This window comes from Caballeronia sp. LZ008 (genome assembly GCF_031451435.1).
Taxonomy (GTDB): Bacteria; Pseudomonadota; Gammaproteobacteria; order Burkholderiales; family Burkholderiaceae; genus Caballeronia; species Caballeronia zhejiangensis.
Genome location: NZ_JARUXK010000001.1, coordinates 2746319 through 2861409, shown reverse-complemented (window position 1 = coordinate 2861409; position 115091 = coordinate 2746319). Strand labels below are relative to the sequence as shown.

Sequence of the window (115091 nt, the reverse complement as noted above, 5' to 3'; positions counted from 1 at the left end):
CGGCGCGGCTTCCGGCTTCGTGCCCTTGCGCTTCAGCCATTCGAGAAATTCGAGCACGTTCTGCCATTTCGACTGCGCCTGGCGCTCGTCGTACGCGTCATAGAGATACGACTCGTAGTGGATGGCTTCCATCATGTCGTCGAGAACTTCGGTCGCGGGATCGCGCGCGGCGCGGTCCGACAGACGCCGGATCCATTCGCAGAACGTGCGCAGCGGCTCGACCTGCCGCGCCGACAGACGCGCCTCGATGCCGCCCATGAACACCGCCTCGAACAGCGACACCTTCGCCGCGCCCGCGAATGCGCCGAGCGCTTCGAGCGTCGTGTTGCCGACACCGCGTCGCGGCGTGGTGATCGCGCGGATGAAAGCGGGATCGTCGTCGGGATTGGCGATCAGCCGCAGATACGCGATCAGATCCTTGATCTCGGCCTTGTCGAAGAACGATTGCCCGCCCGAGAGCACATAAGGAATGCGCTCCCGCCGCAACACCTGTTCGAAGATGCGCGCCTGAAAGTTGCCGCGATAGAGAATCGCGTAATCGCGAAACTGCGTGCGCCGCTCGAACTTGTGCGCCGACAAGCGAAACACGACGGATTCCGCCTCGTGCTCTTCGTCGTTGCAGCCGGTGACGGTGATCGTGTCGCCCATGCCGTGCTCGGACCAGAGCTTCTTCTCGAACAGCTTCGGATTGTTGGCGATGACGTTGTTCGCCGCCGTCAGAATCCGCACCGTCGAGCGATAGTTCTGCTCCAGCTTGATGACATGCAGCTTCGGGAAATCCTTGCCGAGTTGCGCGAGATTTTCGATGGTCGCGCCGCGCCAGCCGTAGATCGCCTGGTCATCGTCGCCGACGGCCGTGAACGCGGCGCGCGGACCGGCCAGCAGCTTCACGAGTTCATACTGGCACGCGTTCGTGTCCTGATATTCGTCGATCAGCAGATAGCGCAGGCGGTTCTGCCACTTGTCGCGCACCTGCTCGTTCTCCGCGAAAAGCTGCGCGGGACGCAGGATCAGATCGTCGAAATCGAGCGCCTGATACGCGTGCAGCGTCGCGGCGTAACTCCGATAGACGATCGCCGCCTGATGCTCGTCCTCGTTGCTCGCGAGCACGGACGCCTGATCGGGCGAAACCATCGCGTTCTTCCACAGCGAGATGATCGACTGGATCTTGCGGATCAGGCCTTTGTCCGTCGTGCCGAGCTGTTCCTGAACCATGCCGAAGCAATCGTCGGAATCCATGATCGAGAACTGCGGCTTGAGTCCGACGTGTTCCGCTTCCTGCCGCATGATCTGCACGCCGAGCGAGTGGAACGTGCAAATCGTCAACTGATTGACGGGAATCTTGCGGCCTTCCTTGCCGGGCGTCGTGAGCGTCTTGCCTTCGAGGAGCTTGGCCGTGCGCTCCCGCATTTCGAGCGCGGCCTTGTTCGTGAAGGTGAGCGCGGCGATGTGCTTCGGCTCGAAGCCGCGCCCTTCGATCAGATGCGCGATTTTCTGCGTGATGACGCGCGTCTTGCCGCTGCCCGCGCCGGCGAGCACGAGACAGGGACCATCGAGATAGCGCACGGCTTCGCTTTGCGCGGCGTTCAGACCAGCGGACATCGTTTTGGCTTTGGAGTTTGGGCGCGCCTGGCTGTGACTTGCGCGCGAAAGGAGAGCGCGATGTTAACACGATAGAGGCGGCGCGGTTCCGGCCCCTGTTCGTGCCACAATATCCGGTCAATTCAACGACAGGACGATGCCCGCATGGACACAGCACTCAAAGTCGGCGTAATGGGCTACGGCCTCGCCGGCGCGACGTTTCACGCGCCCGTCATCGAGCACTGCGGCCGCGCCGAAGTCACGGCCATCGCCACGTCGCAGGCCGAGCGCGCGCAGGCCGATTATCCGAACGCGCGGATCGTCGCGGATTTCGACGCGCTGCTCGCCATCGACGAACTCCAGTGCGTCGTCGTCGCGACGCCGAACGACACGCACTTCGATCTCGCGCATCGGGCGCTGTCGGCGGGCAAACACGTGGTCGTCGACAAACCGGTGACGCTTTCGTCGCGCGACGCCCGCACGCTCGCCGATCTCGCGCAGCAGAAAGGGCTCGTGTTCGCGCCGTTTCACAACCGTCGCTGGGACGGCGATTTCATGACGGTGCGCGCGCTCATCGAAAGCGGACGGCTCGGGCGCATCACGCATTACGAATCGCATTTCGACCGTTTCCGCCCGAAAGTGCCGCAGCGCTGGCGCGAGGAAGCGGAGCGCGGCGGCGGCCTGCTGTTCGATCTGGGGCCGCATCTGATCGATCAGGCGCTGACGCTCTTCGGCGCGCCGCAAACGGTGACGGCGTTCGTGAAGGCGCATCGCGACCACGCGCACGCGCCGGACTACGTGCATCTCGTGCTCGGTTACGCCGACAAGGAAGTGATCCTGCACGCGAGCGCGCTCGCGGCGCTGGAGCCGCCGCGTTTCGCGATCCACGGCACGCGCGGCAGTTACGTGAAGAACGGGCTCGATACGCAGGAAGATCAGTTGCGTTCGGGGATGCGCCCGGGCAACCCGGAGTTCGCGAAGAATCCGCCGGGCACGTTGCGCGAGGTCGATGGCGATCTCGATCTGCGTCACGAATTCGCCACGAAAGATGGCGCGTACGTCGAGTTTTATCGTGCGCTGGCGGCGGCGATTCTGGATGGCAAGCCGTTTCCGGTTTCGCCGCAGGACGCAGTCGACACGATGACGATCATCGAACTCGCGATGCAGAGCGAGCAAGAAGGGCGGCGCGTGCCCTTCGCGCGCGGCTGACGCCTAGCGGCGGCTGACGCTGCCGCACGTCGTCCGCACTTCGCCGGCGATGTCGCCGCAGTTCACGTTGCCCGACACCGTCGACACCGCGCCGCCCACATCGCCGCAAGTCACGTTGCCCGATACGGTCGACACGACGCCGACCGCGCCGTGAACCGCGACCGTATCGCAGTTGTCCGCCTGAAACGCCTGAAGGTCGCCGTGCACTTCGAGCGTGATGCGCGTCGCTTCGCCGGCGCTCACGTTCTTGCCGTCGACGAGCACGCGGCCGCCGCGAACCGACACATGGTTGCCTGTATAAGTAACGCCGTTGATGGTGATCGTGGCCATGTTCGTCGAAGAGGAATCAACGCGATCCGAACAGTGTACGCGTGATTTCATTGCGAAAAGGCGCTGCTTCTGAAACAAACTACGACGGATTTGTCGATACACGCTCGCGCGTTTGCATCGGTTTCGAATCTGCGGAAAAGCGCAATCGCGCAAGTCCGAATCCGTTTGACAACCCCAATTCGGTCGCGTAAATTCTGCCGCACGCGTCGGGAGAGCGCGTGGCCTTTCATCGCAACGAGAAAGACCGCGCCGCCGAAGGGGCATACCCGCAAACTCTCAGGCAAAAGGACCGACCGCGTCGAGGAACGAGTTTCCTCGCACTCTGGAGAGCGGCAGCGGCTTCGTCATTGAGCCAGTTGCCCACCGAAGGGGCGCGCGATGGACCGCGGCACAGCCGTGCACGGTTCGCGCAATCTCTCAGGTACCGAGGACAGAGGGGTCACGCATCGCAACCGCTCGCGGCATGGGCCTTGCGCGCTGCTTCCCGCAGCACGAAAGGCGCATCCGGCAGGCGAATAGTGCGCTGCGTGGCCTTTTTTGTTTCGCGAACCGAGGCCCCGATGACTTCTCTTCAACACACGCCGCTGCACGCCGCTCACCTCGCGCTCAACGCGCGCATGGTCGATTTCGGCGGCTGGGACATGCCCGTCAACTACGGTTCGCAGATCGACGAGCACCGCGCGGTGCGTACCGACGCCGGCATGTTCGACGTCTCGCACATGCGCGTCGTCGATTTCGAAGGCGAGGCCGTCCGCGAATTCTTCAAGTACGCGATCGCCAATAACGTCGACAAGCTGACGACGCCCGGAAAAGCGCTCTATTCCTGCCTGCTCAATGGCGACGGCGGCGTCATCGACGATCTGATCGTCTACTACTTCTCCGAAACGAGTTTTCGCGTCGTCGTGAATGCGGGCACGGCGGAGAAGGACATCGCCTGGTTCGGTCAATTGAATGCCGAAGGCGAATTCAACCTTTCCATCACGCCGCGTCGCGACCTCGCGATCATCGCCGTGCAAGGTCCGAACGCGCGCGAAAAAGCCTGGCAAGTGCTGCCGGACACGCGCGCGCAGACGCAGGACATCAAGCCGTTCAACGCGGTCGTTTTCCCGTCGACGCAATTCGGCGAACTGATGCTCGCGCGCACCGGCTACACAGGCGAGGACGGTTTCGAGATCGTCGTGCCAGCGACGCATGTGGAAGCGCTCTGGAACGCTTTGCGCGACGCAGGCGTGAAGCCCGCCGGCCTCGGCGCGCGCGACACGCTGCGCCTCGAAGCCGGCATGAACCTCTACGGCCAGGACATGGACGAGAACGTCTCGCCCCTCGACGCCGGCCTCGCGTGGACCGTCGATCTGAAGACGCCGCGCGATTTCGTCGGCCGCAGCGCGCTCGAAGCGCACGGCTCGAAGGCGAACTTCGTCGGGCTCGTGCTCATCAAGGAAAACGGCAAGGCGGGCGGCGTGCTGCGCGCGCATCAGAAAGTCGTCACGGAACGCGGCGACGGCGAAATCACGAGCGGCACGTTTTCGCCGTCGATGCAGGAGTCGATCGCGTTCGCGCGCGTGCCCACGGGTGTTGCCGTCGGCGACACGGTGCAGGTCGTCATCCGCGACAAGCAACTGCCGGCGCGCGTGGTAAAACTTCCGTTCGTGCGCAACGGCAAGGTTCTGGTTGAGCTTTCCTGAAGCCGTCGCGCCCGTTTCCTCCGATCAAGAACCTCACGAAAGAATCACGCAAGGAGCATCCAATGAGCATCCCGGCCGATCTGAAATACACCGAATCGCACGAATGGGTCCGCACCGAATCCGATGGCACGCTGACCGTCGGCATCACCGATCACGCGCAGGAAGCGCTCGGTGACATCGTGTTCGTCGAACTGCCCGCGGCGGGCAAGACCGTTGCGGCGGGCGACGCGATCGCGGTGATCGAATCGGTGAAGGCCGCTTCCGATATTTACGCGCCGGTGTCGGGCGAGATCGTCGCATCGAACGACGCGCTGACTTCGGCGCCCGATCAGGTCAACGGCGCGCCGTACGAAAGCTGGCTCTTCAAGATCAAGCCGGCCGGCGACGCCACGCTCGACAAGCTGCTCGACGCCGAAGGCTACGGCAAGTCGATCGGCGAATAACCCATCTCAATGACGATGGCGGCTCGCGCAGACCAAGAGCGAGCCGCGTCGCAGGAATTCACATGAAGCTCGAACACCCGGATCGCCTGATGAACCGCACATCCCTGTCACTCGCCGCGCTCGAATGCCACGACGCATTCGCCGAGCGGCACATCGGCCCCGATGATGCCGACCAGCGCGCGATGCTCGACGCGCTCGGTTTCGCGTCGCGCGCGGCGTTCATCGACGCGGTGATTCCTGAATCGATCCGCCGCAAGGACACGCTGCCGCTCGGCGCGTTCACGCAGCCGAAAAGCGAGGCGGAAGCGCTCGCGTATCTGCGCAAGCTGGCGGACGAGAATCTGGTGTTCCGGACTTACATCGGCCAGGGTTACTACGGCACGCACACGCCGGCGGTGATCCTGCGCAACGTGCTCGAAAATCCGGCGTGGTACACGGCATACACGCCCTATCAGCCGGAAATTTCGCAAGGGCGCCTCGAAGCGCTGCTCAATTTCCAGCAGATGGTGATGGACCTGACGGGCCTCGCGATGGCCAACGCCTCGCTGCTCGACGAATCCACCGCCGCCGCCGAAGCGATGACGCTGCTGCAACGCATCGGCAAGCCGAAGTCGAACGTGTTCTACGTTGCCGACGACGTGCTGCCGCAGACGATCGAAGTCGTGAAGACGCGCGCGAAGCCGGCGGGCATCGACGTGAAAGTCGGTCCCGCCGCCGATGCCGCCAGCGCGAATGCATTCGGCGTGCTGCTGCAATATCCGGGCGCGAACGGCGATGTGCGCGACTATCGCGCGCTCGCCGAAGCGATCCACGCGGCGGGCGGCCATGTCGTCGCCGCGGCGGATCTGCTCGCGCTGACGCTCATCACGCCGCCGGGCGAATGGGGCGCGGATGTCGCGATCGGCAATACGCAGCGTTTCGGCGTGCCGGTCGGCTTCGGCGGGCCGCACGCGGCATACATGGCCGTGCGCGATGAATTCAAGCGCCAGATGCCGGGCCGTCTCGTTGGCGTGACCGTCGATGCGCAGGGCAATCCGGCGCTGCGTCTCGCGCTCCAGACGCGCGAGCAGCACATCCGTCGCGAGAAGGCGACGTCGAATGTCTGCACGGCGCAGGCGCTGCTCGCGATCATGGCGAGCATGTACGCGGTCTATCACGGCCCGCGCGGTCTCAAGACGATCGCGCTGCGCGTGAATCGCGTGGCGTCGATCTTTGCGGCGGGCGTAAAGAAGCTCGGCTACACGATCGCGAACGACACGTTCTTCGATACCGTCACGATCGAAAGCGGCGCGAGCACGACCGCGCTGCATCAGGCCGCGTACGCCGCGCACATCAATCTGCGTCATGTGAGCGCGAGCCAGGTCGGCGTTTCGCTCGATGAAACCACCACGCGCGACGACTTGCAGAAGCTCTTCGCGCTCTTTGCGGAAGTCGCGGGCAAGACCGAAACGTTCGATATCGACGCGCTCGATCAATCGGTGACGGATTCGCTGCCGCAGGCACTGCATCGCACGAGCGAGTATCTGACGCATCCGGTTTTCAATCGCCACCACTCCGAGCACGAAATGCTGCGCTATCTGCGCAGTCTCGCGGATAAAGACCTCGCGCTCGACCGCACGATGATCCCGCTCGGTTCCTGCACGATGAAGCTCAACGCGACCTCGGAAATGCTGCCGGTCACGTGGCCCGAGTTCGCGGCGATTCATCCGTTCGCGCCCGCCGAGCAGACGGTCGGCTATCGGACGATGATCGATCAGCTCGAACAGATGCTCGTCGCGTGCACGGGTTACGCGGCGGTGTCGTTGCAGCCGAACGCCGGTTCGCAAGGCGAGTACGCGGGCTTGCTCATCATTCACGCGTATCACGAGTCGCGCGGCGAAGGGCATCGCAACGTGTGTCTGATTCCGGCGTCCGCGCACGGCACGAATCCGGCGTCGGCGCAGATGGCAGGCATGCAGGTCGTCGTCGTCGCGTGCGATGCGAACGGCAACGTCGATATCGACGATCTGAAGGCGAAGGCCGAAAAGCATTCGGCGAATCTCGCGGCGATCATGATCACGTATCCGTCGACGCACGGCGTGTTCGAGCGCAACGTCCGCGAAATCTGCGACATCGTGCACGCGCACGGCGGCCAGGTGTATGTCGACGGCGCGAACATGAACGCGATGGTCGGTCTCTGCGCGCCCGGCCAGTTCGGCGGCGACGTATCGCACTTGAATCTGCACAAGACGTTCTGCATTCCGCACGGCGGCGGCGGACCGGGCGTCGGTCCGGTCGCGGTCGGCGCGCATCTGGCGAAGTTCCTGCCGAATCAGACGTCCACGGGCTACAAGCGCGATGAAGCAGGCATCGGCGCGGTGTCGTCGGCGCCGTACGGCTCGGCCGCGATTCTGCCGATCTCGTGGATGTACATCGCGATGATGGGCGCGAGCGGCCTCACCGCCGCCACCGAAAGCGCGATTCTCGCGGCGAACTATGTCGCGAAGCGTCTCGCGCCGCACTATCCGGTGCTGTACAGCGGCGCGGGCGGACTGGTCGCGCACGAATGCATTCTCGATGTGCGTCCGATCAAGGAATCGAGCGGCATCTCGGTGGAAGACGTCGCGAAGCGCCTGATCGACTACGGCTTCCACGCGCCGACGATGAGCTTCCCGGTTCCGGGCACGCTGATGGTCGAGCCGACGGAATCGGAATCGAAGGAGGAACTCGACCGCTTCATCGACGCGATGATCGCGATCCGCGAGGAAATCCGCGCGGTCGAAGAAGGCCGCGCCGATCGCGAGGACAACGTGCTGAAGAACGCGCCGCACACGGCGGCGGTCGTCGCATCGGATGCGTGGGAGCACAAGTACACGCGCGAAGCGGCCGCGTATCCGCTGAAGTCGCTGATCGCGCGCAAGTACTGGTCGCCGGTCGGCCGTGCGGACAACGCTTATGGCGACCGCAATCTGATGTGCTCGTGCGTGCCGGTATCGGAATACGCGGACGAGTAAGGCTACGCGCACGAACCTGAGAGAGCGCCGCCCGAAAGCGTAAAGCTTCGTCGGGCGGTTTTGCGGCGCGTTCCAGAACGGCTAACATCTCACCCCGGACCAAAAGCCAAAACAGGGAGTTCACATGGCGCTCAAGGTGCGAGAGGTGAAAGGGACGATCCGCGCGTGCGCGGCGCTGGCGATGCTCGGGGTGATGTCGCTTGCCGCATCGTCCGCGCACGCCGCGATGAATTTCTGCGCCGCGCCCGCGATGCAGACGAGCGAGCGCACCAACGCCGATCCCGGTGTGAAGGCCCTCGTGAAAATGGTGCAGTCGCGCGTGAACGATCAGCCGAAGCCGCGCGCGAAGCTGCATACGGAAGGCACGCTGCCGCACGAAGGCATCTACGACGAAAGCGTCGAAGCGGAGAAAGACCTCGGCCTGATGCGCGACGCCGCGCTCGCGTGGCGCGCGACCGGCGACGAACGTTACCTGCGTCTCGTCGACCGCTTCCTGTTCGCGTGGACGACCACGTATCAGCCGAGCTTCAATCCGATTGACGAAACGAATTTCGAATCGCTGATTCTCGCGTACGACCTCACGGCGAGCGCGCTGCCGGTCAAGACGCGCAACGCGGCGAACGCGTTCATCACGAAGATGGTGAGCGGTTATATCGACGATATGGACAAGCAGCCGCGCCCGCTGACCGGCAGCTATCGCAACAACTGGCAGAGCCATCGCGTGAAGCTGGTGGCGATGGGCGCGTTCACCATCGACGACCGCAAGCTCATCAACGCGGCGCAGCGGCTTTTTATCGAACATATCGGCGACAACATCGCGCCGGACGGATCCACGGTCGATTTCGCCGAACGCGATGCGCTGCGCTACGTCACCTACGATCTTCAGCCGCTCGTGACGGCGGCGCTCGCCGCGCGCAGGCACAACCGCAACTGGCTGCCGGAGCGCGCGCAATCGGGTGCGACGCTGGCCGTGGCGCTCAACTGGCTCACGCCGTACGCGCTCGGCACGAAGACGCACGACGAATTCGTGAAGTCGTCCGTGCCTTTCGACGCCAAGCGGCGCGAAGCAGGATTGCCGGGTTACTCGGGTCAGTGGGATCCGAGGAACGCGGCGGAACTCTTTCATCTCGCGGCGCGTCTCGACGGCCGCTACGCGCCGGTGGCGCTGCGGCTCGCGCCCGCGCCGCCCGCGTGGCTCGCGGTGTGTCTGCCGCTGCCGGCGCGTTAATTCTTTCAGTCAGGTGATGTCATGGCAGTCAGCGTATTCGACCTCTTCAAGATCGGTATCGGACCTTCGAGCTCGCACACCGTCGGACCGATGCGCGCCGCGTTGATGTTCGCGCAGGGGCTCGAGCGCGACGAACTGCTGGAGTCGACGGCATCGGTGAAATGCGAGCTGTACGGCTCCCTCGGCGCGACGGGCAAGGGCCACGGCACCGATCGCGGCGTGATGCTCGGCCTGATGGGCGACGCGCCCGATACCGTCGATGCTTCGAGCATCGTGCCGCGTCTGGAGCAAGTGCGGACGTCGAAAACGCTCGCGCTGCTCGGCGCGCGCAAGATTCCCTTCACGATCAAGGAGAACATCGCGTTCTACCGGCAGGCGCTGCCGGAGCATCCGAACGGCATGAAGCTCTACGCGTTCGATGCGAACGGCGCGTTGCTGCGCGAGGCGACGTATCTGTCTGTTGGCGGCGGATTCGTCGTGACGGCGGGCGCGGCGAACACGGCGGTGCTGACGGCGCACGAGCAGTTGCCGTATCCGTTCCAGACCGGCGACGAGCTGATGAAGATGTGCGCGGACTCGGGCAAATCGATCGCGCAACTGATGTGGGAAAACGAGCGCGTGTGGCGTTCGGAAGACGAGATTCGCAGCGGGCTGCTGCGCATCTGGGACGTGATGCAGGATTGCGTCGCGCGCGGCTGCGGCATCGGCAATCCGGAAGCGGAAGGGCATCTGCCGGGGCCGTTTCAGGTGAAGCGGCGCGCGCCGCAGCTTTATCGCGCGCTGGCTGAAAAGCCCGAGCAGGCGTTGCGCGATCCGTTGTCGATGATCGACTGGATCAATCTCTACGCGATTGCCGTGAACGAGGAGAACGCGATCGGCGGACGCGTCGTGACGGCGCCGACCAACGGCGCGGCGGGCATCATTCCGGCGGTGTTGCATTACTACGATCGCTTCGTGCCGGGATCGAATACGCAAGGCGTGATCGATTTTTTGCTGACGGCTGCGGCCATCGGCATTCTGTACAAGATGAATGCGTCGATTTCCGGCGCGGAAGTCGGATGTCAGGGCGAAGTCGGCGTCGCGTGTTCGATGGCGGCGGGCGCGCTGGCCGCGGTGCTCGGCGGCACGCCGGCGCAAGTCGAGAATGCGGCGGAAATCGGCATGGAGCATAACCTCGGGCTGACGTGCGATCCGGTCGGCGGAATGGTGCAGATTCCGTGCATCGAGCGTAACGCGATGGGTTCGGTCAAGGCGGTCAACGCGGCGCGCATGGCGATGCGCGGGGACGGATCGCACTACGTTTCGCTCGATTCGGTAATCAAGACCATGAGGGAGACGGGCGCGGATATGAAGACCAAATATAAAGAGACTTCGCGCGGCGGATTGGCGGTGAATATCGTGGAGTGTTGAGCGCTAGGGGTTGCCTGCGGACAAGCCGCTTTATCGATGACTGAAACATTCGTTATACGAGATAAATTTGCGGTGCGGACGCGGTTAGCATCAGCGGAATCCAAGACAGATTTTGCCGATTGCAGACCGAGAGAGCAGCATTGGAATCCGATCAATTGCTTGCCCACAAGCAGGCGTTCAAGACGCTGACTGCGTCGCCCAAGTTCAGGCAGATGAACAAGAGCAAGTGGCCGAAGCCATTCAGCAGAATGGCGCGTCCGCGTGTCCAGGCCACCGATCTGATTCCCGTTTCGGATGCGCACTGCGTGCTGTTCATGTGGCGCGATGGCGAAGAGCTAATGGATCGATCGTTCTACGGACACCTGCTCTGGACTTTGCCTCAAGGCGATTTGTATCCGCTGTTGGAGTTTCACTATCATCCGAGCCATAAAGGCGTGCATTGCAAGATGCCCTCCGAAACGACCATCGATTATCGGAATCGCTTGCTGCCGGGCGCGCCGGAGCTTAACCTCAAGTCATCTCGAATTTTCGATCCGCGCGTCACAGATGATCGCTCGGCGCTCATCGTCCTATTTTGCCGAGCGACAGGCATCACGATCTCTAACGAGCAAAACGGTCAAGGCGATTTATTGTGTTAGCCGAATTCCTGAAGCGAACGGTATGCGCGCTCTTCGAAGTTCACGAAGATCCGCGTGACGTGTTTCGCATCGTCACTCCGCTCGAGTATCCGGGCACCGGAGATCGCGTGGTGGTTCGAGTGCGCGTTCGCGATGGCGCGTTTTCGATCGACGAGAACGGTGAGGCTTGCCTTTGCGCAAGCATGATCGGCGGGGACGTCGAGTCCGGCGCCGTCGAGCAGTGGTCGCAGAGCCTTTTGCAGTACAGTCCGGCGCGTCTTTGCAACGACGAAGTCATTCGCGCCACGACAATGGACGAGCGGCTGGTGGTCCCCTACGTGTTTCGCGTGGCCGAGGCGGCGCAGCAGCTTTACGGTGTGGCGACGTCGCGCGTCGAACGCCGATCGGGAAGTGATTTCAAGGAACGCTTGTCACGCACGATTGCCGACATAGCCCAAGAATTCGACTTGAAGCACTATGCCGAGGTCGAACTGCCCATCTCAGGGAAATTCATCGCGGACCACGTGATCGAGACGCCGACGCCGTCGATCGTCATTGCAGCCATGAGCGACACGCGACTCCTGGAAGGGGAATTGATTCACATGCAGTATCGCGAGGCAAAGAAGTCAGGGCACATACTGGCGATCGCCGAGAGTCAGTTGGCCGTCGGCAAGGCACAGTTCGAACGCGCCAACTACTACACCTGGAAGACCGTCGTCTTCGATGCGCGAAACCTTCGAAGTCTGATCGGTTCGGTCCTTCATTGAAGCGGAACATCACGCCCCAATCAAATTCACCACCTTCACATTCCTCGTATCCGGCACTTCGGCATACGAGATCACATTCAACTGCGGCAAGCTCCGCCGCAGGAACCGCGCCAGCATCGCGCGCAGCGAATGCTGCACGAGCAGCACCGGCGGCAAGCCCAGGTTCTGCTGACGCATGATCGCGTTTTGCGTCGAGTTCATCAGCGTCTGCGCGAGTCCCGGTTCCAGTCCCGGATTCGGACCCGTCGACAATGCCTGCGACAGTACGCGCTCCAGCGTCGGATCGAGGCCCATCACCTGCAGATCGTCGTTGCCCGGATACCACTGCTGCGTGATCGCGCGGCCCAGCGCGAGACGTACCGCCGCCGTGAGATCGTGTGCATCCGAAACACGCGGCGCGTGTTCCTGCAACGCGTCGAGAATCGTACGCATGTCGCGGATCGGCACGCTTTCGTCCAGCAGGTTCTGCAACACCTTCTGCAGCGTCGTAAGCGAAATGACCTTCGGCACGAGATCTTCCGTCAGCGAAGGCGTGTCCTTGCCGATGCGCTCCAGCAGCGCCTGCACTTCCTGACGGCCGAGCAATTCGGCAGCATGCGTCACGACGAGGTGATTCAAATGCGTCGCGACGACCGTGCTCGCATCGACGACCGTGTAGCCGTAGACCTGAGCCTGTTCGCGCAGATTCGTATCGATCCACACCGCCGGCAGACCGAACGCCGGATCCTGCGTCTGCGCGCCCGGCAGCGCGGCCGACACCTGTCCCGGATTGATCGCGAGCCACTGACCCGGAAACGCCTCGCCGACGCCCACTTCCACGCCCTTCAGCGCAATGCGATAACCGTTCGGCCGCAGTTCGAGATTGTCGCGAATATGGATGACCGGCGGCAAAAAGCCGATTTCCTGCGCGAATTTCTTGCGGATGCCCTTGATCCGCTTGAGCAATTCGCCGTCGCTGTTGCGATCGACGAGCGGAATCAGGCGATAACCCACCTCGAGCCCGAGCGGATCGATGAGCGACACGTCCTCCCAACTGGCCTCGGCATTTTCGGCGGAAGCCGCAGCCGCGCTCGCCTGGAGCGGCGTGACATCGGTGACGGCGCTTTTCTTCTTCGCTTCGGCGCGCTTGTTCATCGTGCGCGCGGCGTAGATGAGGCCGCCGCCGAGCAGCATGAACGCGAAGTGCGGCATGCCAGGAATCAGGCCCATCACGCCGATGATCACGCCTGTAATCATCAAGACGCGCGGGTTCTGGAACAACTGGCCGGTCAGCTGCGTGCCGATGTCTTCGTCGGTCGCGACGCGCGACACGATCACGCCCGCCGCCGTCGAGATGATGAGCGACGGAATCTGCGCGACGAGGCCGTCGCCGATCGTGAGCAGCGTGTAGTTGGTCGCCGCGTGCCCGAAGTCCATGTCGTGCTGGAGCATGCCGACGATCAGCCCGCCCACCACGTTGATGACCATGATGAGCAAGCCCGCGATCGCGTCGCCGCGCACGAACTTCGACGCACCGTCCATCGAACCGTAGAACTCGGCTTCCTGCGCGACCGCCTGACGGCGCTTCTTCGCCGTTTCCTCGTTGATGAGACCGGCGTTCAGATCGGCGTCGATGGCCATCTGCTTGCCGGGCATCGCATCGAGCGTGAAGCGCGCGCCGACTTCGGCGATACGTCCCGCGCCCTTCGTGATCACCATGAAGTTGATGATCATCAGAATCACGAACACGACGATACCGACCGCGAAATTCCCGCCGACGAGAAAGTGCCCGAACGATTCGATCACCTGACCGGCCGCGTCCGGGCCGGTGTGACCCTCGAGCAGCACGATACGCGTCGACGCGACGTTCAGCGACAGGCGCAGCAGCGTCGAGAACAGCAGCACGCTCGGGAACGCCGCGAAATCGAGCGGCTTTTGCGTGTACATGCTGACGAGCAGCACCATCACCGACAGCGCGATGTTGAAGGTGAACAACAGATCCAGCAGGAACGCCGGCAAGGGCAGAATCATCATGCCCAAGATCATGCAGATCAGGATCGGGCCGGCTAAGGCGCGAAGGTTCTGCGTGCCCAGCGCGTCGGGCCGTTTGGCGAAAAATCCAGCGCGCGCGTTCATGCTGCGGCTCCATTGTCAGTGTTGTCGCCAGCCAGGGCTTCGGCAGCTTCCTGATCGGCGTCGGCGTCGGAAACGCCGCCTTTGTCCAGTTCCTTCGGCACCTCGAGATCGGACGGTTCGTCCGGCTTGATGCCGCCATCTTCCTTGTAGCGCTTGAGCTGGTAGACCCACGCCAGCACTTGCGCGACCGCGCCGTACAACGCGCCCGGAATCTCGCGGTTGATCTCGACGTTGTGATACAGCGCACGCGCGAGCGGCGGCGCTTCGAGCAGCGGCACGTTGTGCTCGCGGCCCAGTTCGCGGATGCGCGCCGCGACCAGATTCACGCCCTTCGCGACCACCTTCGGCGCGCGCATCTCGCCGTCGGCGTACTTCAGCGCGACGGCGAAGTGCGTCGGGTTCGTGACGATGACATCGGCGGTCGGAATCGCCTGCATCATCCGGCGACGCGCGGCCGCGCGCTGCTGCTGGCGGATCTTGCCCTTGATGTGCGGATCGCCTTCGTTTTCCTTGTGCTCGCGCTTCACTTCTTCCTTGCTCATGCGCAGCTTCTTCGCGTGCGAGTAAAGCTGATACGGCACGTCGACGGCCGCGACGAGAAACAGTCCGCCGATCGCCATCGCGCAGCACACGAAGATCATGTGCATCGCGTCGGCGAGCGCGAGATCGAGCGGCTTCGTCAAAAGGCCGAGCACTTCGGCCTTGCGGCTCCACATCGCCCAGCCCGCCATGCCACCGACCACCGCCGTCTTCAAGAGCGACATGCCGAGCTGCACCGGGCCTTGCATCGAGAAAATCTTGCCGAGACCGCTGATCGGATTCAGACGCCCGAAGTTCGGCGCGAGCGGTTTCGTCGTGATGAGCCAGCCGCCGAGAGCCATCGGCGCGACGAGCGCGGCGAATCCGGTCAGCAGCAGCACGGGCAAAACGGCGAAGAGACCTTCCCGGCCCGCGTTTGCCGCGCCGATCATCATCTGGTGCGTGTCGAGCACCGTCGCGTGATCGAACGTGAACGCGCCGCGAAGAATCGTCTGCAAATGCTGGTTGATCGGCCCCGACAACGCCCACACGCCGAAGAAACCCGCCGCCAGCAGCGCGAACGACGCGAGCTCGCGCGAACGCGCAACCTGACCGTCCTCCCGCGCCTTTTCCAGGCGCTTGGGAGTCGCTGATTCGGTTTTTTCGAGATCGCTTTCTTCTGCCACCGGGCCTTACTCCATCGCTTCCATCGGTTTCACATGCGAGCGGCACGAAGCCGCTTTTTGATGAAAGCGATTATTGCGGAAGGCGTCGAGCAGCCATCGGCGGATAAAGCCGGGGAAAAGGGGGTTATTCGGCCGATGAAAGCGCGGGAAACAAAAGCGGCGCGCGCCTCGCGAGAAGCGCGCGCCGTTCGAGAGGCGAGAAACGGCAATGACAGGCGATCAGGCGCCGGGCACGCGGCCGTCCGGACCGTAGAAGCCGCCCTTCGACGGAGCGACCTGCAACGCGGCGAGCGCCTTGCGGTTGTATTCCATGCGGGTGCGGATCAGCACGCCGTTGTTGTTGTTGCCCTGTTTCGCGCGGCGGGCCGCGGCGGTGAGCAGCGCCCATTGCTCGGCGATCTTGCTGTCGCCCGCAGCGGCCGCTTCCATGCCGACGAAGCCGCCGGGAAAACCGAGCGCGTTCAATTGTTCGTCGCGCGCCTTTTCGAGAGCGGAGATGCGTTCGGTGAGCGCGGTCTTGTTCTCGATGATCGTCGGCAGCGCCGGAAGCGGCTGCGCGGCGATCAGCGCTTTTTCCTCGACCTCGAGGAGGGATTCGAAGGCCAGAACAGCGGCGACTTCTTCGGTGACAGTGGCAAGCAGGGCGTCTCTCATTGCATCGCTCGAAAAGCGGTTTGAAAAGCCGCCCGGTGTCGCCAACGCTCGCCGTCACGCGCAAGGCGCTACGGAAGCGTTCAGCCGCCGGTCGGCGGGGTTCTCGTTTGCAGCAGGTCGCGAGCGGTGCTCAAAATGCCGTCGGCGATCTTGCTGGTGTCCATCTTCAGGCTGCCGTCGCGGATTGCGGCCTTGATCGACTCGACTTTCGCCGTGTCGATGTCCGAGCCGCTCGATGCGCGCAAGTCGCTCGAAACCGACGACAGACTCACCGTCGAATTCTTCGCCGGGCTCGCGCCCGCTTGCGATTGCTGCACGGTGCCCGCGGCACCTTTCGCGTCGTTTTGCGACGCGCGCGGCAGATTGTCTTGAAGGCCAGCCAGATTGGTGTTGCTATTCGATTCGATCTTCACGATGTCCATTCCCGAACGTGTTGAGTCCTTTAACGGCGACGCGTCTTGAAAACTTTACCCTGACGCCGGACTGCCAACTGCCGTTCGCTCTGCCTATCGCGCTCAGAGCCTTATGTGGCGGGCATCGAGCGCATTTGCAACAAAATGAAACAAGTGTGGGGGACCGAACAGATCCCGTTTTACAGGGCCACTTCCACCGTCTGACTGTCCTTCACGATGCCGGTGATGATCTGGCCACCGGCGGTTTTGACGCGTACTTGCTGGCCGGGTGCCGCGTTGTTCATCACGGTGCCGTCGGCGGAAATCGAGAATCCGGAGCCGCCGGCGACGACGTGCACGGTCTGGCCGATCGACACCGACGTCGACGCGCGCAGCATGTCGGTGCGCAGCGGCAGGCCGGCCGGCACGCGCGACAGTGCGACTGCGCCGACGGCCTGAGCCGGATCGGTGACGATGGCCTGCGGCATCACGGTGAGATCGCCGTCGCGGGCGACGAGATCGGCGTTGCTCAGCACTTCGCCCGGCGCGATTGCGCGCGCGGCGGTGTAGTAAGTGGCGTTGATCGATACGCGCGCCTGCACGTAAAGCGTCCACGGACGCTCGCCGACGCAACGCACGCCGACCGTCAGTCGACCCCAGAGGCGCGCGCCCGTCGGCATGAACGGATCGAGCGCCGAGCACGCCGCGAGACCGCGCGGAAAGACCGGCGTCACGGTGATGTCGACCTTGCCCGGCAAGCCGGCGGCCTGCTGCTGAAGAAAGTTGAGCGCGGTGAGGCGGATCGATTCGCCGTCTTGCATGGTGGCGGCTACCGCTGCGGCCGGCGTTGCTGCTGCCGCCGACGGATTGAAGCTCACGCGCTTCATCGGCGAAGCGGTGGCGGCGACGGGCGTCGCGGGGCTGGCCGCGACGGGCTTGACGCTCGCGCCGCGGACGACGCCATCGTCGCGCGTCACGACGACGGGCATCACCTCGCGCGAAGCGGATGCGGCCGGCGCTTTCTGAAGCGCAGGCGCCGCAACCGCAACCGCGCGCGCAGGCTTCGCTTCGCCCGGTCCGGGAATCACGATCATGCCGCTCGCGTCGTTCATCGCGCTGTTCATCGCGCTGTTCATCGAATCGTCGGCGGCGTCGGCGCGGGCGTCGAGTTCGAGCGCGGCGTTGCGCATCGCGGCGTCGGCGGCTTTGGTCGCGGCGCGATAGCCGCTCGGGCCCGGACGTGTCATTTCAGGCGGGGGCGCCGCGGCAACGGGCGTCGCGGCGCGTGCCGTCAGCTTTTGGGCCATGTCGGCTGCGGCGGCCGGATTGGTTTCGGCGTTGCCCGGAATGACGATCGGGCCGTCGGCCTGCTGCGCCTGTGCGAGCGCAGCCACGCCCATCCATAGAGACACGCCGGCCAGACCGCGCAGCGTGCGGCGCGCGAACGTCGCTGCGGCGCGAGCCGTAGGGTTCGATGCACGTTTCGCGGACCTGCTCATCGACTTTCTCCGTACCTGATTCGATCGGGCCGCAAACGATGCGGCGACTGCATTGATCCGTTTGCGGCGGGAAAAAGACCCGCAATCGGCAACGAGACGAATTCTAGATATCGGCCGGATAACGCAAGCGTCGAATAGAGGCCCCGTTTCCCGGTTATTCGTCGGATTAGTTATTGCGCGCCGCTCCTAAGATGCGTGTCATGCAAAAAGGCCCCGGCGCTGCCGACAGGAGAAACCGCAATGCTTGACAGACTCGACAAGGAATTCGCATTTGGCCGCGAGGCGCTCGACGTGCGCGCGTATCGGCAGGAATTGCTGTCGTCGAATATCGCCAACGCCGACACCCCCGGCTACAAGGCGCGCGACGTCGACTTTTCGAGCGCACTCGCGGGCGCGCTCAAGCAGGGCGGCAGCGCATCGAACGGCTCGACGCTGAAGATGGCGCAACCCGTCCGCGTCGGCACGAGCGGCGGCATGGCGACGACGGCCAAGGGCCACATGAGCGGCACGTCGACGCTGTCCGCGTCGGGCGGCCCGAGCGACGACTACGGCAAGCTCGCCTATCGCGTGCCGAGCCAGCCGTCGCTCGACGGCAACACGGTCGATCTCGACTCGGAACGCGTGCAGTTCGCGGACAACGCGCTGCACTTCGAGGCGGGCATGACGGTGCTGTCGTCGCAAATCAAATCGATGTTGTCGGCGATTACGTCGAACAGTTGAGCGCAGTAGGAGAAACACATGCCTTCCTTGATGAACATCTTCAACGTCGCCGGCTCGGCGATGTCAGCCCAGGCGCAGCGCCTGAACGTCACCGCGTCCAACCTCGCGAACGCGGACAGCACGACCGGCCCCGACGGCAAGCCGTACAAGGCCAAGCAGGTCGTGTTCGCGGTCGATCCGCTCGGCGGCGCGAAGACCGCGTCGGGCCAGCAGGTCGGCGGCGTGCAGGTGACGGGCGTCGTCGACGATCCGAGCCCGATGAAGACCAGCTACGACCCGAGCAACCCGGCGGCGAACGCGGACGGCTATGTGACGCTGCCCAACGTCGATCCGGTGCAGGAGATGGTCAACATGATTTCCGCGTCGCGTTCCTATCAGGCGAACGTCGAGACGCTCAACACCGCCAAGCAACTGATGCTCAAGACCCTGACCATCGGAACCTGATAGAGACACTCAAGGAACACAACGTGACGACCAGCACAACCATCGGCAGCAACGGCACCACGGTGTCGCAGACGCTGCTCGACACCATGAACGGCGCATCGTCGAGCTCGTCGACGTCGTCGACCTCGGCGACCGGCGCGCAATCGGCGTCGGATCTGCAGAACACATTCCTGACGCTGCTCGTGACGCAGCTCAAGAACCAGGATCCGACGAATCCCGCCGACAGCTCGCAGATGACCTCGCAGCTCGCGCAGATCAACACGGTGACGGGCATCGGCCAGTTGAACACGTCGCTGTCCTCGCTCGCGACGCAGCTTTCCGCCGGCCAGCAGACGCAGGCGGCGCTGCTCATCGGCTCGAACGTGCTCGCCGCGGGCAACAACATGACGGTGTCGAGCGGCAAGTCGTCGAGCTTCGGCGTGCAACTGGCCAACGACGTGAGCGACCTGCAGATCGTCGTGAAGAACTCGTCGGGCCAGATCGTCAACACGCTCGACCTCGGCGCGCAAGGCGCGGGCGTCGTGCCGGTGACGGGCTGGACGCCGGTCGATTCGAAGGGCGCCACGCTCGCCGACGGCACGTACACGATCACCGCGCAAGGCACGATCAACGGCCAGCAGGCGACCGCGACGACGCTGTCGGCTTCGCAAGTGCAAAGCGTCGTGCAGATGTCCGGCGGTGCGCCGGGCCTCAAGCTGTCGAACGGCTCCACGGTCGCGCTGTCGGGCGTCGCGTCGATCCTCTAAATCCAATTTCAGGACGGGCGCGGGCTCGTTACGGAGAAACATCAAATGAGTTACCAACAAGCACTGAGCGGTCTGGGCGCTGCATCGAGCGATCTCGACGTCATCGGCAACAACATCGCCAACGCGAACACGGTCGGCTTCAAGCAGGGCTCCGCGCAATTCGCCGACATGTACGCGAATTCGATGGCCACGGCCGTGAACAACCAGATCGGCATCGGCACGAAGCTCGCCGAAGTGCAGCAGCAGTTCTCGCAAGGCACGATCACGACGACCAACCAGGCGCTCGATGTCGCGATCAACGGCAACGGTTTCTATCAGTTGTCGAACAACGGCTCGATCGTGTATTCGCGCAACGGCGTGTTCCATCTCGACAACCAGGGCCGCATCGTCAACTCGGCGGGCCTGCAACTGATGGGTTACGCCGCGAACTCGGACGGCGTCGTCAACAGCGCGAGCACCGTGCCGCTGACCGTGCCGACGTCGAACGTCGCGCCGACCGCGACCAAGAACATCACGGCCGCGTTCAACCTGAACTCGCAGGACACCGCGCCGACCGGCGCCTTCGATCCGACCGATTCGACGACCTTCAACCAGTCGACGTCCGTCGATGTATACGACTCGCTCGGCGGCACGCAGAAAGTGTCCGTGTACTTCCAGAAGAGCGCGACGACGAATACGTGGCAAGCCTACGCGACCTACGGCGACCCGGTCAGCGCGCCGATTTCGCTCGGCACGATGGCGTTCAATTCGTCGGGCACGCTGACCTCGACGACCGATTCGAGCGGCGCGGCGACGGCGGCAACCGGCAAGTTCACGTTCTCGATTCCGAACGGCGGGGACGGCGGCGCGACGCAGCAAGCGCTGACGATCGACCTCAACGGCACCACGCAGTACGGCGCGAAAGACGGCGTGACCAACATCGCGCAGGACGGCAACAGCACGGGCGAGCTGACGGGCTTCACGGTCAGCACCGACGGCACGCTGACGGGCAACTACTCGAACGGCCAAACGAAAGCGCTCGGGCAGATCGCCATCGCCAACTTCAACAACCAGAACGGCCTGCAGGATCTCGGCGGCAACGTCTACGCGCAGACCTCGGCGTCGGGCGCACCGCAAGTCGGCGTGCCGGGCTCGACCAACCACGGCACGCTGCAGGGCGGCGCGGTGGAGAACTCCAACGTCGACCTGACGAGCGAGCTCGTGAATCTGATCACCGCGCAGCGCAACTATCAGGCGAACGCGCAGACGATCAAGACGCAGCAGACCGTCGATCAGACGCTGATCAATCTGTAACCGTCGTCTGCACGCGAATTTGACGCATTAGGAAGAAGGAAAGCGATTCATGGACCGTCTGATCTACACCGCGATGACCGGCGCGAGCCAGGCGCTCGAGCAGCAGGCCGTCGTGGCGAACAACCTCGCGAACACGTCGACCACGGGTTTCAAGGCGCAGCTCGCGGCGTTCCGCCAGGTGCCGATGTCGTTCGAAGACCAGTCCGCCGATGGCACGACGCGCACTTTCGTGCTTTCGTCGACGCCGAACGCGGACTACTCGGCAGGCCCGATCCAGCAGACGGGCAATCCGCTCGATGTCGCCGTTCAGGGACAGGGCTGGTTGTCCGTGCAGGCCGCCGACGGCAGCGAGGCTTACACGCGCGCCGGCAATCTGCATGTGGATCAGAACGGCCAGCTCGTCACGGCGAACAATCTGCCGGTGCTGGGCAACAGCGGTCCGCTGTCGATTCCGCCGGGCGCGGAAGTCACCATCGGCAAGGACGGCACGATCTCCGCGCTGATTCCCGGCGACCCGCCGACGGCGATCGCGGTCGTCGATCAGCTCAAGCTCGTGAATCCCGATCCGGCGACGCTCACGCGCGGCGATGACGGGCTCTTTCGCACCGCCGGCGGCGACCCCGCCGACGCGGATCCGAACGTGGTCGTGGCCGGCGGCGCGCTCGAAGGCAGCAACGTGAATCCGGTTGCCGCGATGGTCTCGATGATCACCAACGCGCGGCAATTCCAGATGCAGACGAAGCTGATGGAATCGGCGGACCAGAACGAACAGTCGGCCAACAAGCTGCTCAACTTCTCTTAAGCGGCAAACAGGCTGCAAACACGCGGCAAACGCCGGCTACACAGGATACGAAACAAGATGAATCGCTCTCTCTACATCGCCGCGACCGGCATGAATGCGCAGCAAGCGCAGATGGACACCATCTCGAACAACCTCGCCAACGTGAGCACGAACGGCTTCAAGGGCTCGCGCGCGGTGTTCGAGGATCTGCTGTATCAGACGACGCGCCAGCCGGGCGCGAATTCGACGCAGCAGACCGAACTCGCATCGGGCGTGCAGCTCGGCACCGGCGTGCAACAGGTCGCGACCGAGCGCCTCTACACGCAGGGCAACCTGCAGCAGACCGGCAATTCGAAGGACGTCGCGATCAACGGCCAGGGCTTCTTCCAGGTGACGATGCCCGACGGCTCGACCGCCTACACCCGCGACGGCTCGTTCCAGACGAACTCACAAGGCCAGCTCGTCACGTCGAGCGGGTATCAGCTGAATCCGGCGATCACGATTCCGCAGAACGCGACGGGGATCACCATCGGTTCGGACGGCACGGTGTCGGTGACGACCGCGAACACGTCGACCAGCACGACGGTCGGCCAGGTCACGCTCGCGACCTTCATCAACCCGGCCGGCCTCGATGCGCGCGGCGAAAACCTGTTCTCGGAAACGAGCAGCTCGGGCGCGCCGAACGTGTCGCAGCCGGGACTGAACGGCGCGGGCTCGCTGCAACAGGGTTATGTGGAAGCGTCGAACGTCAACGTGGTGCAGGAACTGGTCAACATGATCCAGACCCAGCGCGCGTACGAAATCAACAGCAAGGCCGTGACCACGTCCGACCAGATGTTGCAGACGCTTTCGCAAATGCAGGTTTAATCCCCTCTATTCGACGGATGGGAATCGCGGCGATGGCATCACACTGATGCCTGAATCCGCTTCAGAAGAGTTATCACGATGTCGCTCACTCACATTCTTTCGCGCGCGTCGATCGGCGCGCTCATCGCATCGCTGGCCGCGTGCGGCCTCGTGCCGAAAGAGCCGATCATCCAGCAGCCGATGACCGCGCGTCCGCCGCAGCCGCCCGTCGGCACGCGTTCGCCCGGCGCGATCTACAACGCGGGCTACGCGGGCCGGCCGCTGTTCGAAGACCAGCGTCCGCGCAACGTGGGCGACATCCTGACCATCGTGATCTCGGAAAACGTCAACGCGACGAAGTCGTCGGCGGCGAACACCAACCGCGGCGGCAACGCGTCGTTCGCGGTGCCGACCACGCCGGGCCTCTTCGGCGGCCTCTTCAACAACACGAACCTTTCGGCCACCGGCGCGAACAAGTTCACCGCGACGGGCGGCGCGAGCGCGGCCAACACGTTCAGCGGCACGCTGACCGTGACCGTCACCGACGTTTTGCCCAACGGCAACCTGCAGGTGAGCGGCGAAAAGCAGATGCTCATCAACCAGGGCAACGAGTACGTGCGCTTCTCGGGCGTCGTCAACCCGACGACCATCTCGGGCAGCAACACCGTCTATTCCACGCAGGTCGCCGACGCGAAGATCGAATACTCGGCGAAGGGTTACATCGACGAAGCGCAGAACATGGGCTGGCTCCAGCGCTTCTTCCTCAACGTCGCGCCGTTCTGATCATGAATCCGTTTCTCCGTTTCGTTTCCTTCTCGCTCGCAGCCGCGCTCGTCGCCATCGGTTCGGCGCATCAGGCGCACGCCGAGCGCCTCAAGGATCTCGTGCAGTTTCAGGGCGTGCGTGACAATCCGCTGATCGGCTACGGTCTCGTCGTCGGTCTCGACGGCACCGGCGACCAGACGATGCAGACGCCGTTCACGACGCAATCGCTCACCAACATGCTCGGCAACCTCGGCATCACGGTGAACCCGTCGACGTCGTCGAACATGCAATTGAAGAACGTGGCCGCCGTGATGGTGACGGCCACGCTGCCGCCGTTCGCGCGTCCCGGCGAGGCGATCGACGTGACGGTTTCGTCGCTCGGCAACGCGAAGAGCCTGCGCGGCGGCACGCTCCTGATGGCGCCGCTGAAAGGCGCCGACGGCCAGGTGTACGCGATGGCGCAGGGCAATCTCGTCGTCGGCGGCGCGGGCGCGAGCGCGAACGGCAGCAAGGTGCAGGTGAACCAGCTCGCGGTCGGCCGCATCTCGGCGGGCGCGATCGTCGAACGCGCGGTGCCGTCGGCGTTGCAGCAGCAGGGCGGCGTCATGCAGATGGAACTGCGCGAAATGGATTTCGACACGACGCAGCGCATCGTCGCGGCCGTGAACAATCAGTTCGGCATGGGCACCGCGCTCGCGCTCGACGGCCGCACGATCCAGTTGCGCGCGCCGCAGGAGCCGAGCGAGCAGGTGTCGTTCATGGCGCAGCTGCAGAACATCGACGTGCGTCCGGCGCAGGCCGCCGCGAAGGTGATCCTGAACGCGCGCACGGGTTCCATCGTGATGAATCAGATGGTCACGCTGCAGAACTGCGCGGTCGCGCACGGGAATCTGTCGGTCGTCATCAACACGAAGACGGCGGTGAGCCAGCCGAACGCGTTCTCGAACGGCCAGACGGTTGCGGCGAAGGAATCGTCGATTCAGCTGAAGCAGGACAGCGGCGCGCTCAAGATGCTGTCGGCGGGCGCGAATCTCGCGGATGTCGTGAAGGCGCTCAATGCGCTCGGCGCGACGCCGGCCGATCTCATCTCGATCCTTCAGTCGATGAAGGCCGCGGGCGCGCTGCGCGCAGACCTCGAAATCATCTAAAACGAATAAGAACCTATGAACTCGAACACGAACGGCATCGCCGGCACCGCGCTGGCATCGACCGATACGAGCAGCGGATTCTCGAATCTCTCGAACCGTTTCGCGCTCGACACGCAGGGCTTCGACGCATTGCGCGCGCAGGCCGGCGCGAACCCGCAGCAGGGCCTGAAGGAAGCGGCCAAGCAGTTCGACGCCGTCTTCACGCAGATGATGTTGAAGAGCATGCGCGACGCGACGCCTTCGGACAGCCCGTTCGAATCGAACGATTCGAAGACCTTCACGTCGATGCTCGATCAGCAATTGTCGCAGCAGATGTCGTCGAAGGGCATCGGCGTCGCGGACATGATGCTCAAGCAGCTCATGCGCAACTCGGGCGCGCAGACCGGCGCGGACGGCAAGGGCGGCGCCATGAACACGATGAGCACGATGAACGCGATGCAGACGCTCGGCGGCATGTCGGGCGGCGGCGGCGATCTCGACGCGAACGCGGGCAATCTCGCCGCGATGAACGCGATGGCGAAGGCTTACGCGGCGGCGCAGGGCAACAGGAACAACGCGTCGCTCGCCGGCAAGGGCTACACGGCGGCGGATTCGGTGGAAGCGCCGGCGCGCGGCAATGGGTCTGACAAGGTGAACGCGTTCGTCGACCGGCTCGCCGTGCCGGCGCAGGCCGCGAGCGCGGCGACGGGCATTCCGGCGCGCTTCATCATCGGTCAGGCGGCGCTCGAATCGGGCTGGGGCAAGCGCGAGATCAAGCATCCGAACGGCGCGACGAGCCACAACATCTTCGGCGTCAAGGCGACGAAAGACTGGAACGGCAAGACTGTCAGCTCGGTGACGACGGAATACATCAACGGCCGTCCGCAGAAGGTCGTCGAGAAATTCCGCGCTTACGATTCGTACGAGGACGCGCTTACCGATTACGCGAGCGTCATCAAGAACAATCCGCGTTATGCGCCGGTGATTCAGGCTTCGCGCGACGTCGCGGGCTTCGCGCACGGCATGCAGAAGGCGGGCTACGCGACCGATCCGCAGTACGCGAAGAAGCTCATCTCGATCATGCGTCAGATCGTCTGACGCCCGTTCGACCGCGTAGTTCGATATTGAAGCGCGGGCCACGCCGCGCATTCAGCCGATGTATGCGGCCGCTTTATTGCTTCGGGGAAGCAAACGTTTTACGTCCGTAGGGACGGCGCACCACATACATTTTTCGGCGGGCGACCCTAAACTTTTGAAGAGGTATGCCGCTAACCTGAATAATCGAAGTGCCGGACCTATTCGGTTCGGATCGTCGCGCGATGTTCGGGGGTCGGGCAGCGCGCGAGCACAATGAACACGGCTAGCACCATGAACACCAATCAAAAGCATGACGTTGCCGACGAGGATATCGCGCCGATCGTGGATTTCGGCAGGCGTAATCCGCTGGAAATCGGCGTGGCGCTGCGCAATCTCGCCAATCGCGGGGACTTTCTGACGGCGCAATACGGCGACGGTCAGATCGTCACGCGCGTGCTCGACGTCGATGTGACCGCGCATCGCTTCACGTTCGACTGGGGCGGTCTCGACGAGCAGAATCGCGGCGTGCTTGCGTCGCAGAAGCTGATTTTCAGTGCGGCGCCGGATGGCGTGCGCGTCGAGTTCACGACGCCGGGTGCGCGCGAAACGATGTTCGACGGGCGTCCGGCGTTCGAAGTCGATTTTCCGACGGTGCTGTACTACATGCAGCGGCGCGAGTATTTCCGTGTCGATACGCCGGTTCTCGATCCTTACATCTGCACGGGTTCGTTGCCGGATGGCGAGCGATTCCGCTTCGAGGTGCATGATCTGTCGCTGGGCGGCGTGGCGCTGCGCACGACGGATGATCGCATCGCGGATCTGGAGATGGGCATCGTGTTTCAGGATGCCGAGCTGCATTTCAGCGCGAATGGACGTGTGACGGTGGATATGATGCTGGTTTCGCATCGGGAATCGACGACGGCGAAAGGGGATCGGCGATATACCATCGGGTTCAAGTTTGTTTCGATGCCGGGGTCGGCGGAGAATACTCTTCAGCGGCTGATCACTCAGCTTGAGATGAAGCGGCGGTCTTTGGCGAAGTAGGGGTTTTGCTTTTGCTTTTGCTTTTGCTTTTGCTTTCGTTTTTGCTTTCGTTTTCGCCGGATCCCGTTTTCGTGTCGGTCTATTAGCACTGCCCCTGTGCGGGGCGGCACTTACTTTCTTTGCTGCTGCAAAGAAAGTAAGCAAAGAAAGCAGCTACTGACACGCCCGCGGTCACACGCAATTTGGGTAGTCCTCTCGTCCATCGTGGGCTGCCTAAAGAGTGCCCTCATAGGCCCCATCGGGCTTGGCTCGCGCACGGTCTGCCACATCGCACCACACAACAAACCGGTTCAGCACCAAATAGCTCCAGCCCGCTTCGCGGCCGACCGGCCAATCGGGGAAGCATGCGCTTCTTCACTAACGCCTCCATCTCACTGCAACCGCCGCACGTTGGTTTCCCTCGCATACCGGGCGGCAGCGCGTAGCGCTGTGCCGATGCTATTTCGTGCTGAACCAGCGCCCTCGAAGTTATTGGGCGGCGGACCGTGCGCGAGCCAAGCCCCGTTATTGTTATGAGGGCACTCTTTAGGCGAGTGCCATCGAGGACGAGAGGACTACCCAAATTGCGTGTGACCGAGGGCCTGAAAAGCTGCTTTCTTTGCTTACTTTCTTTGCAGCAGCAAAGAAAGTGAGTGCCGCCCCGCACAGGGGCAACGCTAATAGACCGACACGAACACGGGATCCGGCGAAACCGGAAGCGAAAGCGAAAGCAAAAGCAAAAGCAAAAGCGAAAAACCAAGGCCAACGAAACAAAATCGAAGAATTAGCCCCAAAAAGGCATGCTCTTCGCGCAATAGCCATTGCGCCACCTCTCCGATAATGGCCCCATCGCAAAAACCGCCCGGGCTTCGGTAAAAGCCAAAACCCAACCCGCAAACGCTCAACTTCCCCGGCAATCGGCCGATATACAAATCAGCCATGCGGCAGCGCTCGATCCAACGCCGCTTCACCAGGATTCACGCATGTCCAATAACATCTTCAGCATTGGTCTTTCCGGTTTGAACGCGGCCCAATGGGGCCTCACGACGACGGGACAGAACATCAGCAACGCCGCGACGCCGGGCTATACGCTCGAGAAAGTCCAGTATCAGGAGTCGCCCGGTCAGTTCACCGGCTCGGGCTATCTCGGCAGCGGCGTTCAGGCCGTCACCGTCACGCGCCAGTACAGCCAGTACCTGACGACGCAAGTCAACAACACGCAAGCGTCCAGCAGCGCCGCCAGCACGTATTACTCGCTGATCTCGCAGCTGAACAACCTCGTCGGCGATCCGACTTCCGGCATCTCGAAAGGCATCTCGAATTACTTCTCCGGCCTGCAGTCGGTGGCGAATTCGGCGAACAGTTCCTCCGCGCGCCAGTCGCTGATGAGCAGCGCGCAAACGCTCGCCGATCAGATCAACACGGCAGGCCAGCAATACGACCAACTGCGTCAGAGCGTCAACACGCAACTGACGAGCGCGGTCTCGCAGATCAACAGCTACTCGCAACAGATCGCCGATCTCAACAAGCAGATCAACATCGCCAGCGCGGGCGGCCAGCAGCCGAACCAGTTGCTCGATCAGCGCGATCAGCTCGTCACGAACCTGTCGTCGATGATCGGCGTGCAGGTCGTGCAGTCCGACGGCAACTACAACGTGTTCATCGGCAACGGGCAGCCGCTCGTCGTCGGAGGTACGCAGTACGGGCTGCAAGCCGTGCCGTCGCCGTCCGATCCGAGCGAGCTCACGATCGCCTACCAGAGCAGCAACGGCGCGACGCAGACGGCCGCGAACATGCAGTACCTCGACAACTCGGCGCTGACGGGCGGCACGGTCGGCGGTCTCATCGACTTCCGCACGCAGACGCTCGATCCGGCGCAGGCGCAACTCGGCGCGATCGCGACGAGCTTCGCCAATCAGTTGAACGATCAGAACGCGCTCGGTCTCGACCTCAACGGCCAGGCCGGCGGCAAGCTGTTTTCGACGAGCGATCCGACCGTCATCTCGAACGCGCGCAACAAGGGCACCGGCGTGCCGACGGCGACGATCGCCGATGGCGCACAGCCGCCGACGAACGACTTCACGGTCACGTACGACGGCAGCAAGTACACGGTGACGGACCCGGCAAGCGGCAATACACTCGGCACGATCGATCCGGCGACGGAGACGAACAAGACGATCAACGGCCTGAACATCGACGTGTCGACGCTCAGCGGCGTGCAGAAGGGCGACTCGTTCACGATCCAGCCGACGCGCGGCGCGCTCGACAACTTCAAGCTCACGACGAGCAACGGCGCGGCGATCGCGGCGGCGTCGCCCGCGGTGACGTCGGCGGCGACCACGAACACCGGCACGGCATCGATTTCCTCGGCGACGGTGACGAGCAACACGATGACGTCGGGCATAAACCTGACGTACAGCGCGTCGGCGAACGGCTTTACATCGGATGTCGATGTCACCGTCGGCACGACGACGTACACCGCGGGCACGACGATTCCGTACGACGCGAACAACGGTCTCACGGTCTCGGCGATGGGCGTTTCGGCGACCATCAGCGGCACGCCGAAGGACGGCGACGCGTTCGCGATCGCGCAGAACAAGGGCGGCACGAGCGACGGCAGCAATGCGCTCGCGATGTCGAACCTGGTGTCGGCGAAGTCGCTCAACGGCGGCACGGACACGCTGACGAGTTCGTACTCGAGCTATATCAACAACATCGGCAACCAGACGAATCAGCTCAAGGCGACGAGCACGGCGCAGACCTCGCTCCTCAACCAGGCGACGTCGGCGCAGCAATCGGTGCAGGGCGTGAACCTGAACGAAGAGGCGGCCAACCTGATTCAGTACCAGCAGCTCTATCAAGCGAACAGCAAGGTGATTCAGACCGCCGCGACGCTGTTCCAGTCGCTGCTCGGCATGTTCAACTGAGGCTAAACGCGATGCGTATTTCCAGTTCCCAGTACTTCAACCTGAACGTCGCTTCGATGAGCGACCAGCAAAGTACGCTTTCGTCGATGTATCAGCAGATCTCGTCGGGCAAGCGCCTTCTCACCGCGTCGGACGATCCGCTCGGCGCGGCGCAGGCGGTGCAGCTCACGATGAAAAGCGGCGCGCTCACGCAGTACGGCACGAATCAGACGACGGCGTTGTCCGCGCTGCAGCAGGAAGACGCGACGCTGAGCAGCGTGAGCAGCGCGCTGACGAGCGTGCAGACGCAGATCGTGCATGCGGGCGACGGTTCGCTCACCGATTCGGACCGCACGGCCATCGCGAACACGATTCAGGGTTTGCGCGATCAGCTCTTCAGCCTCGCGAACACCACGGACAGCAACGGCAACTATATTTTCTCGGGACTCAAGGGCGGCACGCAGCCGTACACGAACGACCCGTCGGGCGTCGGCGCGCAGTATTCGGGCGATTACGGCCAGCGCACGGTGCAGATCAGCGAAGGACGGACGATCCCGGTGGGTGACACGGGCGCGTCGATCTTCGGCAGCGTATTGCCGACGGAAAGCGATCCGGTGTCGAGCGCGGCCAGCACGAACACGGGCACCGGGACGATCAGCGGCGTGAGCGTCAACGATACGAGCAACGCGGCCAATGCGAGCACGTACACGATCAAGTTCTCGGTCTCGGCGACGGATGGCTCGACGACCTACTCGGTCACGTCGAACCCGGCGGATTCATCGTTGCCGACGAACGTGGCCTACACGGGCAGCACGGACATCGCGCTTGGCGGCCAGAAGGTGACGATCGACGGCACGCCCGCCGATGGCGACACGTTCTCCGTGGAGCCGGCGGCCTCGGGCAACAACGACATCTTCGCGACGCTCGACAGCCTCGTGAACGCGCTCAAGCAGCCGACGGGATCGCCGGGCGCGCAGGCGGCGCTGACCAACACGCTGACGACGATCGGCACGAAGGTGAGCAACACGTTCAACAACGTGCTGGCGGCGCAGACTGTGGTGGGCGGACGCGAGCAGCAAGTGCAGTCGACGCAGAGCGCAATGCAGACGAGTCAGACGCAGACGGCGAGTGACATCGCGAATCTGACGAGCATCGACCTCGTTTCGTCGATCAGTCAGTACGAGTTGACGCAGAGTTCGCTGCAGGCCGCGCAGATGGCGTTTTCGCAGATTCAGAAGATGTCGTTGTTTGATTACATTCAGGGTTGAAGGCGGCTTTTTTTGCTTTCTGGGTTCTCCCTTCTGCTTTCGCCGGATCCCGTATTCGCGTCGGTCTATTAACGTTGCCCCTGTGCGGGGCGGCACCTACTTTCTTTGCTGCTGCAAAGAAAGTAGGCAAAGAAAGCAGCTTTTCAAGCCCGCGGTCACACGCAATTTGGGTAGTCCTCTCGTCCTCGGTGGCACTCGCCTAAAGAGTGCCCTCATAGAACCAATCGGGCTTGGCTCGCGCACGATCCGACAAACCATTCCCTTTAACGCGCTGGTTCAGCACGAAACAGCTTCGGCACAGCGCTACGCGCTGCCGTTGGGTATGCAAAGGAAGCCAACTCAGATCGAGGTGCGGTAGAAGAGCACGCGAAATGGGACGTTTCGTGTATCTCTATCGTGCGCGCTCAGACATGATGTTGCCGCTCGGCATCGTGAAATGACTCATCCTTGACGAGTCCCGTTGTCGCGTAGTTTCCGCCCCTCGGGCGGCCCTATCGCATGTATGGCGGTGCCCGCCACGGCCCGCTATTCGAGGAGGCTGCGTGGTAACATCCGGTCGACCTGCCAGCCCGCGCGGCAGCGAATCCCAGTATTCCGAACATCACAACGACATGAGCAACCACGAGCGGTTCAACGTCGTATATGACGGCCCTGCACTCGCGGAACATCGAATGGATGTGCGGGACCTTGCGCCCGCGCTCGTGGCCATCGCCGATTTGTTCACGGCAGCGAACAAGGAACTGAACGGCGATTCAGCCGATGTCCGGGTCGAAGTCAAAGGCAGTTTCAAAGCCGGTTCGTTCGAACTCGATCTCATCTTCGTGCAACAACTGCTGGCCCAGATCCGGGATATGTTCGCCGGATCCAATGCCACGGCAATTTCCAATGCTTATACGATCCTCACCATCCTCGGCCTCATCGGCGGCGGTGGCGGCGTCGTCGGGCTGGCACGCAAGCTGCGCGGACGCCGGCCTCACCGAATCGAACAGGTCGGTGAAGTCTCGCATGTGTGGATCACAGAAACGGAGTCCGTCGAGGTCGAGGCCAATGTCGTGCGCCTCTGGCGAAATACCACCGTGCGCTCGAGTCTTAGCAAGACCCTGTCGCCTCTCGAGCGCGAAGGCATATCGAACTTCGGTATCGTGCGCGGCGAGAAAGTGGAACTCATCATCGAAGACGATGAGCTTGCGTCATTTGCATCATCCGACAATGACAGCGGCGAAGTGGTCTCGGACTTCGTTGCGAGAAAAGTCCTGCTGGTGGAATCCGTCGTATTCAAGGACGGAAACAAATGGCGCGTTCACGACGGCCAATATCCTTTTTTCGCCGCATTGGACGACGAAGTATTTCTGAGCAAAGTGAATAGCGGCGAACGCTTTGGAAAAGGCGACGTCCTCGTCGTCGATCTACGCCAAATTCAATCGATCGAAGCTGGCGCGTTGAAAAACGAGTATCGAATCATCAAAGTGCATGAGCATCGGGCGCCCTTGCAGCAGGCGCTTCTTTAGCGACTAAAGCGCCCCCGCAACCCGCCCAATCTGCGCAATCCCCACATCGAAAACCCGCTGAAAAAACGGCATCAGATTCGGCACCATGAGCTGCAACAAAAGCAGCCCGACGAGCATCGTCACCGGAAACCCGACCTGAAATATCCCGATCTGCGGCGCAGCGCGATTCAAAACGCCGAGCGCCAGATTGGCGATAAGCAGCGCCGCCACGATCGGCAACGCCAGCAGCAAGCCCGTCGAAAACACGCTCGCGCCATACCCGACCAACACGCGCCATCCCTGCGCATGCGAAGCCGACGCCACCACATTCGCCTCGATCGGCACGCTCTGAAAAGTCGCCACGAGCGCACTCATCAACTGCAGATGGCCATCGAAGACGAGAAACGCGAGCATCGCCAGCGTGTTCAGATAGCGCGACACGACCACCGCATTGCCACCCGCGCGCGGATCATAAAGCGTCGCGAAACCGAGGCCCATCTGCTGCCCGATGAACTCGCCGGCTGCATCGACGGTCGCGAACGCGATCTGCATCACCATGCCGATGGCCGCGCCGATCAGAAACTGATTCACGATGATCCACATGCCCGCCGCCGAAAACACCGTCGCCTGCGGCATCGCGGGCAGCGTCGGCGCGACGATCAGCGAGATGAAGGCCGCAAGCGCGATCTTCACGCGCATCGGAATCGCCATGTGGCTCAGCACGGGCGCGGTGGCGATCAGCGCGAGAATTCGCACGAACGGCCACAGAAACGCCGTGAGCCAGCCGTTCAGCTGCGCATAGGTGACGGAGAACATCGAACGAAACTCAGCCCGTGATCGCAGGCGTGATCGTGAAAACGTGGCGCATGTAGTCGAGCAGCGTCGAGAGCATCCACGGACCGGCGATCACGAGCGTCACCGCCACCGCGATCAGCTTCGGAATGAACGAGAGCGTCGATTCGTTGATCTGGGTGGCCGCCTGGAACAGGCTCACCACGAGACCGACGACGAGCGCGACCAGCAACAAGGGCGCGGCGAGCAACAAGGCGACGTACATCGCCTGATGCGCCATCGTCATGACGGATTCTGGCGTCATTTCAAAGTCTCACGAAATCAGGAAACGAAGCTCTGCGCGAGCGAGCCGATCAGCAACTGCCAGCCATCGACGAGCACGAACAGCATCAGCTTGAACGGCAGCGCGATCGTCGAAGGCGAAACCATCATCATGCCCATCGACATCAGCACGCTCGCCACCACCATGTCGATGATGAGAAACGGAATGAAGATCGTGAAGCCGATCTGGAAACCCGTCTTCAATTCGCTCGTGACGAACGACGGCACGAGCAGCGAAAGCGGCACGTCTTCCGGTCCGTTCATCGGCGCGGCGTGCGAGATGCGCGCAAACAGCGCGAGATCCGATTCGCGCGTCTGCTTCAGCATGAACTGCTTGAAGGGCGCGACGCCGCGCGTCATCGCCTGATCCATCGCGATCTGGCCTTCGGAGAAGGGCTTGTATGCGTCGGTGTAAGCCTTGTCGAGAACCGGCGACATCACGAAGAACGACAGAAACAGCGCGAGGCCGACGAGCACCTGGTTCGGCGGCGTGCTCGTGGTGCCGAGCGCCTGCCGCAACAGCGACAGCACGATGATGATGCGCGTGAAGCTCGTCATCATCAGGACCATCGCGGGCAGGAACGAGAGCATCGTCAGCAGCAGCATCGTCTGCACGCTGAGCGAGTACGTCGTGCCGCCGTTCGGGCCGGGACTCGTGTTGAAGGCGGGCAGCCCCGCCGTGCTTTGCGCGAACGCCAGATACGGCGCGAGGCCGATTGCGACGGGCAGCGCGAGCTTCACGCCGCGCACGATGTTACGACTCACCTGCATTACTTGCTCCCGCCGACGATGCTTGCGAGGGCATCGAGAATGCGCTGACCTTGATGAACGACGAACGTGATGACCATGGAATCCTGCCTCTTTCGATAGCGTGAATTCTCGGCTATCGCGGCATGGGACGATGGGGCGAAAAGAGGGGGAAACCCGCGCCAACTCGTTCTATTGCGAACGTGCGCCGTAAACGCACATCGGGCGCGGTCCTCGCGAACCGCGCCCGATGCATCGGCAAGACTGACTTATTTGCCGGGAGAAACGAACTTCTGGAGCCGCTTGTTCGCTTCGCCGGCGAGGGCGTCGCGAAAGCGCTGCCCGAAGTTGCCCGCCGGCGGCGACGATTGCGCGGGAACGCCGACGCCTTCCACTTCCGCCGAGCCTGCGGGCATCGTGTGCAACAGACGCACGTTGCCAGGACCGGCGCCGAGCACGAGCCACGTATCGCCCACTTCGACGACCGCGACGCGTTCCTTGTTGCCGAGCGATGCGCCGCCCACGACCTTCACGAGACCGCTGCGCTTGCCGCCCTGATAGCCGAACTTGCGCGCGAGCCATGCGCAGCCGAACACGAAGCCGATCACGATCACGAGTCCGAGCAGCGTCTGCAACACCGCGCCGAAACCGAGCGATGGCACCGCGGTGCCCGCGCCGACGCCCGAGGCGATCTGCGCGGCGTGGTTCACCGCGTTCATGTCGGCGGCATGGGCGAAAAGAGGCGCGGCGAAGAGCAGCGCAACGGCCAGGCGTTTCATCGATTCAACTTCCGGATGCGTTCGGACGGCGTGATGATGTCGGTCAGGCGAATGCCGAACTTGTCGTTGACGACGACCACTTCGCCCTGCGCGATGAGGCAGCCGTTCACGAGCACGTCCATCGGTTCGCCGGCGAGGCCGTCCAGTTCCACGACCGAGCCTTGCGCGAGTTGCAGCAGGTTGCGGATCGCGATCTTCGTGCGCCCGAGTTCCACCGTCATCTGCACGGGGATGTCGAGAATCATGTCGATGTCGTTGCGCGTCGACGGCGCCGCGGCCTTCGACAGCGGCTGGAACACGCCCGCGCTCGCGGCCACCGGCGCTTCGTTGCCGTTCTGCTCGGCGAGCGCGCTCGCCCAGTCGTCCAGCATCAGCTCTTCACCTTTTTCCGGCGCGCCGGGCGCGTCGTTCTGCATCAGGTCACTCATATCCACCTTCCTTCATCGTATCGCTCGCGCTGATCATCTTTTGCACGCGCAGCGCGTATTGACCATTAAACATTCCGTAGCCGCATTCCATCACCGGCACGCCGTCCACCTTCGCGACGACCTGCTCCGGAATGTCGATCGGCAGCACATCGCCTACGCGCATGTTCAGAATCTGCTCGAACGACGAGCGGATCTCGGCGAGATCCACCGTCAGTTCCACTTCCGCCGACTGCACTTGCTGCGACAGCACGCGCACCCAGCGGCGGTCCACTTCGAGCGCTTCGCCCTGAATCGGCGAGGAAAGCACGTCGCGGATCGGCTCGATCATCGAGTACGGCATGCAGATGTGCAGCGTGCCGCCCGTCGAGCCGAACTCGATCGTGAACTGCGTCACGATGACGATTTCGTTCGGCGTCGCCACGTTGGCGAACTGCGTGTGCATCTCCGAGCGCATGTATTCGAACTGCAGCGGCTTCACGCTGCGCCACGACGTCGCGTAATGCTCGAACACGAGATTCAGCAGTTTCGCGATGATGCGCTGCTCGGTTTGCGTGAACTCGCGGCCTTCGACGCGCGTATGAAAACGCCCGTCGCCGCCGAAAAGGTTATCGACCACGAAGAACACGAGATTCGGGTCGAACACGAACAGCGACGTGCCGCGCAAGGGCTTCACATGGACCAGGTTCAGATTGGTCGGGATCGGCAGATTGCGCGTGAATTCGCTGTATTTCTGCACCTTCACCGGACCGACGGAAATTTCCGCCGAGCGCCGCATGAAGTTGAAGATGCCCACGCGCATGAGGCGCGCGAAGCGGTCGTTGATGATTTCGAGGCCGGGCATCCGGCCGCGGACGATGCGTTCCTGCGTCGCAATGTTGTACGGACGTACGCCGGCGGGCTTTTTCTCGTCAGCTTCCTGATCGATCTCGCCGGTGACGCCCTTGAGGAGGGCATCGACCTCCTCCTGCGACATGAACTCTTCGTGGCCCATGACTCTTTACTCGCTGATGCGGCGTTACTGAACGACGAATTCGGTGAACAGCACTTCCTCGACGCGCACCGGTTTCTCCGCCGTGCTCGCCGCGGTTTCGACCGACGCGCGCAGTTCGTTGGCAAGCTGCTTCTTGCCGTCGACGGTCGCGAGATCGTCCGGGCGCTTGCCGGAAAGCAGAAGCAGCACATGGCTGCGGACTTCCGGCATGTGCTCGGTGACGAGCAACTGGACCTTTTCGTCCTTCAGCTTGAGCGTGAGGCCGGCGCGGAGATAGTGCATGGCGCCGTCGTCCGACTGGAGATTCACCGTCAGCGATTCGAGCGGGAAAAACACGGGCGGCGGCTCCGGCGCCGGCTTGGCCGGACCATGATTCTTCCCGACGAAGAAGTACGCGCCACCGGCGCCCGCGCCGAGCAGCACGATCGCGCCGACGGCGATGATCAGGATCTTTTTGAGCTTCCCGCCTTTCGCGGGAACGATGGGTTGCTGGTTTGCGGTCGTGGTAGCCATGAAAATGCGTGCCTCTTTCGATAGGGTGAATTGTTGGCTATCGCGGTGTAAAGCGATGGGTCGAACAGAGGGGGGTTTTCTGGCTATTCCGTTCGATTGCTCCGGGCCTGCGCGGACCCGCTCTTCGATACCTATCTCGGCTTTTCGGACGGAAAACTTGAGGCCGGCGCGGGCATTGCGCCCGCGCGGGGAAAGAAAAGGGAAGGGAGAGCCCGGCGCAGTGGCGCGCCGGGGAACCGCTCAGAAGCGGTAATTCAGCGCGGCGAAAGCCGATCGAAGCCTTCCACGGCGATTCGGCCGGCGCGCTCGCGCTTCCTGCGTTTGCGGCGTTGGCGGCGGCGCGTCGTCGGCGCGGGCATGGCGTGCGAGCGCCAGCATGGCCACCGCCGCAACCTCTTTCATCGAAACGAATTGCTTCACGTCTTTCTTCCTCCCGCGCTCACGCGGTTCCATCGCGCAGTTCCCTGCGCAAAACCTTTCCGATATTGCTCTTGGGCAGACTCTCGCGGAACTCGACTGCCTTGGGCCGCTTGTAGCCCGTCAGGCGCTCCTTGCAATGCGCGATCAGATCGGCCTCGGTGAGGGCCGGGTCGCGCCGCACGACGAAAATCTTCACGGACTCGCCGGAATGACGGTCGGGCACGCCGACCGCCGCCGCCTCGAACACGCCGGGATGCGCGGCGACCACGTCCTCGATCTCGTTCGGATAGACGTTGAAGCCCGAGACCAGGATCATGTCTTTCTTGCGATCGACGATCTTCAGGAAGCCGTGTTCATCCATCACGGCGATATCGCCCGACTTGAAGAAGCCGTCGGCCGTCATGACGTGCGCCGTCTCGTCCGGACGATTCCAGTAGCCCGCCATGACCTGTGGCCCGCGAATGCACAACTCGCCGGGTTCGCCGGGCGCGGCTTCGTTGCCTGCGTCATCGCGGATCGAAACTTCCGTCGACGGCAGCGGCAAGCCGATCGTGCCGCCACGCTGCGTCGAGTCCGCCGGGTTGCAAGTCACGCACGCGGTCGTCTCGGTCAGGCCGTAGCCTTCGATGATCGGCACGCCCGTCTTTTCGAGCCAGCGCTGCGCCACGGCCTGCTGCACCGGCGCACCGCCGCCGACAGCCGCGAAGAGCCGCGAGCAATCGAGCTGCGCGAAATCCGGGTGATCGAGCATCGCGTTGTAGAGCGTGTTCACCGCCGGGAACATCGTGATGCGATAGCGCCGCAGCGTCCGGATCATGCCGCCGATGTCGCGCGGATTCGGGATCAGCACGCCCAATGCGCCGGTCTGGATCGTCAGCAGTCCGCACGCCGTCAGCGCGAAGACGTGATAGAGCGGCAACGCGATGGCCGTCGTGAGTTGTCCGGACGTGGGCCGCTGCGCGCGGGCCGGTTCGAGCCACGCCTGCGTCTGCAGCATGTTGGCGATCAGACTGCGATGCGGCAGCACGGCGCCCTTCGCCACGCCCGTCGTGCCGCCCGTGTACTGCAGAAGGGCGATGTCGTCCGGCTGCTGCTCGACCGGCGTGAACGCCATGTGCCTGCCGCGGGCGAGCGCCGCGTTGAACGCCGTGTGGCCGGGCAGGTTCCATGCGGGCACCAGATTTTTGACATGCCGCGCGACGAAGTTCACGAGGCATCCTTTCGCGCCGAGCAAGTCGCCCAGCGTCGCGACGACTACGTGTCTGATCGTCGTCTCGTGCACGACCGCTTGCAGCGTCGCCGCGAAGTTGTCGAGCAGGATGATCGCTTCGGCGCCGCTGTCCTTCAGCTGATGTTCGAGCTCACGCGGCGTGTAGAGCGGATTCACGTTCACGACGACGTAGCCCGCGCGCAGGATCGCCGCGAGCGCGACCGGATATTGCAGCACGTTGGGCATCATGATCGCGACGCGCGCGCCTTTGCGCAGGCCGGTCGACTGCAGCCACGCGGCGAGGTCGCGCGAAAGCGCGTCGAGCTTCGCGTAACTGATGGACGCTCCCATGCACGCGAACGCCGGTTTCCCGGCGTAAAGGCGGAAGCTCTGCTCGAGCAGGTCGGTGACGGAGCGGTATCGGTCGGATTCGATCTCGGCAGGCACGCCGGATGGATACGATGCAAGCCAGGTTTTGTTCATGAAGTCATGTGGTTGTTGTTGTAAGAAATGCGCGCGCGGGCCACGTCGGCCTCAGAACTTCGCGCCGAACTGGAGATAGACGCTTTGAATGCCGCCCGGCGCGATCGCGTAGCCGAGATACGCCGGGCCGAGCGGTCGTCGCGCCGACGAACACGCTGAGGCTCTCCTTCAGATCGCTCATGCGAAGTGCGCTGCGCTCGAACGTTGCGTTGCCGGCTTCGGCCATCGTGCCGAGATACACGTCGTTCACCGCCGTTCCGTTCGGCGACGCCACGCGAAACTGGTACGTCAGCTGGCTGTAGAACACGTAGTTCCCGGAGAACTGATTGACGCCATACGCCGCCAGATGTCGGAGGCCGCCGAGCGAGAACAGCAGGAAGTTGGATCCCCAGCTCTTTTCCGCCGGGTTCACGCGCGGGCGGTTCACGCCGTCCTCGCGGACGAATTCGTGCGAGACGCTCTTGAAGTAGCCGCTCGTTTCGAGGCGCGCGAGGCGTTCGTTGATTTCGTGCGCGTCGTAGGCATCGCCTTCGTTGAGATCCAGCGCCCGCCGGACATAGTCGCAAAACCAGCGCGATCCGCGGCCGGGACTTGGGCGCGGCGTCGATTACGGGCGATGACGAACCTTGAGCGAAGGCGTCGGAAAAAGGGACGTGCAGGCAGAAAGCCAGCAGCAGTGAAACGAATGCGCGCATGACAAAGCGTCGCGCATGTTGCTGCGCGGCGGCAAAGGAGACGAGTCGCGCAGATTCTAGGAGCGCCCTTCAGACCGCCATCAGAGGAATACTAAATGTTGCACTCATGCTGTGTTCTGTCTCAGGACGATGCCGAGACTTTGAGAAAAGTCCGCCAATTGGGAGAACGCTGATCGTCGTTTGAGTCGCGATTGACTGGCCTCGGCCGGTTTCCATCTGGCGAGCGCCGCGTCGATCTGGCCGCCTTCGGGCGTCGCGATGGCGGCTCTCATGCTGACGCGCCGTGCGGCTGGCCTGCGGTCATCGGCGGACTCGCCGGCGCGCAGACGCTCGTCGGCGTGCTGCATCGGAGGAGCGTGCTGCACGCGCTTTTCGCCGCGCTTCTGCTCATCGCCGCACCCGCGGTCGCGCTCGGCATCGTCGTGCGTTTCACGCACGTCCCGCTGCGCGGCCTCTATCTCCTGCGCGCGCTGCTTTTTGCGGCGCTCGTCTCCAGCGTGCTCGCGTGCGGCATCGGCATCACGTCGGCGTCGTCGCATGTGCTCGACTTCCCGATGAACGCGCCGCTGCGCGGCGTCGCGCATTTCGTCGGCATGTTCGTCATCACGCCGGTGGCCTTTCAACGGACGATGCCCCCCGGCATTACATCGTCGTCGTCGAGCGCCTGCGCGCCGAATGTGCGGCGTGAGGCGCTGAGAAGGATCAGGCGAACGTATCGACGAGTCCGACCGTGCGTCGCACGGGCACGTTGATACTCGCCGCAACGGAATCGTCGGCGCTCACGCCGCCCAGCCCACCGATTCCGCCCGACGCGCGGCCGCCGCCGCCCGATCCCGAGCGGCCGTCACCGCTTTGTTGCTGCGACTGGCGCGTGAAGCCATCGGCGACGGACGCGCTTCCGAGACTGATGCCGTTCGCTTCCATCGCTTCGCGCAGCTTCGGCATCGCGGCTTCGATCGCTTCGCGCACCTGCGCATGCTGCGACACGAACAGCGCGTGCGCGTGGTTATCGGAGACCTGCAGCGTCACCTGCAACGGCCCGAGATCTTTCGGATTCAGCGTCAATTCCGCGCTTTGCTGATCCGCCTTCGACAGAAACACGACCTTCTGACTGAACGCGTCGTCCCAGCCGGAGCCGCCAACGTGCGGTGCGATCGCGGCGCTGGTCGCCGATGCCATCGCGCCCTGCGGACTCGACACCGCCGAACCCGCCGATGCCGTCTGCATCGCGACCGCGTGCGCGGCCGCGTCGGCGGCTTGCTTGTAGGCGGCGGTCGCGGCGTCGGCGGATATCGCCGGCGCGGTTTGCGCGGATGCGAGCGCGGCTGCGTCGACAGCCTTGTCGCCGGCCTTCGCATTCGCCGTCAGCCCGGGCAGGCTCGCGCCCTTTCCGCCTTTCGCGAAGAGGCCGCCCTGATCGTCGCCTTTCCCGCCCTCGCGCGCCGTCCCGACCGAACCGTTCGCCGTGGCATTCGCGGGCTGCGTGTTGTTCATCGAGGCGAGCGCGGCGGCCAGCGCGTCCTGCGCCGACTTCGCATCGCTGCTCTTGTGCGTCGTGTCCGTCGCTTTGTCGTCGTCGGTCGATGCGGTCGTCGTGACGAGCGATGCAGCGTCGGCCGCATCGGCGAGCGCGGACTCGGTATCGTCCGAGTCGGCGTCGGCTTCGTTCGCGGCGTCCGCGCGGGCTTTCGCTTGCGCAGCGGCGGCCGCATCCGATGACGATCCCGACGCCGGCTTCGACGCGTCGGCCGTATTCGTCTTGTCCGCAGGCTTCGATGCCTCTTTCGGCGCGTCCGTCTCGTCGGGCTTCGCGGCGGCCTGAGCATCGGATGCGTCGTCGCTCTTCGATGCGTCGTCGGAAGGCTTCGGCGCGTCGTGCACGCTCGATGTGTCGGCGGACGAATCCGCGAACGCCTGAGCCGCTTGTGCGTCGGCGTTGGCGCGGTCGGTGATGCCCTGGAGCGTCTTGCCGAACGACGCGCCGGCGCTCGCCGCGCGCTGCGCCGCGGAGTTGCCCGATGACGTGGCGCCGGAAAGCGCGCCGAGAAGAGAAACGGAGGACATGCTGAGCCTCTGGAAATATCGATGAATGGATTACGACGAAGCCCGCTCGGCGCGCATGCGCAGCACCTTGGCGGCGTGTTCGTCGGATTCGCGCTGCTCGACGCGCGCGGCCTTCTTCGCGAGGATCGCCTCGCCGCGTGCGGCCAGCACTTCGTAGCTGCCGAGCTTCTGTTTCTTGAGACGCCAGTCGGGTTTCGCCGCCTCGATGCGCTGATCGGCCATCAGGAGCAGCGTGCGCTGCTGCGCGATGGCGCTGTCGAGCGTATCGACGAAAGCCTGGAAATTGCGCAGCGTCTGCGCCGTCGTGCCTTGCTGCGCCGACGCCGTGAAACGCGCGTGATACTCGTCGCGATACGTCACGAGCGCGTTCAGTTGCGTTTCGATCTCGTTGCGTTCCTGCTGAAGCTTGCCGAGCTTCTTCGTGGCGTTATCGAGTTCCTCTTCGGCGAGTTCGATGAGGGTGTTGATCGGCAGATTCTTCGACATGGCGTGGCGGTCCCGTAAGGTCTTTGTGCTTTCTTGTGACGAATGCTTCGGATACTAGTCGAAAACTATTCGAACAGTTGATTCAACATCGCGATGCTCGGCTCGAACGGCGCCTCTTCGCGAAAGCCTTGCTGCAAAAACGACTCCATGCGCGGATACAGCGCGATGGCGCGGTCGAGCAACTGGTCGCGTCCGCTCGAATACGCGCCCACGTTGATGAGATCCTTGTTGCGCTGATAGCGCGACAGCATCTGCTTGAAGAGACGCACGCGTTCGAGATGCTTGTCGTCGATGATCGACGTCATCACGCGGCTGATCGACTGCTCGATGTCGATCGCCGGATAGTGCCCGGCTTCCGCGAGCGAGCGGTTCAGCACGATATGGCCGTCCAGAATCGCGCGCGCCGAGTCGGCGATCGGATCCTGCTGATCGTCGCCTTCGGTGAGCACGGTGTAGAACGCCGTGATCGAGCCGCCGCCTTCGGGACCATTGCCGGTGCGCTCGACGAGCGCCGGCAGCTTCGCGAACACCGACGGCGGATAGCCTTTGGTCGCGGGCGGCTCGCCGATGGCGAGCGCGATCTCGCGCTGGGCCATCGCGTAACGCGTGAGCGAATCCATCAGCATCAGGACGTGCTTGCCCTGATCGCGGAAATATTCGGCGAGCGAGGTCGTGTACGCGGCGGCCTGCATCCGCAGCACCGGCGACACGTCGGCAGGCGCGGCCACGACGACCGAGCGCGCGAGTCCGTCCTCGCCCAGAATCTGCTCGATGAATTCCTTCACTTCGCGGCCACGTTCGCCGATCAGCCCGATCACGATGACTTCCGCGCTCGTGTAGCGCGCCATCGTGCCGAGCAGAACCGACTTGCCGACGCCCGAACCCGCGAACAGGCCCATGCGCTGGCCGCGTCCGACCGTCAGCAGCGAGTTGATCGCGCGCACGCCGACGTCGAGCACCTTGTGGATCGGCTCGCGATTCAGCGGATTGATGACCGGACCCGCCAGCGGCGCATCGACCTTGGCGCCGAGCGGGCCGAGCCCGTCGAGCGGACGGCCGGACGCGTCGACCACGCGGCCGAGCATTTCCCAGCCGACCGGCAGACGCTTCGCGCCCGCCATCGGATCGTTGATCGGCGCGCTTTCCAACGGATAGACGCGCGCGCCCGGCAACAGGCCGGCGACTTCGGTCGTCGGCATGAGAAAGAGCTTGTCGCCCGCGAAACCGACGACTTCGGCTTCGGCGGTCGGAATCGCGCTGCCCGGCGGCAGCTCGATGATGCATTCGGAGCCGACGCCCATCTTCAGGCCGACCGCTTCGAGCACGAGACCGGCGGCGCGCGTGAGACGTCCGCACGGACGCAGCGGCTTTGCGATCGCATTGCGCGAGCGCAGCGCGTCGAGCTTGTCGCGCCACGTGTCGATGTGCGGATTGCCCGCGATACCGGCCAGTTCGGCGATGGTGCGCGCGGCGAGTTCGTCGGGCGATTCGTCTTCCGCGCGCTCTTCGGCGAGCGGGCCGAACGACGCGCGCGCGAGTTCCTGTTCGAGTTCGCTCAGACCGTCCTGCGTGATCCGTTGATTTACCACGGCTTGCTTCTCCCCAACGCGGCCACCACGCGCTCCCAGCGCGACACGTTGGTCGCATCGATTTCACCGGTTGCGGCGTGCGCCTTGCAGCCGCCGCGCTCGACTTCCGGATCGGGCCGCACGGTCCAGCCGGCGGCTTCGAGTTCGTCCTTCAGATACGCATCGACGATAGCCATGTCGGCCGGATTGACGATGAGCGTCGGTGCGCCGCACAACTCCGGCTCGGACGCGATGACTTCGCGCGCCACGGCGACGAGCGCCGTCGGATCGAGTGCGAGATGCTGGCGCACGACCTGCTGCGCGATATCGACCGCGAGTTCCGCGAGCGATTCCGCGATGGCCGCATCGGCGGCTTGCAGGGCGGTCTTGAACGCATCGGCGATCTCGGCGAGACGCGCGGCCTGCGCGAGCGCTTCCTTGCGGCCGTCCTCGAAACCCTTCGCCTGACCTTGCTCGTAACCCGCCTGATACCCAAGCGCCTGCCCCGCGACGTGCCCCTTCGCGAGACCTTGCTGATACGCGTCGTCCTCGACGCGGCGCAGGTGCGCTTCGAGCGCGGCCTGTTCCGCCGCGCTGTTGTCGACCTTGATCTCGACGGGATCGAACGACGCCATTTCCCAGCGCTGATACGCCGAGACCGGAGCCTTTTGCGCGCGGGTGTTAGACATATGCGTCCTCGGCCTTGCCGCCTAACTGGATCTGACCGTTTTCCGCGAGATTGCGGACGATCTGCAGAATCTTGCGCTGCTGCTGCTCGACTTCCGACACGCGCACCGGACCGCGCGAATCGAGGTCTTCGGCGAGCAGTTCGGCCGCGCGCTGCGACATGTTCGACAGGAACTTCTGGCGCAGCGCCGGCTGCGCGCCCTTGAGCGACACGATCAGCGTTTCCGATTCCACTTCCTTCAGCAGAAGCTGGATCGCGCGGTCTTCCAGATCGAGCAGGTTCTCGAACACGAACATCTGGTCGATGATCTTCTGCGCGAGCTCGGCGTCGTATTCGCGCACGTTCGCGATGACGCCTTCTTCGTGATTGCTCGACATGAAGTTGAGAATCTCGGCCGCCGTGCGGATGCCGCCCATCGGCGCGCGCTTCAGGTTGTCGCTGCCGGAGAGCAGCGTCGTCAGCACGTCGTCGAGTTCGCGCAGCGCGGCGGGCTGGATGCCGTCGAGCGTCGCGATGCGCAGGAGCACGTCGTTGCGCAGGCGGTCGGACAACAGCGACACGATTTCCGACGCCTGATCGCGGTCCAGGTGAACGAGGATCGTCGCGATGATCTGCGGATGCTCGTTCTTGATGAGTTCCGCGACCGCGCCCGAGTCCATCCACTTCAGGCCTTCGATGCCGCTCGTATCGCTGCCCTGCAGGATACGGTCGATCAGCGCGCCGGCCTTGGTTTCGCCGAGCGCCTTCGTCAGCACGGAGCGGATGTACTCGCTCGAATCCAGCGAAAGCGCCGTGTGCTGCTCGGCTTCGCTCACGAATTCGGTCAGCACGTTGTCGAGCTGCTCGCGCGTCACGTTTTTCAGGGCCGCCATCGTCGCGCCGATCTTCTGCACCTCGCGCGGGGCGAGATACTTGAAAACTTCGGCGGCTTCTTCCTCGCCGATCGACATCAGGAGGAGAGCGGCTTTATTCAGGCCTTCAGCGTTCATCGGACACCCAGTTCTTTACGACCGTCGCAACGATTCTCGGATCCTGACGCGCGACCATGCGCGCGTAGTCGAGATTGCGGTCGAATTTGGCTTTCTTGCTTTCATGACCGAGGAGACTCACCTCGGCATCCTTGTCTTCGTCTTCCAGCTTCGCCGTGCCGCCGCCGTCGAGCGACGGGCCGTCGAGCAGCGAGAGTTCGTCCGGTACGGCGAGCGTCGGCGCGGCTTCGGGCGGCGGCGGGAAGGCGCGCTTCATCGCCGGCTTCACCATGCTGAAGTACAGGAACAGACCGACGATGCCGATGCCCAGATACTTCGCCGCCTGAATGCCCATGCCGATCGATTCCGGCGTCTTCCACCACGGCACGTCGGGCGTCGCGTTCAGATCGGCGGAGAACGCGCTGTTCACGACGTTCACCGAGTCGCCGCGCTTGTCGTCGAAGCCCATCGCGTCCTTCACGAGCTGCTGGACCTGCGCGAGTTTGTCGGCGGCAAGCGGCGTCATCGTGACGTTGCCCTTCGCATCGACCTTCTTCTCGTAGTTCACGACCACCGCCACCGACAGACGCTTGATCCCCCCCGTCGCCTGCTCGTAGTGACGCACGGTGCGATCGACTTCGTAGTTCGTCGTCGTGTCCTTGCGCTGATTCTGCGGACCCGTTTTCGCCGATGCGCCCGCCGCGCCCGATGCCGCTGCGTCGACCGGCGCGGATGCCGGCTGCGGCGGCTGGTTCGACAGCGCGCCCGGCACGCCGCCGATGCTGCTGCCGCCGGATTCGCTCGACTCGCTCGACTGCTGGCTGCGGATCGCCGTGTTCTGCGGGTTCCCGTTCGGGCCGTAGCTTTCGGCGGTTTGCTCGAGCTTCGAGAAGTCGATGTCGGCGCTGACCTGCGAACGCGCGTTGCCGGCGCCGAAGAGCGGCGCGAGGATCGCGTCGATGCGCTTTTGCGTGTTGTGCTCGATCTGCTGCACGTACTTCAGTTGCGATGCGTCGAGGCCGTTCGCGGCGTTCTGGCTCGTCAGCAGGTTGCCGTCCTGATCGACGATGTTCACGTTCTTGACCGGCATGTCCGCGACGCCGGACGCCACCATGTGCGTGATCGCCACCACCTGGCCTTCGTCGAGCACGCGGCCGGGGTACAGATTGACCATCACGGAGGCGGTCGGCAGTTCCTTGTCGCGCACGAAGACGGAAGGCTTCGGAATCGCCAGATGCACGCGCGCCGACTTCACCGACGAAATCGAGCCGATCGTGCGCTCCAGCTCGCCTTCCAGCGCGCGCTGATAGTTGACCTGCTCGGCGAACTGGCTGATGCCGAACTTCTGGTTGTCCATCAGCTCGAAGCCGACCGAGCCGGCCTTCGGCAAGCCCTGGCTCGCGAGACGCAGACGCGTTTCGTGCACCTGCTCGGCCGGCACGAGAATGGCGCCGCCGCCGTCGGAGAGCTTGTACGGAATGTTGCCCTGCTGGAGCGCGGCAACGATTGCGCCGCCGTCCCGGTCGGACAGATTGGAAAAGAGCACGCGATAGTCCGGCTGGCGCGACCACATGACGAGGCCCGCGACCACCATCACCAGAATCGCGACGGCCACGATGAGCGGCACGCGCGGATTCGAGCGGAACTGGTTGAGCATCGGCATGCGCTGCGCGAAGCCGCCGAAGTCGGCTCCCGCGCCGCCCGCGAGGCTCGCGCCGGCGGTGGCCGTTCCGGCTGCGCCCGGCTGTGCGCCCGCCAGGCCCATTCTGGCGTCGGGCGTGATGAGTGAGTTGTTGGGCGTTTCCATTTAGCGTCGAAGCTCCGAATCCTGAGGTTCCCCTCCGCCGCTTCCCGCTTCCATGTAAGCGGCGGTGGAGGACTTTTCACGATGGGGATTATCCGCAGAAGATTGCAAGTCGATTCGGCGAATAGAGCGGGGTTTTCCCCGTTCTTCCCGCGCTTTGAAAAGCCGCCGGCTGCTAATCTTTTTCGTACTCGGCGAACCTCCGCAAATGCGGGCCGGGCATCGGGTCTCCGCCACGAGCGGCACCCGTTATTTCCTGTCATCCGGAGTCAACATGAACTTTCCGATCAATCCGCTTTCCTCGGCTATGTCGGCCATTCAGTCGATGGCGTCGCAAGCCGCCGGCGGCACCGGCGCCGCAAACGCCGCGTCCGTCGCGTCGGGCGCCGTCATGGGGCAGAGCGGGACATCGGGCGCGGCGAGCGCCGGCAGCTTCGCCGACGCGCTGAAATCGTCCATCGACAAGATCAGCGACAACCAGAACAAGGCACTCGGCGAGGCGCACGCATTCGAAATCGGCGCGCCGAACGTGTCGCTCAACGACGTGATGGTCGACATGCAGAAGGCGAACGTCGGCCTGCAGTTCGGCCTGCAGGTGCGCAACAAGCTGGTGTCGGCCTACAACGACATCATGCAGATCTCCGTCTGACGGTCTTCACACGATCCGTCCCTCGATCCTCGCGATTGCTCTAGAGCCTTGAGTCCTAAAGCTTTGCCGCGTTTTTCCGATAACCCCGGTAACGGCACGGCGAACGATGGTTCGCCCGCTTGAGGCGGGCGGCACGCTCGTCTCTCACCGGTTTTACCGGACCCACACGGATCAGGACGAGCGGCACGGCGTCCGCTTGAAGCCCGCGCACGCTGCGGCATCGCATAAGGAGAACCCGAGAGATGTATTCCCCAGGACACGCAGGAGCCAGCGCCTACGCACGCGTGGGCGTTCAGACAGGGGTGATCGGAGCGAGCCCGCACAGGCTGATCGTGATGCTGTATCAAGGCGCGCGTCAGGCGATCGCGCAGGCGCGCATGCATCTGCAGCAGAACAACGTCGGCGCGCGCGGCGCGGCGATCGGCAAGGCCATCAGCATCATCGAGAGCGGATTGCAGCAGGCGCTCAACAAGGATGCGGGCGGCGAGATCGCGCAACGGCTGGACGCGCTGTACACGTATATGACGCGCCGGCTGCTCGAGGCGAACATCAAGCAGAACGAGTCGATGCTCGTCGAAGTCGACGGCCTGCTCGCGACGCTGGAAGAAGCCTGGGTCGGAATTGGACAGGAAGTGGCGCAAATGACCGCCGTGCCCGCATGACGGGTATGAGCGTCGACTGCCTCGAAAGAATGAAGACGACACAAGAATATTTCGCCCACTACGAGGCCATTGCGGCGGTTTCCGGTCAGATGCTGGTGGCCGCGCGCGGTGGCGAATGGAGCGAGCTGAAGGCGTTGCAGGGCACCTATCGCGAGCTGGTCGACCGCCTGAAGGAAGTCGATACCGGTTCGGATCTCGACGAAACCGCCCGCGCACGCAAGCTGGACCTCGTGAAGAAGATTCTCGCCGACGACGCCGCGATCCGCGATCTGACCTCGCCGAGTCTCGCGCGCCTGTCCGCGCTCTTCACGGTCAACAGCCCGGCCCGCGTACTGAAGAAAATGATCGGACTGCGCTAGCCGCGGTTCCGCGCCAGCCGGACGATCCGGCCGGCGCTTACGAGGATGGGGGCATGACTGGACTCGATTCTGCGATCGCATCGTTGCTCGCCAGCCGCACCGAGCTCCTGATGTCCGCGATTCGCGCGCCGGGCGGCGTGAGCGGCAGCGGCGTGACGGGCACGAGCGTCGGGCAGACGACGCAGCCGGACATGCCGCAGACCGTCGGCGCGCCCGCCGTGGCGGCGGGACCGGCGGCGTCGGCGCAAACCGAGCTTTCCAGCGTCGCGCGCACGCTCGACGTGATTTCGCGCTTCGGCGGCGCGACGCCCGCGCTGACCGGCGACGCCCCGCTCTGGCCGACGCCGCCGCGCCCCGCGAGCGCCTTCGCCGCGCTCACGACCGGCCTCTTCGATACCGCTTTCTCCTCCAATGCCGCCGCCGTGGCGGCCGCGCGCGCCGCGACGCAGAATCTGCCGCCGCTGCCCGCCGCCGCGCTGGCGACGGCGCTCGCAAGGACCGTCGGCGAAAGCGGGCTTTTCTACGAATCGCATCTGGTGCAATGGCTCGCGGGCCAGCGCAGCGCGGCGTCGCTCGGCAACGAACCGCAGGCGCGCGTCGATGCCCGTTCGATGTCCCTGCCGTTCGAGCTCGCCAACGCCGTCACGCCGGCCGACACCGGCCTCGACGATGCCCGCGCGCCGCAGCTCGCGCCCGATCTGCCCGATTTCCACGGCCGCCCGATCGCGACGCCGCAGACGCCGCAGCAGGCGGCCGCGCTCGCGGCGTCGGTGCGCGATGCGTCGCCGTCCGAGCTCTCGAATTCGCAGAACGGAACCGCGAACGGCGCCAACGCGCAGACGGCGCAACCGAGCCGGCACGAATCGGCGCTGCAGGCGTCGCTCGCGGCGGGCATCCATCCGGCGACGCTCAATGTCGTGCGTCAGCAACTCGACGTGCTCGCGAACGAGCAATTCCGCTGGCAGGGCGAGGCGTGGCCCGGCACGCGCTTCGAGTGGGAAGTCGCCCGCGAACCGCGCGATCAGCGCGCTTCCGACGACGCCGCCGACGAACGCGCCTGGCGCACGCGCATCACGCTGTCGCTGCCCGCGCTCGGCACCGTCGACGCCGAACTGGTGCTGTCGGGCGACAAGCTCGTCACGCGCATCAAGGCGGGCGACGCGGGCGCGCGCCGTCTCGCCGCCGACGGCGCCGCGTTCGCGCGTCAGCTCGAAGCGGCGGGCATCGCGCTCGCGTCGCTGTCCGTGCGTTCGATGGACGGCACGACCGATCTCGCGCTTTCCGGCGACAAGACCGCCGCGAAAAAGCCGGTGCGCTCGCCGCTCGAACATCTGTTCCACCCGCCGCACGGCGATGGGAGTGAAACATGAGCGGCCAGGATCATCCGCCGTACACGCGCAGGCAGGCGACGGCGCTCGCCTACGACGCGGGCAATCGCGAGGCGACGCCGCGCGTCGTCGCGAAGGGCTACGGCATCGTCGCGGACATGATCGTGCAGCGCGCGAAGGAAGCGGGGCTGTACGTGCACGAATCGCCGGAAATGGTGTCGCTGCTGATGCAGGTCGATCTCGACGCGCACATTCCGCCCGCCTTGTATCAGGCGGTCGCGGAATTGCTGTCGTGGGTGTATCGGCTGGAGAACGAGGAGCCGTTGAGGGAAGCGGGGCGGGCGATCCGCTGACGCTTTCTCAGGCGGCGAACGCCCGCGTGACGATCGCCGCGTGATCGAAGCGTCCGGGCAGCGTGCCGTACACGCGCCCGTTTTCGCCGCGCGCGTCGCCAAGACGCGATTCGATGAACGCATCGGCGACATCCTGCGGCGCGTGCCGCGCGAGCAGCACGCCCTGCGCGCACAACGTCAATTGCTGCGCGATGCGCCGGGCCGACGCTTCCCGGATCGACGGATCGTCCGTCAGCATCGCAATCAGCGACGACAGCGCGCCCGCCAGCGCCGGATGCGCGCCCGCCGTCGTCTTCCAGTCGTCGATGAGCGCGTGCGCGGCGTCCTGCTCGCGCTCGAACGCGCGCAGGACGTCGAGGCACATCACGTTGCCCGAGCCTTCCCAGATCGAATTGACCGGCGCCTCGCGATAGAAACGCGCCATCGGCCCGGTTTCGACATAGCCGTTGCCGCCCCAGACTTCCATCGCTTCGCCGGTGAATTCGAGCGCGCGCTTGCAGACCCAGAATTTCGCGGCGGGCGTGACGATGCGCCGCCACGCGCGTTCGGCGAGCGCTCCGCCTGGCGCGGCGCTCTGCTCGAACGCGCCCGCGAGCCGCATGAATAGCACCGTCGCGGCTTCGGATTCGAGCGCGAGATCGGCGAGCACGTTGCGCATCAGCGGCTGATCGACGAGATGCGCGCCGAACGCGCTGCGCTGCCGCGCGTGATGAATCGCCTGGACGAGCGCCGCGCGCATCAGCGCCGCACTGCCGATCACGCAATCGAGCCGCGTGAAATTCGCCATCTCGATGATGGTCGGCACGCCGCGTCCCTCGTCGCCGATCATCACGCCGTAAGCATCGAGAAACTCCACTTCGCTGCTCGCGTTCGAGCGGTTGCCGAGCTTGTCCTTCAGGCGCTGGATCTGGACCGCGTTCTTGCGGCCGTCCGGCGCGAAACGCGGCACGTAGAAGCACGACAGGCCGCCTTCGTCGGCGGTGCGCGCGAGCACGAGATGCGCGTCGCATTGCGGCGCGGAGAAGAACCACTTGTGACCGACCAGCCGATAAGCGCCTCCGCGTCCCGTCGCGCCGTTTCTGTCGATGGCGTGCGCGCGCGTGCGGTTGCTGCGCACGTCGGAGCCGCCCTGTTTCTCGGTCATGCCCATGCCGATCATCATCGAATGCTTGCCGGCTTCGAGCGGAATGTCGCGCGGATCGTGTTCGCGCGAAAGCAGCGCATGCGAAACGCGCGCGAACAGGTCGGGTTCGTTGCGCAGAACGGGGATGCTCGCGAAGGTCATCGTGATCGGGCACAGCGAGCCCGATTCGAGCTGGCCGTGCAGATAGTAGCCGGCGCAGCGCGCGGCCATCGATCCGGCGCGCGCGGACGGCTCGAACGGCATCGCGTGCAATCCCTCATGGCGCAGCCGCCGCAGCAGTTCATGCCACGCCGGATGAAACGCGATGGCGTCGATGCGCTCGCCGCGCGGACTGTGCGTCGCGAGTTCGGGCTCGTGGCGGTTGGCGAGCTCGGCCAGCGCGACGACGTCCGGCTGCGTCAGCGCCATCCCGTCGCGCGAAAGCGTCTGCACATGCCAATGCGCGCCTTCGCGTCCGACGGCGGCGACGAGCGCCGGATCGAAGGCGAACGCGTCATAGCCGACGAGCGGCGAGGCCTGATTCGTGACGTCGTGGGTTTGCCCGAACGGGCGATCGGCGGGATCGGACATCGTCGCTCTCCTTCTGCGGTGATTCGTCGCTGTCGGACGCGCGCAACAGCGCTTTCGGCGGATCGGCCGTCCGGGCGTCATCTCGAATTCAGGAATCATAGGCCGCGCACGGATCGGCCGTGTAGAGGCACCGTTCTTTTCGGGATCGATCGGGAATTTTTGATGCGCGCTCCTAAAGCGCCGCTCACTGAGATAAATCCGATTGTTAATCCCGCCCCGATGACGCGCCGGAACCCGAACCTATAATCGGCACGCCTAATTCCGGCGATTGCAGTAACGCCTTTCACGGAAGCATTCTCAATGAGCATCAACCTCAATCAACTTGTCCAGGGCGCTTTGACCGAAAGCGTGTTGCAGCATGTCGCCGGGCGCATCGGCTGCGCGCCGGAATCCGCGCGGCGCGTCGTGTCGCTGTGCGGGCCGGCGCTGATCGGCGCGATGATGAACAAGGCGTCGTCGCTCGAAGGCGCGCGTCATCTGTTCGCGGCGATCATGTCGCCGGCGACCAACGCGCTGATCGCCGAAGAACTGCCGCACTTCGTCGTGCAGGACGAGGGTTTCAAGACGCTCGTCGACAGCAGCGAAAAAGCCGATGCCGAAATCGCCTCGCGCGACAATCTCAATCTGCTCGCCGAGCGCATCGCCGAATACACGGGCGTCGCGGCGAGCGCCACGCGCACGCTGACCGGCGTGGTCGGCGCGACGCTCTTCGGCGTGCTCAAGCGCTATCTCACGCAGCACAACGGCAATCCCAGCCAGCTTCCGACGCTGCTCGGCCATCAGTTGCCGGTCGTGCGCGCGAACATGACCGACGCGTTCGCCAACGCGCTCGGTCTCGGTTCGGTCGGCGCGTTTCTCGCGGGTGTCGCATCGCGGCTGAAGGCGGTGTCGGCGCATCTGGAACATCCGGCGACGCAGGAAGCCGCCGTCTTCGCGCAGCCGCAGGAAGCGCCCGCCGCCGCCGATCACGCCGTGAAGGAAGACGCGGGCCGGAAGAAATGGTGGTGGATCGCATCCGCTGCCGCGCTCGCGATGTTCGCGGTTCTGGCCGGTCGCGGCTGCTCGACGGACAACAAGCCGGAAGACGCCGCGCCCGTCGCGAAGCCGGACGCCGCTTCCGACGCGAGCGCCGAGACGGCAACGGGCGCGACGGCCGCCGCGGCCGATCAGGCGTCTGCGCCGGCCGCGCTGCCTTCCAAGGACGCAACGATGTCCTTCGTCGTCGACGCATCCGGCGTTCCGACGCTGACCGCCACCGTCCACGACGAGCACGAACGCCGCGAACTGCTCGACACGCTCGCCGCGAAGCTCGGCGCGGACAAGTTCAAGGCGGACATCGCGGTCGATCCGGACACGAAGCCCGCCGCGTGGATCGCGAAACTCGACGGCCTGCTCCCGGTCATGACGCTGCCGGGCGCGCAAGTGCGCGTGGTTGGCGACAAGATCGACCTGAGCGGCCGCGCGGGCGATTCGAAGCTCGGCTGGCTGGACAAGCTGAAGGCGTTCTTCGGCGACGACTGGACGATCGGCGCAACCGACACGACCGCCGCCGCAAAAACGCTCGCCGCGTCGGACGCTGCCGCGAATTGCAGTGCCGCTGACGTCGCGAAGAATCTGAATCTGCGTCCGATCAAGTTCGGCTTCGCGTCAAACGAGTTGCCGCGCGCGGCGCTGAACGAACTCGCCGAATCCGCGAAGGGGCTGAAGGATTGCGACGCGAACGGCAAGCCGATCAAGCTGCAGATCGGCGGCTACACGGACAGTTCGGGCAATCCGGCGGTGAATCTCCACTTGTCGGAAAAGCGCGCGCGGTCCGTGCGTTCGTATCTGATCCAGCGTGGCGTGCCGGCCGACACGCTGACGGCGGAAGGTTTCGGCGACGCGCATCCGATCGGCGACAACGCCACGCGCGAAGGCCGCGCGGCGAATCGGCGAATCGAATTCAAGGAACTGAACTGATTCGGGAATCGCGCGAGCCGCTGTAAATGACGCGCCGGTCCGCTCATCGCGGGCCGGCGCGTTTTTTTTGCGTGGATGTCACCGGTTTCGCGGAAAGCCATCGGCCATGAAATCCTGATCCAGATTCGCGGGCAGCATTTCCCGCGCGACCTCGATCCACGCGCGCGCCGCGTGCGACAGATAACCGTTGCGCCGCCAGCCGAGCGCCATGTCCCAGTGAATCTCGGGCGCGACGACCGGACGGCAGGTGAACGCGTTCGCGTCGAGACGCCGGCAGTACGGCGCGGGCAGCAGCGCGATGCCGATGCCTGCCTGCACGAGCGCCGCCATGAAATCCCAATGCCCGCTGCGGCCGACAATCGTCGGCGCGAAACCCGCCTCACGGCACGCGTTGAGCACGACGTCGTTGAGCGCGAGGCTCTCGCCGTAGAACACGAACGGTTCGGCGGCGAGATCGGTGAGCGCGACTTCGCGGGCGTCGTCCCAGCGCGAACCCTTCGGCGCGACGAGCCAGAGAATCTGCCGGCTCACGGGCAGGACGTCGAACATCGCGGTGTCGACCGGCTGCAAGACGCCGCCCAGTTCGAGCTCCCCGTCGATGAGCGCCGCTTCGATCGCCTTCGAGCCGCGCTCGAACAGCTTCAGCTCAACTTTCGGATAACGGCGACGGAACGCGGCGATGGCCGGCGTGAAGAGCGATCCGCCCATCGGCGGAATACCGATCGTCAGCGTGCCGCGCCCGAACGTGCCGAGATCGTTCAACTCCGCTTCCAGACGCGCGTGCGCCGCCAGCACCTCGACGCCGCGCTGATAGACGATCTGGCCGGCGTCGGTCAGCACCATCTGACGCCCCTCGCGCAGAAGCAGCGGCGAGCCGACCTCGTCCTCCAGCGCCTTCACCATCTTGCTGATGGTCGGCTGCGTCACGAACATGTGTTCGGCGGCAGCGGTGAAGCTCTTCTGCTTCACCACTTCGATGAAGTACCGCAAGGCGCGCAATTCCATCGTTGGCTCCGAATTCCAGTTTGGAATGATTCGAATAAGGTTAAGTCATTTTTATTATGCAAGGTGCGCCCATATACTCAGCCTACGGGATAACCCTAATCAATCGCCTTCAGCCCACGAGAGCCGCCATGTCCACCGCCCTGCCGATCAAAACGCCGTCCGCCTTCGCCCGCTTCCTGCGCGTCGCGGTGCAGTCCGCCGCGCTCGCGGGGATCTGGGTCGTAGCGGATTTCGTCGCGCGCAAGCTGTCGCTGCCCGTGCCGGGCGGCGTGATCGGCCTCGTCGCGCTGCTCGCGCTGCTGTTCTGCGGCGGCGTCGCGCCGCGCTGGGTCAAGGCGGGCGCGGACTGGCTGCTGTCCGACATGCTGCTCTTCTTCATCCCGGCGGCGGTCGCGGCGGTCCAGTACGGCGGCCTGTTCATGGAAGACGGCTGGCGGCTCGCGCTCGTGGTCGTCGGCGGAACGTTGATGGTGATGGTGGCCGTGGCGTTCGCCGTCGACCGTGCGGCGCGCCTGGAACGCCGTCTCGCCCTGCGCCGTGTGCTCGTCGCGCGACACGCGGCCCGCGCCTGAGCGAGCGGACATGAACCACTTCTTTGCCTCGCTTCTCGAAGACGACGCCGCGCGCCTCATCGCGGCCGGCTGCTTCGTGCTGACCGTCGCGCTGTACTTCGCGGCCAAGCATCTGTACGCGCGCTTCCGGCGGCCGTGGCTCACGCCGCTTCTGGCCGTGCCGGCGGTGCTCGCGGTCATCGTCGTGATTGCGCGCATTCCGTACTCGGTCTATTACACCGACACGCGCTGGCTCATGTGGCTGCTCGGACCGGCGACGGTCGCGTTCGCGGTGCCGATCTATGAGTACCGCGAACTCATCAAGCGGCACTGGATTTCGCTGACCGTCGGCGTGACGGTCGGCATTCTGGTGGCGGTCGGCGGTTCGCTCGCGCTCGCGAAGCTGCTGCATCTGTCGCCGGAATTGCAGCGCAGCCTCGCGACGCGTTCCGTGTCGACGCCGTTCGCGCTCGCCGTCTCCGACAAGATCCACGCGCCCAAAGACCTCACCGCGCTCTTCGTGATCGCGACGGGCGTCTGCGGCATGCTCTTCGGCGAAATCGTGCTCGCGCTCGTGCCGCTGCGCACGCGGCTCGCGCGCGGCGCGTTGTTCGGCGCGGCGGCGCATGGCGTCGGCACGGCGAAGGCGCGCGAACTGGGGAGCGAAGAGGGCGTCGTCGCGAGTCTCACGATGATGATCGCCGGTGTCGTGATGGTGCTGCTCGCGCCAGTGCTTTCCGTACTGCCTTTCTGAGCGCTTGCGCGCGCCGCGAAAGTCCCTCTTCGGCGTCTCGAAAACGCATTCGCCACACGAGACTTTGCTACAATCGACGCTCGTTTCCGAGGAGCGTTGCGACGGGCGATTCATCGAATCCGCCCGCCAGGCTCGGAAGCATTCAATCCGGACGGTTCGAAAGCGCCAGGCAGTCAAGGCGCCCGCTGAGCCACCGCATCGAACGGCGCTCACGTCAACATTTCTAGTCTTTTTAGAAAAGGAGGGCGTGATGAACGCCGCAGTTCTCGATTCCAACGGTTCCAAGGATTACATCGTTGCCGACATGTCGCTTGCCGCATGGGGCCGCAAAGAGCTCGACATCGCCGAAACGGAAATGCCGGGTCTCATCCAGACGCGCGAAGAGTACAAGGCGCAGCAGCCGCTGAAGGGCGCGCGCATCGCCGGCTCGCTGCACATGACGATTCAGACGGGCGTGCTGATCGAAACGCTCACGGCGCTGGGCGCGGACGTGCGCTGGGCATCGTGCAACATCTTCTCGACGCAGGATCACGCAGCGGCAGCGATCGCCGCGGGCGGCACGCCGGTGTTCGCGTTCAAGGGCGAATCGCTCGACGAATACTGGGAATTCTCGCATCGCATTTTCGAATGGCCGAACGGCGAATTCGCCAACATGATTCTTGATGACGGCGGCGATGCAACGCTGCTGCTCATCCTCGGCGCGAAGGCGGAAAAGGACCGCTCGGTCATCGCCAAGCCGACGAACGAAGAAGAAATCGCGCTCTACAAGTCGATCGCGAAGCACCTCGACGCCGATCCGACGTGGTACTCCACGCGCCTTTCGCACATTCAGGGCGTGACGGAAGAAACCACGACGGGCGTGCATCGCCTGTATCAGATGGAAAAGGAAGGACGCCTGCCGTTCCCCGCCATCAACGTGAACGATTCGGTCACGAAGTCGAAGTTCGACAATCTGTACGGCTGCCGCGAATCGCTCGTCGACGGCATCAAGCGCGCGACCGACGTGATGATCGCCGGCAAGATCGCGGTCGTCGCGGGTTACGGCGACGTGGGCAAGGGCTGCGCGCAATCGCTGCGCGGTCTGGGCGCGACGGTGTGGGTCACGGAAATCGATCCGATCTGCGCGCTGCAAGCCGCAATGGAAGGCTACCGCGTCGTGACGATGGAATACGCCGCGAGCCGCGCCGACATCTTCGTCACCGCGACGGGCAACTATCACGTCATCAACCACGATCACATGAAGGCGATGCGCAACAACGCGATCGTCTGCAACATCGGCCACTTCGATTCGGAAATCGATATCGCGTCGACGCGTCAATACACTTGGGACAACATCAAGCCGCAGGTGGATCACATCGTCTTCCCGGACGGCAAGAAGATCATCATTCTGGCTGAAGGGCGTCTCGTGAACCTCGGCTGCGCGACGGGCCATCCGTCCTTCGTGATGTCGAACTCGTTCACGAACCAGACGCTCGCGCAGATCGAACTGTTCACGCAGGGCAAGAAGTACGAGAACAAGGTCTACGTGCTGCCGAAGCATCTCGACGAAAAGGTCGCGCGCCTGCACCTCGGCCGTATCGGCGCGGAACTGACCGTGCTGTCGGACGAGCAGGCCGGCTACATCGGCGTCGACAAGAACGGCCCGTTCAAGCCGAACCACTACCGCTATTAAACGCTGACGGCAGCCGTAACAGGCGCGGGCGTGACGACCACGCCCGCGCGATTCAACGCATCAACCGGAGATTTCTCGATGACCGTGCTGCTGACATGGCTGATCAACGCGCTCGCGCTGCTGATCATCACCTACCTCGTGCCTTCGATTCATATCCGCAGTTTCGGCACGGCGCTCATCATCGCGGTGGTGCTGGGTCTCATCAACGCGATCATCCGGCCTGTTCTCATCATCCTCACGTTGCCGGTGACCATCGTCACGCTCGGGTTCTTCATACTCGTCGTGAATGCGCTGTGCTTCTGGCTGTGCTCGTCGCTGTTGAAGGGCTTCGAAGTATCGGGCTTCTGGTCCGCGTTCTTCGGCTCGATTCTCTACAGCATCGTGTCGTGGCTGCTGTCGGCGCTGATCTTCGGGAATCGCAACTTCGGTTGACGTTGGACCGCGCGCTGCCGTGCGTCAAAAAACATCATGAAACCGATCGAACTCTCATTCGAGTTTTTCCCGCCGAAGACGCAGGAAGGCGTGGACAAGCTGCGCGCGTCCCGCGCCGAGTTGAAGAAGCTCTCGCCCAAGTTCGTCTCCGTGACGTTCGGCGCGGGCGGCTCCACGCAGCAAGGCACGCTCGACACCGTGCTCGAAATGGCCGCGGAAGGCTTCGAGGCCGCGCCGCATCTCTCGTGCATCGGCTCGTCGAAGGACAGTCTGCGCGCCATTCTCTTGCAGTACCGCGAGCACGGTATTCGCCACATCGTCGCGCTGCGCGGCGATCTGCCTTCGGGCATGGGCGAAGTCGGCGAGTTGCGCTATGCGTCGGAACTGGTGGCGTTCATCCGTCAGGAGCACGGCGACTGGTTCAACATCGAAGTGGCCGCGTATCCGGAGTTTCATCCGCAATCGAGGTCGCCGAAAGCCGATCTCGAAAACTTCGCGCGCAAGGTGAAGGCGGGTGCGAACTCGGCGATCACGCAGTACTTCTTCAACGCCGATTCCTACTTCAAGTTCGTCGAGGAAGCACGCAAGCTCGGCGTCGACGTGCCGATCGTGCCGGGCATCATGCCGATCACGAACTTCTCGCAACTGATGCGCTTCTCCGACATGTGCGGCGCCGAAGTGCCGAAGTGGATCGCGCGGCGGCTTGAAAGCTTCGGCGACGATCGCGAGTCGATCCGCGCGTTCGGCGTCGACGTGGTGACGGGCCTGTGCCGCCGTCTCATCGATGATGGCGCGCCGGGTCTGCACTTCTACACGCTCAACGGCGCGTGGGCGTCGAAGACGGTTTGCGAACGTCTCGGCTTCAAGAGCGTCTGATCAGCATCAATGTTCACCCGCGCGGCGCTCGCCGCGCGGTTCCTGGTCGAGGCATTCGAAGCGGGGGACTCAGTGCATTTCTCGGACGGACGAGGTCATTTTTCGTTCGCCGCTTCTGGATGCGATGGCTTCGCACTAACTCGACCGCATGTCGTGGTACTAGGTCTCTCCCGCGCAATTGTCGTAGCTTTCTAATGTCACGAAACGTGACAACGGCTTGGTCGTATCGGACGATTTCTACTTGACGTGCTTGCTGGCATGCGGCCAACAGCAGCAGAGCAAGTCCTATCTACTGTCTCATTCATTTACGTACCGTTTTTGTTTCTAACTTAGTCGCTCAATGTCTATTCGTTGGGCGAATTGACGCGTCGCAGACGTAGTGGTCTTGGCCGGAAGGGGAGTGCAATCCCTTAGGCAAAGCTGTGCTGAATAGAATGGTTACGCCTTCCGGCAACCTCGCATTTTTACCGTAGACATAACCCGGTCCTAACGGATAGCGATCCGTCAGTGTGTCTCCGAAATTTCCCCATTTTCTCGTTATATATAGCGAATCAGCCGTAACGGAAAAGGTATATTCCTTCGACGCTTCGACCGAGTCGTACGAAATATGGTCGCGGTCATACTGCATCCAATTAAACGTCCGTCCGCCGTCGGTCGAATATGCCGCGTAATTCATGCATCCGCGATCACCGCACAGATTTGTTGATACTTTTGGGATCACTACGTTCATGCCCGTTGGGTCGTCGATGATCAGTTTGCCGAGAAAACCGCCGACCCACATGTCGTCAACCAAGGTCCGCACGCCTGTATGCGTGTCGTTGTACCAAGTGTCACCGAAGCAATGGTCGTAATTTTCGAGAGTCACAAAACGATAATCGTCGATCCGATAGATCACCTGCACAGGCGAGTCATACTGTTTTTTCGGCAGATCGCTCGGCACAACCCGACCTGTTTCAAATTCACGTGCACTCATCTGCTGACATCCAGCAAGGAACGTCAGCAGTAACAACACGATTGTCCTGAGTCGTTTCATTGCTCGTACACCGGTTTGTTGATCTTTTGGCGTTCCGCTTCTGCGGCTACGATTTCATCCGTAATGGTTTCAGGATCAATTCCTTTGGGTATGGGAGGAACATTGAGCGTTCCCTTATCGAAGTATTCGTCACCGATCTGCGTCCAATCCGCGTCTTTAATCAGACTGAGCCAGAAATCGAGCGAGTCGTGCGACTCGCAGAAACCGATCGGCAAATCCCACGCCACCACCCGACTCATGAATTCATGATGTTGCGGCAAGGTGCTGTGATTCGTCGGCATCGGTTGATATTCTTCGATGCGCTTGATCATTTCCGCGTGGTTTTCCGTACGCATTAGCGGGCCCTGCGCATAGGGATCGTTCATGACCTGCTTTTCCAGGCGATGTATGGATTCGAGGTAAGGAACGCCAGGATCCAGATAATTTCCACGCTTATCTTTTGCGCCGAGCGCATCCTGATCGCTCAACGCTTCCTCGAAGTACCGTTCAACCGGTTGCTTGCTTTCTACCGTCTGGCCTGCTTCGACCCGCGTGACAATACGTTGTTGCTTCTTGGACATCTCCTCAGCCGTAATAGGATGAGGTACTTGCTCGGCATTGATATTGACCTTCTGATTCTTGCCCGGCACCGTCCATAGCTCGACTCCAGCCGCTGTTCGGTTGCCATTCCAGAAATCGCCCGGCTTTACGCCAGGCTCAGGATTAGGAATCGGCGGCAAAGTACCAAAGTTCGTCGTCGCCGGCGCGTCCCCACAGGACGTGCCTCGTGCCAGCATCCGCTGTTTGACGGTATCGCCCAGTTCATCGATCAATGCGTCACTCACGCCTTGCCAGCCGATGCTTTGAAGGGCTTTGCTGCCCATCACCCGGTCGTGCGGATTGAAGTACACGTAAAGGCGCCCGTGATTGTCACGTTCCTTGATTCCGTTGTTTACGGCATTGACATGCCACAGTTCCATTTCCTGCGTCGCGCCCACATGAAGCATTCCATGTTCTTCGTCGGTAAAGACCTTTTTATCCTTCTTAATGCGTTCCGCCACGTTGCGGAATGTATTGACACGCGCCCGCGTTGTGGGGCGACTGTGCCAGCACGTCAACGCGTCTGTGGATTTGTCTTCCAGCGAAAAAGGCGAGTTCATTACCACCAGCGAATCGGGCGCGCGCGTCTTGCACATGAGCGTGGCGGGCCATGCTGATCATCGTTCCCTGACTATGCGACATAACGGTGATCGTATCGTCCGGACAGCGCGTGCGGATCCTGTCAATCAAATTCGCGAGGCGTTGCGCCGCGTGGGCGTAGTACTGACGGCCAGGAGCGTCGTGCAGTTCCCGGTCCCATTCGGTGTTGAACCATTGGAGGTTGAATACTTTGGCAATTCTGGGTGAGAAGCCGGTTTCGCTCCACAGTTGCTGGAGGTTGTTCGTGCCGTTCTGAAAGGGACCGCCGCCCCAAAACCACGGCCCTGAATCCTTCAAGTCCCTGGTTTTCCAGCCATCCTCGTCACGGATGTTTTTTAGCGGCACACGCCATTTATGCTCCTTGCCTTCTTGAGCGCGATAGCCCCAATAAAAGCGAATCACCGGGGAATACCCGCCGTTCGCGATCCGTCGCAGGGACACACCACCTTTACCGTCACTGGTCGTGTAGTCGTTCGACTTGAGGTCCTTCCGCCCCAATCTCGCATTCAACCCCTCACATAGCGCCTTCTCCGCCGCTTCGTACCATTCCCCTTCCGAGTTAACGCCATGCACGAAGATAACGACGCCCGGCAAAGCCGGCGGAACACGACACTCGGCATACACCTGATAACTTTCAGGTGTCATGTAGGACTCCCAAAACGGCCGCCCGAAGACGTCGGCCTGCATCGGCACAACGCAAGTGGCGGTTTCTAATTTGTAGCGTTTTGGTTGCGCATCGTCAGACGCGGCGCCTTCCCGCTGGTCGGGCGTATCTCGCCCGGTCATCTTTTCGTTCAATTTTTGCTCCGTTCGGCTGGATTCGCCCAGTTCGGCGTGCTCGTTTTTTTTAGCATGCGCGTGCTCAACCAGTGGAAAAATAGTGTCGCATCCTGCCGAGTGGCAGCCTTTCGGAGCAATCAAAGTGGAAATCAAGGAGCGGCGCTTGAGCCCGCCGCGATTCCCAAGATCCGTGTACCGCTTATCACGTTCAAACATGCCCGATAACCTACCCTTATCGGAGCGCCACCGACGACAAACTCTAGTGGGGAAAACCAAGTACACGTGTCACTTTTGTTCGTGCTAGGGTAGCGCCCACTTTGCGCGTGTGCTTCGAAAAAAGCGGGGCGGCGCGATCAAGTACACTCGCGCTACGTCGGCCAGAAGCCGGCATCGACTTGGAGGAAACATGAACAAAAACAGCCTGTTGCGAGCCATCCGCGGATCGGCGCTCGCAGGCGCCGTCGCCACCGCGACGCTCTTTGCAGCAACCGCGGCACACGCCGCGGGAATCCCGAACAAGACGCTCGTGTATTGCTCGGAAGGCAGCCCGGCCGGCTTCGATCCGGCGCAATACACCACCGGCACCGATTTCACCGCGAATACCTTCACCGTCTATAACCGTCTTGTCGAATTCGAGCGCGGCGGTACGAAGGTCGAGCCGGGTCTCGCCGAAAAGTGGGACGTGTCGTCGGATGGCCTCAGCTACACGTTCCATCTGCGTCACGGCGTGAAGTTCCAGACGACGTCGTTCTTCAAGCCGACGCGCGAATTCAACGCGGATGACGTGATCTTCACGTTCAACCGCATGCTCGACCCGAACAATCCGTTCCGCAAGGCGTACAACGTCCAGTTTCCGTACTTCACGGACCTCGGCATGGACAAGCTGATCTCGAAGATCGAGAAGGTCGATCCGTACACCGTGAAGTTCACGCTGAAGGAAGTCAGCGCGCCGTTCATCCAGAACATGGCGATGGAATACGCGTCGATCCTGTCCGCCGAGTACACGGACAAGCTGCTGAAAGACGGCAAGGCCGCCGACATCAACCAGCAGCCGGTCGGCACGGGTCCGTTCATCTTCCGCAGCTACACGAAGGACGCGACCATCCGCTTCGACGGCAATCCTGATTACTGGAAGCCGAACGCCGTGCAGATCAGCAAGCTGATCTTCTCGATCACGCCGGACGCGGCCGTGCGCGTGCAGAAGCTGAAGAACAACGAATGCCAGGTGATGAGCTATCCGCGTCCGGGCGATATCGCCGCGCTGAAGTCGGCATCGAATGTCGATACGCCGTCACAGGCGGGCTTCAACGAAGGCTATGTCGCGTACAACGTGACGAAGAAGGGCCTCGACAACACCGACGTGCGCCGCGCGCTCGACATGGCGATCAACAAGAAGGCGATCATCGATTCCGTGTATCAGGGCGCGGGCCAGCCGGCCACCGCACCGATGCCGCCGACGCAGTGGTCCTACGACAAGAACCTGAAGGGCCAGACATACGACACCGCGAAGGCGAAGGAACTGCTCGCGAAGGCGGGCTTCCCGAACGGCTTCGAAATCACGCTCTGGGCGATGCCGGTTCAACGCGCGTACAACCCGAACGCGCGGCTGATGGCGGAAATGATCCAGGCCGACTGGGCGAAGATCGGCGTGAAGGCGAACATCGTTTCGTACGAGTGGGGCGAGTATCTGAAGCGCGCGCACGCGGGCGAACACGATGCGCTCCTGATCGGCTGGACCGGCGACAACGGCGACCCCGACAACTGGCTCGGCACGCTGCTCGGCTGCGACGCCGTGAAGGGCAGCAACTTCTCGAAGTGGTGCTACAAGCCGTTCGACGAACTCGTCGTGAAGGGCCGTTCGACGACCGATGTCGCCGCGCGCACGAAGGCTTACACCGATGCGCAGCAGATCTTCGCGCAGCAACTGCCGTTCTCGCCGATCGCGCACTCGACGGTGTATCAGCCGGTGAGCAAGAAGGTGACGAACATGAAGATCGAGCCGCTCGGCTACGTTCGCTTCGATGGCGTCGGCATGCAATAAAGTTTGTCTACGGAACGCTTTTTGCACTAAACCATAGTTAATCGAACAGGTCCGGCGGCGCGGGTCCACAAGATCCAAGCCGCCGGTCACGTTTTGAGTCCTCCCAATACCGAAAAGGACGATCCATGTTCCGATTCGTTTTGCGACGCATAGGAATGGTGATACCGACGTTCATCGGCATTACGATTCTCGCGTTCGCGCTCATCCACCTGATTCCCGGCGACCCCATCGAAGTGATGATGGGCGAGCGTGGCGTCGATCCCGCGATGCACGCCGAAGCCATGAAGCGCCTCGGTCTCGACCAGCCGCTGCCGGTCCAATACCTCACCTACGTCGGGCACGCGCTGAAAGGCGATCTCGGCACGTCGATCATCACGAATACCAGCGTGATGGGCGAGTTCCTCGCGCGCTTTCCGGCGACCGTCGAACTCTCCATCTGCGCGATGATCTTCGCGCTCGTCGTCGGCTTGCCGGCGGGCGTCGCGGCGGCGCTCAGGCGCGGCACGGTCGTCGATCACGGCGTGATGGGCACCGCGCTCACGGGCTATTCGATGCCGATTTTCTGGTGGGGCTTGATCCTCATCATGTTCTTCTCGGCGAAGCTCGGTTGGACGCCGGTGTCGGGCCGCATCGCGGTCGAATACGACATTCCGCACGTCACCGGCTTCATGTTGATCGACGCGCTCTTCTCGAGCGACGAAGGCGCGTTCACGTCGGCGGTGTCGCATCTGATTCTGCCGACCATCGTGCTCGGCACGATTCCGCTGGCGGTCGTCGCGCGCATGACGCGCTCGTCGATGCTCGAAGTGCTGCGCGAGGACTACATCCGCACGGCGCGCGCGAAGGGTTTGTCGCCGCTGCGCGTGGTCGTCGTGCATGCGCTGCGCAACGCGCTGATTCCTGTCGTGACCGTGATCGGCCTGCAGGTCGGCACGCTGCTCGCGGGCGCGGTGCTGACCGAGACGCTGTTCTCGTGGCCGGGTGTCGGCAAGTGGCTCATCGACGCCATTTCGCGCCGCGATTATCCGGTCGTGCAAGGCGGCATTCTGATGATCGCGACGCTCGTGATCGTCGTGAACCTGGTCGTCGATTTGTTGTACGGCGTGTTGAATCCGCGCATTCGCCATACTCGCTGAGGAAAACATGTACCCCCACGCTCACACTTGTTCGCTGCCCCCCAAGGGGGCGCATGCCTCGCTTGAGGCCGCTCGGCGCGAGGCATAACGAATGGCTGACGTTCAAAACAATCTCCCGCCGGGCGCGCTCACGCCGCCGTCCGGGCGCATGGTCGCGGCGCGCGAATTCTGGGCGAATTTCTCGCGCAATCGCGGCGCCGTCGTCGCGGGCGTGATCGTGCTCGTGCTGATTCTCGTCGCGCTGCTCGCGCCGCTGATCGCACCGCATAGCCCGATCGAGCAATATCGCGATTACGTGAAAATTCCGCCCGCGTGGCTCGAAGGCGGCAACCGCATGTTCCTGCTCGGCACCGATGAAGCCGGCCGCGACATTCTCTCGCGTCTCATGTACGGCGCGCGGCTGTCGTTCTGGATCGGCTTCGTGTCGGTCGTGCTCGCGCTGATTCCGGGCGTCGTGCTCGGTCTGATGGCCGCGTTCTTCCACTGGCTCGATACGCCGATCATGCGCGTGATGGACGTGCTGCTCGCGTTGCCTTCGCTGCTGCTCGCGGTCGCGGTCGTCGCGATCATCGGGCCGGGGCTCGTCAACACGATGCTCGCCATCGCCATCGTCGCGCTGCCCGGTTACGTGCGTCTCACGCGCGCCTCGGCGCTCGGCGAATTGCAGAAGGAATACGTGACGGCATCGCGCGTCGCGGGCGCGGGCACCGTCCGCCTGATGTTCTCGCAAGTGTTGCCGAACTGCGCCGCGCCGCTGATCGTGCAGGCGACGCTCGGTTTCTCGTCCGCGATTCTCGATGCTGCCGCGCTCGGCTTTCTCGGCCTCGGCGTGCAGCCGCCGGCGGCGGAGTGGGGCGCGATGCTCGCATCGGCGCGCGATTACATCGAAAGCGCATGGTGGATCGTGACGATGCCAGGCCTGTCGATCCTGATCTCGGTGCTCGTCATCAATCTGCTCGGCGACGGTCTGCGCGATGCGCTAGATCCGAAACTCAAACGGATGGGCTGACATGAACGATCTTCTGACTATCCGCAATTTGCAGGTGACGTTCGGGGGCACGCAGGCCGTCGATCGCATCGATCTGTCCGTGAAGCCGGGCGAAGTCGTCGGCGTCGTCGGCGAATCCGGCTCGGGCAAGAGCGTCACGATGATGGCGCTGATGGGCCTCATCGACGCGCCAGGCAAAGTAACCGCCGATCAGGTCACGTTCGACGGGAAGGACTTGCTGAAGGCGTCGGCGCGCGCGCGTCGCAGGATCATCGGCAAGGACATCGCGATGGTGTTTCAGGACGCGCTGACGAGCCTGAACCCGAGCTACACCGTCGGCTATCAGATCAAGGAAGTACTGAAGCTGCACGAAGGTCTGCGCGGCGATGCGCTCGACAAACGCGCGCTCGAACTGCTCGATCAGGTCGGCATTCCGGACGCGAAGAACCGCATCAATTCGTTTCCGCATCAGATGTCGGGCGGCATGAATCAGCGCGTGATGATCGCGATGGCGGTCGCATGCAATCCGAAGCTGCTGATCGCCGACGAGCCCACCACCGCGCTCGACGTGACGATCCAGGCGCAGATCATGGAACTGCTCGTGAAGCTGCAGAAGGAACGCGGCATGGCGCTCGTGCTGATTTCGCACGATCTCGCGGTCGTGTCGGAAGTGGCGCAGCGCGTCGCGGTGATGTACGCGGGCGAGATCATCGAAACGAATCATGTGCCGACGATCTTCAGCGAGCCGCATCATCCGTACACGGAAGCGCTGCTCGCGGCGATTCCCGAACATTCGCGCGGCGCGGAACGTCTCGCGGCGCTGCCGGGCATGGTGCCGGGCAAGGACGATCGCCCGAGCGGATGTCTCTTCGCGCCGCGCTGCAAATATGTCGTCGACGATTGCCGGAAGGCGCGGCCGAATCTGTATCAGCTCGACAAGAACGATCCGGCCGTGCGGGCGCGCTGCATCAAGCCGTTGAACATCGATGTGGTCGTGGAAGGAGGCGCGCGATGAACGCCGTACCGAAGGAATCGAATCAGGACATCGTGCTCGCCGCCGACAGGCTCACGAAGCATTACGACGTGAAACGCAGCGCGTTCAAGCACGGCACGGTGAAGGCGTTGAACGGCGTGTCGTTCGAATTGAAGCGCGGGCGCACGCTTGCGGTCGTCGGCGAATCGGGATGCGGCAAGTCCACGCTCGCGCGTCAATTGACGATGATCGAAGCGCCCACGTCGGGCCGTCTGCTGATCGAAGGCGACGATGTCGCGGGCGCGAGCCGTGCGAAGATCGCCGAGTTGCGTCAGCGCGTGCAGATGGTGTTCCAGAACCCTTTCGCGTCGCTGAATCCGCGCAAGACCGTCGAGCAGACGCTCGGCGAACCGCTCGCGATCAACACGAAGCTCTCGTCGACGGAGCGCGCCGAGCGCATCGCGAAGATGATGCGTACCGTCGGCTTGCGGCCGGAACACGCGTCGCGTTATCCGCACATGTTTTCGGGCGGGCAGCGTCAGCGCGTGGCGATCGCGCGGGCGATGATTCTCGATCCGCAGATCGTCGTCGCCGACGAGCCGGTGTCCGCGCTCGACGTGTCGATTCAGGCGCAGATCCTGAATCTGTTCATGGATCTCCAGGCGCAGTTCGGCACGAGCTACGTGTTCATCTCGCACAATTTGTCGGTGGTGGAGCATATCGCCGACGACGTGATGGTGATGTACTTCGGCGGCGTCGCGGAAGTCGGCGACAAGAAGACGATTTTCGCGAAGCCGCGCCATCCGTACACGCGCGCGCTCATGTCCGCGACGCCCGCGATCTTCGAGGAAGACCGGCGCATCAAGATCAAGCTGCAGGGCGAGATGCCGTCGCCGCTCAATCCGCCATCGGGCTGCACGTTCCATCAGCGCTGCCCGTATGCGATCGAGCGATGCCGTGTCGAAGAGCCGAAACTGCGCGTGGTCGATGGACGTCAGGTGTCGTGCCATCGCGCCGAGGAGGTCGGCGAAGCCGAAGTCTGAATCTCGCCGGAAGGCTGCACGACGCGTCACGCGAATGTTTTAAGATGTCGATCGTGCAGGATTCAACCGTCAAGCCGCGCTTTTCGCGCGCGGCGTTCGCCAAAACGACAGCCCTCGTGCTGTCGTTCTTGCTGTTTACGGCGGGTGTCTCGGTGTCGCCTTCGGGCTTCGCGGTGGTCGGATCGCGCACGCCGCAGGCCGCGGGCGATGCCGGGTCCGCCGCCGCGCCCGCCAATCCCGCTCCGCCGCCGCGCACGGACCGCTCGACCGGCACGACCGCGAGCGGCCCGGTGCGCGCGCAGCCGCCGCGCATGCCGTTCTACGTCGCGACCAAGGGCACGACGACCATCTATCTGCTCGGCACGCTCCATGTGGGTTTCGCGAGCGACTATCCGCCCGAGCAACCGTTTCGCAAATCGATACTCGCGGCGCTCGATGCATCGCCTACGCTCGCGCTCGAGATTTCCCCCGACGATCTCCTGCTCTCTCAAGACGATGTGAATCGTTATGGCATGTGCCGCAGCGCGTGTCTGATCGACTATTTGCCTGACTCGATGTGGAAGAAGGTCGAGGCGCGCATGCGCAGCAATCCGGCGGCGCTGAAGGAGATCCGGCATACGCGGCCATGGCTCGCATCGATGCTGATCGAAACCTACGACACGTTGAAGGCCGGGTTTCAAAGCGAGTACGGAACCGAGGCGCAGTTGCAGAACGTGTATCTTCGCGCGCGCGGGAAGATCGTCGGACTGGAAACGCTGAACGAGCAGATTTCGACATTCACGCGGCTTTCGTCGGCGCAGCAACGCGAAATGCTCGCGCAGGATCTCGTGCAGACGCCGGCGGAGAACGTCGCCGATGTGAAGGAGTTGCACCGGCTGTGGCGCATCGGCGACGCGGATGCGCTCAAGGCCTGGGACGACGCCAAGTCGAGCAAGCTGGCGCGGAACAAGGCGCTCGCGGCGCAGGTCGACAATCGCGTGGTGTATCAGCGGAATCAGCGGTTCGTGCAGCGGATCGTCGCCATCGCCGCGCCGGATAAACCGGTGTTCGTGGCGATCGGCGCGTTGCATCTCGGCGGGCCGCGGGGCGTGCTCGAGCTTCTGAGAAAGCGAGGGTTCGTGGTGGAAGCGGGGTGATCGCCAGATCGCCGGGCCAGCCGTCGACGTTATCGGCGCGGCGCGACCGGTGACGGCGCCGATTCCCGTTCGAGAATGTCGACGTTGCCGTAGTACATCGAGCGCTCGGTCACGTCGGACGGTCGCGTCATCCACCACCATTTGTAAATGCCGAGCTTGAGATACGCGTTCCGGTCGCCCGGATACGCATTCGCGCAAGTCTCGCACCGAGCGACGCGCGTTCCGTTCATATAGAGATCGGTTCGCGGATGAAGGCCCGTATCGTCCGGACGGTATCGCAGCAACCAGTCGACGACTTTTCCCCTGTCGCCCGAAGGCGCGCCGAAATCGATCGCATTGACGGGCTTCCCGGGGCCGCCACGGATCTCGAGCCGGTATCGCCCGCCGGCCAGCATCAGCGAGACGGGCGGGGAACCTGCGGAGGCGCCCTGATGCAACTGGAAGGTGATTTCCGGTTGCCGTGAATCGAGCCGATAGTCCGCGGGGATGACCGTGGACCACCGGATCTCGTATTCCTTGCCGATCGCGAAACGCGCGATGCGCTCGAAGCCGATTTCGGCACGCGGCGATCCGTTCGCGACGCGCGAGAAGTCGTCGGCACGGCTCATCGACAACTTCAGGGCGACGCCGCCAGCGACGGGCATCGCGACGGTGTCGAGCGATTCGGGCCTCGGCGTGTGGATCGTCAGGCGCGGATCGACGCCTTTGCTCCACTGGCTCCGATAAACCAGCGCATAAGGGCGATCGCTATCGCTATCCGCGAGCACCGAGCACGCGGACAGCAGCATCGCGAAAACGGCGGCGAGCAAGACCGGCTTACTTGACATCAGGTTCTGCGGCGCGTCATCGAAGCGAGCGAAGCCCGCGCAAGCATCAACGCGAATTTGTTGTTCGTCACGAAGTAGCGGCGCCACATGCGGCGCGGCTCCTGAAAGACCCGGAACAGCCATTCGAGCCCGCAGCGCTGCATCCAGACCGGCGCGCGCCGCACTTTCCCCGCGACGACATCGAACGTGCCGCCGACGCCCATCACGAAGTCGACGCCGAGTTGTTCACGCCATCGGTTGATGAAATTCTCCTTTCTCGGCGACGTGATCGCGACGAACAACAGCCGCGCACCGGACTGACGTATCTCATCGACGACGCGCTTTTCGTCGTCCCAGAAATAGCCGTGATGACGGCCTGCGATTCGCAATCCGGGATATCGGGCCGTGACCACGCTGGCCGTGCGATCGACCACGTCTTGCGTGGCGCCGAGAAGGAACACCGGCAACGCGCGCTCGGCGGCCATTTCCAGCAAACGCCCGAACAGGTCGACGCCCGCCACGCGCTCGCGTACCGGGAAGCCTAGCAGCCGCGCGCCCCATACGACGCCCATGCCGTCGATATTGACGATGTCGCAGGCGCGCACCGACTCCGCAAGCGCTTCGTCCGTCTGCATGTGAACGAGCTTTGCGACATTCACGACGACGTGCTGCGTGAATACCCGCTGCTCGACGCGTGCGCGAATCCAGTCGACGGTTTCGTCCATGGTGGCGACGTCCATCGGGCATGAAAAGATTTCGATACGGTTCATGTTTGAGAGAAGTAGTGCGAGGACACGTTCGGTCGTATCAGTGCAAGGCCTTGTCGTAAGCGCTCACCAGGCATTCGACCGTGCGTTCGATGGTGAAACGATCGAGAAAGCGTTGTCTCGCTGCGGCAGCCAACTGCGTGCGCAGCGCCGGCGACGTGATCAGCTTGGCGAGTGCATCGCAGAGTTGATCGGCGGCATCGGGCGACACCAGCAATCCATCGCGCCCGTGAACGATGGCGTCCGTGACGCCGGGAATGTTCGTGGAAACGATCGTCGCGCCGTACGCCATCGCTTCGACGATGGCCACCGGAAAACCTTCACTGCGCGACGGCAAGACGAAGATGTCGGCATTCGCGAGCAACTGCGCCTTTTGTTCGCCCGTCGCCCATCCGAGGTGCTCCACTTCCATCGAAAGATTTCGATGTTCGACGTCCGTCAGGAACGCTTGGAGGTCGCCGCTGCCAGCGACAAGCAGCCGATACGGATGGCCGAGCCGTTTCAGCCGTTCCGCGGCTTCGAGCAGCACCTTGATGCCTTTGGCTTCCACGAGCCTGCCGAGGAACAGAATGGTTGGCGGCTGCGAGCCGGACCTGCCGAACGCCACGTCCGACGCGGGATCCGAAATGCCGTTGTAGATGAGCTGACGCTTCTCCGGATGGCAGAGCCGGTCGCGATCCAGCCACGCTTCCATGTCACGCGACAGGCAGATCACCTGAGCAGCGCGCTTCCACATAAGACGGACCGCCTTGCGGCACAGCGCGGGAAGCGTTTCGATGTACTGCGCCATCGCGCCGTTATGCAGATGCAAGATGTACTTTTGGCGCAAGCCGATGCACGTCATGGCGAGGAGCCACTTTCTGAGCAGCGAGCCACGGACCGACGTGTGAATATGGACGAGGTCGATATTCCGCGAGACCGCCCCGCTCACGACTTTCCACCACGCGCGCGCAAACTGCCGGATGCGTCGCAGCCCACCGCGGGCGCCGCATGTCGCCGCGAAGCTCAGCGTGTAGCCCTGCGATTCGAACAGCTCGCTGCGTTGCGCATATCCGCCGATAACGGAAGCGATACCGCCCTGCGCCGACATATCCGGGCCGACGTGAAGCACCTTTTGCACGGCGCGACCATGCGCGCCGGCAGACCTCGAAACACTCATCCTCACTACCTTGCAGTTCAAATCGTTGACGCGAGCGCTTTCATCGGTCGCGGACATCCTCGGTGGACGAAGCGGGCAAACCGCCTTCGAAAGCTTCGCGAGCGCGCGGCGGCTTCTGCCGGCGCCGGTCCATCTCGCGGCCGGCGGCCCAGGCGAATACGGCGCAGAGATACAGCGCCGGCGTTTTCGTTGCGAGCGAGTTGTTGGTCATCGCCGTCATGAAGAAGGCGACGAACATTACGGACAAGCGACGACGGGTCCGGGCGTCCCGGTCATGTGCGATCCTGCGCAAACAGATCCAGATACAGGCGAGCAGCAGTAACGTGCATCCCAGGCCGAACATGAGCACGTACGCGACCAGAAAGTTCTCGATCACGCCGATATCCGCCCGATCCATCATGCGCGACACCGCGTCCGGGTCCGTTCCGGCGAGGACGCTTCTCCAGTCGAGGTAGTTCAGGATTTCCACGGACTGCAAACGGACGCCCGAACTGCTGTCGTAGGCGCCGACATTGGCAATCCGGTCGCCGAGCATGCCCGACGCCAGCATCCAGCCGACGAGGCCAATGGCGAAGGGCGCGCCGAGCGACACCAGCGCCATCCGGCCGACGGACCTCAGCCCGAAGCGAATGGACATCAGCGCATTCAAGGTCAGATAGACCATGAGCGCGCCCCGCGCGCCGAACGCCGATAGCGCCGCAGTCGTCAGTACGAACACCAGAATCGAAATCGCGGACTTGCCGCTCAGTTGCAACGCGACGGCGACTGTGACCAGGATCAGCGCGTTATTCAGCGGATGGCCGTGCAGGGCAGTCGCACGAAAATAGCTGCCGTACCATGTGTCGATTGGAATGAACTGCGTCTGCGTGACGACCTCGAAAATCGCCATCGCGCTTTCGAGGATCACGAATGCGAGACCCAGCCGCAAGGTGCGCCGCCCCGTGCGTTGATTCATGAACGGCGCGACCGCCGCTATCCAGAACATGGCAAGAATCGTGTCGACGGCGAAACCCAGCGCCTGCGCGCCCGTGACGATCGCTTTCAGAATGAGGACGGCTATCGTGAAGACCGAGCACGCAATCGGTGTCCGGAAACTTCGGCAAGACCACGCCGACGGTCCCGCCGTGCGCCTGAGCACAAGCACGAGCACCGCGCCGACGGTGAACCAGACGTAAGGGTGGACCTTCAATCCACCCGCGCCCTCGTTGCCCGAATAGTTGAGGCCGAGCAGATTCAGGCCGGCTCCGCTGAGGAACAGCGCCAGCGACACGGCCGCGAGAAACATGAATGAAACGACGTTCGAGACGGACAGCCTCACGACTACGCTCCGGCTCCCTGAGTGGCCTTGTCATCGTGGGCCTGCAAACCGAGTTGCTCCAGATAGCGATCTCCGATTGCTTCAAGGGAGAACGCTCCGGCTCGCGCGATCAGCGCCGGCTTGTCGACGTCGCCGGTCAAAGACTCGATGATGGCCGCTGCCAGTGCTTTCTCGTCGTCCACGGGCACGAGGCGTCCGTACTTTCCGCCGTCGAGGATCTCGTCCGGCCCATGTTCGCAACGCGTGGACACGACCGGCAGTCCGAATGACAAAGCCTCGACGATCACATTGCCGAACCCTTCGCGCTTCGAGGAGCACACGAAAAGATCCGCGTTGCGATAGAGCTCCGCGACATCGCCGGCGAATCCGGGAAGACTGACGCTATCGGACAAACCCAGTTCACGGACCAGCGCCTCCAGACGAGCGCGGTCCTTGCCCTCTCCGGCGATGACGAGCGTGGCGTCGCCGCGCGTCTTCAGCACGGATGCGAATGCGCGAATCAGAACGTCGAAGCCTTTTTGCGCGCCCAGCCGCCCCACAGCGAGCACGGCGGCTCCACGCGGCTTCGCGTTCGCGACGGCGCCCGGTATGAAGCACGGGTTATGAATGACGACCACCTTGTCCGGCGCCCGGCCTTTGAGGCTGCGCCGGAGATCCTGTGCGACGCCTGTCGAGACCGCCACGATGGAATCGCTCACCCGATAGAGCCATCGCGCGATCGCCCACTTGATTTTTGCCTTCGCGCTGGTCCTGTGCAGAGACCCGTACACCGAATCGGACGGAGCGAAGACGGAGTGCTCGCTGATCACCAGGCGCGTCCGGCTTGCGCCGAACAGTCTGGCCGATACGGAAATCAGGTTGGCATAGGGCAGAAACGACAGCACGGCCTCCGGACGTCTCGTCCTGATCAACGCACGCAGTTCGAGCACGCGCGCGAGATGCCCGGTCTTGCTCGCGACGACGACTTCGACGCCGGGTGGCAACTGATAAGCGGTTCCTTCCGTGTGAACGAAGAAAAACGGCCGGAAACCCTTCGAGACGAAGTGCTTCGCAATTTCGACGGCGACGCGCTCGGCGCCTCCGCCATGCAAGCAGGGAATATGAAACAGAACCTCGCGCTTGCCATTCATAGCTTGCCCCTCAGTGCTTCCCGAATGGAGCCCACGTTCGCGCCAACGCACATGCCGCAGAAGAGCGAAAGCGCGACGATCGCGGAAAGGCACTCCGTCCATATGCCGGCATGGCCCGCGCGATTCAGCACGTCGTTCGATAGCTCGCCAGCCGCCAGAGCCGCCGCGGCGAACGCAGACAGGAGGATCGCACCGGACACCACGCGCCCCAGATCCACGATGCCCCGCGCGAATGCGGCGCTGATGAGCAGCGCGACGACGTTCACCGCGAGAAGGCCGCGCACCATGCCGCCGCATCCGGCCATGCGCGCGCCGAAATATGTTGCGGCTACCGCGAGCGTCATCGTCAGAAGGTTGATGCTCATCAGCGCCTTGGTCCGCGCGTGCAGGTGATACGCCTGGTCGAAGAAATGCGCCCTGAACGCGGCAATCGTCGCGATCGCCAGCAGCGGCAGCACCAGTGGCAGCGCCGCGTTTCCGATCGACGGTCCCAGCATCAGCGGGAGCGCGACGTCACGCAGCACCATAACAACGATGGACACCGCGAACACGCAGGCCAGCATCAGCAGGCCGAGCCGGGCATGAAACGCGCGGTGCCCGGCTGCGGACCGCGACGCCTTCTCGCGCAAGAGCCACGGATAGCACGGCGTCACGATCAGCAGGCAGGCGGCCGAGATGGCGTTGGTGATGAGCCCGCTGGCCGCGGCGTAGATACCGACGACGGCCGGTTGCTCGAACATCGCCAGAATGGGACGGTCGAGGCGCGTCATCGCCGTCGTGGCGATGAACACGGGTATGAGCGGCAATCCGTAATGCAGCATGGCGCGCAACTGATCCACGCTGAAGCGCGCGTGACGCATGACCGCAACCCTGTCGAAGCCGCAGAGAATCGCCTGCAGCACGAAGACGGCGGCGGTTCCGTACAGGGTCAAGGTCATGGAATGCGTCAGCGACCACGCGATCAGTCCCGCGAGCGTCGCGCCGACGGTGAGCAGGAACGACGCGAATGCGTATCGCAACACGGCGCTGCCCGCCCGCGCGATTTCCTGCGTGTAAAGCGCCGCGCTTTTCGCCAGCGCGAGCACGCCGACGGCGAGCCACACCTGGCGGCTGCCGGCCTCGAACGCGAGCGCCAGAGCGATGGCGGCCAGCGCGACGAGTGCGATCGCCAGCCAGACGAGGTGACTCGTCCGCAGGTACGCATCGGCGTCGTCGTTCCGGGCCGAGGCCGTCCAGAAGCGCACGAAGGCCAGCCTGTGCCACTGAAAAACGACGGCCTGAAACGCCTCGACGAGCGCCAGATAGACCGCGAGCTGGCCATAGACCTGCGGGCCGAGCACGCGTGCGTAGGCCATCAGCGATACCACGCCTCCGGTCACGGATACGGCATAGCCCGCGGTAAGGCCAAGGCCGCGCCTAGCCACGAGCGAGCACTCCACGTGTATCGATCAGCACCTTCGACAGCATCCGGTTGCCGTCCATCGACGAGAACTCGCGGTGATCGACCAGCAGCACGATGATGTCCGCCGCGTTGATCGCGTCGGCCATGCTCATCAGTTCGATCTTGCCGAGCAGCGGCTGCGGCAATGCCGAAATGTTCGGTTCCACGGCGACGATTCCGCCGATGCGCGCATCCGCGAGCATGGCTACGATTTCCAGCGCCGGACTCTCCCGCAAATCGTCGATGTTCGCCTTGAAGGCGAGTCCCAAACACGCGATCACCGGCTCCTTGAACCGCGCGGCCGCGCGTTTGACGCGCTCGACCACCCAGTGCGGCTTCGAATCGTTCACGGCGCGCGCCGTGCGAATCAGGCGTGCTTCCTCGGGCGCCGAATCCACGATGAACCACGGATCCACCGCGATGCAATGCCCGCCGACGCCCGGCCCCGGCTGCAGGATATTCACGCGCGGATGCCGGTTCGCGAGCCGGATCAGTTCCCACACATTGATATCGAGGCGGTCGCAGATCAGCGACAGTTCATTCGCGAACGCAATGCCCACGTCGCGCGACGCGTTCTCGGTCAGCTTGCACATCTCGGCGGTGCGCGCGTCGGTGATGACGCACTCGCCCGTGACGAAGGTTTGATAGAGCGCGCGCGCCGCTTCGCTGCAGCGCCGCGTCATGCCGCCGATGATGCGGTCGTTCTCCACCAGTTCACGAATCACATGTCCCGGCAACACACGCTCCGGACAATGCGCGATGCGAATGTCCGACGCCTCGCCGTTCTCCTGCGGAAAGCTCAGATCGGGCCGCATTTCCGCGAGCCATTTCGCCATCTGTTCCGTCGCGCCGACAGGCGATGTCGATTCCAGCACGACCAGGTTGCCTTTCTTCAGAACCGGCGCGATGGCGCGGCTCGCCGCTTCGATATAGGACAGGTCGGGCTTGTAGCCGTCGGTGAAAGGAGTCGGCACCGCCACCAGAAACGCATCCGCCGGTTCGGGCGACGTCACCGCACGCAAATGCCCCTGCGTCACCGCGGCGTGCACCAGCATGTCGAGTTCCGGCTCGACGATATGAATCTCGCCGCGATTGATGGTATCGACGGCATGCTGATTCACATCGACGCCGATGACTTGCTTGCGGCGCGCGGCGAACGCGGCCGCCGTAGGCAAACCGATATAGCCGAGACCGATGACGGAGATTGTCTGGAATTCCATGACTGTGCTTCTTCTATCTTCTATTGCGAGAGGTGATCAGGCGGCCAGAGCCGGGCGAAGCTCGAACGCCTGCAAGACGGCGGCGATGCGATCGCATGCGCGGCCGTCGCCATAAGGATTCGCGCCACGGCTCATCGCCGCGTACGCACGCGCGTCGTGCAGCAGGTGCATGACGTTGTCGACGATGTCGGCGGTATCGGTGCCCACGAGCTTCACCACGCCGGCGTCGACCGCTTCCTGACGCTCGGTGGTATCGCGCATCACGAGCACCGGCTTGTGCAGCGAGGGCGCTTCCTCCTGAATGCCGCCGGAATCGGTGAGGATCAGGTCGGCGCGATCCATCAGCCGCACGAACGGCAGATAGTCGAGCGGCTCGATGAGATGCACGTTGCCGATGCCCGTCAGCAGACGGTTGACGGGTTCGCGCACGTTCGGATTCAGATGCACCGGATAGACGATGTCGGCATCCGGCGACGCATGCGCGATCTGCGCGAGCGCCGTGCAGATGCGCTCGAATCCGCCGCCGAAGCTCTCGCGGCGATGTCCCGTCACCAGCACGAGCCGGCGTCCGGACGCGAAGGAAGGCAGGGCGTCATCGGCGCGCGCGCGAAGGGTGCCATCGCTCGCGAGACGTTCGCGAACCTGCAGCAACGCATCGATGACCGTGTTGCCGGTCACGACGATGGTTTCGTCGCGCACGCCTTCCGCGAGCAGGTTATTCCGCGCGCGTCCGGTCGGCGCGAAATGCAGCGCGGCCAGTGCGCCGGTCAGCTTGCGATTCGCCTCTTCCGGCCATGGCGACGCGAGATTGCCGGTCCGCAGCCCCGCCTCGACGTGCGCGACCGGAATGCGCTGATAGAACGCGGCGAGCGTCGCGGCCATCGTCGTCGTGGTGTCGCCGTGCACGAGGACCATGTCCGGCCGATACGCGGCGAGCACGTCGCGCATCCCGGCGAGAATCGCGGCGGTGACGTCGTAAAGATCCTGACCGCGCTTCATGACGTTGAGATCGAAGTCGGGGCGGATGTCGAACAGCGCGAGCACCTGATCCAGCATCTCGCGATGCTGACCGGTCACGCACACGCGGCATTCGAAGCCGGATTCGAGCGCCATCCGCTTGACGAGCGGCGCCATCTTGATCGCTTCGGGACGCGTGCCGAAGGTGAAGAGCAGTTTTTTCAATCTTGACCTTGAGGAATGCAAAGAGTCCGATGGCTTCATGACTTCGGGCTTCCATACTGGGAGAAGGCCCCGTAGGACATCCCGCGGGACGGCGTGTCGGTAAGCAGTGCCCCGTCGACCGACACACCCGCGCTCGTGAGCTGACGCATGGTCTGGCCCAGCTCGGCGGCGGTATGGCAGCCGTGCCGGACAACGAGGAGAGTCGCATCGGCGTGGCGGCCGATCAGGCCGGCATCGGTGACGGCAAGCACCGGCGGCGAGTCGATGATCACGAAGTCATAGAGCGTCCGCAGCTCTTCGAACAGTTGCTCGAAGCGCCCGCTCAACAGCAGTTCCGATGGCAAATCGGGCGTGCCGCCACCCGTGATGACATCGAGCCCCGGCAGCACGCCCCTGCGAATCACGCTTTGCAGACTGGCGCCGCCGATCAATTCCGCGAGGCCCGATGCGCGGGCCAGACCCAGAACACCTTGCAGATCGCCGCGCCGCATGTCGGCATCGAGGAGCAGCACGCGTTCTCCGCCCGCAGCGAGCACGCTCGCGAAATTGACCGAGATGAACGATTTGCCGATGCCGGGGCGCGCGCCAGTGAACATCACGATCTTGTTGCGCTTCCTTAGAACGCCGAACTGCAGCGCCGTGCGCAAGCTGCGCAGACCTTCGATGGCGATGTCGTTCGGCGACGCGCTTGCGAGCACCCGAGGCTTCGCCGGATCGCGTTCGCGCGATGCGTCGAGCGACGCCTGGCGGTCGGAGTGGGAGATGAGCGCATAGACAGGCAGATCGATCGCCGCTTCGACCTCCGCCGGCGTTTCGAGTCCGCGACTGAGCATCCGCCGTCCGAGCGCGAGGCCGCATCCGGCGAGAAGTCCGAGCACGAGCGAGAGCGCGAGCGTGAGCGCCTTTTTGGGCGCGACGGCCTTCTCCGGCACGACCGCGTAGTCGACGGTGCGAACGTTGCCGAGTTGGCCCGCCCTGAGCACGCGTAACTGCTGCGTGCTGTTGAGCAGACTGGTGTACAGGTCGTTGCTGACCCGCACATCGCGCAGAAGACGCACGGCGTCTTGTTGCACCGACGGCAGCTCGCCGATCTGCCGCTCGTAGGTATCCGATTGCCGCCGCAATTCGGCGATGCGTGCGTCGACCGCCGTCACCGATGGATGCAGCGCCGTGTAACGCTGAACCAGGTCGACGCGCTGCTGCTGAAGCTCGATGATCTTCGTCTTGTTTTCGACGACGGTTTGAAGCAGCAGCTTGCTTTGCTCTTCCAGATCGACGGCACCGTGCTGCGCGCGAAATTCGTTGTAGCGTGCTTCGGCCTGGTCGAGATCGGCGCGCAATTGCGGCAGCTGATCGCCCAGAAACGCGAGCATCTGCTGCGCCTGTGCCGATTTCCGGTCGACGTTTCGTTGCACGTAGAGCGTCGCGATCGTGTTGACCGTCTGCGTGATGCTTTCGGCATCGGCGCCGTCGAGCGTCATTCCGACGATTCCGGACTGCTTCGTCTTTTCCGCGATCTTGAGGCCCTGCTGCAGATCGGCGATGGTCCGCTGCGTCGACAGGCGCGTCACGTCGAAGCGCGTGCCGGGCCGCGCGCGCAGCGATGTCACGGTGAGTTCGACACTGTCGTTGCCCGTTCGCGCGGACGCCGGCTGGCCAGCCGTTCCGCGCAGGATGGTGGCGCCGTCGGCCGATTGCAGTTCGTAGCGCCCCGCGTCGCCCGCGATCAGCGTGAAGGGCTTCCCGTGCCAGCGCGCCGGCACGTCGAATTTCGACACGGCGATGCGCTCGCCGCCCCACGCATAACCGCCCAGGCCGGGCGGCGCGCCGGTGAGGCCGTCGCCGGCCAGGAAACGGACGAACGGCTTGCCGACGAGCGGCGCATAACGCGGCTTCGCATCGATATCGAGGTGCAGACGCGCGACCGCGTCGCCGATCACCGCGCGCGAGCGCATCAGTTCGATTTCCGCATCGGTGCTGGCCTTGTTCTGGAACAACGCCGCGAGATCGCCGAGCTTGTCGTTGAGCGAGCCCGTACCGCTGTCGTCATCGACCTGGATCAGCGCGTCGGCGCGATAGGTCGGCGTGGCGAGGAATGCGTACAGCGAACCGATCAGAAACGTGCACGCCGTCGCGGCCGCGATGAGCCCGCGGCTCTCGCGCAGGACGCCGAGAATCTCGAACAGGCGGATTTCGTCGTCGCCTGTCGTGTCGGAATAGGTCTGTGATGGTTTGACTTGAATGTCTTTCATCGTTGCACCGCCAATGCGCGGCTCCATTGCGAGACGCCCGCGCGGATCTGCGCGAAAGCCAGGTCGAACACCGCGCGATGGCGCTTGTAGGGATCGGCCACGTCCGCGCCCGTTTCGTCGCAAAGGCGGAAGACCTTGCCGCGAGTGAATGGCCAGGTCGTCTCGATCCAGCGGCGCTGTTCCTGGGTCATCGTGAGAATCAGATCGGCTTCGCGGACGAGAGCGCCGTCGAGCTGTCTCGCGACGTGCGAGTCGAGCGGGATGCCGTGCGCATCGGCCATGTCGGCGATGGCCGGATCGGCTGGATGCCCGGCGAGCGCGCGCGTTCCCGCAGAAACGACCGGCAGGTGCGGCAACTCGCGCGCGAGCATCGCCGCCGCGAGCGGACTGCGGCAGATATTCCCCTCGCACACCATCAGCACGGAGCGGATCATTTCGCGAGCACTCCCGCCGTGAGGCCGGCGTTGACCAGCGGCATCAGCAAACTGATCACGCGGTTGAAGCGCACGAGGCCGCTGCCGTCCACATAGACGATGTCCTTAGGCTGCAGCTCGAATTCGTTCGCCACGAGCATCGACACGGGCGAACGGCTGTCGAGGTGAAACACTTGCGGTGCGTCGTCGTCCGGGCGGATCACGAACATCTGCGCGGTGTCCGCCGTGTTCGGATTGATGCTGCCCGCCTGCGCGAGCGCATCGGCGAGCGACATGCGGCCGTCGCGGCGCGGTGCGGCGCGGCCGGGCCTGCTTACTTCGCCCATCACATAGACGACGTTGTCGTCGCGCGATGCGACGCGCAGCAGGTCGCCGGACTTCAGATACAGCGTCGACGGGTTGAGCCCTTGCGCGAGCAGTTGCGGCACGTCGATCCGGTGCGAGGCGCCGCCGCGCACCAGCACGACATCGCTCTGATCGGCGTTGTCGCTGAAGCCGCCGGCGCGCGCGATCGCGTCGTAGAAGCTGAGCGGCACATCGGTCAGCGCAAGCGCGCCGGGGTTATGGACCTGGCCGTCGACAAAGACCTGGCGCGAGCGATACGAAGCCATCCGCACGGTGACTTGCGGCTTGACGAGATACATCGAAAGCGCGCTGGTCAGCCTTTGCTGGATTTCATCGGTGCGCAGCCCGGCGACCGCCAGCGACCCTGCATACGGGAAGCGCAACTTGCCCTGCTGATCGACGACGAAACCGGGCGCGGGGTCGCTTGCCTTCGCGCTCGTCTGGCTCTGTACGGAGCCGAGCGCTGCGGCAAATTCCGGATGATCCCAGACGACGATCTGCAGCACGTCGCCCGGTCCGACCGTGTACGTTCCCGGCGTGCCGAAAAGCTGCTTCGCCTGCTGATCCTGACGCGTCTTGCGTTGCGCGGCGTAGCGCTTCACGAGCGCGAGATCGAGCTCCGTAACGGCGATCGCGGGCGTCGCCGCGGTGGCTTCGACCTGCGATCCGGCTTCGTTCATGTGAAAGCCGGGCGCGAACGCGCACGCGCTCAGCGCGCACGTCAGCGCGATCGTCAGCGTCGTTGGTAGAAACGAAGCGCGCCCGGTCGCCGGGCGAACGCGTTCGGTTGATTGCTTCATGGATAAGGCCTGCGCATCAATACGCATTGCGATGAACGAAACCCCGCACGATGGTCGCGAGGACGATGCGCATATCGAGCGCGAACGACCAGTTGCCGAGGTAATAGAGATCGTGTTCGATGCGCTGCTGCATCTTGTCGACCGAATCGGTTTCGCCGCGAAATCCGTTGATCTGCGCCCAGCCGGTGATGCCCGGCTTGATGCGATACCGATGGATGTAGTCGTCGACGATGTCCTGATAGAGATCGTCATGCTCGATCGCATGCGGACGCGGCCCCACGACCGACATCTCGCCGCGCAGCACGTTGAAAAATTGCGGCAGCTCGTCGAGGCTCGTGCGACGCAGAAACGCGCCGACGCGCGTGACGCGCGGATCGCCGCGCGTGGCCTGGACGACGCCGTCGTCTGCCGCGTGCAGGTGCATCGTGCGGAACTTGTAGATCTCGAACGGCTGCCCGCTCGCGCCGCGGCGTCGCTGCTTGAACAGCACCGGTCCCGGCGACGAGAGCTTGACGGCGAGCGCGATCGCGATCAGCAGCGGCAAGGTTCCGAGAATCGCGCACGTGGCGAACACGCGATCGAAGATCGTCTTGATGGCGGGCGTATCACCGTTGAGCGGCGAGGCGACGAGATTGATCGCGAGCAGGCCGTTGCCATCGGCCGTGCTGCTTTGGAAGCGCGACAGGCTGGTCACATCCGGAATGAACCGGATATTCACCAGTTCGTTGCGGAACGCATGGAGCACGCGGCGCAGCGATTTCTCATCGGTGAGCGGCAGGGCGAGCCACAGTTCGTCGATCCGCTGCGTACGCACATGCGATGTAAAGGCGTCGAGATCGAAAAAGCGCGGCACGCCGTTCAGCGGAGGCGCTGTTGGCGCCCCCGTCTCGAATTGCGCTTCGATGCGGTAGATCGGCTTGCGGATGGCATCGAGGCTGCGCACGAGGAAGGCGCAATGATCGCGGCACCCCGCGACAGCCACCGAATAGATTGGCGCCCCACGCGAACCGGCGATCCTGAGTACAAAGATTCCGAGCGCGGTCATCACGCCCAGACCTGCGAATGCACGGAGCGAGGGCTGGTAGTCCGGATGCATCAGCTTGACCGTGCCGATGGCGAGCGCTTCGCAGAACACCCACCCGAGCGCCGACAGAAGCGCGCCTACGCGGGGCGCGGCACGAGACGTTCCACGCACGTCCATTGCGCACCACGCGAAAATGATCGCGAGTGCGACGACGGTGCTCCGATACGCTGCGAATGAGCTTCCCTCGGTCTGCTTATGGACGGTTATTGCGCAGACTACGACGAAGACGCTTTCGACAAGTCGCAGCGGTAAATCACGGCCGGAAGGTGCGTTATTTAGTTGGAAATAGCTCGGCAATCGCATGGCGGACAAAGGCGGAATACCGGCTCGCCTGTCGATCGTGAATGGCGAATATATGGAGAACCAGATTCATGAGTGAAACAGTCTCCATTAGCCATTACACGGCAGATATAAGCATCGTCCTAATTACCCATATTTGAAATATGGATGCGATTTTTCAAAGTTTAATGATTGACGCATGCCTCTTCGGGCAATTCATAAACGTGATCCACCCTCGGAAGGCGATGATCCATTGCCTCAAAACGCAGGCGGTTGGAGGCTCACAGCCAGAGCCGGGTATTGGAAAATAAAAAAAGCGCACTCAGGGTGTTTCCTGAGTGCGCTCATTAAACCGATTATCGAATTTTATTGATTGACGAACGTCGCTCGAATATTCGCGCACTCGAGATGCGCCATAAAAATATTCGCTCAAATAAACATCAGCCAGTTCAACAAGAATATATTCGCGACTAGCAACGTCACCGCCGTCGGCACCTGCACCTTGATGACCGCGTTCTTGTCGGGCAACTCCAGCAGCGCCGCAGGCACGATGTTGAAGTTCGCGGCCATCGGCGTCATCAGCGTGCCGCAGTAGCCGGAGAACATGCCGATCGCGGCCATCGTCGCGGGATTGCCGTGGAATACGCCGACGAGAATCGGTACGCCGACGCCGCCCGTCATGACCGGAAACGCGGCGAAGCCGTTGCCCATGACCATCGTGAAAAGCGCCATGCCGAGGACATACACCGCCACCGCGACGAGCCGGTAATCCATGTTGACGTAAGCCGTCGTCACATGCGCGACCGCCTTGCCTACGCCCGCATCCGAGAACACAAGGCCGAGCATGCCGAGCATCTGCGGCAGCACGGCAGCCCACGACAGCGCATCGATGAGACGGCGCGTTTCGCGCATCGACTGGCCGACCGTGTCGCGCGTCATCACGCAGGCAATGGCCAGCGCGATCACGCAGCCGATGCCGAAGCCGATCAGCGTCACGTTCTTCAGCTCGATCAGCGGCACGCCGCCGAACACGAGGTATTTCGCGCCGAGCGTGAGGATCACGGTGACGACGGGAATCGTCAGCGCGGGCACGAAGAGCTTGTTGCCGAGCCGCGCGGCGCTCCGGCGGCGCGTGTCTTCGGAAAGCATCTTCGGCTTCGCGCCGGTGACGCCGCCGAAACCCGCGATCAGCGCCATCGCCACGACGAGCACGCCGACGACCGTCACCGGAAGCCAGTCGCCGACGAGAAAGATCAACGCGTAGATCAGCCAGAATCCGCCAGCGGTCAGACGCCGCGGATGCGATTTGTCCGTGAGGATCATCCCGCCGACGACCAGCAGAATGATGCCGACGAGATAGAACAGATAGTTGATCGTGAGCGTCATGCTTTTTCTCCCGCGACGTTGCGCGTGAGCGCGTCGAGTTCGCGCGCGAGCCTGCGGTCCAGGAGCCACAGACGGAAACCGTGAATCAGGAACGCGCAGATTGCCGTCGGAATGCCCCACACGGCGACGTGCATCGGCTCCACGACGATGCCCGCTTCCTTCAGGAACGTGACCATCAGCACGATCGCGCCGAACGCCACGAAAATGTCCTCGCCGAAGAACAGGCCGACGTTGTCGGTCGCCGCCGAGTACGCGCGCAGCTTGAAGCGCGTCGCATCCGAGAGCTTGCCGTAGCGCGCTTCGGTGGCGCCTTCGGCCATCGGCGCGAGCAGCGGGCGCACCATCTGCGGATGGCCGCCGAGTCCCGTCAGGCCGACCGCCGCCGTGAGTTCACGCACGAACAGATAGACGATCAGCAGACGCCCGGCTGTCGCGGCCTTGATGCTCGAAATCCACATTTGCGCGCGCTCGCGCAGGCCGTGCCGTTCGAGCAAACCGATCACCGCCAGCGGCAACAGGATGATGAGCGGAATGTTGCGCGTCTTGAGAAAGCCGGTGCCGATCGCGGTCAGGATTTTCTCGATGGGAAAATGCGCCGCGAAGCCGGTGATGATCGCCGCGGCCGCGACGATCAGCATCGGATTGAAGCGCAGCACGAAGCCCGCGATGATGACGGCCACACCGATGAGCGGCCATAGATTGACAGGGGTTGCCATGAGTTCTCCAAACAATATTGACGTCACGCCTCGTACCGGGCGCGTGGATTCACTGCTTCCTTGCTAAAACGCCCCGGCGTTGCGGGGCGTTCGAACCTGCGTTGACGGCTCAGGCGTCGGCGTGCGCGGCGCGGACTTCGATGCCCGCATCCGCCAGCGCGCCGCGAATGCGCCGCGCGAATTCGAGCGCGTGCGCGCCGTCGCCGTGCAGGCAGATCGTCTGCGCGTTGAGCGGCACCCATTCGCCGGACACGGCCTGCACCCGCTGATCGCGCACCATCGCGAGCGTGCGGTCGAGCACGACGTTTTCGTCATCGAGCAGCGCGCCCGGCTCCTTGCGCGGCACGAGCGAGCCGTCCGCGCGATAACCGCGATCGGCGAACACTTCTTCGATGGCGATCAAGCCCGCGCGCCGCGCCGCTTCGATGAACCCGCTGTTCGCGAGACCGAAGACGAGCAGCGACGGATCGAAATCGTGCACGGCGGACACGATGGCATCGGCGATTTCCGCGCTTCTCGCCGCCTGGTTGTACAGCGCGCCGTGCGGCTTGACGTGCGCGATGCGTCCGCCTTCGGCCTGCGCGATCGCCGAAAGCGCGCCGAGCTGATACAGCACGCCCGCGTAGATTTCCTCCGGCGGCAGGTCCATTTCCTTGCGGCCGAAGTTCTCGGGATCGTTGAAGCTCGGATGCGCGCCGATGGCGACGCCTTTCTCGACGGCCCAGCGCACGCAATCGCGCATCGCCGTGGCGCCGCCCGCATGCCAGCCGCACGCGATGTTCGCGGAACTCACGAGATCGAGCAGCGCCTCATCGGTGCCGCAACCTTCGCCGAGATCGGCATTGAGATCGATTTCCATGATGTTTTCGCACTCGTTCCGTTGGATGTTGGATGTATGCGCCGCGTCGTTCGCGCGGCTTTCGCCCCGCTGCTAAGAGCCGGCGCGCGCGATGCGTTCCTCGTGCATCGCGATCGCCGTTTCCACCTGGCTTACGTATTGCCGTTCGTCGGCGAGCGCGTGACGCGCCTCTTCCGCCGACGTCTCGATAAAGCGCACGCCGCCGTTCAACCTCACCTGCGCGAGCTTCCACAAATCAGCCTTGATGACCGCGCCGATCTTCGGATAGCCGCCCGTGGTCTGCGCGTCGCCCATCAGGATGATCGGCTGGCCGTTCGGCGGCACCTGGATCGTGCCGGGCAACACCGCGTGCGACAGCAGCTCGATCTTTTCGCGCCGCTCCAGCGCCGTGCCCGCGAGGCGAAAGCCCATGCGATTGCTGTTCGGCGTGATCGTCCATTCCTCGTTCCAGAAAACCTGTTGCGCGGCGTCGCTGAAACTCGCGTATTCCGGGCCGCGCAGCACGCGAATCGGGGCGGCCCACGCGAGGCTCGGCGAATGGCGTCCGCGGCGCACGGGTTCGTCGACGAGCACGAACTTGCACCACGCGGGCGCTTTCACGCCGAACGCGGGTTCTTCCGGCGAAAAGGCGATGCCCTTGTGCGGCTGCGGCACGCCGACCGGCAGGCGATCGCCGTCGCGCAGCGCGCGTCCGCCGAGGCCGCCGAAGCACGCGCCGAGATCGGTCGAGCGCGAGCCGAGCATCGGCAGAACGTCGATGCCGCCTGCGATCGCCACATAACAACGCATGCCGCGCTTCGCCGCGCGCAGCGTCAGCTCCTGGCCCGCGCGCACCGGCAGGCTCCACCACGAATACACCGGTTCGTCGTCGAGCGTCGCGCCGAAATCGGTTCCAGTGATGGCAATGCGCGTCGCATGCTTGAAGCGCAGCACGGTCGGCCCGAACGTGATCTCGATGCCCGCCGCATCCGCCTTGTTACCGACGATGCGATTGCCGATTTCCAGCGACAGCGCGTCGAGCGCGCCACCGGAACTCACGCCGAGATGCCGGTAGCCGCGCCGGCCGAGATCCTGGACGGAAGTGAGCACGCCCGCGCGAATCACGTCGATCATGCGCGTACCTCCAGCGCCTTGAAGCGCACGCGGTCGCCGGGCTGCATGAGCGTCGGCGGATTTCTGGCCGGATCGAAGAGCTTCAGCTCGGTGCGCCCGAGCAATTGCCAGCCGCCCGGCGACGCCGCCGGATAGATGCCCGTCTGCGCCCCGCCGATGCCGACCGATCCCGCCGGCACTTCGAGACGCGGTTCGGCGCGGCGCGGCATCGCGAGCGCGGGATCGAGCCCGCCGAGATACGCGAAGCCCGGCTGGAAGCCGAGGAAGAACACGACGTACTCGGTTTGCGTATGACGCTTCACCACGTCATCGACGGACAAGCCCGTGTGCTGCGCGAGCGCGGCGAGATCGGGGCCGTCGGCGCCGCCGTAGCGCACCGGAATCTCGATTTCGGCGCTGTCCATGTCGGGCGTCTCGGCCGCGTCCCAGCCGCTTTCGAGTTGCGCGGCGAGCGTTTCGTAGTCCGCTTCGAGCGGATCGAACACGATCGTCAGATTGTTCATGCCCGGCACCACTTCGACGACGTGCGGCATCAGGCGCGCGTGCTCCGCCAGCGCCCAGATGCGGCGCTGGCAGTCGAGCGTGGCGGGCGGCGCGGCTTCGCACACGAGCGCGGAGTCGCCCAGCGAATGAATACGTGGTCTTGTCATGCCTCAATTTGCCTTTGCGATGCGCGAAATTCGTCGATTCGATGAACGCCGCACCGTCGCAGAATGTTACATTGTCAATAAATTATCAAGAAATTATCAATACAGGTTTTCGCCGAGGCGCGCCGTCGCTCGCAAAATCGACGTTGCGCTACACTCCAACGCACTTCAATTCGGTCACCGCCATGCCGCGCCATCCCACCAAGATCGTTTCGTCCGAGCATCTCGTCTCCGAAGCCAGCGCGGAATTGTCGGAGTTCGAGTACGGCCTCATCATGGCGGGCAACGCGTTCAATCGCTGGATGGTGCGCTGCATGTCCGCGGCGGGCGCGAAGGACATGACGGCGGTGGAAGTGTCGCTGCTGCACCACGTGAGCCATCGCGACCGCAAGAAGAAGCTCGCCGACATCTGCTTCGTGCTGAACATCGAGGACACGCACGTTGCCACGTATGCGCTGAAAAAACTCGTCGCTCGCGGCTATGTGCAGAGCGAGAAATCCGGCAAGGAAGTGTTCTTTTCCGCGACGCCGGCGGGCCGCGAGCTGTGCGGCAAGTATCGCGAAGTGCGCGAAGCCTGCCTGATCGAGACGCTGCGCGAAAGCGGCCTCACCAACGAGCAGATCGGCGAGGCCGCGCAACTGATGCGCAACGCCTCCGGCCTTTACGATACGGCCGCGCGCGCGGCGGCCTCGCTCTAATAGACAGCGGATTCGGTGACGATCGCGTCGAGCGGCATGTCGTGCGTCTCGCGCGGCAAGGTCGCGCACAGACCCGATTCGTACGCGACGCCGATCGTCACCGGCCGCGCGCCGTTCGGCCACGCGGCGAGCGTGCGGTCGTAATAGCCGCCGCCGTAGCCCAGCCGATACCGGTCCGCATCGAAACCGACGCACGGAATCAGCAGCAGTTCGGGCACCACGGCTTTCTCTTCAGCGGGCACCGGAATACGGTAGCGGCCTTCTTTCATCGGCGAGTCGGCGCCCCAGGCGTGGAAGACCATCGGCGCGTGCGGTTTCACGACGACCGGCAGCGCGGCGCTGCGCGTGGCGTCGGCGGCGAGCCAGCGCGTGAGCGCGTCGCGCGCGTCGAATTCGCCCGCGACCGGCCAGTAGAACCCGACGCTGCGCGCTTCGTGCCGCGCGAGCACTTCCTGAAGACGGATCGCGAGCGCCTCGTTTCGTGCGTCCTGGCCGGCTTGCTCCTGTTGCGCCTCGCGCTTCGCGAGAAGGGTCGCGCGCAAGGCGCTTTTCGGCTCACGCTTGGGTTCGTCGCAAACGTTGCGTGCTATGCTTTCCTCCGATCTCAGGACCCGGTTCAAGACCATTCGCGCTCCAGAAATAAAGATGTCAAAACGCCTCAACCGAGTATATCTCGCGGTCGGCGCAGCCCTTGCCGCCGCGACGCTCGTCGCCTGCGGCACGGCCTCCGCCGTCCGTCCCGATGCAGATTTCTCCCCCACGTCCGACGACCGCGTCTTCCTGCAGCTGCGCGATGCCGCGCGCGCGAACGATGCGGGCAAGGCCGCGATGCTCGCCGCACAGATTCCGAATTACCCGGCGCCGAGCTACATCGAATACTTCACGATCAAGCCGCAGCTTTTCGATTCGCAGGGCCACGCGCGCCTCGACGCGCCCGACGCGCCGGTGCTCTCGTTCCTGCAGCGCTACGACGGCCAGGCGATTGCGGACCGCCTGCGCAACGACTATCTCGTCGTGCTCGGCGGCCGTCACGACTGGAAGAACTTCGAGCAGCAGTATTCCCGTTTCGTTCTCAACGACGACACGCAGGTCAAGTGCTATGCGCTCGAAGCGCGTTTGTCGCGCGGCGAGAACGTCGCGGATGCGGCGCGCGCGCTGCTCGTCGAGCCGAAATGGTATGGCGACGGTTGCGTCGATCTGATCGGCGCGCTCGCGGCGTCCGGCCAGTTCACGAGCGACGATGTCTGGCAGCAGATCCGCCTTGCCTACGAGCAGAACTACACGTCGACGGGTTCGAATATCGTCGACGCGCTCGGCCAGGAAAAGCCGAAGGATTCGCTCTTCGACGACGCCGTCAACAAGCCGCCGCTCTATCTCGCGCGCGGCGTGATGCCCAACACGCCGGCGCATCAGCTGACGCTGCTCGCGGTCACGCGCCTCGCCCGCAACGATCCGGCGATGGCCGCCGCCACGTTCAGTTCCGTCGCGCCGAGTCTCACGCCCGCGGAGCGCGCGACCGGCTGGGGCACGATCGGCTATCAGGCGGCGATCAAGCGCATGCCGTCGGCGGCCGACTGGTATCGGCTGTCGGCGAACGCGCAATTGTCCAACCCGGCGTACGAATGGCGCACGCGCAGCGCGCTGCTCATTGGCGACTGGAACATGGTGCGTTGGTCCATCGAACAGATGCCGCCCACACTGCGCACGCAGCCGTCGTGGGTCTACTGGCACGCGCGCGCCGTGAAGCAGGCCGGCGATACGGCCACGGCGAATCAGGAATTCCAGAGCATCGCCGATCAATACAACTTCTACGGCCAGCTCGCGCTCGAAGAGCTCGGTCAGAAGATCACGGTGCCGCCGCGCACCACGGTGTCCGACGCCGAGATCGAGCAGATGCAATCGGTGCCGGGCTTCGCGCTGTCGCAGCGTTTCTACGCGCTGAACATGCGGCTCGAAGGCAACCGCGAATGGAACTGGCCGCTGCGCACGATGACGGATCGTCAACTGCTCGCCGCCGCGCAGTATGCGAAGCGCATCGAGATGTTCGACCGCACGGTCAACACCGCCGACAAGACGAAAGCCGAGCACGATTTCACGCTGCGCTATCTGTCGCCGTTCCGCGATATCGTCGAGCGCGACGCGAAGGACACCAATCTCGACATCGAATGGGCGTACGGGCTGATCCGTCAGGAATCGCGTTTCATCATCAATGCGCGGTCGGAAGTCGGCGCGGGCGGCCTGATGCAACTGATGCCGGGCACGGCGCAACTCGTCGCGAAGAAGATCGGTCTTGGCACGGTGTCGCGCGCGCAGATGAACGACATCAACACCAATATCCTGCTCGGCACGAATTACCTGTCGATGATCTACAATCAATTCGATAACTCGCCCGTGCTCGCGACCGCTGGCTACAACGCGGGGCCGGGCCGGCCGAAGCAGTGGCGTCAGGACTTGCGCGCACCCGTCGAGGGCGCGGTTTTTGCTGAAACGATCCCTTTCACCGAGACTCGCGATTACGTGAAGAACGTGCTGTCGAACACCGTCTATTACGCGGCGCTGTTCGAAGGCCGTCCGCAGTCGTTGAAGGCGCGTCTGGGCTACATCGCACCCTGACCGTCTGAAACGAAGCTTCACGCCCGCGCGTCGAACGACAGGACGCGCGGGCGTTTTCATTTCTGCGCCGGCGTTCTGAACTGAAGCCGCATTCGTCAGGCCGCGACCCAAGAGGCGAACTATGCGACACCAACATATAGCGTTGATCGGCGGTTCGGGATTCATCGGCAGCCATCTCGTCAATGCGCTCGTCGATCTCGGCAAGAACGTGCGCGTCGCGACGCGACGGCGCTCGAACGCCGCGCATCTCACGCTGTTGCCCGTCGATGTCATCGAGACCGATGTGCACGATCCCGTGCAACTCGCCGCGTTCATCGATCAGAGCGATGCCGTGATCAATCTCGTCGGCATTCTTCAGGGACGGCGCGACGATCCGTACGGGCCGGAGTTCGCGAAAGCGCATGTCGAACTGCCGCGCAAGATCGCCGCCGCGTGCGAGGCGAAGGGCGTGCGGCGTCTGTTGCATATGAGCGCGATCGGCGCCGATCCGGCGGGCCCGAGCATGTATCTGCGTTCGAAGGGCGACGGCGAAAAGATCGTTCGAGAATCCGGACTCGACTGGACGGTCTTTCGCAGTTCCGTCGTGTTCGGTCCGGAGGACAATCTGCTGAATCAGTTTGCGTTTCTGGAACGCATGTTCCCGGTGATTCCGCTCGCTTGTGCCGATGCGCAGTTTCAGCCGGTCTTCGTCGGCGACGTGGCGAAGGCGATGGTCAACGTGCTCGATCTCGACGCCGCCAATGGCCATGTCTACGAGCTCGCCGGGCCGAGCGTCTACACACTCGCGGAACTGGTGCGTTTCGCGGGCGCGACCATCGGCAAGCATTCGCGCATCATCAAGCTGCCGGAGAGCCTCGGCCGCCTGCAGGCGATGACGATGGAAATGGCGCCCGGCCAGCCCGTCATCTCGCGCGACAATCTCGATTCGATGAAGACGCCGAGCATCGCGAGCGGGCCGCTTGCGCCGGAACTGGGCATCGACGAGCCGGCGAGCATCGAGACCATCGCGCCGCTGTATCTGAGCGGCAACTCGCCGCGCTCGCGCTTCAACGGATATCGCGCAACCGCGCATCGTTAATCTTCTTTTTGTGATCGCATGAAACTCGTTATCGGTGACAAGTTCAATTCTTCCTGGTCGATGCGCCCGTGGGTGCTGCTCAAACATTTCGGCATCCCGTTCGAAGAGACGCTGATCCGCCTCGGCCAGCCCGACACGAAAGCGAAGATTCTCGAAGTGTCGCCGTCCGGCAAGGTGCCGTGCCTCATCACCGATGCGGGCGATTCCGTGTGGGAGTCGCTCGCGATCGTCGAAACGATCGCCGAGGCGCATCCCGAACACGCGATGTGGCCACGCGATGCGGCTCTCCGCGCGCGCGCCCGCAGCATCAGCGCGGAAATGCACGCGGGTTTCGCGGACTTGCGCGAGAACATGCCGATGGAAATCACGACGCGCGCGCCGGGCGCGGGCGCGACGCCGGGCGCGCTCGCGAACATCGCGCGCATCGAGGCGGTCTGGGCGGAATGCCTGGCGAAATCGGGCGGGCCGTTTTTGTTCGGCGAGTTCGGTATCGCGGACGCGATGTTCGCGCCGGTCGTCATGCGCTTCAACACCTACGCGCCTGAACTGAGCGCGACGTCGCTCGATTATGCGAAGCGCGTGACGGCGCTGCCCGCGGTCGCGGCGTGGATCGACGGCGCGCGCGAGGAAGCGCGATGAACATCTACGCAGTCGGCGGCGCGATCCGCGACGAATTGCTCGGCGTGCCGGTGGTGGATCGCGATTATGTCGTCGTCGGCGCGACGCCCGAGCAGATGGTGGCGCAGGGTTATCGGCCGGTCGGCAAGGACTTTCCGGTGTTTTTGCATCCGCAGACGCACGAGGAATACGCGCTCGCGCGCACGGAGCGCAAGACGGCGGCGGGTTATCACGGCTTCCAGTTCTACTATTCGCCGGATGTGACGCTCGAGGAAGATCTCGCGCGCCGCGATCTCACGATCAACGCGATGGCGCGCGAAGTCACGCCGGCGGGCGAGCTGACCGGTCCGGTGATCGATCCGTTCGACGGGCAGAGCGATCTGAAGAACAAGTTGTTCAGGCATGTCGGCGATGCGTTCATCGAGGATCCGGTGCGTATTCTGCGACTCGCGCGTTTTGCGGCGCGTTTCGCGGATTTCGATGTCGCGCCCGAAACCGCCGAGCTGATGAAGCGGATGGTCGCGGCGGGCGAAGTCGATGCGCTCGTCGCCGAGCGTGTGTGGCAGGAAGTGTCGCGCGGGCTGATGGAAAAGAAGCCGTCGCGCATGTTCGACGTGCTGCGCGGATGCGGCGCGCTCGCGCGGATTCTGCCGGAGGTGGATGCGTTGTGGGGCGTGCCGCAGCGCGCGGACTATCACCCGGAAGTGGATACCGGCGTGCACGTGATGATGGTGCTCGACTACGCGGCGTCGCAGGGATTCGCGTTGCCGGTGCGCTTCGCGGCGCTGACGCACGATCTTGGCAAGGCGATGACGCCGGAGCATGTTTTGCCGCGGCATATCGGCCATGAGGGACGCAGCGTCGACCTCTTGCGGCCTTTGTGCGAGCGCTTGCGCGTGCCGAACGAATGCCGCGATCTGGCGATGCTCGTCGCGCGTGAGCACGGGAATATTCATCGCGTGATGGAGATGGGCGCGGCGGCGCTCGTCAGGCTGTTCGAGCGATCGGATGCGATACGCAAGCCTGCGCGGTTTGCTGAAGCGCTACAGGCTTGTGTCGCGGATGCGCGTGGGCGGCTTGGGTTGGAGCAGCAGGCTTATCCGCAGGCTGAGCGTTTGCGGGAGGCGTTGGTTGCGGCTCGTGCGGTCGATGCCGGGGCCGTTGCGCAGGCGTTTGCTTCTAATCCTTCCAAGATCAAGGATGCCGTGCATGATGCGCGGGTCGCGGCGGTGAAAGGCGCTTTGGGGGTTTGACGGCTTCTTGTTTTGCTTTGTTTTGCTTTGTCCTGCGGTTCGTTTGTTTTTTTGTTTTCGCCGGATCCCGTGTTCGTGTCGGTCTATTAGCGTTGCCCCTGTGCGGGGCGGCACCTACTTTCTTTGCTGCTGCAAAGAAAGTAGGCAAAGAAAGCAGCTTTTCAGGCCCGCGGTCACACGCAATTTGGGTAGTTCTCTCGTCCTCGATGGCACTCGCCTAAAGAGTGCCCTCATCACAATAACGGGGCTTGGCTCGCGCACGGTCTGCCGCCCGAAACCGTTGAGAACGCTGGTTCAGCACGAAAGAGCTTCGGCACAGCGCTACGCGCTGCCGCCGGGTCTGCAAAGGAAGCCATCGGTTTGCGCGCGCAGTGCGATAAAGATGTTAGTAGCGAAGCACGCGCGGACCCGATTGACCGGTCGGCCGCGAAGCGGGCTGGAGCTATTTGGTGCTGAACCGGTTTGTTGTGTGGTGCGATGTGGCAGACCGTGCGCGAGCCAAGCCCGATGGGGCCTATGAGGGCACTCTTTAGGCAGCCCACGATGGACGAGAGGACTACCCAAATTGCGTGTGACCGCGGGCGTGTCAGTAGCTGCTTTCTTTGCTTACTTTCTTTGCAGCAGCAAAGAAAGTGAGTGCCGCCCCGCACAGGGGCAGTGCTAATAGACCGACACGAAAACGGGATCCGGCGAAAACGAAAGCAGAAGCAAAAGCAAAAGCAAAAAACCCTCAAAGCGCCCGCGCAATCAACGACAACAAAACCGACAACAGCAGCGTCGACATAAAGGGAAACGAATATTCCCGCCCAAATATCCGCAGCGTGAAATCTCCGGGAAGCCTCCCGATGCCGATCTTCTTGAGCCACGGCAGCGACCCCGAAAGAATCGCGAGCGCGATAAACGTAGTGAGCAGCCAGCGGATCATGATCGCTTACTCATAGCGTATGAGACCGATCGCCGGCCGAAAACGCATCCAGCATTCCGGGAATGCCGCGCGAAAACGCGATCACCTTGAACAACTCGCCCATTTCCGCCTCCGAAAGCAGCTTCTGCACGGCATTCGCAGCAGGCAAAAAGCGCTTCACATCAGCGGGATCGAGATCGCTGAGCACATCGGTGATGCCGGCATTCATCAGAAACCGCGCCTGCGACGTAAATCCGAGCAAATCCGCACCCGCTTCGACGCCTGCTTCCGCGATGCCCGTAAACTCGACATGCGCCGTGATGTCCTGCAATCCCGGATACAGAAACGGATCCGAATGCGCGCGATGCCGGTAGTGACACATCAGCGTGCCCGCCGCGCGCTGCGCGTGATAGAACTCGCGTCGCGGAAAACCATAGTCGATGAAAAATGCCGCACCGCGCACAAGCATCGTGCAGACGGTCTTCGTGAACGCGAGCGCGGCCTCGTGCGTCTCCGTCACATATTCGGCAAAAGGCTCGTCGTTGGCTTCATCGATGGCGGCATCGATCAGTTCGACCTGCGCGTCCGGCGCGATCGGCCGGTCATCGAAGGCAAAGCGGTCGTTCAGCGCCACGACGCCACGCTCGTGCCACGCGCCGAGCTTGCGCACGACCAAACGCACAGGCATCGCGTCGAGCACTTCGTTGCCGATCACGACGCCCTCGAACGCATCGGGCAGCGCGTCGAGCCATTTCACCTTCGCGGCGAGCGCCGGCGCGTCCTTCTCGATGGTCTCGCGCTGACGTTCGCGCAACTCGCCCGAAAGATCGACGATCGTGTAGCTGTCGAAGGCGACATCGAGTTCGGCGAGCGCGTTCAGCAAGCCCGCCGCGAGCCTGCCGGTGCCCGCGCCGAATTCCATCAACTGCTTCGTGTCGCTTTGTTGCAACGCCTGCGCGACGGGCCGCGCGAGCGTCGTCGCGAAAAGCGGGGACAGTTCCGGCGCGGTGACGAAATCGCTGCCGTCTTCCGCGCGGCGGCCGAATTTCATTGCTCCGCCGCCGTAATAGCCGAGGCCGGGCGCGTACAGCGCGAGGTCCATATAGCGGTCGAACGGCAACCAGCCGCCCGCCGCGGCAATGCGCCCGCGGATCAGGTCGGTGAGCGCTTCGGACTGCGCGAGCGCGTCGGCGCCCGGAGCAGGTAAACTATCGGATTGTCTGGCATTCGGATTCATCCCAGTATTGTAAATGAGCGCTTCCACGCCGTTTTCTTCCGTCAACACGTCGTCATCCGGTTCCGTTTCGCGTGCGCGCGCCGTGCTCGTGACCGGCGCGGCGAAACGCATCGGGCGCGGCGTCGCGCTCGAATTCGCGCGGCAAGGCTGGGATGTGGCCGTGCATTACGGCCACTCGGCGCATGAAGCGCGCGAAACCGTCGCGGATATCGAGTCGCTCGGGCGCCGCGCGGTTGCACTGAAAGCGGATCTCGCCGTCGAGGCCGAGGTAGAACGGCTCGTGCCGGCGTGCGCCGAAGCGTTCGGCGGTCTGAACTGCGTGGTGAACTGCGCGTCGCGTTTCGACGAAGATACGGCCATCGACTTCGGCTACGCGAAGCTGCTCGAGATGACCGCCGTCAACGTCGCGGCGCCGCTCACGCTCGCGCGCATGCTGCACGAGATCACGCCCGAGTCCGCAACCGTCGATGACGCGCAACGCGGCGTCGTCATCAACGTGCTGGATCAGAAGCTGTACAACATGAACCCGGACTACCTGTCGTACACGCTGACGAAGGCGGCGCTCGAAAACGCCACCATCGCGCTCGCGCAGGCGCTGGGTCCGAAACTGCGCGTCGTCGGCCTCGCGCCCGGTCTGACGCTGATTTCCGCCGGCCAGACGCCCGCGTCGTTCGAGACGGCGCATCGCGTGACGCCGCTCAACCGCGCATCGACGGTCGACGACGTCGCGCAGGCCGCGTGTTATCTCGCGAACGCGCACGGCGTGACCGGCACGACGCTCGTCGTCGACGGCGGCCAGCATCTCGTGCCGAGTCCGCGCGACGTCATGTACATGATCGGCGCGCAAAAGTCCTGAAACGCGCCACTGAATATTGGAACCAACATGCTTGCCGCACTTTCGCATCCCCGGCTGACCGATTGCCGGCGGCTTTTTCTGCGTAACTACGAAGTTCGCATCAACATCGGTGTGCATGACTTCGAAAAGCGCGGCGAGCAACGTGTCGTCATCAACGTCGAGCTGTACGTGCCGCTCGCGCTGTCGACGCCCGTCGCCGACAAGCTCGCCGAAGTCGTCGACTACGATTTCATGCGCTCGACCATCGCCGAGCGCGTGAAGCGCGGACACATCCATTTGCAGGAAACGCTGTGCGACGACGTCGCGGCCGCGCTGCTCGCGCATCCGAACGTGCGCGCCGTGGCCGTGTCGACGGAAAAGCCCGACGTCTATCCCGATTGCGACGCGGTCGGCGTCGAAGTCTTCCGCATCAAAGAGGAACGAGCATGAACGCGCGCGACACGATCGAAGCCGCAGCCGAAACCGCAGAAGCGCAAAAGCCGGTGCGCGAGGCGCTGACGAAGCGCCAGCAAAAGGAAGCGTACGAGAACAACAAGCTGTTCAAGCGCATCGCGCGCCAGGTCGGCGAGGCGATCGGCGACTTCAACATGATCGAGGAAGGCGACAAGGTCATGGTGTGCCTGTCCGGCGGCAAGGACAGCTACGCGATGCTCGACATCCTCATGCGCCTGCGCGAGCGCGCGCCGATCAACTTCGAGATCGTCGCCGTCAATCTCGATCAGAAGCAGCCGGGCTTTCCGGAACACGTGCTGCCGGAATATCTGAGCAAGCTCGACATTCCGTTTCATATCGAGAATCAGGACACGTACAGCATCGTCAAGCGGCTCGTGCCGGAAGGCAAGACGACATGTTCGCTCTGCTCGCGACTGCGCCGGGGCATTTTGTATCGAGTCGCGGGCGAGCTCGGCGCGACGAAGATCGCGCTCGGACATCATCGCGACGACATCCTGCAGACGCTGCTGCTCAACCTGTTCTACGGCGGCAAGCTGAAGGGCATGCCGCCCAAGCTGCAATCCGATGACGGCAAGAACATCGTCATTCGTCCGCTCGCGTACGTGAAGGAAGTCGATCTCGAAAAATACGCCGAACTGCGCGAATTCCCGATCATTCCGTGCAATCTGTGCGGCAGCCAGCCGAATCTGAAGCGCGCGGAAATGAAGGCGCTGGTCCGAGAATGGGACAAGCGTTTTCCGGGGCGCGTGGAAAACATGTTCAACGCGCTGTCGAACGTGGTGCCGTCGCATCTGATGGACAGCAAACTTTTCCCGTTCGCCGGATTGCGCGCGACGGGCGAGGCCGATCCGCAAGGCGATATCGCGTTCGACGAGGAACCGTGTGCGACCGAACCGTCAGGAACGTCCGGCACGGTTTCAATTGTGCAGTTCGACGACCTGTAACCTTTATCCAATAAGGCGCAGCGTGGGTTTCGCCGCATTGCGCCAAAGAGCCGCGTGATAAATTGGCGGCTCGTCATACCAGCAAGGCTTTCAGCGATGAACATCGTGATTCTGGCTGCCGGCATGGGCAAGCGCATGCGCTCCGCCCTGCCGAAAGTGCTTCATCCATTGGCGGGCAAACCGCTGCTCGCGCACGTCATCGATACGGCGCGCACGCTGTCGCCGACGCGGCTCGTCGTCGTCGTCGGACATGGCGCGGACAAGGTTCGCGAGGCCGTCGGCGCGCCGGACGTCCAGTTCGCTCTGCAGGACAAACAACTCGGCACGGGACACGCCGTGCAGCAGGCGCTGCCGCTGCTCGATCCATCGGTTCCGACGCTCGTGCTGTACGGCGACGTGCCGCTCACGCGTGCGAGCACGCTCGAACGTCTGATCGCCGCCGCGGGCGCGGAGCGCTACGGCGTCCTGACCGTGAACGTGGGCGATCCGACGGGCTACGGGCGCATCGTGCGCGACGCCGCGGGCAAGGTGAAGAAGATCGTCGAGCAAAAGGATGCGAGCGAGGAAGAACGGCGCATCGCGGAAATCAATACGGGCATCGTCATCACGCCGACGCGCACGCTCGAATCGTGGCTCGCGTCGCTGAAGAACAACAACGCGCAGGGCGAGTTCTATCTGACGGACGTCGTCGAGCGCGCGATCGAAGCGGGCGTCGAAGTCGTCACCGCGCAGCCGGACGCCGAATGGGAAACGCTCGGCGTGAACAGCAAGATCCAGCTCGCGGAGCTGGAGCGCATCCATCAGCGCAACGTCGCGAACGCGCTGCTCGATGCGGGCGTGACGCTGATGGACCCGGCGCGCATCGACGTGCGCGGCACGCTCGAATGCGGCGCGGATGTGTCGATCGACGTGAACTGCGTCTTCGAAGGACGCGTGACGCTCGCCGACAACGTGACGATCGGCCCGAACTGCGTGATCCGCGACGCGACCATCGGCGCGGGCACGCGAATCGATGCGTACACGCACATCGAAGGCGGCAAGACGGGCGCGAACGTCGTTCTCGGTCCGTACGCGCGGCTGCGTCCGGGCGCGACGCTCGGCGATGAAGCGCATGTCGGCAACTTCGTCGAAGTGAAGAATGCGGTGTTCGGGCGCGGCTCGAAGGCGAACCATCTCAGCTATATCGGCGATTCGGATGTCGGCGCGCGCGTGAACATCGGCGCGGGCACCATCACCTGTAATTACGACGGCGCGAACAAGCATCGCACGGTGATCGAGGACGACGTGTTCGTCGGCTCGGATACGCAACTGGTCGCGCCGGTGCGCGTGGGCCGCGGCGTGACGATCGCGGCCGGCACGACAGTGTGGAAGGACGTTGGCGAAGGCGAGCTGGTGCTCAATGAGAAGTCGCAAGTGAGCAAGACGGGCTACGTGCGCCCGGTCAAGAAGAAGTCGTAAGGCTGTACGTCAGATTCAGCCCAACGCGCGCGGCGCATCGTGCATCGCGCTTTCGAATGCAAGTCTCAGAGGAAGAACGTCCATGTGCGGAATTGTCGGCGCGGTAGCGCAACGTAACATCGTCTCGGTGCTGGTCGAAGGTCTGCGCCGGCTCGAATATCGCGGCTACGACTCGTGCGGCGTGGCCGTTCTGAGCAACGGCGAGCCGCGCCGCGCGCGCAGCGTCGCGCGCGTATCCGATCTCGACGCGCAAGTGCGCGAGACGAACCTCGGCGGCATGACCGGCATCGCGCACACGCGCTGGGCCACGCACGGCGCGCCCGTCACCGACAACGCGCATCCGATCTTCTCGCGCGATACCGTCGCGCTCGTGCACAACGGCATCATCGAGAACTACGAGTCGCTGCGCGAAATGCTGAAGGGCAAGGGCTACGAGTTCGTGTCGCAGACGGACACCGAAGTCATCGCGCATCTGATTCACAGCATGTATCGCGGCGATCTCTTTCAAACCGTGCGCGAGGCCGTGAAGCAACTGCACGGCGCGTATGCGATCGCGGTGATGCACCGGAATCAGCCGCATACGGTCGTCGGCGCGCGTCAGGGTTCGCCGCTCGTCGTCGGCGTGGGCGAGGGCGAAAACTTCCTGGCTTCCGATGCGCTCGCGCTCGCCGGCAGCACGGACCGCTTCGCGTTCCTCGAAGAAGGCGATGTTGTCGAGATCGGTCTCGAAGGCGTGAAGATCGTCGATCGCGAAGGTGTACCCGCCGAGCGCGAAGTGCGCGTGGTGACGGCGTACGGCGGCGCGGTCGAGCTCGGGCCGTATCGCCATTTCATGCAAAAGGAAATCTTCGAGCAGCCGCGCGCGATCACCGACACGATTCCGCAAGCCGACGAGTTCAGCCCGAGCCTCTTCGGTGAAGCGGCGCGCGACGCGTTCTCGCAGGTCGACAGCATTCTCATTCTCGCGTGCGGCACGAGCTACTACTCGGGCGTGACGGCGAAATACTGGCTCGAATCGATCGCGAAGATTCCGACGCAGGTCGAGATCGCGAGCGAATATCGTTATCGCGAATCGGTGCCGAATCCAAAGGCGCTGGTCGTCGTGATTTCGCAATCGGGCGAAACCGCCGACACGCTCGCCGCGCTCAAGCACGCGCAGTCGCTCGGCCACAAGCACACGCTCGCCGTGTGCAACGTCGCGACGAGCGCGATGGTGCGCCAGACCGAACTCGCATTCCTGACGCACGCGGGCACCGAAATCGGCGTGGCATCGACGAAGGCGTTCACGACGCAGCTCGTCGGTCTCTTCGTGCTCGCGGTGACGCTCGCGAAGATGCGCGGTCACGTCGACGCGAAGCGCGAAGCGGCGTACTTCACGCAACTGCGCCACTTGCCGGCTGCGCTGAACAGCGTGCTCGCGCTGGAGCCGCAGATCATCGCGTGGTCGGAAGAGTTCGCGCGCAAGGAGAATGCGCTGTTCCTCGGCCGCGGCCTGCATTATCCGATCGCACTCGAAGGCGCGTTGAAGCTCAAGGAAATTTCGTACATCCACGCTGAAGCGTATCCGGCGGGCGAGCTGAAGCACGGGCCGCTCGCGCTCGTCACCGAGGCGATGCCGGTCGTGACCGTCGCGCCGAACGACGCGCTGCTCGAAAAGCTGAAGTCGAACATGCAGGAAGTGCGCGCGCGCGGCGGCGAACTGTACGTGTTCGCGGATGCGGATACGCGCATCGTCAGCGAGGACGGCATCCATGTGATCCGCATGCCGGAGCATTACGGCGCGTTGTCGCCGATCCTGCACGTCGTGCCGCTGCAGTTGCTCGCGTATCACACGGCGTGTGCGCGCGGGACGGATGTCGACAAGCCGCGCAATCTGGCTAAGTCGGTGACGGTGGAATAAGGTCGGTTGATCGGCTGAAAAAGAATGCCGATTCTGAACGTGCTCCGCGCGCAGGGGCACGTCTTCGGCCACACCCGCCGGAAGTAAACTCCGGGGAGACTTACGCAAAGCGAGCGCGCGCGGATTATTCGAACGCCATTAGAAGCGCCCAAGAGGCCGCGCGCGATTTCGCGCAACTGCGTAAGGCATCTTTCAAATAGTAATAATCAACCCGGCTGGCAATATCTCTCGCTCCAAGCCCGCCAGACGTTCTTACCCGACGTTCGTCCTTGAACCTAAGGATGCCCTGCGGTTGGGACATATCGCGTCCTGTTTCCAGAAAATCTGCGGACGTGTCCTGCTGGCGAAGTACCGCTATCCGTCTGACCAGTCAGCCCGCCCTGGGCGAGTTCACTGATGCGGCCTTCTTGAGGATGTGCCACTCGACCGCCCCCTCCGGGTAGTCCTGCTGCCATTCCCTTGCGAGCAATTCCACCGCACCCCGAACGCGTTCCATTACGTCTAGCGCATCGTCTCTCCTGTAGTCCTCGCTGCCGCCAGTATCGCCACCGCCACCCCGGCAGCTTCCCTCTGCCGACACTTCCTCCGGCCTCCGGCCGGGCTGCCCGACGCCAGCCTCCCGCATTGCCTCCACAACACCCCGCGCACATTCAGCTCGGTCGAGCGCTCGCCCGAGCCGCTCTCGCATCTCGTCCCTGAGCCCAAGGTCGCGTGCGACCACCTCCATGTCGCTCGCGACATCTGTGACCAGGACCTCCAACAGTTCCAGCAGCCTTGCCAGCAATCCGTCTGCACGACCGCCGTGCGACGCGGCGCGTTGCTTTCATGAGAGTCATCCATGAGTCTCGAAAGAGAGCTGACTTATATGGCCTGTGTGCATTGACCGAGCGACACCGTCGCGCTCAATGAAAGACGCGCATCGAGACGTGCGGCGTCTCGATGCGCGGCGACAATAGCCGACATGAGAAGAGCGGTGGCCGCGACGCGGGCTTCGCAATTTGACCCGTTTCAGAATGGTCGTAAGCGCGTGGCAGAATACGGCGCGCAGATTCGATTCGCCTGCGCGCAAACTCAGGAGACAACGTTTGCTAAGGACCCTAATCTTCAGCGCACTTTTGACGATAGCTGGTACAGCATTCGCCGAGCAGCACTACGTCGAAGTGTGTGAACCATCCGAGGCTCGCAGTTCGGCACCGTCGAATGGTGGGAGCCACCACAAGCTGACTAAGAAGCGCGCGGCGCCAACAAGGCGAACGGCAGTCCGCAGCAAACAGCATGAGGTACTGAAATCGGTAGCGGCGCCGCTGCCGACTCGGCCCGCCACCGAACGCCGCGTTCCGACATTTGACGACATCCCTCGCAAACGCACGCCTCATGGTGACGTCTTGCGCGTGCATGTCGGCACGATGCAGGCAAGGGTGCAACGTTGAGGTCATGAAGTGGCACTGGCTCTCCACATGGCGCTTCGGTCCGTGTTGCCTGTGCGCGTGCCACGTCCCGATAAACGCGATGTGCTTACAGATACAATAAGCTCAACACCACGCGCTTGACGGGTTGCAAAATAAATACATGACGGTCTCAGAAAAGCAAACGTACCTGACCTCGACCTTAGGCGAGGCGCGACATTTCTTGAATTTGGATGTGGCCGCACGCGCCGAGTCTGTTTGGTACAAGAGCTTCCTGACAGAGCCCAGCGTGCGGAGTTTCTTCAAGCGGTCAGTCTTCGAAAAGGGGACGGTCTTGAAGGTCAGCGCGATTACTCAAGTGGCGCTTGCGTTCGTTGCTTGCGTGGATGACGAACCCTCCGAAATCTTACCCACCGCCGCGGCAGTTCAAGGGGTGATGAAGCGCGCGGACGCCTTCGAATCCGCCTTGCAGGCTGAAACGTCCTCTTGGGTGCCGTCGGGTTTGCAGAAGAGCTTCTCCGGTCAATTCAGACATCTTCGCGAGGCGGCATCTGCGGTCAAGACTCGCACTGCCGGGCGCCCGGCGTTCGAAGAGCGGCGCACTTTCGTTTTGCATCTTGCCCGCGCGCTTTATGAGATGTGCGAGGACTATCCCACCAGCTTCATTGCTACGGTCGCCGCTCGCGTATGGGAGGACACCGAATCCCGTGCCGTCCGGAGAATTTTGAACGATGATGAGCGAGCCGCCATCGAACGTTACGTCGAGGACAAGCGGCGTCAAACTGCCGAGAGCGAGCAGGTTACGCACCTTCTAGTTGCTCGAGCGAGTATTTCACCGAAGGTGCTTCCTTCGGTCGCGCAGCCGCAAACGACCGGGGAACTATTCGAGGCGATGTTGGCACTCGCAAACCGCTTTCCGGATGAGACCGACAAAATCGTAGCCGTCGACTACCTGGATATGCTCCGTCGCGAGATTGGGCTAGAGCCCGACTTCCCTGAGCAGTAAGAGGCGGTCGAAATTGGCCACAAAAGCGACCTAATTTTGGCCGGGTGAAATCCGCGCCGATTCTCTCAGTATTTCGGTAGCTAGGTTTTGAAGCGCGTCGCCAACAATAGGCCTCGTCTTCACAACCTTGGCTTCGAATGCTCAACCAAACCGTACGGCTGGACCTTTTGTCGTTCAGCGCCATCATCGCCAACTGGCCTGAAAATACTGCTGCGCATCAACGCGCCCGCCTGCTCGAGGCGATGAAGGTGCGCGGTGGAGTGACCACATTGGAGGCGGTGCGGTTCCTCGACATCGTCGACTCTCGGCCGCGGATTGTGGAACTCCGGAAGGAGGGGTACCGAATCAAGACCCTATGGGTTCGCCAGCCGTCTGAGAGCGGCCGGATGCACCACGTCGGGATGTATGCGCTCGATATCGGCCACGCCTTTGAAGCAAATTCTAGGCGGTCGACCTCGACACTCAACGGTGCTGGCAGGCAGATGACGCTGGCGCTGCAATTATGAAGGCCTAGTCGCCAGCGTCTCGCTATTTCTCCGGGTCGTGCCGAAGATAGATAATCATGTGTCGGAGCTTATACGGTAGCCCCGTGCCGTCGTGTAGCGCAGCCGTCGAGAACGCCAGTCCCGGTCTGGTCGGGTCCGCGCGGTCACATGCGATGCCCTGCACGTTTTCCAGGAATTCGGCCCACTGCTCCAGACGCGCCTTAGCGTCCTTATATTTCTGCAGGTAGATGAGGATGCCACCGGCATCCGCACCCGCGCGAGCGACGCTATAGCGTGTTGTGAGCTGCTGAAAACCGCCCCAGCAATATTTAGGGCCATTGTCGAGCTTCGCCTCTCCAAGCCATATGAAATTTGGCTGATGCGTGACTTCCACGGTTATGTCGACATGCCCGCTGTGGTCTTTATCGTGGCTGGCGACATACCCATACTGCCGAAGGCTAGTGACGAGGGAGTCGGTAATCTGGTCCTCGGATGAATCAGTGAAGTACTTCTTGCGGCCTTCCAGGTCGCCGATGATTTCGTCGAAGTCTTCGTACAGAAGTGAAACGAACTCGGCATAGGTTGCAGTGGTCATTCGGCGAACCATTCGGTTGCCGCCGGCGGCCATGGTCATCAACGCTTCGAACGCCTTGTAGCTAACTTTCTGGTCCAAATTCCCGTTTGGCACCACATGCTTGATTTCGCTCATTTGGCTGAGATTTCCTTCGCCAAAGAGGATGGTACGAAGGTCGGGAAGACCCGCTCCTCATAGTTGTCTATGAGCTCGCCCGATTCGGGATGATGCAGACCGCCTTCATGTTGAGCGTCGCTGAGGTCCTGCATGCCGAAGTAGAACGTTTCATCGTTCTCGTCGATGAATTCGAACTCCGTGTCCAGCAGGTGGAGGTCATGGCCCGTCAGATACTGAAGCGCACGAGCTATGTCCTCTTGAGACGCCTCGTTCTTCGAGGCCAAGCGGTACAACTGACCAAAGGTGAGGCGTTGGAGAACGCCTTCTGCCAATTGGTCAACAATCGCAACGCATAGCGAAGCAGCGGGACTTTCGTCCCAGACTGCTTGCACCCGTTGGATTGCTTCATTTTTGTTCATATCAAGGCTAGGCATGCTCAAGAAGAGTCTGCACAGCTTTCTCGAAGTCTTGCTCGCCGAGGCAACCGCTGACGGAGGCGACCTCCAGACGTTGGGAGGGCTTGGCCAACTCCCTGAACGAACCGGGCAGCGACAGCTCGACGGGATGTTTGCCGGACGACGGATTGAAGCGAACTGACAGACGATAGGGCACTATCTCCGCCAGATTCTTCAAGCCAACTTTACCCGCCTTATGGTACAGCTCATCGCGCAAGTCCGATGTGCGGTTTCGCATCTTCTCGACTTTTACAGAATCCGTCGGAGTTTCGAACCCTAATTCGCTGACGCGACCTAACCCATCCTTCCGATAGATGTTTCCGATTGCCCTGAACAGGTTTCTTCGGTCGCCGAGAAGCGGAGCGCCGCCGGGGCCAGGAAAGTCCGCATGGAACTTTCCCATGAGGCCTTTGGCGCAATGCTCTGCATAGTCCACGTTGGTGAGCGACGGGAGGTCCAGTCTCATCTGCACGGCCCCGTCGGGGTGAACGATGACACTATCCATGCACTGCCTGAAGCGCAGCTTGATGGCAATGAACTCGTCGTAGTCTTCGAAGGCTTCGCGCACCGCAGCGGCCACTTCATCGCGCTTATACTTATCCCTCTCTTCCACGTACCGGCCCGACAAGTAGAAGAGTGCCACGCGTTTATCGGCCGAGACCAGCCGACCCACGAAAGTAGGCGAGCTCGGGACATCAGTCTTGACGTCCTTGTCGGGCACGAGCGAAGGAAAGTGACTTTGTGCTGCGGACGCCGGCGGCTGCGCATCAACGGCTGCACCGTACAGGGTCTTGCCGTGCAACTCGTGCGGGTGGAAGAAAGTCACCATCCGGTCGGCCGCCAGGAGTTGCTGCACATAGAACGTTCGAAGTTTTCCGACGACCTTCAGCAAATCCTCGTCGCTGTTGTAGCGCTCGAAGATTGCCGCCAGGAAGGGCGTCCATGTGCGAGTGATAGGCAGGCCATTGCCCGACGCGTAGTCGGACATCCGCCCCCATTTCGTAATTTGTCGCAGGTCCCCGACAAGTCGCTCGATTTGCTGTTTCGGCGTCGCTGCCATTCTCTATCCCAGATTCTTGTGCTTCTACGGCTTCTTTTGCGGCCAATAAGTATATCGTTCAAACGCAATTTGCCATCTGCAATCGGTAGTTGCTTCCGAGGTCGGGTTTGAGTGCGCTGTCGAGCTCCTGCTGGAGGCGAGAGCGTTGAGCGTCTCTCGTAACATCCGAGCCTATTTCCGGCGCTCACGCTTATGAAACGGGCGTATTACTGCCGAATTTTCCGACCTTATCGTCGCTTATGCTCTTCGACCGTCGCATCCATGCTGCGCCGCTCGTCTAGCATAGACGCTCGATTGCGACGGAAGCTGCAACCAGCGTTCAGCCTCGATTCATTGACGGCAAAGGCAATCATGTCGTGACGCGCGGATTGGCGCCGAAACCCGCTCAAACCAGGCCCTCGTGACCATACTGTGCGCGAGGCGATTCGTTTGCCGCGCGTGAAGTCGGAATCAACTAAAGACGATGGCCTGAAAGCAGGGCGCCCCTTCTTGGAATGACAATTTTGCTTGGCCCAGAAAAGAGGCGGCATGGCGCAGAAACAGACGCGCCAGAGTCAGTGTGGGCCAACTGAAGAACTCGGCGAAGACGGACTTGGCCCGTCCATCCTCGACCCATCTTCAGGTGTGCGTGGTCCCGCCATCACGACAGTCTTCTTCTTTTTAGGTTTGAATGCGAAGTCGCGCTCGCACTGCTTCTGCACTTCGAGAAAGAGGGTTCGAGCTTCATCGGCCCAGTCGGGCCACTCTTTGATTTCAGGGTCCTCCAAACCGTGCTTGGCGACCTCCGCAGTTTGGAGTTTTTGCAGCGTCCAATTGACACGATGTTCAATTCTTCGAACGATGGAAACGGCCTGCGCCAACTTCGCCGCCAAATCGCGCGAGATGATGACAAGGTCAGTGATGGCGCCGACACCTACATGAAGGCTCGTGCTCTGAAGCGTCAGCTTGAGGCTTTCGATATGGTGCGCATCCCGGTTCCGCAGACCATCGACGTTCTGCAACTGTCCTGCAAGGACCTCCAAAGCGTCGATTACAACCGGCAGAGCCGGTGTGAGGCCCGCAGCAACGACATAGGCGCGGGCCCGCTCTTCGCGTTTGCGCCAGCGTTGTTGCTGCGTAGCGACCCAGACGGCGCCAAGCGCGGAGGCCCCAGTAAAGCAGGCGCTCAGCGCACTCCAGAAGACGGCATTGTCGCCGGACCCGGACAGGAGCGGCCGCCAAGCCGCGAATGCAAGGAGAACGGCAGCGAGAAGCCAGAGCGCGGCAATCGCGGCATGGCGCCAGGCAGGGGCTTGAGGGCTTTCTTTGGATGAATCACGTCGCGGCACGTCGCGCCCGCCTCTAGGCGTTTAGAGACATCAAATCCAAGCTTAGATGCGCATCGCGAGCGGCTCGCGATGTGGTGAATTTATAAATTTGGGTTGAACAGCTTTGGGACATAGACGTCAACGTCTATCCGAGCGAAATGCAGCATGTCTCGCATCGGGCTGACCTCGATATCGCCGAGCTCTTCCGGCGTCCTGTTCCGGAGGGGTGGGATTGACTCGGTTGCAACCTTGACGGGCTTTTCGCTGCCGAACAGCGTGAACACGAGGAAGCCATGTTCGTAGTAAACATCACGAACGAACAAATGCTTACGCTCTTCCTGCCATGCGTACCCACGGCGAACGTCCTCTTCCGTGATGAGCATCTTGACCTCCTACATCAACGGGCAGATGACTTGGACGTACGTAGTCAAATACCCAAATATCTTGTTCAGTTCCTCGATAGGGAACCCGGCATTTGTCACGAACTCCGGCGGTCCCAAAGGGCAATGCATCTCGAACTTCGCCTCTCGGCCTTTGCTGATGACGGTCAGATACCTATCGCCGTACCCGCCACGCAATACCCAATTCCCGTTACCGACGTTCGTGAAGGTCGCCATGACAGGTCTTTTTGTTGGCTTCCACTCATATTACTTTGTTTGCCGCTCCTCGTTTCGTGGCCTTTGTCGCATTCCGGAAACAATCGTCGAATAACACGACCGTGCAGACCGATTTACCTTCGGCCTTCTCAGACCGTAGTTCTTCGCAGTTAGACACCGTCTCCGACACCAAGTGCTTTCGAATTGCAAATCCGAGCAACTGGACGTGGCCATGGTGGTCGGAACCGCGTCCGGGCCGCAGTCGTTCAGGTAGCAACGCGGCGCAGTAAGTGTGCGTTGAACCCAGGGACCTGGTCTGAGGGTCAGGGTGCGGCTGATTTGTCGGCGAGGCTGGTGCAAACCCTAGTGCGAGCCTCTTAAATTTCTTTGACACATTCTCGTCGAAATCATGGTAACGGAGCGCGGTCAGTCGTTCCGCCGACCGTGAACGCTGGTCGGTCCGTATCCAAGCGGCGCCCCGCCAATCTTCATTGACTGGGTCGCAAAGGCAGGCAGTCCCAGCGCGATGATTCCCAATCGGGCCAAGAGTACGACCGGTAACCCATCCAATTGCGCTGCACCTCACGTCGGGTCACGCCCGACCGAGGTTCTCCGTGGCGCTGCCTGCCGGTCACTCCAACAGGTCGTCGACCATTCGGTTCGCGGCGGCGATGCCTGCAGCCAAGGCGTCCGATTCACTGTCGAACGCAACGCCTCCGTCGTCCCCTAGCATTAGGCGTGGGAAGGCCGGGATAGCGGCTGACGACAGAGAGATTGTGATGACCGCGAGGAATCCGGCCATCGCGTGGCGTGTCGGTGTAGCGACCGAATTTCCAAATTCCTTCACATGCACGTTTAAGGCGTACTTCTCGCGCGACCAGGACGATTGCATGTTTGCCTCCTTTTCGACTGACCAAAGTGTGCGACCGGGCCGAAGGAAATCGCGACAGGCCGGACAGTAAAGCTGGGCCAGCAACGTGTCAACTCGCAGGCGACACGCGGACCGAATGTTGCATGGAGGCGCGCTTTCGATGCAAGAACTCGCCACAGCACGGGCACTACGCGCGTTATTTGCGGTTGTCGTGCTTTGAGGCCCATCGGCATCACACAACGACGCGCCGGGCCCTCTAAGGTAAGGCGAAAGTGCGAGCGATACACGGCGGCAATTGAGACGCGCAACGTCTCAGTCAAGAGATAGCCTTTTGCTTAGTCAGTCGAACGCGCGGGACCCGCCGCCACACAACGGAGAAGAACGAGCATGGCCAATTCTTACGAAGGTCGTTACTGTGGTGTCTGTGACCGCGAACTGGGCCGCAGCTACTTCGCGCTGTCGAAGCGCAGCCAAACCGTAACGTGCAGCGAACCCGGCGTCGTCTTGGTTTCAGACGACAACGGGCTGACAGACTTCTGCGGCCAAGAGTGCGCCGACTACGCCGAAGCGGCGATTTCCTCGACGCTTACGTCCGCTTATCCGACTGCTGCCAAGACGGTGCCTTGTTCGCTTTGCCTGCGCCCCGTTGACCGGACGGCACCGCATGTCTCTGTAGCCATGACCCAATTCGAAGACGCATCTGAACCGTGGCTCGTCTCCGCTCGAGTCGTCGCCGAGCGCGAGCTTGCTGTGTACTGCCATACATGCGCAGAGCATCGGCGCACTTCGGAAGCATTCGACGAGTCGGAGTTGGGCGTGGCCGTATGAAGGTCTTTCTCGACGACGAGCGCGTCACACCGGAAGGTTGGACGCGCGTGTATTGGCCACACGAGGCAATCAGGCTCCTTGAAACGGGAACCGTCGAAGAACTAAGCCTTGACCACGACTTGGGCGACGACGAGCGCGGCACAGGCTACGACGTCGTTTTGTGGATTGAAGAAGCCGTCGCGCTTCGAGCTTTCCGGCCGCCTAAAATCTTCGTACACTCTTCGAACAGTTCCGCACGCGCCAAAATGGAAGCAGGCGTACTTGCCATCGAACGGCTTGTTGCTAGGCGAGAATGAAAGACCGTTCGAACCCGTATGACGTGTCCGCGTGCAAGCTCGGACGACACGCCAAGAGGGAACGAAGTTAGGGCCCGTTGCGGGTTAGCGCCGTTGAGTTATAGCGGGAGGATGCGATTCGTCGCGAACTGAATGCGCTTCAACCATAGCTGTTCTTCCCGAAGCCCTTATGATGAGCGTGGGAGCCATCACCACAGGAAAACATGGGACCACCCGTGAAGGACGCGTCCGAAGCGGCTGCAGTCGAGCGAGTCGCGATTGCCGCCAGAGAAGTGCAATTGGCTTCACTCGCGCTCGAGACGCATTTCAAACAGTCTGAAGACGGAACGCCGACACCGCTGCACATGGCGCGTCTCACGGCCGCGGCCCAAGAATTGCAGGCAGCGCGAGATGCTCTCGATGCGTTGCTCGCAGTAAAGACTGCACCGTATTAGAGCCAGCGGAGGCCCTCCGAAAATGGGGCGTTCATGTCTGAGCGCGGACACGCACGAGTGCGTTCCAAACGGCACCGTTCTCGCTCATCCGCGATTCGTCGTAGATGGTTTCGAGCGTCCGGCATATTGCTGCTCGCGCGGTTCCCCAAACCGCTGCCACGCCGATAAGTAGTTCGGATATGTTCGCATATGCCTGGGCGATGTCATCGTCGCGGCTGAAGGCGATACATGACTCCAGTAGTTCATTAAGCCTCCGTCCACGTTCGTCCTTAGCATCCACATTGATGGGTGTCTGGTTGCGCTTGAATCGGTCATTCAACGTCTTCGCAAGTTGAAGGAGCTGCGCTTTGAAGGTCTCGCGCGTCGCGCTATCACCGAGAAGTCTCACGCAACCCGCGACGGAACGCCAAGCGATTAGGAAGTCATCTTCCAGCTCAGCGAGTCCGAGAAGCTGAACGTTCGCCACTAACTCGACAAGGCGCTGACGGGTCGCGGCACGCAGCCCCATGCGCGCCAATGTGTTGAGGTGGACCCATAACATTGGATTGCAGGGCGCAGTTGGGAAGGCGTTCAGGAGTTCGTTCTCGAAGTCTTCAGGCACACTTGGCGGGAAAGTGAACGATAGTGAATGGACCGGAGCATCCACGCGCAGGAACGAGTCCAGTCGATTTGCTGACAGTTCTCGAGAGGCGAAAAGCCACGGATTCACATGGCCATTGACTCTGGTCAGTTCTAGAATCTTTTCTTGATGCTCCGCCGACAGCAATGCGGAACCGCGCGATGTTTGCTGGGCGTAGCTCATGCCACCGTATAGGAAAACCACTCCTACGAAGGTCGTCGGCGAAGCGCAATCCAGCGACCGCGAAAGGCCACCGAAAGCAGCGTCGGCCGACAATGCACCGCGAACCTTGGCAAAGTGCTCGCTAATCTGTGCCTCCATGCGAAGACCACGATTGAGTATGCACATCAAGCGTGTAGCGTGATACCAAGCGGTGACCAACTGCTCTTCGGCGGAATAGCTAGGCCAGCCCTGAATCTCGTGAGCATGCGTTTCGGTCCACGTCAGAAGCGCGCTCATGGCATCGGCCAAATCGTTCCAGCGCAACAACACTTCCGTAACCAAGCGTAAAGCTGGGTCTCGAACCCGAGAGGACGTCCTCTCATTGTTGGCCAACGAGAGTGCGTGAAAGAAGTGAACCGGAGAACTTGAACCGAGTTGCGCGAAGCGAGAGAAGAGAGATTCCTGCGCCTCATCCGTGCTTGCGGTGAAGCGGTCGATGAAAGCTTGTGGCAATGGGACCGGAAGACACCCTAGCCGAAGAAAGGCTTCTTCGAGACAGTAGTCTGTCATGAGACAGTCGGCAGCTGAAGCCCATCTGTCTGCAAACGACGCGCCATCTGCGTTGAGACGCAGGTGGCGGATGACGTCTTCTGGGCGCGGAGGTTTGCATTTCGCGAGTGGTACGCTATGGCTCTCCTCAAGCTGGTCCTTAATCTCCTGATAGTGAAACGCCAGGCTCTGCCTTCTGAGCATGTCAAGTATCTGGAATCGCTTCTCGGCGGACCTTACTCCTACTATCTCCTCCACTGCTACTTCACGTTCGGCTTGCACGCGGTCAAACCACTCGATGTGGTCGTACAGAAATGAGCGTATTTGGCTCTCGCTCGTGCATTTGAGAAGAGGAAAAGCTCGGTCGTTGATTTGAGCAGTCTTGCCGTTGCACTTGACCGCCACCGTGCCAGTCGGCCCAATCGCCTGGAATGTGACCATGCTGCTAGATTCGTGGGCCTTTGCTTGCGACTTGCCTGATTCCATGGCCCTTCGAATGGCTGCGATGAACCGGTCTTGGAGCAGTTGTACCTCTCCGATATTCACGACAGTGACAAGTTTGGTTTTTAGCCTCTGTCGCAGCTTTGCGCTTCTGAGAAGTCGCTCGCGGACTTCTTCGGGTAAGACGTCGAGCGCTTGCCGCAAGTAAGCGATGACGTCTTCATCGGAGTACGCCTCCTCTGCCCGAGCGACATCAGGGGCAAAGACACCGTCCAGCAATGAGTCAAATTGCGCGACAAGGTGATTGGTGAGTGCGCTGTCGATTCGAAGTCTGTTCCTCACGACAATATCGAGAAGCCATCCTGCAAACGCCTCCTTTCGCGATTTGGAATGGCCAATCGCGAGTTGAATGACGGCGCTCAGGGCGGCGCTGAACGATACTGCTACTAACGTCGCCAAGGACTCCGGGTCCCGCTTGATGGACGGATGCTCTCCCAAATGACGTTCCATGCGAAGCTGCGACCAAACCCAGGTGGCCCAAGCCGTGCATTGCTCGTCTTTCAGCATTTTGGACGACCACAGCTTCGTCAGGCACTCATCCGTCAGGCGACGATTCCCGATGAGAACGTGGGTCTCGTCAGGCCTATCGCTCTCGATGGGAGGAAAATCACCAATTTTGAGGCGGCATTCCTGAAGCGCCACTCTAGCCACATAACGTCTGAGGACCGACAACGGATGAGTCTC

At 63.0% G+C, this 115091-nt stretch carries 111 protein-coding genes and 3 riboswitches (2 of these 114 running past the window's edge); of the genes, 54 read left to right on the top strand and 57 right to left on the bottom strand.

What is annotated here, in order from left to right:
- Positions 1 to 1602, bottom strand: partial view of a UvrD-helicase domain-containing protein gene (locus QCE49_RS13330; RefSeq protein WP_008352515.1) — the 5' portion only. Its footprint begins 486 nt before the window's first position; 1602 of the gene's 2088 nt are visible here — the first part of the coding sequence; the start codon lies at positions 1600 to 1602; the stop codon falls past the left edge of the window.
- A gap of 144 nt (positions 1603 to 1746) precedes the next feature.
- Between QCE49_RS13330 and QCE49_RS13325 the strand changes: the two genes are divergently transcribed.
- Positions 1747 to 2790 (top strand): oxidoreductase, encoded by a 1044-nt coding sequence (locus tag QCE49_RS13325; RefSeq protein ID WP_175979653.1) that lies wholly within the window; start codon positions 1747 to 1749, stop codon positions 2788 to 2790.
- 3 nt (positions 2791 to 2793) lie between these two features.
- Here QCE49_RS13325 and QCE49_RS13320 read toward each other — a convergent pair whose 3' ends face one another.
- Entirely contained in the window at positions 2794 to 3120 is a 327-nt protein-coding gene (locus QCE49_RS13320) for a hypothetical protein (protein ID WP_008352517.1), read from the bottom strand.
- Between the two features lie 197 nt (positions 3121 to 3317).
- A riboswitch (glycine riboswitch) is annotated at positions 3318 to 3423 on the top strand.
- A gap of 9 nt (positions 3424 to 3432) precedes the next feature.
- Positions 3433 to 3564, top strand: a riboswitch (glycine riboswitch).
- A gap of 116 nt (positions 3565 to 3680) precedes the next feature.
- Here QCE49_RS13320 and gcvT point away from each other — a divergent pair.
- The 7 genes from gcvT (at position 3681) to QCE49_RS13285 (ending at position 12263) form a co-directional block, all read left to right on the top strand.
- On the top strand, positions 3681 to 4805 hold the full coding sequence (gcvT, locus tag QCE49_RS13315; protein ID WP_034472309.1) for a glycine cleavage system aminomethyltransferase GcvT: 1125 nt from the start codon (positions 3681 to 3683) through the stop codon (positions 4803 to 4805).
- 62 nt (positions 4806 to 4867) lie between these two features.
- Positions 4868 to 5248, top strand: a complete 381-nt coding sequence (gcvH, locus tag QCE49_RS13310) for a glycine cleavage system protein GcvH (protein WP_008352521.1) — start codon at positions 4868 to 4870, stop codon at positions 5246 to 5248.
- A 62-nt stretch (positions 5249 to 5310) separates the two neighbouring features.
- Entirely contained in the window at positions 5311 to 8241 is a 2931-nt protein-coding gene (gene gcvP / locus QCE49_RS13305; protein WP_008352522.1) for an aminomethyl-transferring glycine dehydrogenase, read from the top strand.
- A gap of 181 nt (positions 8242 to 8422) precedes the next feature.
- Positions 8423 to 9469: an alginate lyase family protein gene (locus tag QCE49_RS13300; protein WP_235366281.1), complete on the top strand. Its 1047-nt coding sequence runs from the start codon at positions 8423 to 8425 to the stop codon at positions 9467 to 9469.
- Between the two features lie 21 nt (positions 9470 to 9490).
- On the top strand, positions 9491 to 10879 hold the full coding sequence (locus QCE49_RS13295) for an L-serine ammonia-lyase (RefSeq protein WP_008352525.1): 1389 nt from the start codon (positions 9491 to 9493) through the stop codon (positions 10877 to 10879).
- A gap of 140 nt (positions 10880 to 11019) precedes the next feature.
- Complete coding sequence (locus tag QCE49_RS13290) at positions 11020 to 11517, top strand: hypothetical protein (protein ID WP_250457097.1); 498 nt, start codon at positions 11020 to 11022, stop codon at positions 11515 to 11517.
- Positions 11511 to 12263, top strand: a complete 753-nt coding sequence (locus QCE49_RS13285) for a hypothetical protein (RefSeq protein WP_250457098.1) — start codon at positions 11511 to 11513, stop codon at positions 12261 to 12263. Before QCE49_RS13290 ends, QCE49_RS13285 begins: the two co-directional genes overlap by 7 nt.
- Before the next feature lie 9 nt (positions 12264 to 12272).
- Here the strand turns inward: QCE49_RS13285 and flhA are convergent, their stop codons facing one another.
- The 5 genes from flhA to flgA form a co-directional block, all read right to left on the bottom strand.
- Positions 12273 to 14378: a flagellar biosynthesis protein FlhA gene (gene flhA / locus QCE49_RS13280; RefSeq protein WP_309806008.1), complete on the bottom strand. Its 2106-nt coding sequence runs from the start codon at positions 14376 to 14378 to the stop codon at positions 12273 to 12275.
- Positions 14375 to 15583, bottom strand: a complete 1209-nt coding sequence (gene flhB, locus QCE49_RS13275; protein ID WP_008352533.1) for a flagellar biosynthesis protein FlhB — start codon at positions 15581 to 15583, stop codon at positions 14375 to 14377. Before flhB ends, flhA begins: the two co-directional genes overlap by 4 nt.
- 219 nt (positions 15584 to 15802) lie before the next feature.
- The gene (locus QCE49_RS13270) at positions 15803 to 16237 is read right to left on the bottom strand and encodes a flagella synthesis protein FlgN (RefSeq protein WP_008352534.1); all 435 of its coding nucleotides are present in this window, start codon (positions 16235 to 16237) and stop codon (positions 15803 to 15805) included.
- A gap of 80 nt (positions 16238 to 16317) precedes the next feature.
- Complete coding sequence (gene flgM, locus QCE49_RS13265; protein WP_008352536.1) at positions 16318 to 16659, bottom strand: flagellar biosynthesis anti-sigma factor FlgM; 342 nt, start codon at positions 16657 to 16659, stop codon at positions 16318 to 16320.
- Between the two features lie 170 nt (positions 16660 to 16829).
- A complete protein-coding gene (gene flgA / locus QCE49_RS13260; protein WP_250457100.1) occupies positions 16830 to 18128 on the bottom strand; it encodes a flagellar basal body P-ring formation chaperone FlgA in 1299 nt (432 codons plus the stop codon).
- Between the two features lie 240 nt (positions 18129 to 18368).
- On the opposite strand from flgA, the gene flgB reads away from it, so the two are divergent.
- From flgB to QCE49_RS13210, 10 genes are all read left to right on the top strand, one after another.
- Positions 18369 to 18848, top strand: coding sequence for a flagellar basal body rod protein FlgB (flgB, locus tag QCE49_RS13255; RefSeq protein ID WP_250457101.1), 480 nt, complete (start codon positions 18369 to 18371; stop codon positions 18846 to 18848).
- A gap of 18 nt (positions 18849 to 18866) precedes the next feature.
- Positions 18867 to 19292 (top strand): flagellar basal body rod protein FlgC, encoded by a 426-nt coding sequence (gene flgC / locus QCE49_RS13250; protein ID WP_008352540.1) that lies wholly within the window; start codon positions 18867 to 18869, stop codon positions 19290 to 19292.
- 23 nt (positions 19293 to 19315) lie between these two features.
- Complete coding sequence (locus tag QCE49_RS13245; RefSeq protein WP_008352541.1) at positions 19316 to 20038, top strand: flagellar hook assembly protein FlgD; 723 nt, start codon at positions 19316 to 19318, stop codon at positions 20036 to 20038.
- Positions 20039 to 20083: 45 nt separating this feature from the next.
- The gene (gene flgE, locus QCE49_RS13240) at positions 20084 to 21331 is read left to right on the top strand and encodes a flagellar hook protein FlgE (protein ID WP_008352542.1); all 1248 of its coding nucleotides are present in this window, start codon (positions 20084 to 20086) and stop codon (positions 21329 to 21331) included.
- A gap of 49 nt (positions 21332 to 21380) precedes the next feature.
- A complete protein-coding gene (gene flgF, locus QCE49_RS13235; protein ID WP_008352543.1) occupies positions 21381 to 22133 on the top strand; it encodes a flagellar basal-body rod protein FlgF in 753 nt (250 codons plus the stop codon).
- A 57-nt stretch (positions 22134 to 22190) separates the two neighbouring features.
- On the top strand, positions 22191 to 22979 hold the full coding sequence (flgG, locus tag QCE49_RS13230) for a flagellar basal-body rod protein FlgG (RefSeq protein WP_008352544.1): 789 nt from the start codon (positions 22191 to 22193) through the stop codon (positions 22977 to 22979).
- A gap of 78 nt (positions 22980 to 23057) precedes the next feature.
- Complete coding sequence (locus QCE49_RS13225) at positions 23058 to 23741, top strand: flagellar basal body L-ring protein FlgH (RefSeq protein ID WP_008352545.1); 684 nt, start codon at positions 23058 to 23060, stop codon at positions 23739 to 23741.
- A gap of 2 nt (positions 23742 to 23743) precedes the next feature.
- Positions 23744 to 24871, top strand: coding sequence for a flagellar basal body P-ring protein FlgI (locus tag QCE49_RS13220; RefSeq protein WP_008352546.1), 1128 nt, complete (start codon positions 23744 to 23746; stop codon positions 24869 to 24871).
- Between the two features lie 15 nt (positions 24872 to 24886).
- Positions 24887 to 25948 (top strand): flagellar assembly peptidoglycan hydrolase FlgJ, encoded by a 1062-nt coding sequence (gene flgJ / locus QCE49_RS13215; protein ID WP_051996850.1) that lies wholly within the window; start codon positions 24887 to 24889, stop codon positions 25946 to 25948.
- Positions 25949 to 26218: 270 nt separating this feature from the next.
- Positions 26219 to 26971 (top strand): flagellar brake protein, encoded by a 753-nt coding sequence (locus tag QCE49_RS13210; protein WP_008352549.1) that lies wholly within the window; start codon positions 26219 to 26221, stop codon positions 26969 to 26971.
- 656 nt (positions 26972 to 27627) lie between these two features.
- Here QCE49_RS13210 and QCE49_RS13205 read toward each other — a convergent pair.
- Positions 27628 to 27891, bottom strand: coding sequence for a hypothetical protein (locus QCE49_RS13205; protein ID WP_250457102.1), 264 nt, complete (start codon positions 27889 to 27891; stop codon positions 27628 to 27630).
- Between the two features lie 42 nt (positions 27892 to 27933).
- Between QCE49_RS13205 and flgK the strand changes: the two genes are divergently transcribed.
- The 3 genes from flgK (at position 27934) to QCE49_RS13190 (ending at position 32632) form a co-directional block, all read left to right on the top strand.
- Positions 27934 to 29877, top strand: coding sequence for a flagellar hook-associated protein FlgK (flgK, locus tag QCE49_RS13200; protein WP_008352554.1), 1944 nt, complete (start codon positions 27934 to 27936; stop codon positions 29875 to 29877).
- Positions 29878 to 29888: 11 nt separating this feature from the next.
- Positions 29889 to 31124: a flagellar hook-associated protein FlgL gene (gene flgL / locus QCE49_RS13195; RefSeq protein ID WP_034473278.1), complete on the top strand. Its 1236-nt coding sequence runs from the start codon at positions 29889 to 29891 to the stop codon at positions 31122 to 31124.
- A 542-nt stretch (positions 31125 to 31666) separates the two neighbouring features.
- Positions 31667 to 32632, top strand: a complete 966-nt coding sequence (locus QCE49_RS13190) for a hypothetical protein (RefSeq protein WP_235366282.1) — start codon at positions 31667 to 31669, stop codon at positions 32630 to 32632.
- Positions 32633 to 32635: 3 nt separating this feature from the next.
- Here the strand turns inward: QCE49_RS13190 and fliR are convergent, their stop codons facing one another.
- The 10 genes from fliR to QCE49_RS13140 form a co-directional block, all read right to left on the bottom strand.
- Entirely contained in the window at positions 32636 to 33427 is a 792-nt protein-coding gene (gene fliR, locus QCE49_RS13185; RefSeq protein WP_250457103.1) for a flagellar biosynthetic protein FliR, read from the bottom strand.
- A 10-nt stretch (positions 33428 to 33437) separates the two neighbouring features.
- The gene (gene fliQ, locus QCE49_RS13180; protein ID WP_008352562.1) at positions 33438 to 33707 is read right to left on the bottom strand and encodes a flagellar biosynthesis protein FliQ; all 270 of its coding nucleotides are present in this window, start codon (positions 33705 to 33707) and stop codon (positions 33438 to 33440) included.
- 17 nt (positions 33708 to 33724) lie between these two features.
- Entirely contained in the window at positions 33725 to 34495 is a 771-nt protein-coding gene (gene fliP / locus QCE49_RS13175; protein WP_033536657.1) for a flagellar type III secretion system pore protein FliP, read from the bottom strand.
- A gap of 245 nt (positions 34496 to 34740) precedes the next feature.
- Positions 34741 to 35250, bottom strand: coding sequence for a flagellar biosynthetic protein FliO (fliO, locus tag QCE49_RS13170; protein ID WP_008352567.1), 510 nt, complete (start codon positions 35248 to 35250; stop codon positions 34741 to 34743).
- Positions 35247 to 35678 carry a flagellar motor switch protein FliN gene (gene fliN / locus QCE49_RS13165; RefSeq protein WP_008352569.1) on the bottom strand — a complete coding sequence of 144 codons (432 nt, stop codon included), beginning with the start codon at positions 35676 to 35678 and terminating at the stop codon, positions 35247 to 35249. The genes fliO and fliN overlap by 4 nt, the downstream gene beginning before the upstream one ends.
- The gene (gene fliM, locus QCE49_RS13160) at positions 35671 to 36669 is read right to left on the bottom strand and encodes a flagellar motor switch protein FliM (protein WP_008352571.1); all 999 of its coding nucleotides are present in this window, start codon (positions 36667 to 36669) and stop codon (positions 35671 to 35673) included. Before fliM ends, fliN begins: the two co-directional genes overlap by 8 nt.
- A gap of 24 nt (positions 36670 to 36693) precedes the next feature.
- Positions 36694 to 37182, bottom strand: a complete 489-nt coding sequence (gene fliL / locus QCE49_RS13155; RefSeq protein ID WP_034473275.1) for a flagellar basal body-associated protein FliL — start codon at positions 37180 to 37182, stop codon at positions 36694 to 36696.
- 240 nt (positions 37183 to 37422) lie between these two features.
- A complete protein-coding gene (locus QCE49_RS13150) occupies positions 37423 to 37602 on the bottom strand; it encodes a hypothetical protein (RefSeq protein WP_250457104.1) in 180 nt (59 codons plus the stop codon).
- 19 nt (positions 37603 to 37621) lie between these two features.
- Positions 37622 to 39295, bottom strand: a complete 1674-nt coding sequence (locus QCE49_RS13145; RefSeq protein ID WP_250457105.1) for a long-chain-fatty-acid--CoA ligase — start codon at positions 39293 to 39295, stop codon at positions 37622 to 37624.
- 4 nt (positions 39296 to 39299) lie between these two features.
- On the bottom strand, positions 39300 to 39722 hold the full coding sequence (locus QCE49_RS13140) for a hypothetical protein (RefSeq protein ID WP_309806005.1): 423 nt from the start codon (positions 39720 to 39722) through the stop codon (positions 39300 to 39302).
- Between the two features lie 459 nt (positions 39723 to 40181).
- Here QCE49_RS13140 and QCE49_RS13135 point away from each other — a divergent pair, with 459 nt between their 5' ends.
- The gene (locus QCE49_RS13135; protein WP_250457107.1) at positions 40182 to 40742 is read left to right on the top strand and encodes a hypothetical protein; all 561 of its coding nucleotides are present in this window, start codon (positions 40182 to 40184) and stop codon (positions 40740 to 40742) included.
- On the opposite strand, the gene QCE49_RS13130 is transcribed toward QCE49_RS13135, so the two are convergent.
- The 6 genes from QCE49_RS13130 to fliF form a co-directional block, all read right to left on the bottom strand.
- Complete coding sequence (locus tag QCE49_RS13130; protein ID WP_008352577.1) at positions 40693 to 42054, bottom strand: flagellar hook-length control protein FliK; 1362 nt, start codon at positions 42052 to 42054, stop codon at positions 40693 to 40695. The genes QCE49_RS13135 and QCE49_RS13130 overlap by 50 nt on opposite strands.
- A gap of 30 nt (positions 42055 to 42084) precedes the next feature.
- Positions 42085 to 42540: a flagellar export protein FliJ gene (gene fliJ / locus QCE49_RS13125; RefSeq protein WP_008352578.1), complete on the bottom strand. Its 456-nt coding sequence runs from the start codon at positions 42538 to 42540 to the stop codon at positions 42085 to 42087.
- A 65-nt stretch (positions 42541 to 42605) separates the two neighbouring features.
- The gene (gene fliI, locus QCE49_RS13120) at positions 42606 to 44129 is read right to left on the bottom strand and encodes a flagellar protein export ATPase FliI (RefSeq protein WP_008352580.1); all 1524 of its coding nucleotides are present in this window, start codon (positions 44127 to 44129) and stop codon (positions 42606 to 42608) included.
- A complete protein-coding gene (fliH, locus tag QCE49_RS13115) occupies positions 44123 to 44797 on the bottom strand; it encodes a flagellar assembly protein FliH (protein WP_008352582.1) in 675 nt (224 codons plus the stop codon). Before fliH ends, fliI begins: the two co-directional genes overlap by 7 nt.
- Positions 44790 to 45785: a flagellar motor switch protein FliG gene (gene fliG, locus QCE49_RS13110; protein WP_008352584.1), complete on the bottom strand. Its 996-nt coding sequence runs from the start codon at positions 45783 to 45785 to the stop codon at positions 44790 to 44792. Before fliG ends, fliH begins: the two co-directional genes overlap by 8 nt.
- Positions 45775 to 47571 (bottom strand): flagellar basal-body MS-ring/collar protein FliF, encoded by a 1797-nt coding sequence (fliF, locus tag QCE49_RS13105; protein WP_008352586.1) that lies wholly within the window; start codon positions 47569 to 47571, stop codon positions 45775 to 45777. Before fliF ends, fliG begins: the two co-directional genes overlap by 11 nt.
- A gap of 271 nt (positions 47572 to 47842) precedes the next feature.
- Between fliF and fliE the strand changes: the two genes are divergently transcribed.
- The 5 genes from fliE (at position 47843) to QCE49_RS13080 (ending at position 50919) form a co-directional block, all read left to right on the top strand.
- Positions 47843 to 48217 (top strand): flagellar hook-basal body complex protein FliE, encoded by a 375-nt coding sequence (fliE, locus tag QCE49_RS13100; RefSeq protein ID WP_008352588.1) that lies wholly within the window; start codon positions 47843 to 47845, stop codon positions 48215 to 48217.
- 242 nt (positions 48218 to 48459) lie between these two features.
- Complete coding sequence (fliS, locus tag QCE49_RS13095; RefSeq protein ID WP_033536660.1) at positions 48460 to 48879, top strand: flagellar export chaperone FliS; 420 nt, start codon at positions 48460 to 48462, stop codon at positions 48877 to 48879.
- A 29-nt stretch (positions 48880 to 48908) separates the two neighbouring features.
- On the top strand, positions 48909 to 49238 hold the full coding sequence (locus QCE49_RS13090; RefSeq protein WP_033536661.1) for a flagellar protein FliT: 330 nt from the start codon (positions 48909 to 48911) through the stop codon (positions 49236 to 49238).
- A 53-nt stretch (positions 49239 to 49291) separates the two neighbouring features.
- Positions 49292 to 50608: a flagellar hook-length control protein FliK gene (locus QCE49_RS13085; RefSeq protein WP_008352594.1), complete on the top strand. Its 1317-nt coding sequence runs from the start codon at positions 49292 to 49294 to the stop codon at positions 50606 to 50608.
- Positions 50605 to 50919: an EscU/YscU/HrcU family type III secretion system export apparatus switch protein gene (locus QCE49_RS13080; RefSeq protein ID WP_008352596.1), complete on the top strand. Its 315-nt coding sequence runs from the start codon at positions 50605 to 50607 to the stop codon at positions 50917 to 50919. Before QCE49_RS13085 ends, QCE49_RS13080 begins: the two co-directional genes overlap by 4 nt.
- 7 nt (positions 50920 to 50926) lie before the next feature.
- Here QCE49_RS13080 and QCE49_RS13075 read toward each other — a convergent pair whose 3' ends face one another.
- Positions 50927 to 52633, bottom strand: a complete 1707-nt coding sequence (locus QCE49_RS13075; RefSeq protein ID WP_250435320.1) for an isovaleryl-CoA dehydrogenase — start codon at positions 52631 to 52633, stop codon at positions 50927 to 50929.
- Positions 52634 to 52933: 300 nt separating this feature from the next.
- Here QCE49_RS13075 and QCE49_RS13070 point away from each other — a divergent pair, with 300 nt between their 5' ends.
- On the top strand, positions 52934 to 54592 hold the full coding sequence (locus tag QCE49_RS13070; protein WP_250457108.1) for an OmpA family protein: 1659 nt from the start codon (positions 52934 to 52936) through the stop codon (positions 54590 to 54592).
- A gap of 78 nt (positions 54593 to 54670) precedes the next feature.
- Here the strand turns inward: QCE49_RS13070 and QCE49_RS13065 are convergent, their stop codons facing one another.
- Positions 54671 to 55597, bottom strand: coding sequence for a LysR family transcriptional regulator (locus QCE49_RS13065; RefSeq protein ID WP_008352602.1), 927 nt, complete (start codon positions 55595 to 55597; stop codon positions 54671 to 54673).
- Between the two features lie 128 nt (positions 55598 to 55725).
- Between QCE49_RS13065 and QCE49_RS13060 the strand changes: the two genes are divergently transcribed.
- From QCE49_RS13060 to metF, 5 genes are all read left to right on the top strand, one after another.
- Positions 55726 to 56169 (top strand): CidA/LrgA family protein, encoded by a 444-nt coding sequence (locus tag QCE49_RS13060; protein ID WP_034473259.1) that lies wholly within the window; start codon positions 55726 to 55728, stop codon positions 56167 to 56169.
- 10 nt (positions 56170 to 56179) lie between these two features.
- Positions 56180 to 56902, top strand: a complete 723-nt coding sequence (locus tag QCE49_RS13055) for an LrgB family protein (protein ID WP_008352604.1) — start codon at positions 56180 to 56182, stop codon at positions 56900 to 56902.
- An 82-nt stretch (positions 56903 to 56984) separates the two neighbouring features.
- A riboswitch (S-adenosyl-L-homocysteine riboswitch) is annotated at positions 56985 to 57120 on the top strand.
- 32 nt (positions 57121 to 57152) lie between these two features.
- The gene (gene ahcY, locus QCE49_RS13050; RefSeq protein WP_008352605.1) at positions 57153 to 58574 is read left to right on the top strand and encodes an adenosylhomocysteinase; all 1422 of its coding nucleotides are present in this window, start codon (positions 57153 to 57155) and stop codon (positions 58572 to 58574) included.
- A 78-nt stretch (positions 58575 to 58652) separates the two neighbouring features.
- Positions 58653 to 59006, top strand: coding sequence for a phage holin family protein (locus QCE49_RS13045; protein WP_008352606.1), 354 nt, complete (start codon positions 58653 to 58655; stop codon positions 59004 to 59006).
- A 36-nt stretch (positions 59007 to 59042) separates the two neighbouring features.
- Entirely contained in the window at positions 59043 to 59882 is an 840-nt protein-coding gene (metF, locus tag QCE49_RS13040) for a methylenetetrahydrofolate reductase [NAD(P)H] (RefSeq protein WP_008352607.1), read from the top strand.
- A 337-nt stretch (positions 59883 to 60219) separates the two neighbouring features.
- Here metF and QCE49_RS13035 read toward each other — a convergent pair whose 3' ends face one another.
- Genes QCE49_RS13035 through QCE49_RS13025 form a run of 3 tightly spaced genes read right to left on the bottom strand, consistent with a single transcriptional unit; the run spans position 60220 to position 63090 of the window.
- Positions 60220 to 60915 (bottom strand): hypothetical protein, encoded by a 696-nt coding sequence (locus QCE49_RS13035; protein WP_250457109.1) that lies wholly within the window; start codon positions 60913 to 60915, stop codon positions 60220 to 60222.
- Positions 60912 to 61955, bottom strand: coding sequence for a hypothetical protein (locus tag QCE49_RS13030; RefSeq protein WP_250457110.1), 1044 nt, complete (start codon positions 61953 to 61955; stop codon positions 60912 to 60914). Before QCE49_RS13030 ends, QCE49_RS13035 begins: the two co-directional genes overlap by 4 nt.
- A complete protein-coding gene (locus QCE49_RS13025) occupies positions 61939 to 63090 on the bottom strand; it encodes a hypothetical protein (protein WP_250457111.1) in 1152 nt (383 codons plus the stop codon). Before QCE49_RS13025 ends, QCE49_RS13030 begins: the two co-directional genes overlap by 17 nt.
- 190 nt (positions 63091 to 63280) lie before the next feature.
- On the opposite strand from QCE49_RS13025, the gene QCE49_RS13020 reads away from it, so the two are divergent.
- From QCE49_RS13020 to QCE49_RS12995, 6 genes are all read left to right on the top strand, one after another.
- Entirely contained in the window at positions 63281 to 64915 is a 1635-nt protein-coding gene (locus tag QCE49_RS13020; RefSeq protein ID WP_175979634.1) for an ABC transporter substrate-binding protein, read from the top strand.
- A gap of 125 nt (positions 64916 to 65040) precedes the next feature.
- Complete coding sequence (locus QCE49_RS13015) at positions 65041 to 66051, top strand: ABC transporter permease subunit (RefSeq protein WP_008352611.1); 1011 nt, start codon at positions 65041 to 65043, stop codon at positions 66049 to 66051.
- A 91-nt stretch (positions 66052 to 66142) separates the two neighbouring features.
- Positions 66143 to 67060 carry an ABC transporter permease subunit gene (locus QCE49_RS13010; protein WP_008352613.1) on the top strand — a complete coding sequence of 306 codons (918 nt, stop codon included), beginning with the start codon at positions 66143 to 66145 and terminating at the stop codon, positions 67058 to 67060.
- A 1-nt stretch (position 67061) separates the two neighbouring features.
- Positions 67062 to 68054, top strand: coding sequence for an ABC transporter ATP-binding protein (locus QCE49_RS13005; protein WP_175979632.1), 993 nt, complete (start codon positions 67062 to 67064; stop codon positions 68052 to 68054).
- Positions 68051 to 69055: a peptide ABC transporter ATP-binding protein gene (locus QCE49_RS13000; RefSeq protein WP_250457112.1), complete on the top strand. Its 1005-nt coding sequence runs from the start codon at positions 68051 to 68053 to the stop codon at positions 69053 to 69055. The genes QCE49_RS13005 and QCE49_RS13000 overlap by 4 nt, the downstream gene beginning before the upstream one ends.
- A gap of 44 nt (positions 69056 to 69099) precedes the next feature.
- Positions 69100 to 70191 (top strand): TraB/GumN family protein, encoded by a 1092-nt coding sequence (locus tag QCE49_RS12995; RefSeq protein WP_175979630.1) that lies wholly within the window; start codon positions 69100 to 69102, stop codon positions 70189 to 70191.
- Positions 70192 to 70220: 29 nt separating this feature from the next.
- Here the strand turns inward: QCE49_RS12995 and QCE49_RS12990 are convergent, their stop codons facing one another.
- The 17 genes from QCE49_RS12990 to pxpB form a co-directional block, all read right to left on the bottom strand.
- On the bottom strand, positions 70221 to 71018 hold the full coding sequence (locus QCE49_RS12990) for a heparin lyase I family protein (RefSeq protein ID WP_175979629.1): 798 nt from the start codon (positions 71016 to 71018) through the stop codon (positions 70221 to 70223).
- Positions 71018 to 71722: a WecB/TagA/CpsF family glycosyltransferase gene (locus tag QCE49_RS12985; protein WP_279613007.1), complete on the bottom strand. Its 705-nt coding sequence runs from the start codon at positions 71720 to 71722 to the stop codon at positions 71018 to 71020. The genes QCE49_RS12990 and QCE49_RS12985 overlap by 1 nt, the downstream gene beginning before the upstream one ends.
- Before the next feature lie 82 nt (positions 71723 to 71804).
- A complete protein-coding gene (locus QCE49_RS12980; RefSeq protein ID WP_250457113.1) occupies positions 71805 to 72884 on the bottom strand; it encodes a glycosyltransferase family 4 protein in 1080 nt (359 codons plus the stop codon).
- 79 nt (positions 72885 to 72963) lie between these two features.
- The gene (locus tag QCE49_RS12975) at positions 72964 to 74241 is read right to left on the bottom strand and encodes a VpsF family polysaccharide biosynthesis protein (RefSeq protein WP_309806002.1); all 1278 of its coding nucleotides are present in this window, start codon (positions 74239 to 74241) and stop codon (positions 72964 to 72966) included.
- A gap of 2 nt (positions 74242 to 74243) precedes the next feature.
- Positions 74244 to 75422, bottom strand: a complete 1179-nt coding sequence (locus QCE49_RS12970) for a glycosyltransferase (RefSeq protein WP_250457114.1) — start codon at positions 75420 to 75422, stop codon at positions 74244 to 74246.
- Positions 75368 to 76795 carry a lipopolysaccharide biosynthesis protein gene (locus tag QCE49_RS12965; protein WP_250457115.1) on the bottom strand — a complete coding sequence of 476 codons (1428 nt, stop codon included), beginning with the start codon at positions 76793 to 76795 and terminating at the stop codon, positions 75368 to 75370. The genes QCE49_RS12970 and QCE49_RS12965 overlap by 55 nt, the downstream gene beginning before the upstream one ends.
- Positions 76788 to 78032, bottom strand: a complete 1245-nt coding sequence (wecC, locus tag QCE49_RS12960) for a UDP-N-acetyl-D-mannosamine dehydrogenase (protein WP_250457116.1) — start codon at positions 78030 to 78032, stop codon at positions 76788 to 76790. Before wecC ends, QCE49_RS12965 begins: the two co-directional genes overlap by 8 nt.
- Before the next feature lie 36 nt (positions 78033 to 78068).
- Entirely contained in the window at positions 78069 to 79214 is a 1146-nt protein-coding gene (gene wecB, locus QCE49_RS12955) for a non-hydrolyzing UDP-N-acetylglucosamine 2-epimerase (protein WP_208456978.1), read from the bottom strand.
- A gap of 35 nt (positions 79215 to 79249) precedes the next feature.
- Positions 79250 to 81466 (bottom strand): polysaccharide biosynthesis tyrosine autokinase, encoded by a 2217-nt coding sequence (locus QCE49_RS12950; protein ID WP_250457117.1) that lies wholly within the window; start codon positions 81464 to 81466, stop codon positions 79250 to 79252.
- Positions 81463 to 81900, bottom strand: coding sequence for a low molecular weight protein-tyrosine-phosphatase (locus QCE49_RS12945; RefSeq protein ID WP_250440276.1), 438 nt, complete (start codon positions 81898 to 81900; stop codon positions 81463 to 81465). Before QCE49_RS12945 ends, QCE49_RS12950 begins: the two co-directional genes overlap by 4 nt.
- Entirely contained in the window at positions 81897 to 83045 is a 1149-nt protein-coding gene (locus QCE49_RS12940; RefSeq protein ID WP_250457118.1) for a polysaccharide biosynthesis/export family protein, read from the bottom strand. The genes QCE49_RS12945 and QCE49_RS12940 overlap by 4 nt, the downstream gene beginning before the upstream one ends.
- 16 nt (positions 83046 to 83061) lie before the next feature.
- Positions 83062 to 84432 carry an undecaprenyl-phosphate glucose phosphotransferase gene (locus QCE49_RS12935; protein ID WP_250457164.1) on the bottom strand — a complete coding sequence of 457 codons (1371 nt, stop codon included), beginning with the start codon at positions 84430 to 84432 and terminating at the stop codon, positions 83062 to 83064.
- Positions 84433 to 84837: 405 nt separating this feature from the next.
- On the bottom strand, positions 84838 to 85794 hold the full coding sequence (locus tag QCE49_RS12930) for a DUF979 domain-containing protein (RefSeq protein ID WP_175979618.1): 957 nt from the start codon (positions 85792 to 85794) through the stop codon (positions 84838 to 84840).
- Complete coding sequence (locus QCE49_RS12925) at positions 85791 to 86510, bottom strand: DUF969 domain-containing protein (protein ID WP_008352624.1); 720 nt, start codon at positions 86508 to 86510, stop codon at positions 85791 to 85793. Before QCE49_RS12925 ends, QCE49_RS12930 begins: the two co-directional genes overlap by 4 nt.
- 109 nt (positions 86511 to 86619) lie before the next feature.
- On the bottom strand, positions 86620 to 87369 hold the full coding sequence (pxpA, locus tag QCE49_RS12920; RefSeq protein ID WP_008352625.1) for a 5-oxoprolinase subunit PxpA: 750 nt from the start codon (positions 87367 to 87369) through the stop codon (positions 86620 to 86622).
- A 72-nt stretch (positions 87370 to 87441) separates the two neighbouring features.
- Positions 87442 to 88482, bottom strand: coding sequence for a biotin-dependent carboxyltransferase family protein (locus tag QCE49_RS12915; protein WP_008352628.1), 1041 nt, complete (start codon positions 88480 to 88482; stop codon positions 87442 to 87444).
- Positions 88479 to 89132, bottom strand: a complete 654-nt coding sequence (gene pxpB / locus QCE49_RS12910; RefSeq protein WP_008352630.1) for a 5-oxoprolinase subunit PxpB — start codon at positions 89130 to 89132, stop codon at positions 88479 to 88481. The genes QCE49_RS12915 and pxpB overlap by 4 nt, the downstream gene beginning before the upstream one ends.
- 182 nt (positions 89133 to 89314) lie before the next feature.
- On the opposite strand from pxpB, the gene QCE49_RS12905 reads away from it, so the two are divergent.
- Positions 89315 to 89827, top strand: a complete 513-nt coding sequence (locus QCE49_RS12905; RefSeq protein ID WP_008352632.1) for a winged helix DNA-binding protein — start codon at positions 89315 to 89317, stop codon at positions 89825 to 89827.
- On the opposite strand, the gene QCE49_RS12900 is transcribed toward QCE49_RS12905, so the two are convergent.
- Positions 89824 to 90453 carry a 5-formyltetrahydrofolate cyclo-ligase gene (locus tag QCE49_RS12900; protein ID WP_250457119.1) on the bottom strand — a complete coding sequence of 210 codons (630 nt, stop codon included), beginning with the start codon at positions 90451 to 90453 and terminating at the stop codon, positions 89824 to 89826. The genes QCE49_RS12905 and QCE49_RS12900 overlap by 4 nt on opposite strands.
- Positions 90454 to 90472: 19 nt before the next feature.
- Here QCE49_RS12900 and QCE49_RS12895 point away from each other — a divergent pair, with 19 nt between their 5' ends.
- The 4 genes from QCE49_RS12895 (at position 90473) to QCE49_RS12880 (ending at position 95389) form a co-directional block, all read left to right on the top strand.
- Positions 90473 to 92440, top strand: a complete 1968-nt coding sequence (locus QCE49_RS12895; RefSeq protein WP_250457120.1) for a lytic transglycosylase domain-containing protein — start codon at positions 90473 to 90475, stop codon at positions 92438 to 92440.
- A gap of 121 nt (positions 92441 to 92561) precedes the next feature.
- A complete protein-coding gene (locus QCE49_RS12890; RefSeq protein ID WP_008352635.1) occupies positions 92562 to 93518 on the top strand; it encodes a complex I NDUFA9 subunit family protein in 957 nt (318 codons plus the stop codon).
- Between the two features lie 18 nt (positions 93519 to 93536).
- Positions 93537 to 94157 (top strand): glutathione S-transferase family protein, encoded by a 621-nt coding sequence (locus QCE49_RS12885; protein WP_250457121.1) that lies wholly within the window; start codon positions 93537 to 93539, stop codon positions 94155 to 94157.
- Positions 94154 to 95389 (top strand): multifunctional CCA addition/repair protein, encoded by a 1236-nt coding sequence (locus tag QCE49_RS12880; RefSeq protein WP_250457122.1) that lies wholly within the window; start codon positions 94154 to 94156, stop codon positions 95387 to 95389. The genes QCE49_RS12885 and QCE49_RS12880 overlap by 4 nt, the downstream gene beginning before the upstream one ends.
- 730 nt (positions 95390 to 96119) lie before the next feature.
- On the opposite strand, the gene QCE49_RS12875 is transcribed toward QCE49_RS12880, so the two are convergent.
- Together QCE49_RS12875 and QCE49_RS12870 are read right to left on the bottom strand one after the other, a co-directional pair.
- Entirely contained in the window at positions 96120 to 96314 is a 195-nt protein-coding gene (locus tag QCE49_RS12875; protein WP_008352638.1) for a DUF2905 domain-containing protein, read from the bottom strand.
- Positions 96315 to 96324: 10 nt separating this feature from the next.
- Positions 96325 to 97530: a class I SAM-dependent methyltransferase gene (locus QCE49_RS12870; protein ID WP_250457123.1), complete on the bottom strand. Its 1206-nt coding sequence runs from the start codon at positions 97528 to 97530 to the stop codon at positions 96325 to 96327.
- 13 nt (positions 97531 to 97543) lie between these two features.
- Between QCE49_RS12870 and QCE49_RS12865 the strand changes: the two genes are divergently transcribed.
- The 5 genes from QCE49_RS12865 to glmS all read left to right on the top strand — a co-directional run bounded on the left by QCE49_RS12865 (position 97544) and on the right by glmS (position 103141).
- Positions 97544 to 98386, top strand: coding sequence for an SDR family oxidoreductase (locus QCE49_RS12865; RefSeq protein WP_239295471.1), 843 nt, complete (start codon positions 97544 to 97546; stop codon positions 98384 to 98386).
- 27 nt (positions 98387 to 98413) lie between these two features.
- Entirely contained in the window at positions 98414 to 98815 is a 402-nt protein-coding gene (locus QCE49_RS12860; protein WP_008352641.1) for a dihydroneopterin aldolase, read from the top strand.
- On the top strand, positions 98812 to 99783 hold the full coding sequence (ttcA, locus tag QCE49_RS12855; RefSeq protein ID WP_175979612.1) for a tRNA 2-thiocytidine(32) synthetase TtcA: 972 nt from the start codon (positions 98812 to 98814) through the stop codon (positions 99781 to 99783). Before QCE49_RS12860 ends, ttcA begins: the two co-directional genes overlap by 4 nt.
- Positions 99784 to 99879: 96 nt before the next feature.
- The gene (glmU, locus tag QCE49_RS12850; RefSeq protein WP_008352645.1) at positions 99880 to 101241 is read left to right on the top strand and encodes a bifunctional UDP-N-acetylglucosamine diphosphorylase/glucosamine-1-phosphate N-acetyltransferase GlmU; all 1362 of its coding nucleotides are present in this window, start codon (positions 99880 to 99882) and stop codon (positions 101239 to 101241) included.
- An 82-nt stretch (positions 101242 to 101323) separates the two neighbouring features.
- Positions 101324 to 103141 carry a glutamine--fructose-6-phosphate transaminase (isomerizing) gene (glmS, locus tag QCE49_RS12845; protein ID WP_034473249.1) on the top strand — a complete coding sequence of 606 codons (1818 nt, stop codon included), beginning with the start codon at positions 101324 to 101326 and terminating at the stop codon, positions 103139 to 103141.
- A 370-nt stretch (positions 103142 to 103511) separates the two neighbouring features.
- On the opposite strand, the gene QCE49_RS12840 is transcribed toward glmS, so the two are convergent.
- Positions 103512 to 103925 (bottom strand): hypothetical protein, encoded by a 414-nt coding sequence (locus QCE49_RS12840; RefSeq protein ID WP_250457124.1) that lies wholly within the window; start codon positions 103923 to 103925, stop codon positions 103512 to 103514.
- 770 nt (positions 103926 to 104695) lie between these two features.
- On the opposite strand from QCE49_RS12840, the gene QCE49_RS12835 reads away from it, so the two are divergent.
- Together QCE49_RS12835 and QCE49_RS12830 are read left to right on the top strand one after the other, a co-directional pair.
- Positions 104696 to 105553 (top strand): hypothetical protein, encoded by an 858-nt coding sequence (locus QCE49_RS12835; protein ID WP_309805996.1) that lies wholly within the window; start codon positions 104696 to 104698, stop codon positions 105551 to 105553.
- Between the two features lie 137 nt (positions 105554 to 105690).
- The gene (locus tag QCE49_RS12830; protein ID WP_250457126.1) at positions 105691 to 106059 is read left to right on the top strand and encodes a helix-turn-helix domain-containing protein; all 369 of its coding nucleotides are present in this window, start codon (positions 105691 to 105693) and stop codon (positions 106057 to 106059) included.
- A gap of 22 nt (positions 106060 to 106081) precedes the next feature.
- Here the strand turns inward: QCE49_RS12830 and QCE49_RS12825 are convergent, their stop codons facing one another.
- The 6 genes from QCE49_RS12825 to QCE49_RS12800 all read right to left on the bottom strand — a co-directional run bounded on the left by QCE49_RS12825 (position 106082) and on the right by QCE49_RS12800 (position 111039).
- On the bottom strand, positions 106082 to 106747 hold the full coding sequence (locus QCE49_RS12825; protein WP_250457127.1) for a hypothetical protein: 666 nt from the start codon (positions 106745 to 106747) through the stop codon (positions 106082 to 106084).
- On the bottom strand, positions 106744 to 107148 hold the full coding sequence (locus QCE49_RS12820; protein ID WP_309805994.1) for a hypothetical protein: 405 nt from the start codon (positions 107146 to 107148) through the stop codon (positions 106744 to 106746). Before QCE49_RS12820 ends, QCE49_RS12825 begins: the two co-directional genes overlap by 4 nt.
- A gap of 7 nt (positions 107149 to 107155) precedes the next feature.
- A complete protein-coding gene (locus tag QCE49_RS12815; protein ID WP_250457129.1) occupies positions 107156 to 108244 on the bottom strand; it encodes a hypothetical protein in 1089 nt (362 codons plus the stop codon).
- A gap of 554 nt (positions 108245 to 108798) precedes the next feature.
- Entirely contained in the window at positions 108799 to 109572 is a 774-nt protein-coding gene (locus QCE49_RS12810; protein WP_250457130.1) for a hypothetical protein, read from the bottom strand.
- An 80-nt stretch (positions 109573 to 109652) separates the two neighbouring features.
- Positions 109653 to 109934 carry a hypothetical protein gene (locus QCE49_RS12805; protein WP_250457131.1) on the bottom strand — a complete coding sequence of 94 codons (282 nt, stop codon included), beginning with the start codon at positions 109932 to 109934 and terminating at the stop codon, positions 109653 to 109655.
- Positions 109935 to 110778: 844 nt separating this feature from the next.
- A complete protein-coding gene (locus tag QCE49_RS12800) occupies positions 110779 to 111039 on the bottom strand; it encodes a hypothetical protein (protein ID WP_250457132.1) in 261 nt (86 codons plus the stop codon).
- A gap of 366 nt (positions 111040 to 111405) precedes the next feature.
- Between QCE49_RS12800 and QCE49_RS12795 the strand changes: the two genes are divergently transcribed.
- From QCE49_RS12795 to QCE49_RS12785, 3 genes are all read left to right on the top strand, one after another.
- The gene (locus tag QCE49_RS12795) at positions 111406 to 111846 is read left to right on the top strand and encodes a hypothetical protein (RefSeq protein ID WP_250457133.1); all 441 of its coding nucleotides are present in this window, start codon (positions 111406 to 111408) and stop codon (positions 111844 to 111846) included.
- On the top strand, positions 111843 to 112142 hold the full coding sequence (locus QCE49_RS12790; protein WP_250457134.1) for a cyclic-phosphate processing receiver domain-containing protein: 300 nt from the start codon (positions 111843 to 111845) through the stop codon (positions 112140 to 112142). The genes QCE49_RS12795 and QCE49_RS12790 overlap by 4 nt, the downstream gene beginning before the upstream one ends.
- Positions 112143 to 112357: 215 nt before the next feature.
- Positions 112358 to 112576, top strand: coding sequence for a hypothetical protein (locus QCE49_RS12785; RefSeq protein ID WP_250457135.1), 219 nt, complete (start codon positions 112358 to 112360; stop codon positions 112574 to 112576).
- Positions 112577 to 112607: 31 nt separating this feature from the next.
- Here the strand turns inward: QCE49_RS12785 and QCE49_RS12780 are convergent, their stop codons facing one another.
- Positions 112608 to 115091 carry the 3' portion of a tetratricopeptide repeat protein gene (locus tag QCE49_RS12780; protein WP_250457136.1) on the bottom strand. The gene runs 3717 nt beyond the window's last position, so only the last 2484 of its 6201 coding nucleotides appear in the window; its start codon lies off the right edge, out of view — the gene reads right to left on this strand; it ends in the stop codon at positions 112608 to 112610.

Coding starts and splice junctions, on each gene's coding strand:
- QCE49_RS13325 (WP_175979653.1), top strand. CDS start 1,747: ATGGACACAGCACTCAAAGTCGGCGTAATGGGCTACGGCCTCGCCGGC.
- QCE49_RS13320 (WP_008352517.1), bottom strand. CDS start 3,120: ATGGCCACGATCACCATCAACGGCGTTACTTATACAGGCAACCATGTG.
- gcvT (WP_034472309.1), top strand. CDS start 3,681: ATGACTTCTCTTCAACACACGCCGCTGCACGCCGCTCACCTCGCGCTC.
- gcvH (WP_008352521.1), top strand. CDS start 4,868: ATGAGCATCCCGGCCGATCTGAAATACACCGAATCGCACGAATGGGTC.
- gcvP (WP_008352522.1), top strand. CDS start 5,311: ATGAAGCTCGAACACCCGGATCGCCTGATGAACCGCACATCCCTGTCA.
- QCE49_RS13300 (WP_235366281.1), top strand. CDS start 8,423: ATGCTCGGGGTGATGTCGCTTGCCGCATCGTCCGCGCACGCCGCGATG.
- QCE49_RS13295 (WP_008352525.1), top strand. CDS start 9,491: ATGGCAGTCAGCGTATTCGACCTCTTCAAGATCGGTATCGGACCTTCG.
- flhA (WP_309806008.1), bottom strand. CDS start 14,378: ATGAACGCGCGCGCTGGATTTTTCGCCAAACGGCCCGACGCGCTGGGC.
- QCE49_RS13270 (WP_008352534.1), bottom strand. CDS start 16,237: ATGAGAGACGCCCTGCTTGCCACTGTCACCGAAGAAGTCGCCGCTGTT.
- flgM (WP_008352536.1), bottom strand. CDS start 16,659: ATGGACATCGTGAAGATCGAATCGAATAGCAACACCAATCTGGCTGGC.
- flgA (WP_250457100.1), bottom strand. CDS start 18,128: ATGAGCAGGTCCGCGAAACGTGCATCGAACCCTACGGCTCGCGCCGCA.
- flgB (WP_250457101.1), top strand. CDS start 18,369: ATGCTTGACAGACTCGACAAGGAATTCGCATTTGGCCGCGAGGCGCTC.
- flgC (WP_008352540.1), top strand. CDS start 18,867: ATGCCTTCCTTGATGAACATCTTCAACGTCGCCGGCTCGGCGATGTCA.
- flgE (WP_008352542.1), top strand. CDS start 20,084: ATGAGTTACCAACAAGCACTGAGCGGTCTGGGCGCTGCATCGAGCGAT.
- flgF (WP_008352543.1), top strand. CDS start 21,381: ATGGACCGTCTGATCTACACCGCGATGACCGGCGCGAGCCAGGCGCTC.
- flgG (WP_008352544.1), top strand. CDS start 22,191: ATGAATCGCTCTCTCTACATCGCCGCGACCGGCATGAATGCGCAGCAA.
- QCE49_RS13225 (WP_008352545.1), top strand. CDS start 23,058: ATGTCGCTCACTCACATTCTTTCGCGCGCGTCGATCGGCGCGCTCATC.
- QCE49_RS13220 (WP_008352546.1), top strand. CDS start 23,744: ATGAATCCGTTTCTCCGTTTCGTTTCCTTCTCGCTCGCAGCCGCGCTC.
- flgJ (WP_051996850.1), top strand. CDS start 24,887: ATGAACTCGAACACGAACGGCATCGCCGGCACCGCGCTGGCATCGACC.
- QCE49_RS13210 (WP_008352549.1), top strand. CDS start 26,219: ATGAACACCAATCAAAAGCATGACGTTGCCGACGAGGATATCGCGCCG.
- QCE49_RS13205 (WP_250457102.1), bottom strand. CDS start 27,891: ATGGCTGATTTGTATATCGGCCGATTGCCGGGGAAGTTGAGCGTTTGC.
- flgK (WP_008352554.1), top strand. CDS start 27,934: ATGTCCAATAACATCTTCAGCATTGGTCTTTCCGGTTTGAACGCGGCC.
- flgL (WP_034473278.1), top strand. CDS start 29,889: ATGCGTATTTCCAGTTCCCAGTACTTCAACCTGAACGTCGCTTCGATG.
- fliR (WP_250457103.1), bottom strand. CDS start 33,427: ATGTTCTCCGTCACCTATGCGCAGCTGAACGGCTGGCTCACGGCGTTT.
- fliQ (WP_008352562.1), bottom strand. CDS start 33,707: ATGACGCCAGAATCCGTCATGACGATGGCGCATCAGGCGATGTACGTC.
- fliP (WP_033536657.1), bottom strand. CDS start 34,495: ATGCAGGTGAGTCGTAACATCGTGCGCGGCGTGAAGCTCGCGCTGCCC.
- fliO (WP_008352567.1), bottom strand. CDS start 35,250: ATGAAACGCCTGGCCGTTGCGCTGCTCTTCGCCGCGCCTCTTTTCGCC.
- fliN (WP_008352569.1), bottom strand. CDS start 35,678: ATGAGTGACCTGATGCAGAACGACGCGCCCGGCGCGCCGGAAAAAGGT.
- fliM (WP_008352571.1), bottom strand. CDS start 36,669: ATGGGCCACGAAGAGTTCATGTCGCAGGAGGAGGTCGATGCCCTCCTC.
- fliL (WP_034473275.1), bottom strand. CDS start 37,182: ATGGCTACCACGACCGCAAACCAGCAACCCATCGTTCCCGCGAAAGGC.
- QCE49_RS13145 (WP_250457105.1), bottom strand. CDS start 39,295: ATGAACAAAACCTGGCTTGCATCGTATCCATCCGGCGTGCCTGCCGAG.
- QCE49_RS13130 (WP_008352577.1), bottom strand. CDS start 42,054: ATGTCCTCCGTTTCTCTTCTCGGCGCGCTTTCCGGCGCCACGTCATCG.
- fliJ (WP_008352578.1), bottom strand. CDS start 42,540: ATGTCGAAGAATCTGCCGATCAACACCCTCATCGAACTCGCCGAAGAG.
- fliH (WP_008352582.1), bottom strand. CDS start 44,797: ATGTCTAACACCCGCGCGCAAAAGGCTCCGGTCTCGGCGTATCAGCGC.
- fliG (WP_008352584.1), bottom strand. CDS start 45,785: ATGAACGCTGAAGGCCTGAATAAAGCCGCTCTCCTCCTGATGTCGATC.
- fliF (WP_008352586.1), bottom strand. CDS start 47,571: ATGGAAACGCCCAACAACTCACTCATCACGCCCGACGCCAGAATGGGC.
- fliE (WP_008352588.1), top strand. CDS start 47,843: ATGAACTTTCCGATCAATCCGCTTTCCTCGGCTATGTCGGCCATTCAG.
- fliS (WP_033536660.1), top strand. CDS start 48,460: ATGTATTCCCCAGGACACGCAGGAGCCAGCGCCTACGCACGCGTGGGC.
- QCE49_RS13090 (WP_033536661.1), top strand. CDS start 48,909: ATGAAGACGACACAAGAATATTTCGCCCACTACGAGGCCATTGCGGCG.
- QCE49_RS13085 (WP_008352594.1), top strand. CDS start 49,292: ATGACTGGACTCGATTCTGCGATCGCATCGTTGCTCGCCAGCCGCACC.
- QCE49_RS13080 (WP_008352596.1), top strand. CDS start 50,605: ATGAGCGGCCAGGATCATCCGCCGTACACGCGCAGGCAGGCGACGGCG.
- QCE49_RS13075 (WP_250435320.1), bottom strand. CDS start 52,633: ATGTCCGATCCCGCCGATCGCCCGTTCGGGCAAACCCACGACGTCACG.
- QCE49_RS13070 (WP_250457108.1), top strand. CDS start 52,934: ATGAGCATCAACCTCAATCAACTTGTCCAGGGCGCTTTGACCGAAAGC.
- QCE49_RS13065 (WP_008352602.1), bottom strand. CDS start 55,597: ATGGAATTGCGCGCCTTGCGGTACTTCATCGAAGTGGTGAAGCAGAAG.
- QCE49_RS13060 (WP_034473259.1), top strand. CDS start 55,726: ATGTCCACCGCCCTGCCGATCAAAACGCCGTCCGCCTTCGCCCGCTTC.
- QCE49_RS13055 (WP_008352604.1), top strand. CDS start 56,180: ATGAACCACTTCTTTGCCTCGCTTCTCGAAGACGACGCCGCGCGCCTC.
- ahcY (WP_008352605.1), top strand. CDS start 57,153: ATGAACGCCGCAGTTCTCGATTCCAACGGTTCCAAGGATTACATCGTT.
- QCE49_RS13045 (WP_008352606.1), top strand. CDS start 58,653: ATGACCGTGCTGCTGACATGGCTGATCAACGCGCTCGCGCTGCTGATC.
- metF (WP_008352607.1), top strand. CDS start 59,043: ATGAAACCGATCGAACTCTCATTCGAGTTTTTCCCGCCGAAGACGCAG.
- QCE49_RS13035 (WP_250457109.1), bottom strand. CDS start 60,915: ATGAAACGACTCAGGACAATCGTGTTGTTACTGCTGACGTTCCTTGCT.
- QCE49_RS13025 (WP_250457111.1), bottom strand. CDS start 63,090: ATGTTTGAACGTGATAAGCGGTACACGGATCTTGGGAATCGCGGCGGG.
- QCE49_RS13020 (WP_175979634.1), top strand. CDS start 63,281: ATGAACAAAAACAGCCTGTTGCGAGCCATCCGCGGATCGGCGCTCGCA.
- QCE49_RS13015 (WP_008352611.1), top strand. CDS start 65,041: ATGTTCCGATTCGTTTTGCGACGCATAGGAATGGTGATACCGACGTTC.
- QCE49_RS13010 (WP_008352613.1), top strand. CDS start 66,143: ATGGCTGACGTTCAAAACAATCTCCCGCCGGGCGCGCTCACGCCGCCG.
- QCE49_RS13005 (WP_175979632.1), top strand. CDS start 67,062: ATGAACGATCTTCTGACTATCCGCAATTTGCAGGTGACGTTCGGGGGC.
- QCE49_RS13000 (WP_250457112.1), top strand. CDS start 68,051: ATGAACGCCGTACCGAAGGAATCGAATCAGGACATCGTGCTCGCCGCC.
- QCE49_RS12995 (WP_175979630.1), top strand. CDS start 69,100: ATGTCGATCGTGCAGGATTCAACCGTCAAGCCGCGCTTTTCGCGCGCG.
- QCE49_RS12990 (WP_175979629.1), bottom strand. CDS start 71,018: ATGTCAAGTAAGCCGGTCTTGCTCGCCGCCGTTTTCGCGATGCTGCTG.
- QCE49_RS12985 (WP_279613007.1), bottom strand. CDS start 71,722: ATGGACGAAACCGTCGACTGGATTCGCGCACGCGTCGAGCAGCGGGTA.
- wecC (WP_250457116.1), bottom strand. CDS start 78,032: ATGGAATTCCAGACAATCTCCGTCATCGGTCTCGGCTATATCGGTTTG.
- QCE49_RS12950 (WP_250457117.1), bottom strand. CDS start 81,466: ATGAAAGACATTCAAGTCAAACCATCACAGACCTATTCCGACACGACA.
- QCE49_RS12945 (WP_250440276.1), bottom strand. CDS start 81,900: ATGATCCGCTCCGTGCTGATGGTGTGCGAGGGGAATATCTGCCGCAGT.
- QCE49_RS12940 (WP_250457118.1), bottom strand. CDS start 83,045: ATGAAGCAATCAACCGAACGCGTTCGCCCGGCGACCGGGCGCGCTTCG.
- QCE49_RS12935 (WP_250457164.1), bottom strand. CDS start 84,432: ATGCGATTGCCGAGCTATTTCCAACTAAATAACGCACCTTCCGGCCGT.
- QCE49_RS12930 (WP_175979618.1), bottom strand. CDS start 85,794: ATGACGCTCACGATCAACTATCTGTTCTATCTCGTCGGCATCATTCTG.
- QCE49_RS12925 (WP_008352624.1), bottom strand. CDS start 86,510: ATGGCAACCCCTGTCAATCTATGGCCGCTCATCGGTGTGGCCGTCATC.
- pxpA (WP_008352625.1), bottom strand. CDS start 87,369: ATGGAAATCGATCTCAATGCCGATCTCGGCGAAGGTTGCGGCACCGAT.
- QCE49_RS12915 (WP_008352628.1), bottom strand. CDS start 88,482: ATGATCGACGTGATTCGCGCGGGCGTGCTCACTTCCGTCCAGGATCTC.
- pxpB (WP_008352630.1), bottom strand. CDS start 89,132: ATGACAAGACCACGTATTCATTCGCTGGGCGACTCCGCGCTCGTGTGC.
- QCE49_RS12905 (WP_008352632.1), top strand. CDS start 89,315: ATGCCGCGCCATCCCACCAAGATCGTTTCGTCCGAGCATCTCGTCTCC.
- QCE49_RS12900 (WP_250457119.1), bottom strand. CDS start 90,453: ATGGTCTTGAACCGGGTCCTGAGATCGGAGGAAAGCATAGCACGCAAC.
- QCE49_RS12895 (WP_250457120.1), top strand. CDS start 90,473: ATGTCAAAACGCCTCAACCGAGTATATCTCGCGGTCGGCGCAGCCCTT.
- QCE49_RS12890 (WP_008352635.1), top strand. CDS start 92,562: ATGCGACACCAACATATAGCGTTGATCGGCGGTTCGGGATTCATCGGC.
- QCE49_RS12885 (WP_250457121.1), top strand. CDS start 93,537: ATGAAACTCGTTATCGGTGACAAGTTCAATTCTTCCTGGTCGATGCGC.
- QCE49_RS12880 (WP_250457122.1), top strand. CDS start 94,154: ATGAACATCTACGCAGTCGGCGGCGCGATCCGCGACGAATTGCTCGGC.
- QCE49_RS12875 (WP_008352638.1), bottom strand. CDS start 96,314: ATGATCCGCTGGCTGCTCACTACGTTTATCGCGCTCGCGATTCTTTCG.
- QCE49_RS12870 (WP_250457123.1), bottom strand. CDS start 97,530: ATGAATCCGAATGCCAGACAATCCGATAGTTTACCTGCTCCGGGCGCC.
- QCE49_RS12865 (WP_239295471.1), top strand. CDS start 97,544: ATGAGCGCTTCCACGCCGTTTTCTTCCGTCAACACGTCGTCATCCGGT.
- QCE49_RS12860 (WP_008352641.1), top strand. CDS start 98,414: ATGCTTGCCGCACTTTCGCATCCCCGGCTGACCGATTGCCGGCGGCTT.
- ttcA (WP_175979612.1), top strand. CDS start 98,812: ATGAACGCGCGCGACACGATCGAAGCCGCAGCCGAAACCGCAGAAGCG.
- glmU (WP_008352645.1), top strand. CDS start 99,880: ATGAACATCGTGATTCTGGCTGCCGGCATGGGCAAGCGCATGCGCTCC.
- glmS (WP_034473249.1), top strand. CDS start 101,324: ATGTGCGGAATTGTCGGCGCGGTAGCGCAACGTAACATCGTCTCGGTG.
- QCE49_RS12830 (WP_250457126.1), top strand. CDS start 105,691: ATGCTCAACCAAACCGTACGGCTGGACCTTTTGTCGTTCAGCGCCATC.
- QCE49_RS12825 (WP_250457127.1), bottom strand. CDS start 106,747: ATGAGCGAAATCAAGCATGTGGTGCCAAACGGGAATTTGGACCAGAAA.
- QCE49_RS12820 (WP_309805994.1), bottom strand. CDS start 107,148: ATGAACAAAAATGAAGCAATCCAACGGGTGCAAGCAGTCTGGGACGAA.
- QCE49_RS12815 (WP_250457129.1), bottom strand. CDS start 108,244: ATGGCAGCGACGCCGAAACAGCAAATCGAGCGACTTGTCGGGGACCTG.
- QCE49_RS12805 (WP_250457131.1), bottom strand. CDS start 109,934: ATGCTCATCACGGAAGAGGACGTTCGCCGTGGGTACGCATGGCAGGAA.
- QCE49_RS12800 (WP_250457132.1), bottom strand. CDS start 111,039: ATGCAATCGTCCTGGTCGCGCGAGAAGTACGCCTTAAACGTGCATGTG.
- QCE49_RS12795 (WP_250457133.1), top strand. CDS start 111,406: ATGGCCAATTCTTACGAAGGTCGTTACTGTGGTGTCTGTGACCGCGAA.
- QCE49_RS12790 (WP_250457134.1), top strand. CDS start 111,843: ATGAAGGTCTTTCTCGACGACGAGCGCGTCACACCGGAAGGTTGGACG.